Source organism: Caulobacter sp. 17J80-11 (assembly GCF_014349105.1).
GTDB lineage: Bacteria > Pseudomonadota > Alphaproteobacteria > Caulobacterales > Caulobacteraceae > 17J80-11.
The window spans coordinates 1-97,996 of the sequence record NZ_JACSJI010000015.1; the positions used below are offsets into that span (position 1 = coordinate 1).

At 70.5% G+C, this 97,996-nt stretch carries 93 protein-coding genes, 3 pseudogenes and 1 riboswitch; of the genes and pseudogenes, 48 read left to right on the forward strand and 48 right to left on the reverse strand.

The window, feature by feature from the left end; translation table 11 throughout:
* The 6 genes and pseudogenes from H8B08_RS14490 to H8B08_RS14510 form a co-directional block, all read left to right on the forward strand.
* Window positions 1–524: pseudogene (locus H8B08_RS14490) on the forward strand (hypothetical protein); the annotation flags it as partial.
* Window positions 525–598: 74 nt separating this feature from the next.
* A complete protein-coding gene (locus H8B08_RS14495) occupies window positions 599–1,129 on the forward strand; it encodes a surface-adhesin E family protein (RefSeq protein ID WP_187450906.1) in 531 nt (176 codons plus the stop codon).
* 78 nt (window positions 1,130–1,207) lie between these two features.
* Window positions 1,208–1,429, forward strand: a pseudogene (locus tag H8B08_RS18950) (Ada metal-binding domain-containing protein); the annotation flags it as partial.
* A 27-nt stretch (window positions 1,430–1,456) separates the two neighbouring features.
* Complete coding sequence (locus tag H8B08_RS14500) at window positions 1,457–2,158, forward strand: 2OG-Fe(II) oxygenase (protein ID WP_370545489.1); 702 nt, start codon at window positions 1,457–1,459, stop codon at window positions 2,156–2,158.
* Window positions 2,159–2,269: 111 nt separating this feature from the next.
* Window positions 2,270–2,428: a hypothetical protein gene (locus H8B08_RS14505; protein WP_187450907.1), complete on the forward strand. Its 159-nt coding sequence runs from the start codon at window positions 2,270–2,272 to the stop codon at window positions 2,426–2,428.
* 168 nt (window positions 2,429–2,596) lie between these two features.
* A complete protein-coding gene (locus tag H8B08_RS14510) occupies window positions 2,597–3,973 on the forward strand; it encodes a sensor histidine kinase (RefSeq protein WP_187450908.1) in 1,377 nt (458 codons plus the stop codon).
* Window positions 3,974–3,976: 3 nt separating this feature from the next.
* Here the strand turns inward: H8B08_RS14510 and H8B08_RS14515 are convergent, their stop codons facing one another.
* Entirely contained in the window at window positions 3,977–4,168 is a 192-nt protein-coding gene (locus H8B08_RS14515) for a hypothetical protein (protein WP_187450909.1), read from the reverse strand.
* 138 nt (window positions 4,169–4,306) lie between these two features.
* Here H8B08_RS14515 and H8B08_RS19610 point away from each other — a divergent pair, with 138 nt between their 5' ends.
* Genes H8B08_RS19610 through H8B08_RS14530 form a run of 3 tightly spaced genes read left to right on the forward strand, consistent with a single transcriptional unit; the run spans window position 4,307 to window position 7,061 of the window.
* Window positions 4,307–5,419, forward strand: coding sequence for a helix-turn-helix transcriptional regulator (locus H8B08_RS19610; RefSeq protein ID WP_187450910.1), 1,113 nt, complete (start codon window positions 4,307–4,309; stop codon window positions 5,417–5,419).
* Between the two features lie 29 nt (window positions 5,420–5,448).
* The gene (locus H8B08_RS19615; protein ID WP_187450911.1) at window positions 5,449–6,528 is read left to right on the forward strand and encodes a LuxR C-terminal-related transcriptional regulator; all 1,080 of its coding nucleotides are present in this window, start codon (window positions 5,449–5,451) and stop codon (window positions 6,526–6,528) included.
* Between the two features lie 47 nt (window positions 6,529–6,575).
* Window positions 6,576–7,061, forward strand: a complete 486-nt coding sequence (locus tag H8B08_RS14530) for a two pore domain potassium channel family protein (protein WP_187450912.1) — start codon at window positions 6,576–6,578, stop codon at window positions 7,059–7,061.
* Here the strand turns inward: H8B08_RS14530 and H8B08_RS14535 are convergent.
* Window positions 7,033–8,343 (reverse strand): sorbosone dehydrogenase family protein, encoded by a 1,311-nt coding sequence (locus H8B08_RS14535; protein WP_222934499.1) that lies wholly within the window; start codon window positions 8,341–8,343, stop codon window positions 7,033–7,035. The genes H8B08_RS14530 and H8B08_RS14535 overlap by 29 nt on opposite strands.
* Window positions 8,344–8,475: 132 nt before the next feature.
* On the opposite strand from H8B08_RS14535, the gene H8B08_RS18955 reads away from it, so the two are divergent.
* Window positions 8,476–8,697 carry a hypothetical protein gene (locus H8B08_RS18955; protein ID WP_222934500.1) on the forward strand — a complete coding sequence of 74 codons (222 nt, stop codon included), beginning with the start codon at window positions 8,476–8,478 and terminating at the stop codon, window positions 8,695–8,697.
* Window positions 8,694–8,933: a hypothetical protein gene (locus tag H8B08_RS14540; protein ID WP_187450914.1), complete on the forward strand. Its 240-nt coding sequence runs from the start codon at window positions 8,694–8,696 to the stop codon at window positions 8,931–8,933. Before H8B08_RS18955 ends, H8B08_RS14540 begins: the two co-directional genes overlap by 4 nt.
* Before the next feature lie 4 nt (window positions 8,934–8,937).
* On the opposite strand, the gene H8B08_RS14545 is transcribed toward H8B08_RS14540, so the two are convergent.
* Window positions 8,938–9,714, reverse strand: a complete 777-nt coding sequence (locus H8B08_RS14545; protein ID WP_187450989.1) for a TSUP family transporter — start codon at window positions 9,712–9,714, stop codon at window positions 8,938–8,940.
* A 130-nt stretch (window positions 9,715–9,844) separates the two neighbouring features.
* Between H8B08_RS14545 and H8B08_RS14550 the strand changes: the two genes are divergently transcribed.
* Window positions 9,845–10,303 (forward strand): hypothetical protein, encoded by a 459-nt coding sequence (locus H8B08_RS14550; RefSeq protein ID WP_187450915.1) that lies wholly within the window; start codon window positions 9,845–9,847, stop codon window positions 10,301–10,303.
* A gap of 4 nt (window positions 10,304–10,307) precedes the next feature.
* Here the strand turns inward: H8B08_RS14550 and H8B08_RS14555 are convergent, their stop codons facing one another.
* From H8B08_RS14555 to H8B08_RS14570, 4 genes are all read right to left on the reverse strand, one after another.
* On the reverse strand, window positions 10,308–10,685 hold the full coding sequence (locus tag H8B08_RS14555; protein WP_187450916.1) for a hypothetical protein: 378 nt from the start codon (window positions 10,683–10,685) through the stop codon (window positions 10,308–10,310).
* Between the two features lie 131 nt (window positions 10,686–10,816).
* On the reverse strand, window positions 10,817–11,134 hold the full coding sequence (locus H8B08_RS14560) for a hypothetical protein (protein ID WP_187450917.1): 318 nt from the start codon (window positions 11,132–11,134) through the stop codon (window positions 10,817–10,819).
* Between the two features lie 72 nt (window positions 11,135–11,206).
* Complete coding sequence (locus H8B08_RS14565) at window positions 11,207–11,617, reverse strand: DoxX family protein (protein ID WP_187450918.1); 411 nt, start codon at window positions 11,615–11,617, stop codon at window positions 11,207–11,209.
* 114 nt (window positions 11,618–11,731) lie between these two features.
* Window positions 11,732–12,430: a pirin family protein gene (locus tag H8B08_RS14570; RefSeq protein ID WP_187450919.1), complete on the reverse strand. Its 699-nt coding sequence runs from the start codon at window positions 12,428–12,430 to the stop codon at window positions 11,732–11,734.
* Window positions 12,431–12,548: 118 nt separating this feature from the next.
* On the opposite strand from H8B08_RS14570, the gene H8B08_RS14575 reads away from it, so the two are divergent.
* The gene (locus H8B08_RS14575; RefSeq protein WP_187450920.1) at window positions 12,549–13,448 is read left to right on the forward strand and encodes a LysR family transcriptional regulator; all 900 of its coding nucleotides are present in this window, start codon (window positions 12,549–12,551) and stop codon (window positions 13,446–13,448) included.
* A gap of 44 nt (window positions 13,449–13,492) precedes the next feature.
* Here the strand turns inward: H8B08_RS14575 and H8B08_RS14580 are convergent, their stop codons facing one another.
* Together H8B08_RS14580 and H8B08_RS14585 are read right to left on the reverse strand one after the other, a co-directional pair.
* Window positions 13,493–14,011 carry a recombinase family protein gene (locus H8B08_RS14580; protein ID WP_187450921.1) on the reverse strand — a complete coding sequence of 173 codons (519 nt, stop codon included), beginning with the start codon at window positions 14,009–14,011 and terminating at the stop codon, window positions 13,493–13,495.
* Between the two features lie 284 nt (window positions 14,012–14,295).
* Window positions 14,296–14,583, reverse strand: coding sequence for a DUF6481 family protein (locus H8B08_RS14585; RefSeq protein WP_187450922.1), 288 nt, complete (start codon window positions 14,581–14,583; stop codon window positions 14,296–14,298).
* A gap of 254 nt (window positions 14,584–14,837) precedes the next feature.
* On the opposite strand from H8B08_RS14585, the gene H8B08_RS14590 reads away from it, so the two are divergent.
* Window positions 14,838–15,023, forward strand: coding sequence for a hypothetical protein (locus H8B08_RS14590; protein ID WP_187450923.1), 186 nt, complete (start codon window positions 14,838–14,840; stop codon window positions 15,021–15,023).
* Window positions 15,024–15,045: 22 nt separating this feature from the next.
* Here H8B08_RS14590 and H8B08_RS19620 read toward each other — a convergent pair whose 3' ends face one another.
* Window positions 15,046–16,755 (reverse strand): TonB family protein, encoded by a 1,710-nt coding sequence (locus tag H8B08_RS19620; RefSeq protein WP_187450924.1) that lies wholly within the window; start codon window positions 16,753–16,755, stop codon window positions 15,046–15,048.
* Window positions 16,752–18,452 carry a molecular chaperone HscC gene (locus H8B08_RS14600; RefSeq protein ID WP_187450925.1) on the reverse strand — a complete coding sequence of 567 codons (1,701 nt, stop codon included), beginning with the start codon at window positions 18,450–18,452 and terminating at the stop codon, window positions 16,752–16,754. The genes H8B08_RS19620 and H8B08_RS14600 overlap by 4 nt, the downstream gene beginning before the upstream one ends.
* A 243-nt stretch (window positions 18,453–18,695) precedes the next feature.
* On the opposite strand from H8B08_RS14600, the gene H8B08_RS14605 reads away from it, so the two are divergent.
* On the forward strand, window positions 18,696–21,704 hold the full coding sequence (locus H8B08_RS14605) for a VIT domain-containing protein (protein ID WP_187450926.1): 3,009 nt from the start codon (window positions 18,696–18,698) through the stop codon (window positions 21,702–21,704).
* 123 nt (window positions 21,705–21,827) lie between these two features.
* On the opposite strand, the gene H8B08_RS14610 is transcribed toward H8B08_RS14605, so the two are convergent.
* On the reverse strand, window positions 21,828–22,055 hold the full coding sequence (locus tag H8B08_RS14610) for a general stress protein (RefSeq protein WP_187450927.1): 228 nt from the start codon (window positions 22,053–22,055) through the stop codon (window positions 21,828–21,830).
* Between the two features lie 175 nt (window positions 22,056–22,230).
* Here H8B08_RS14610 and H8B08_RS14615 point away from each other — a divergent pair, with 175 nt between their 5' ends.
* Complete coding sequence (locus H8B08_RS14615) at window positions 22,231–23,223, forward strand: SDR family oxidoreductase (protein ID WP_187450928.1); 993 nt, start codon at window positions 22,231–22,233, stop codon at window positions 23,221–23,223.
* 213 nt (window positions 23,224–23,436) lie between these two features.
* A complete protein-coding gene (locus H8B08_RS14620; protein ID WP_187450929.1) occupies window positions 23,437–23,721 on the forward strand; it encodes a hypothetical protein in 285 nt (94 codons plus the stop codon).
* Between the two features lie 184 nt (window positions 23,722–23,905).
* Here H8B08_RS14620 and H8B08_RS14625 read toward each other — a convergent pair whose 3' ends face one another.
* Window positions 23,906–25,090, reverse strand: coding sequence for a hypothetical protein (locus H8B08_RS14625; protein WP_187450930.1), 1,185 nt, complete (start codon window positions 25,088–25,090; stop codon window positions 23,906–23,908).
* Window positions 25,091–25,175: 85 nt separating this feature from the next.
* The gene (gene ligD, locus H8B08_RS14630) at window positions 25,176–27,830 is read right to left on the reverse strand and encodes a DNA ligase D (RefSeq protein ID WP_187450931.1); all 2,655 of its coding nucleotides are present in this window, start codon (window positions 27,828–27,830) and stop codon (window positions 25,176–25,178) included.
* A 195-nt stretch (window positions 27,831–28,025) separates the two neighbouring features.
* On the opposite strand from ligD, the gene H8B08_RS14635 reads away from it, so the two are divergent.
* Window positions 28,026–30,293 carry a glycosyl transferase family protein gene (locus tag H8B08_RS14635; RefSeq protein WP_187450932.1) on the forward strand — a complete coding sequence of 756 codons (2,268 nt, stop codon included), beginning with the start codon at window positions 28,026–28,028 and terminating at the stop codon, window positions 30,291–30,293.
* On the opposite strand, the gene H8B08_RS14640 is transcribed toward H8B08_RS14635, so the two are convergent.
* The 5 genes from H8B08_RS14640 to H8B08_RS19485 form a co-directional block, all read right to left on the reverse strand.
* Window positions 30,294–31,457, reverse strand: a complete 1,164-nt coding sequence (locus H8B08_RS14640) for an aminotransferase class V-fold PLP-dependent enzyme (RefSeq protein WP_187450933.1) — start codon at window positions 31,455–31,457, stop codon at window positions 30,294–30,296. It abuts the gene before it with no gap.
* Window positions 31,458–31,467: 10 nt separating this feature from the next.
* The gene (locus H8B08_RS14645) at window positions 31,468–32,259 is read right to left on the reverse strand and encodes a tryptophan 2,3-dioxygenase (RefSeq protein ID WP_187450934.1); all 792 of its coding nucleotides are present in this window, start codon (window positions 32,257–32,259) and stop codon (window positions 31,468–31,470) included.
* Window positions 32,260–32,323: 64 nt separating this feature from the next.
* Window positions 32,324–32,632, reverse strand: a complete 309-nt coding sequence (locus H8B08_RS14650) for a hypothetical protein (RefSeq protein ID WP_187450935.1) — start codon at window positions 32,630–32,632, stop codon at window positions 32,324–32,326.
* Window positions 32,633–32,791: 159 nt separating this feature from the next.
* Window positions 32,792–33,901, reverse strand: coding sequence for a CapA family protein (locus tag H8B08_RS14655; RefSeq protein ID WP_187450936.1), 1,110 nt, complete (start codon window positions 33,899–33,901; stop codon window positions 32,792–32,794).
* 41 nt (window positions 33,902–33,942) lie between these two features.
* Window positions 33,943–37,452, reverse strand: a complete 3,510-nt coding sequence (locus H8B08_RS19485; RefSeq protein ID WP_187450937.1) for a family 16 glycosylhydrolase — start codon at window positions 37,450–37,452, stop codon at window positions 33,943–33,945.
* 145 nt (window positions 37,453–37,597) lie between these two features.
* Between H8B08_RS19485 and H8B08_RS14665 the strand changes: the two genes are divergently transcribed.
* The 9 genes and pseudogenes from H8B08_RS14665 (at window position 37,598) to der (ending at window position 44,043) form a co-directional block, all read left to right on the forward strand.
* Window positions 37,598–37,843, forward strand: coding sequence for a hypothetical protein (locus H8B08_RS14665; RefSeq protein WP_187450938.1), 246 nt, complete (start codon window positions 37,598–37,600; stop codon window positions 37,841–37,843).
* 107 nt (window positions 37,844–37,950) lie between these two features.
* On the forward strand, window positions 37,951–38,334 hold the full coding sequence (locus H8B08_RS14670) for a DUF6249 domain-containing protein (RefSeq protein WP_222934501.1): 384 nt from the start codon (window positions 37,951–37,953) through the stop codon (window positions 38,332–38,334).
* 27 nt (window positions 38,335–38,361) lie between these two features.
* Complete coding sequence (locus H8B08_RS14675; RefSeq protein ID WP_187450940.1) at window positions 38,362–38,940, forward strand: RNA polymerase sigma factor; 579 nt, start codon at window positions 38,362–38,364, stop codon at window positions 38,938–38,940.
* Complete coding sequence (locus H8B08_RS14680; protein WP_187450941.1) at window positions 38,933–39,313, forward strand: hypothetical protein; 381 nt, start codon at window positions 38,933–38,935, stop codon at window positions 39,311–39,313. Before H8B08_RS14675 ends, H8B08_RS14680 begins: the two co-directional genes overlap by 8 nt.
* 2 nt (window positions 39,314–39,315) lie before the next feature.
* Window positions 39,316–40,146 carry a 3-methyl-2-oxobutanoate hydroxymethyltransferase gene (gene panB / locus H8B08_RS14685; protein WP_187450990.1) on the forward strand — a complete coding sequence of 277 codons (831 nt, stop codon included), beginning with the start codon at window positions 39,316–39,318 and terminating at the stop codon, window positions 40,144–40,146.
* Window positions 40,147–40,280: 134 nt separating this feature from the next.
* Window positions 40,281–41,057 carry a tetratricopeptide repeat protein gene (locus H8B08_RS14690; protein ID WP_187450942.1) on the forward strand — a complete coding sequence of 259 codons (777 nt, stop codon included), beginning with the start codon at window positions 40,281–40,283 and terminating at the stop codon, window positions 41,055–41,057.
* Entirely contained in the window at window positions 41,054–42,430 is a 1,377-nt protein-coding gene (locus H8B08_RS14695) for a PQQ-binding-like beta-propeller repeat protein (RefSeq protein ID WP_187450943.1), read from the forward strand. The genes H8B08_RS14690 and H8B08_RS14695 overlap by 4 nt, the downstream gene beginning before the upstream one ends.
* A gap of 89 nt (window positions 42,431–42,519) precedes the next feature.
* Window positions 42,520–42,585: pseudogene (locus tag H8B08_RS19625) on the forward strand (GTPase); the annotation flags it as partial.
* Complete coding sequence (der, locus tag H8B08_RS14700; protein WP_370545490.1) at window positions 42,571–44,043, forward strand: ribosome biogenesis GTPase Der; 1,473 nt, start codon at window positions 42,571–42,573, stop codon at window positions 44,041–44,043. The pseudogene H8B08_RS19625 and the gene der, both read left to right, overlap by 15 nt.
* A gap of 131 nt (window positions 44,044–44,174) precedes the next feature.
* On the opposite strand, the gene H8B08_RS14705 is transcribed toward der, so the two are convergent.
* The 4 genes from H8B08_RS14705 to radA form a co-directional block, all read right to left on the reverse strand.
* Window positions 44,175–44,933, reverse strand: coding sequence for an SDR family NAD(P)-dependent oxidoreductase (locus tag H8B08_RS14705; protein WP_187450945.1), 759 nt, complete (start codon window positions 44,931–44,933; stop codon window positions 44,175–44,177).
* Window positions 44,934–45,022: 89 nt separating this feature from the next.
* Window positions 45,023–46,516 (reverse strand): amidophosphoribosyltransferase, encoded by a 1,494-nt coding sequence (gene purF, locus H8B08_RS14710; protein ID WP_187450946.1) that lies wholly within the window; start codon window positions 46,514–46,516, stop codon window positions 45,023–45,025.
* Window positions 46,513–47,136 (reverse strand): CvpA family protein, encoded by a 624-nt coding sequence (locus tag H8B08_RS14715; RefSeq protein ID WP_187450947.1) that lies wholly within the window; start codon window positions 47,134–47,136, stop codon window positions 46,513–46,515. Before H8B08_RS14715 ends, purF begins: the two co-directional genes overlap by 4 nt.
* Window positions 47,133–48,515: a DNA repair protein RadA gene (radA, locus tag H8B08_RS14720; protein WP_187450948.1), complete on the reverse strand. Its 1,383-nt coding sequence runs from the start codon at window positions 48,513–48,515 to the stop codon at window positions 47,133–47,135. The genes H8B08_RS14715 and radA overlap by 4 nt, the downstream gene beginning before the upstream one ends.
* A 203-nt stretch (window positions 48,516–48,718) precedes the next feature.
* Here radA and H8B08_RS14725 point away from each other — a divergent pair, with 203 nt between their 5' ends.
* Window positions 48,719–49,312 carry a Yip1 family protein gene (locus tag H8B08_RS14725; RefSeq protein WP_187450949.1) on the forward strand — a complete coding sequence of 198 codons (594 nt, stop codon included), beginning with the start codon at window positions 48,719–48,721 and terminating at the stop codon, window positions 49,310–49,312.
* Here H8B08_RS14725 and alr read toward each other — a convergent pair.
* From alr to rpsF, 7 genes are all read right to left on the reverse strand, one after another.
* The gene (alr, locus tag H8B08_RS14730; protein ID WP_187450950.1) at window positions 49,291–50,394 is read right to left on the reverse strand and encodes an alanine racemase; all 1,104 of its coding nucleotides are present in this window, start codon (window positions 50,392–50,394) and stop codon (window positions 49,291–49,293) included. The genes H8B08_RS14725 and alr overlap by 22 nt on opposite strands.
* 85 nt (window positions 50,395–50,479) lie before the next feature.
* Window positions 50,480–51,985 (reverse strand): replicative DNA helicase, encoded by a 1,506-nt coding sequence (locus tag H8B08_RS14735; RefSeq protein WP_187450951.1) that lies wholly within the window; start codon window positions 51,983–51,985, stop codon window positions 50,480–50,482.
* 155 nt (window positions 51,986–52,140) lie between these two features.
* Complete coding sequence (locus H8B08_RS14740; protein WP_187450952.1) at window positions 52,141–53,415, reverse strand: dicarboxylate/amino acid:cation symporter; 1,275 nt, start codon at window positions 53,413–53,415, stop codon at window positions 52,141–52,143.
* Window positions 53,416–53,422: 7 nt separating this feature from the next.
* Window positions 53,423–55,822 (reverse strand): TonB-dependent siderophore receptor, encoded by a 2,400-nt coding sequence (locus tag H8B08_RS14745; protein ID WP_187450953.1) that lies wholly within the window; start codon window positions 55,820–55,822, stop codon window positions 53,423–53,425.
* Between the two features lie 291 nt (window positions 55,823–56,113).
* Window positions 56,114–56,224, reverse strand: a riboswitch (SAM riboswitch).
* Window positions 56,225–56,339: 115 nt separating this feature from the next.
* Window positions 56,340–56,924, reverse strand: a complete 585-nt coding sequence (gene rplI / locus H8B08_RS14750) for a 50S ribosomal protein L9 (RefSeq protein ID WP_187450954.1) — start codon at window positions 56,922–56,924, stop codon at window positions 56,340–56,342.
* A gap of 10 nt (window positions 56,925–56,934) precedes the next feature.
* Entirely contained in the window at window positions 56,935–57,210 is a 276-nt protein-coding gene (gene rpsR, locus H8B08_RS14755) for a 30S ribosomal protein S18 (RefSeq protein ID WP_187450955.1), read from the reverse strand.
* Between the two features lie 11 nt (window positions 57,211–57,221).
* Window positions 57,222–57,623, reverse strand: a complete 402-nt coding sequence (gene rpsF / locus H8B08_RS14760) for a 30S ribosomal protein S6 (RefSeq protein ID WP_187450956.1) — start codon at window positions 57,621–57,623, stop codon at window positions 57,222–57,224.
* Window positions 57,624–57,854: 231 nt separating this feature from the next.
* On the opposite strand from rpsF, the gene H8B08_RS14765 reads away from it, so the two are divergent.
* From H8B08_RS14765 to H8B08_RS14775, 3 genes are all read left to right on the forward strand, one after another.
* Window positions 57,855–58,397: a DUF1190 domain-containing protein gene (locus H8B08_RS14765; RefSeq protein ID WP_187450957.1), complete on the forward strand. Its 543-nt coding sequence runs from the start codon at window positions 57,855–57,857 to the stop codon at window positions 58,395–58,397.
* 4 nt (window positions 58,398–58,401) lie between these two features.
* Entirely contained in the window at window positions 58,402–59,556 is a 1,155-nt protein-coding gene (locus H8B08_RS14770; RefSeq protein ID WP_187450958.1) for a glutathionylspermidine synthase family protein, read from the forward strand.
* A 114-nt stretch (window positions 59,557–59,670) separates the two neighbouring features.
* Complete coding sequence (locus H8B08_RS14775) at window positions 59,671–61,236, forward strand: S10 family peptidase (RefSeq protein WP_187450959.1); 1,566 nt, start codon at window positions 59,671–59,673, stop codon at window positions 61,234–61,236.
* 199 nt (window positions 61,237–61,435) lie between these two features.
* Here the strand turns inward: H8B08_RS14775 and H8B08_RS14780 are convergent, their stop codons facing one another.
* Both H8B08_RS14780 and H8B08_RS14785 read right to left on the reverse strand, forming a co-directional pair.
* On the reverse strand, window positions 61,436–62,671 hold the full coding sequence (locus H8B08_RS14780; RefSeq protein ID WP_222934502.1) for an MFS transporter: 1,236 nt from the start codon (window positions 62,669–62,671) through the stop codon (window positions 61,436–61,438).
* Complete coding sequence (locus H8B08_RS14785) at window positions 62,658–63,086, reverse strand: MarR family winged helix-turn-helix transcriptional regulator (protein WP_187450960.1); 429 nt, start codon at window positions 63,084–63,086, stop codon at window positions 62,658–62,660. The genes H8B08_RS14780 and H8B08_RS14785 overlap by 14 nt, the downstream gene beginning before the upstream one ends.
* A gap of 289 nt (window positions 63,087–63,375) precedes the next feature.
* On the opposite strand from H8B08_RS14785, the gene fabD reads away from it, so the two are divergent.
* The 7 genes from fabD to gmk all read left to right on the forward strand — a co-directional run bounded on the left by fabD (window position 63,376) and on the right by gmk (window position 69,436).
* Window positions 63,376–64,320, forward strand: coding sequence for an ACP S-malonyltransferase (fabD, locus tag H8B08_RS14790; protein WP_187450961.1), 945 nt, complete (start codon window positions 63,376–63,378; stop codon window positions 64,318–64,320).
* 32 nt (window positions 64,321–64,352) lie between these two features.
* Window positions 64,353–65,093: a 3-oxoacyl-[acyl-carrier-protein] reductase gene (gene fabG, locus H8B08_RS14795; RefSeq protein ID WP_187450962.1), complete on the forward strand. Its 741-nt coding sequence runs from the start codon at window positions 64,353–64,355 to the stop codon at window positions 65,091–65,093.
* A 160-nt stretch (window positions 65,094–65,253) separates the two neighbouring features.
* Complete coding sequence (locus H8B08_RS14800; protein WP_163258954.1) at window positions 65,254–65,493, forward strand: acyl carrier protein; 240 nt, start codon at window positions 65,254–65,256, stop codon at window positions 65,491–65,493.
* 84 nt (window positions 65,494–65,577) lie between these two features.
* The gene (fabF, locus tag H8B08_RS14805) at window positions 65,578–66,861 is read left to right on the forward strand and encodes a beta-ketoacyl-ACP synthase II (protein ID WP_187450963.1); all 1,284 of its coding nucleotides are present in this window, start codon (window positions 65,578–65,580) and stop codon (window positions 66,859–66,861) included.
* Window positions 66,858–67,913, forward strand: a complete 1,056-nt coding sequence (mltG, locus tag H8B08_RS14810) for an endolytic transglycosylase MltG (RefSeq protein ID WP_187450964.1) — start codon at window positions 66,858–66,860, stop codon at window positions 67,911–67,913. The genes fabF and mltG overlap by 4 nt, the downstream gene beginning before the upstream one ends.
* Before the next feature lie 7 nt (window positions 67,914–67,920).
* On the forward strand, window positions 67,921–68,805 hold the full coding sequence (locus tag H8B08_RS14815; protein WP_187450965.1) for a YicC/YloC family endoribonuclease: 885 nt from the start codon (window positions 67,921–67,923) through the stop codon (window positions 68,803–68,805).
* Window positions 68,795–69,436: a guanylate kinase gene (gmk, locus tag H8B08_RS14820; RefSeq protein WP_187450966.1), complete on the forward strand. Its 642-nt coding sequence runs from the start codon at window positions 68,795–68,797 to the stop codon at window positions 69,434–69,436. The genes H8B08_RS14815 and gmk overlap by 11 nt, the downstream gene beginning before the upstream one ends.
* 9 nt (window positions 69,437–69,445) lie before the next feature.
* Here the strand turns inward: gmk and H8B08_RS14825 are convergent, their stop codons facing one another.
* From H8B08_RS14825 to lptF, 7 genes are read right to left on the reverse strand one after another with little or no spacing between them, the layout of a single operon-like run.
* A complete protein-coding gene (locus H8B08_RS14825; protein ID WP_187450967.1) occupies window positions 69,446–70,378 on the reverse strand; it encodes an alpha/beta fold hydrolase in 933 nt (310 codons plus the stop codon).
* Window positions 70,379–70,435: 57 nt separating this feature from the next.
* On the reverse strand, window positions 70,436–71,266 hold the full coding sequence (rsmA, locus tag H8B08_RS14830; RefSeq protein WP_187450968.1) for a 16S rRNA (adenine(1518)-N(6)/adenine(1519)-N(6))-dimethyltransferase RsmA: 831 nt from the start codon (window positions 71,264–71,266) through the stop codon (window positions 70,436–70,438).
* Window positions 71,263–72,258 (reverse strand): 4-hydroxythreonine-4-phosphate dehydrogenase PdxA, encoded by a 996-nt coding sequence (pdxA, locus tag H8B08_RS14835; RefSeq protein WP_187450969.1) that lies wholly within the window; start codon window positions 72,256–72,258, stop codon window positions 71,263–71,265. Before pdxA ends, rsmA begins: the two co-directional genes overlap by 4 nt.
* Window positions 72,255–73,553 carry a peptidylprolyl isomerase gene (locus H8B08_RS14840; protein ID WP_255500858.1) on the reverse strand — a complete coding sequence of 433 codons (1,299 nt, stop codon included), beginning with the start codon at window positions 73,551–73,553 and terminating at the stop codon, window positions 72,255–72,257. The genes pdxA and H8B08_RS14840 overlap by 4 nt, the downstream gene beginning before the upstream one ends.
* Before the next feature lie 40 nt (window positions 73,554–73,593).
* A complete protein-coding gene (locus H8B08_RS14845; protein ID WP_187450970.1) occupies window positions 73,594–76,020 on the reverse strand; it encodes an LPS-assembly protein LptD in 2,427 nt (808 codons plus the stop codon).
* 43 nt (window positions 76,021–76,063) lie between these two features.
* Window positions 76,064–77,206, reverse strand: coding sequence for an LPS export ABC transporter permease LptG (gene lptG / locus H8B08_RS14850; protein WP_187450971.1), 1,143 nt, complete (start codon window positions 77,204–77,206; stop codon window positions 76,064–76,066).
* Window positions 77,203–78,387 carry an LPS export ABC transporter permease LptF gene (gene lptF, locus H8B08_RS14855; RefSeq protein ID WP_370545487.1) on the reverse strand — a complete coding sequence of 395 codons (1,185 nt, stop codon included), beginning with the start codon at window positions 78,385–78,387 and terminating at the stop codon, window positions 77,203–77,205. The genes lptG and lptF overlap by 4 nt, the downstream gene beginning before the upstream one ends.
* A gap of 91 nt (window positions 78,388–78,478) precedes the next feature.
* Between lptF and H8B08_RS14860 the strand changes: the two genes are divergently transcribed.
* The 5 genes from H8B08_RS14860 to H8B08_RS14880 are packed head-to-tail and all read left to right on the forward strand — an operon-like array spanning window position 78,479 to window position 81,362.
* The gene (locus H8B08_RS14860; protein ID WP_187450972.1) at window positions 78,479–79,954 is read left to right on the forward strand and encodes a leucyl aminopeptidase; all 1,476 of its coding nucleotides are present in this window, start codon (window positions 78,479–78,481) and stop codon (window positions 79,952–79,954) included.
* Between the two features lie 5 nt (window positions 79,955–79,959).
* Window positions 79,960–80,421, forward strand: coding sequence for a DNA polymerase III subunit chi (locus tag H8B08_RS14865; protein ID WP_187450973.1), 462 nt, complete (start codon window positions 79,960–79,962; stop codon window positions 80,419–80,421).
* The gene (locus H8B08_RS14870; RefSeq protein WP_187450995.1) at window positions 80,418–80,747 is read left to right on the forward strand and encodes a peptidase inhibitor I78; all 330 of its coding nucleotides are present in this window, start codon (window positions 80,418–80,420) and stop codon (window positions 80,745–80,747) included. The genes H8B08_RS14865 and H8B08_RS14870 overlap by 4 nt, the downstream gene beginning before the upstream one ends.
* Entirely contained in the window at window positions 80,747–81,061 is a 315-nt protein-coding gene (locus H8B08_RS14875) for a hypothetical protein (RefSeq protein ID WP_187450974.1), read from the forward strand. Before H8B08_RS14870 ends, H8B08_RS14875 begins: the two co-directional genes overlap by 1 nt.
* A 16-nt stretch (window positions 81,062–81,077) precedes the next feature.
* Window positions 81,078–81,362 (forward strand): I78 family peptidase inhibitor, encoded by a 285-nt coding sequence (locus H8B08_RS14880; RefSeq protein WP_187450975.1) that lies wholly within the window; start codon window positions 81,078–81,080, stop codon window positions 81,360–81,362.
* Window positions 81,363–81,369: 7 nt separating this feature from the next.
* Here H8B08_RS14880 and H8B08_RS14885 read toward each other — a convergent pair whose 3' ends face one another.
* The gene (locus H8B08_RS14885; protein WP_187450976.1) at window positions 81,370–83,259 is read right to left on the reverse strand and encodes an ABC-F family ATP-binding cassette domain-containing protein; all 1,890 of its coding nucleotides are present in this window, start codon (window positions 83,257–83,259) and stop codon (window positions 81,370–81,372) included.
* Window positions 83,260–83,423: 164 nt separating this feature from the next.
* Here H8B08_RS14885 and ndk point away from each other — a divergent pair, with 164 nt between their 5' ends.
* From ndk to H8B08_RS19345, 3 genes are all read left to right on the forward strand, one after another.
* Window positions 83,424–83,843: a nucleoside-diphosphate kinase gene (gene ndk, locus H8B08_RS14890; RefSeq protein WP_187450977.1), complete on the forward strand. Its 420-nt coding sequence runs from the start codon at window positions 83,424–83,426 to the stop codon at window positions 83,841–83,843.
* A 195-nt stretch (window positions 83,844–84,038) separates the two neighbouring features.
* A complete protein-coding gene (locus H8B08_RS14895; protein WP_187450978.1) occupies window positions 84,039–84,251 on the forward strand; it encodes a hypothetical protein in 213 nt (70 codons plus the stop codon).
* 232 nt (window positions 84,252–84,483) lie between these two features.
* A complete protein-coding gene (locus tag H8B08_RS19345; RefSeq protein ID WP_255500859.1) occupies window positions 84,484–84,618 on the forward strand; it encodes a glycine zipper domain-containing protein in 135 nt (44 codons plus the stop codon).
* Between the two features lie 116 nt (window positions 84,619–84,734).
* Here H8B08_RS19345 and purN read toward each other — a convergent pair whose 3' ends face one another.
* Both purN and purM read right to left on the reverse strand, forming a co-directional pair.
* Complete coding sequence (gene purN / locus H8B08_RS14900; RefSeq protein WP_187450979.1) at window positions 84,735–85,352, reverse strand: phosphoribosylglycinamide formyltransferase; 618 nt, start codon at window positions 85,350–85,352, stop codon at window positions 84,735–84,737.
* The gene (purM, locus tag H8B08_RS14905; protein ID WP_187450980.1) at window positions 85,349–86,374 is read right to left on the reverse strand and encodes a phosphoribosylformylglycinamidine cyclo-ligase; all 1,026 of its coding nucleotides are present in this window, start codon (window positions 86,372–86,374) and stop codon (window positions 85,349–85,351) included. The genes purN and purM overlap by 4 nt, the downstream gene beginning before the upstream one ends.
* 334 nt (window positions 86,375–86,708) lie before the next feature.
* On the opposite strand from purM, the gene rnd reads away from it, so the two are divergent.
* Complete coding sequence (gene rnd, locus H8B08_RS14910) at window positions 86,709–87,860, forward strand: ribonuclease D (protein WP_187450981.1); 1,152 nt, start codon at window positions 86,709–86,711, stop codon at window positions 87,858–87,860.
* A 15-nt stretch (window positions 87,861–87,875) separates the two neighbouring features.
* Here rnd and H8B08_RS14915 read toward each other — a convergent pair whose 3' ends face one another.
* From H8B08_RS14915 to H8B08_RS14925, 3 genes are all read right to left on the reverse strand, one after another.
* Window positions 87,876–89,375 (reverse strand): Ppx/GppA phosphatase family protein, encoded by a 1,500-nt coding sequence (locus H8B08_RS14915; RefSeq protein ID WP_187450982.1) that lies wholly within the window; start codon window positions 89,373–89,375, stop codon window positions 87,876–87,878.
* Window positions 89,362–91,560: an RNA degradosome polyphosphate kinase gene (locus H8B08_RS14920; RefSeq protein ID WP_187450983.1), complete on the reverse strand. Its 2,199-nt coding sequence runs from the start codon at window positions 91,558–91,560 to the stop codon at window positions 89,362–89,364. The genes H8B08_RS14915 and H8B08_RS14920 overlap by 14 nt, the downstream gene beginning before the upstream one ends.
* 74 nt (window positions 91,561–91,634) lie before the next feature.
* Window positions 91,635–92,309 carry a chromosomal replication initiator DnaA gene (locus H8B08_RS14925; protein ID WP_370545488.1) on the reverse strand — a complete coding sequence of 225 codons (675 nt, stop codon included), beginning with the start codon at window positions 92,307–92,309 and terminating at the stop codon, window positions 91,635–91,637.
* Window positions 92,310–92,517: 208 nt separating this feature from the next.
* Between H8B08_RS14925 and aspS the strand changes: the two genes are divergently transcribed.
* On the forward strand, window positions 92,518–94,302 hold the full coding sequence (gene aspS / locus H8B08_RS14930) for an aspartate--tRNA ligase (RefSeq protein WP_187450984.1): 1,785 nt from the start codon (window positions 92,518–92,520) through the stop codon (window positions 94,300–94,302).
* Between the two features lie 69 nt (window positions 94,303–94,371).
* Here aspS and H8B08_RS14935 read toward each other — a convergent pair whose 3' ends face one another.
* The 3 genes from H8B08_RS14935 to H8B08_RS14945 all read right to left on the reverse strand — a co-directional run.
* Entirely contained in the window at window positions 94,372–95,130 is a 759-nt protein-coding gene (locus H8B08_RS14935) for a pentapeptide repeat-containing protein (RefSeq protein ID WP_255500860.1), read from the reverse strand.
* A gap of 179 nt (window positions 95,131–95,309) precedes the next feature.
* Entirely contained in the window at window positions 95,310–95,795 is a 486-nt protein-coding gene (locus H8B08_RS14940; RefSeq protein WP_187450986.1) for a pentapeptide repeat-containing protein, read from the reverse strand.
* A gap of 68 nt (window positions 95,796–95,863) precedes the next feature.
* The coding region (locus tag H8B08_RS14945; RefSeq protein WP_187450987.1) for a ribonucleotide reductase at window positions 95,864–97,996 on the reverse strand (2,133 nt) is incomplete at its 5' end.

Here is a 97,996-nt window from a genome sequence, read left to right on the forward strand (position 1 = left end):
GGGCCGTTGCGAAGGCGACGGCCCCGGTCGCGCCGAAGGTCGCCGAGGCCGCGTCGGCTCTGGCGCAGGCTCCGGCGCGCGTCGCGCCCCGGCGTTCGCGCCGCTGGATGGCGGTCGCCGCGACGGTCGCCGGCGTCGCGGCGGTGGGGACGACCCTGTTCGTGCTGCGCAAGCCGGAGCCGACCTCGGCGCCGGTCTACGCCGCGTCAGCCGTCGCCGAGACGCCGTCGCAGCCCGCGGTACTGCCGAGCGCTCCCGCCGTCGCGCCGTCGATCGATCCGGCGACCTGGTCGGTCGACCGGCCCGCCCCGGCGCGGCGACTTGCGGCCGCTCGCCGCGTGAAGGTCGCCCAGGCCCTGGCCAGCGAAGCGCCGATCGTGGCCGAGCCGCTCACGATCACGCCGCCGGCGATGTTCGAACCGGCCGCGCCGGCGCCGAGCGAAGCGGTTCAATTGACGACCGCCGCGCCGCCGCCGTCCGATCCGGACGCCCCGATCGCGACCGGGACGCCGGAGCTCCACTGACGCGACGCCTTCGCCGGGGGAGCCCTCGGGCCCGCTCGCCGGTTGTGAGCCCCGCGGACGAAGGGAGCTTCAAAATGATGCGCTCGCTGACGACGGGGGCGGCCTTCGCGCTCGCCCTGACGACGATGCCGGCGTCGACCCAGGCCGCCCCGGCCATGGCCGAACCGCCGCCGCCCGCCAGCTTCAACGAGGCGGACGTGCTGGCCTGGGTGGACAGCTATATCGACGCGGTGGGCTGGTCGGTTCTGGCGGCCGACGACGGCGCCGTCGCCCTGGCGGCCCCGACCGCGCCCAAGGTCCTGGACGACGCCACCCTGCAGGCGGAGGTGCGCCAGGAGTACTTCAAGCCGGCCGCGATCGGTCCGATGCAGTCGCGCTCGAACCTCCAGATCTGGAACCTGGACTGCAAGGGCGCCCGCATGCGCATCCTCGCCATCCGGATCTACGAGGGCAACAACCTGCAAGGGGCCCACCAGGAGCGCGAGAACCTGAAAGCGCCGTGGAAGCCGCTCGAGCCCGGCTCGGTCCCCGCCCACGCGGCCGAACGCCTGTGCGGCGGCGGGGACGACGCAGCTGGTGTGCGGACCGGCGCCCCCAGCCGCTGAAATCCGCAAGAGCCGGAATGCGCCGGCCGGCCTGAGGCGCCAGCTTCCGCGCTCAAGTAGCGCAAGAGGGAGCAGGCCATGAACGCCTTGACCGGCCGGATCGACGTCGAGCGGGATCCGCGATGGGCGGCCGTGGTCGCGCGGGATCGCTCCGCCGACGGCGCGTTCGTCTACTCGGTGCGCACGACCGGCGTGTTCTGCCGCCCGTCGTGCCCTGCGCGGCGCGCCGATCCGGGCAACGTGCGGTTTCACGCGACGGCGGACGACGCGCGCGCGGCGGGCTTTCGGCCGTGCAAGCGATGCGAGCCTGATCCGGCGGAGGCGCGCGTGCAGGGCAGGGGAGCGGCGGTGGACTGGGCCCGGGTCGAGGCCGAGCTCGACGACCGCGGGTGGGCCCTGCTGCCGGGCCTGCTGGACGGGCCGGCCTGCGAGGCCGTCGCCGGATTCTATGACGAGGACGCGCGCTTCCGCAGCCGGGTGGTCATGGCGCGCCATGGCTTCGGGCGGGGCGAGTACCGCTACTTCGCCTATCCGCTGCCCGACGTGGTCGCCGAGCTGCGCGAGACGATCTATCCGCGCCTGGCCCCGGTCGCGAACCGCTGGAACGCGCGCATGGGGCTGGAGGCGCGCTATCCGGACAGCCACCCCGAATTCCTGGAGCGCTGCCGGGCGGCCGGCCAGGTCAGGCCCACGCCGCTGCTGCTGCGCTATGGCCCGGGCGACTACAACTGCCTGCACCAGGACCTGTACGGCGAGCACGTGTTTCCGCTGCAGGTCGCCGTGCTGCTGTCACAGCCCGGGGCCGACTTCGACGGCGGCGAATTCGTGCTGACCGAGCAGCGCCCGCGCATGCAGTCGCGCGCCTCGGTCGCGCCCCTGGGGCGCGGCGACGCCGTGGTGTTCGCCGTCCACCACCGGCCGGTGGCGGGCACGCGCGGGACCTACCGGGTCAACCTGCGTCACGGCGTCAGCGAGGTGCGCTCGGGCCGGCGTCATACCCTGGGGGTGATCTTCCACGACGCGACGTGAGCGCGTCCCGGCTCCGGTTTTCTCCCGAGGGGGGATCGATTCGCCGCCTTCGTCGGTTCGCAGGCCCCGAGCGTCCGTCTCTGCTTGCGGGCGGGTTTCGGGAGCAGGCGCATGCGCAGATCGCATTACATCTTCGCCGACGAGACCGGGATTCCACGTCCGCCGGTCTACCTCACCGCCTATCCGCTGCGCCGCCGCGCGCGCGTGTCTTGGACGAGCGTGGTGGGCGTGATCCTGCTGCTGCTCACCCTGTTCGCGATCATCCGATGAAGGCGGGCGAGGTCGGCCGATCTGGCGGGCTTTGACCAAGAAGTTCAATCGGTTGGCGTTCCCGCCCAAGGCGGGCTCCCGGTTAGTACCGACCACGAGACCGGTTGCGCCCGAGGGCGGAACCGTCGTCCCGCGCGGCTGTTGCGCCAGTAAACCGGGTTCACACCGATGGCTGAGCGCAACGCCGCCGTGGCGGACGAGACCCTGCTGGAGGCGATTCTGCGGAGCGCCACCGACCTCGCGATCGTGGCGACCGACCTGGACGGCCGAGTGACCTTCTGGAACCAGGGCGCGGAACGGGTGCTGGGCTGGACCGCGGACGAAATGTCGGGCCGGCCGGTCGAGGCCATGTTCACGCCGCAGGACCGCGACGCCGGCGTCGTCGCGCGCGAGATGGAGCAGGCGCGCCTGAGCGGCTGGGCCGAAGACGTGCGCTGGCACCTGCGCAAGGACGGCCAGATGTTCTGGGCGCAGGGGCGGCTCACCCCGCTGCGCGGCCCCGAAGACGCGCTGATCGGCTACCTGAAGATCTTGCGCGATCGCACCCAGGCCCGGACGGTGGCGGAAGCCCGCGAAGCCTCCGAAGCGGCCCTGCGCCTGAGCGAGGCGCGCCTGCGCCTGGCGCTGGAGGCCGGGCGCATGGCGGTCTGGGAGACTGACGGCGCCATCACCACCATCTTCCCGACCCCGGAGATCGGCCGCCTGCTGGGCTTCCCGCCGGGACATCTGCCGACCACAGCGGAGATCCGCGCCGTCTACCTGCCGGGCGAGTCGGAGCGGGTTCGGGCCGCCGCCTTCGCGGCCATGGACCGCAAGGAGCGGTTCCTGCAGGACGAGATGAAGATCCGTCGCGTGTCGGACGGAGAGGTCCGCGCCCTGCTGCTGCGGGTCGAAGCCATCTATCGGCCCGACGGAACGCCCTCGCGGCTGCTGGGCGTGGCCATCGACATCACCGAGCAGAAGCGCGCCGAGGAACGCCAGCGGCTGCTGCTGCAGGAGATGACCCATCGGGTGAAGAACACCCTGGCCGTGGTTCAGGCCATGGTCGGCCTGGCGCTGCGGCGGGCGGAGACCCTGGCGGAGGCGGAAGCCGCGCTGAACGTGCGCCTGAAGGCCCTGGCGTCCGCTCACGACCTGCTGACCGCGGGCAGCTGGGAGGGGGCGGACCTGGCCGAGGTGGTGTCTCGCGCCACCTGCGCTCACGGCTCGGCCGAGCGGTTCCGCATCGAAGGCCCGCCGGTGCGGCTCTCGTCCGACGGGGCCCTGGCGCTGTCGCTGGCCTTGCAGGAGCTGGCGACCAACGCGGTGAAATACGGCGCGCTGTCGACCGAGGGCGGCCAGGTGCAGATCGGCTGGACCACCGCGGCGGAGCGGCTGAAACTGGTCTGGCGGGAACGGGGCGGGCCCGCCGTCGCGCCGCCCGAGGCCTCCGGCTTCGGGGCGCGCCTGCTGGAGCGGGTGGTCGAACACGACCTGGGCGGTCACATCCTGCGGCGCTGGGAGCCGGGCGGCCTGATCTGCGAGATCGACGCGCCGCTGACGTGAGCCTCAGCTCTTCGGGCGTTCCGCCGCCAGTTGCAGCAGGGTTTCGGTCGGCAGGGTCGAGAGGTCGGCCAGGGCCCGGAGGCGGAAGACGCTTTCCAGCCGGTCGCCCGTCCAGTTGGCCTGATACAGGTCGATCAGTTCCTCAAGGCAGGCCTGATCCATCTTGAGCGGGGTCAGCCGGTCGACGTCGCGCATGAACGACGATTACCTCGGACCTGCGGCGGCCCGCCTCTACAATATTGTAGAGGCGCAGCGGCCTTTCGCTGGCCGCGCATGGACTTCGCGGCGATGCTCGCGCAATCTCGTGAAGGTTGCGCCCAGGGGCGAGCGTCGGTGCGAGTGAAAGAGGAAACCTTTACGGGCGTCGTCGACCGCTTCCAGGCGGCGGCCATCGGGGCGGGCGGCTGGACCGACGCCCTGCGCTCGCTGGCGACCGCGACGGGAGCGCACACCGCCCAGCTGATCGGCCTGAGCGCCGACGCCACCGCCTCGTTCAACTGGATGGTCGACATCCCGCCGGAGATGCCGGCGGATTTCGCCGCCGTCGACGGCCACCGGCCCAACGTCAATTCGCGAAGCCGTATCGCCCGCCGCGCGCCGGAACTGACGGTTCTGGACGAGACCGCCTTCACCACGGCGGAGGATTGCCGCCGCACTCCCGAATACGGCGAAATGATCCGCCGCTACGACCTGGCCTATGTCTGTCTCGGGCCGCTGATGCACCAGGACGGCGGCATGATCGGCATGTCGGTGGCGCGCGGCGCCAGCGTCGGCAACATCTCGGCCGAGGAAAAGCGCCTCTACGCCGCGGTCGCCCCGCACGCCCGCTCGGCGGTGCGCACCCAGCTTGCGCTTGAGAACCAGAGCCTGTCGCTGCTCGCCGACGTCATGGAGGCGGTCTCGACCGCCGCCTTCATCTGCGCCGCGGACGGCCGGGTGCGGGCCCTGTCGCCCTCGGCCGAGCGGCTCGCCAGCGAGGGCCGCTGGCTGCGCCTGCGCGACGGCCGGTTGTCGGCCCGCAACGACGCCGACACCCTGCGGGTGCTCGAAGCCGTGGACGCGGCCGCGGCCGCGCGGGGCGGGGCGGGCGCGCCGCCGCGCGCCTTCGTGGTGCGCGACGAGGCCGGCGTCGAACCCTTGCTGGTCGAGGTCAGCGCCATTCCCGGCGAGCACGCGTTCAAGTTCGACGCTGTGGCCCTGCTGATCGCCCGATCGCCGCGGGACGCCGAGATCCGCAGCGCCGAGACCGCGCGCGCGCTCTACGGCCTGACCGCGACCGAGGCGACCGTCGCCGCCAAGCTGGTCGCCGGTCTCGGCCCGCAGGCGGTGGCCGAGCAGACCGGCGTGTCCGTCGGCACCGTGCGCTCCCACATCCGCCGGATTTTCGAGAAGGCGCGCGTGAAAAGTCAGCTGGAGTTGGTGGCTGCGATCAGCGCCAGGCTGTGACCGTCGTGCTCGGCGATCAATTCTCATGCGTGGTCGAACGCTTTCAGGACGCGGCGCTCGGAAGCGGAAGCTGGACCGACGCCCTGGGCGGTCTTTCCGACCTCACCGGGGCGCACGTGGGCCAACTAATCGGCCTGGGCGCGGCGGCGGTGCCGTTCAACTGGATGACCCGGACGCCGCCTGAAGTGATGACACAGTTCCAGGCGGCCGACGGGCACCTCCCCACGGTCAATTCGAGGATCCGGATCGGCGGGCGGGCGCCGGAGCTGACGGTGATGGACGAGAGCGCCTTCACCACCGCCGAGGACTGTCGGCGCAACCCCGAGTACGGCGAGTGGGTCCGGCGTTACGATCTGGCCAACATCTGTCTCAGTCCACTGCTGCACCAGGACGGGTTGACGATCGGCTTGGCCGTCCTCCGCGGGAAGGCGGCGGGGAACATCACGCTCCCCGAGAAGCGGCTCTACGCCGCCGTCGCGCCGCACGTCCGGGCGGCCGTGCGGACCCAGATGGCGATCGAGCAGCAGGGCTTCGCCCTGTTGGCCGACGTCATGGAGGCGGTCTCGATCGCCGCCTTCGTGTGCGGAAGCGACGGGCGGGTGCACGCTCTTTCCCCCGCCGCCGAACGCTTGGTCGCCGAGGGGCGCTGGCTGGGCCTGCGCAACGGGCGGCTGGCGGCCCGCAGCGACGCCGAGACCGCCCGTGTCCTCAACGGTCTCGCCCAGGCCATCGCCGCCCGTCGGGGCGGGCACGCGCCGCCGTGTCCGATGGTGGTGCTGGGCGACGACGAACATGATCCGCTGCTGCTCGAGGCGAGCCCCATTCCCGGCGAGCACGCCTTCCGGTTCGACGCCGCTGCCTTGTTGATCGCTCGTTCTCCGCGCGATGCCGAGGTCCGTAGCCGCGACACCGCTCGCGCCCTCTACGGCCTGACCGGCGCCGAGGCGGCGGTCGCCGGCAAGCTGGTCGCGGGGCTCGGGCCGCAGGCGGTGGCCGAGCAGACCGGCGTGTCGGTCGGCACCGTGCGCTCGCACATCCGCCGGATCTTCGAAAAGGCGCGGGTGAACAGCCAGTTGGAGCTGGTCGCGGCGATCAGCGCCCGGCTCTGATCTGAAGGCTGGACCCATCGGCCGGCCTCGGCGGTTTCGCAGGCCGGATGACCGACACCCTTCCGCTTCAGCTGGCGCTGGCCGCGCCCATGGTCGGCGGGACCGTCGTCGTCCACCTCCTGGGTCTGGCCGGGATCGCGAAGGCGAGCCGGTGGATGGAACTGCGCTTTCGCCGGCGGGGCCAGATCGAGCGGCTGCGCATACTGCTGCCGGTGGCCTTCGCCCTGGTCGCCCTGCACACCATCGAGATCTGGATGTACGCCGTGATGTTTCACCTGGTCGGGGCGACCAGGAACTTCGAGCACGCTCTGTTCTTCTCGCTGACGACCTATTCGACCGCCGGCTACGACGAGGCGGCGCTACCCGGCCACTGGCGGGTGATGGGCGGCATCGAGGGCATCAACGGCATTCTGCTGCTGGGCTGGTCGACCGCCTTCCTGGTCGCCGCCATCGAGCGCACGCGCCACGTCGACGAGCCGTCGATGGGCGATCCGTCCGCAGCGCTCAAGGCCGAGTGGGAGCCGCCGCGCTGACCCGCCAGACCGTGTTTCCGACGTCGTCGGCCACCAGCAGGGCGCCGGTGCGGTCCAGCGCGACCCCGACGGGGCGGCCCTGGGCCCGGCCCTTAGCGTCGAGGAAGCCAGTCAGCACGTCCTGCGGCCCGCCGGCCGGCCGGCCGCCCCGGAACGGAATGAAGATCACCTTGTAGCCGGCCGGGACCGAGCGGTTCCACGAGCCGTGCTGACCCACGAAAGCGCCGCCGGTGTAGGTCGGGGGCAGGCCCGCGACGTTTGCATCCGCGAAGGCCAGGCCCAGGGAGGCGGTGTGGGCGCCCAGCGCATAGTCCGGCGTCACGGCGGTGGCGACCAGGTCGGGGCGGGGCGGCTTGGCCCGTTTGTCCACGTGGCCGCCCCAGTAGCTGTAGGGCCAGCCGTAGAAACCGCCGGCCTTGACCGCGGTCATGTAGTCGGGCGGCACGCTGTCGCCGATCTCGTCGCGCTCGTTCACCGCCACCCAGAGCGCCCCGGTCTGCGGCTCCCAGGCCATGCCGACGGGATTGCGCAGGCCTGACGCGTAGACTTCGCGCGCGCCGGTGGCGGGATCGATCTTCTGGATCAGGGCGCGGTCGGCTTCGATCTCCATGCCCTTCTCGCCGACATTGCTGTTCGATCCGCCGGCGACGTAGAGCGCGCCGTCCGGCCCGGCGACCAGGTTCTTGGTCCAGTGATAGTTGGGCTGGACGGCCGACAGGTCGGCCACCTTGCGGGCCGGGGCGGTGATACGGGTGTCGCCCGGCCGGTAGGGGAAGGCGAGCAGGGCGTCGGTGTCGGCGACGTAAAGGGTCTGGCCGACAAGCGCCATGCCGTAGGGCGAGTTCAGGCCTTCCAGCAGGACCGAGCGGGTCTCCGCCGTCCCGTCGCCGTCGGCGTCGCGCAGCAGGGTGATGCGGTTGGGACTGGGCACGTTCGCGCCCGCCTTCTTCATGAAGTGCGCCTCGAACCACGCTTTCAGGCCCTTGGGTGCAGGCGAGGGAGGCTGAGCCGTCTCGGCCACCAGCACGTCGCCGCTGGGCAGGAGATAGAGCTGGCGCGGATGGTTCAGGCCGCTGGCGTAAACCTGCACCTTCAGCCCCGGCGCGGGCGTGGGCGCGGCGCCCTGCCGCCAGCCCACCGCCGGCGCGACCTTTACGGTGGGGATCAGCTGGCTGTGCGGCGCAGTCAGCTGCGGGTCGGGACCGAAGTCCGCGCCCGGCGGCGCGGTCTCGCCACCGCCGGCGCACCCGGCCAGGACGAGGGCGAGGAGAAGAACGCGCATCGAAAGATCTCCGGTTCCGCTCGAGCCAACAGTAGGGCGCGGCGGAGGTTCCGCCCGGCCTGCGCCAATTGTCGCGCTCGCTTGCGCCGGAACGGTGAAGCTGTGAGACTGGCGCGGGGGAGTGCTGTTTTCATGACTATCAAGTTCAGGCTGCGGCTCGCCGAAGCCGGCATGCTGTGTGTCGCGGCCATGGGGGTGGCGGCGTTCGCGGCGTTCGGTTCGAGGCTGTCCGTAGTCGCGCCGCTGGTCAGTCTGCTCGCCGCCATGGCGGCGGGGCTGGCCCTTCTTCATCAACGCCTGCGGCAGGGGGCCGAAGCGGCCGCCGGGCTGCGCCGGATCAGTGCCGAGCTATGAGCGTCGCCGTCACCATCGATTGGGCCGAACTGACCGTCCGCCGCGTCGGGCGCCGTCTGGCCGTGGGCGTCTTCGTCGCGCCTCTGCTGTTCGCCTGGGTGCTGCTGCGCCGAGGGTATTCGCCGCGCGCGCGCATGCTGGGCTTCGGCTGGCTGGCGGCGCGGATGCTGATAGAACTGGAGCTGCTGGCTCAGTTCGGCTGGACGCTGGACCGCCTGGCCGGCCTCTTGGGCTGACCGCTCAGCCGCCGAACAGGTGCTCGACCGCCACCCGCAGCGGGTTGGCCGGGTCCGACAGCAGCTTCGCCGCCATGGCGCAGCAGATCACCACCAGCAGCGGCCGGATCAGGCGCGCGCCGTGCTTCATGGCCAGGCGTGAGCCGATCTGCGCGCCCAGGAAGGCGCCGGCCGCCATGGTCAGACCGACGCTCCAGACCACGCCGCCGGACGCGATGAAGAAGCTCAGCGCGCCCAGGTTGCTGGCGCAGTTGGCCAGCTTGGTGTGGGCGGTGGCGCGCACCACGCCCCAGCCCAGCAGGGTGATGAAGCCGATCATGTAGAACGAGCCGGCCCCCGGCCCGAACACCCCGTCGTAGAAGCCGATCACCGGCACGAAGGCGAGCGTGAAGGCGCCGATCCCGAGACGGGCGCGCGCGTCGGCGTCGCCCAGCTTGCGGGCGAAGGCGAAATACAGCGCGATGCCGATCAGCACGATCGGCACGGCGAAACTGAGCGCCTCGCGCGGCACGTGGCTGACCGACGCCGCCCCGGCCAGGCCGGCGACGGCCGCCGCCAGCGCCATCGGCGCGCCGGCCCGCCAGTCGATCAGGCCGCGGCGGGCGAAGGCGCTGGTGGAGGACAGGGCGCCGGCCGCGCCCTGGACCTTGTTGGTGGCCAGCGCCGTGACCGGGTCAAACCCGGCCAGCAGCAGGGCCGGCACGGTCAGCAGGCCGCCGCCGCCGGCGATGGCGTCGATGCAGCCGGCGGCGAGGGCGACGGCGAACAGCATCGCCAGCATTTCGATTTCCACCCCGCCCACGCGCACGCCTCCTGAACTCGAGGAGGCGGCCTATAGGGCGAGTCCGCCCAGGTACGAACCCGGAGCGCGGCGCGGCGGTTGTGGGCCGGGTTTTCTGGGAGGTCCGGCGATGCTGCGAAGCCTCGCGCTCGTCCTTTTGGCCGGCCTGGCCGTGGGCGCCTGCAAGAAGAAGGAGCCCGACTACACGGCGGCCGAACGGCTGGCGATGCAGCAGGAGGCGGGCGGGCTCGATCCGTGGAGCGAGACGGCGTTCAGCTACGCCGACGAGGACCAGCGCGGGAGGATCTCTCTGGACCAGTTCAAGGCCACGGCCATGCGGTTCTTCGCGCGGCGTGACCGCAACGGCGACATGATCCTGGAGCCCGACGAGCGTTATCAGCGGCCGGGCGAGCCGCCGAAGGCGCACCCGGCGATCACGGCGGAGGAATTCAACGCGCGGCTCGAAACGCGCTTTCGCGAGGCCGACGCGGACGGCGACGGCTACCTCACCCGCGCCGAGTGGAAGAACCTGACGTCGATCGACGAGGCGGCCGCCCGACCGGCGAAGTCGGGCAAGGCCGGCGACTGAACGATCAGGCGCCCGGCGCGCGAGCCGGCACGGTCGTTTCCGACGGCCACAGGCATAGACACAGGAACACGCCGGCGTTGGCGATCGTCAGCTCCGTGGCCATGGAGCCGCCGACGCCCGAGGCGGCGACGTGCGCGGCCAGGCCCGTGAGCTCCATCGCGATCACCACGCCCACGCCCCGCAGCGGGTCGATGCCGAGGCTGCGCAGGCGCTTGGCCAGCAGCGCGGCCAGCGGCCAGGCGGCGATCGCCAGAGCGTAGAGGCGAGATCCCGGATGAGCGGCGGAGGCCAGGGCCGCGGTTGCGGCGGCGACGATGGCGCAGCCGGCGAAGAAGGCGCGCCGGCCTAGTTCGCCCCGGAATCCGAACAGCAGCTTCAGCATTTTGTCGTCCTCCCCGAAGGGAAGGCTGCGACCCGGATCTTAACGAAACCTTACCGCGACCGGGCGGCCGACGGCGGCCCGTTCGTCTGGTCGGCCCCCTCCGAAGACGAGTGAGCCAGTGATTCCGGTACTTACGAATAGCCCAAATCGTCGCAGGGTTTTTCGAGACGTGCCGCGGTGATCGCCTCGATCAGGGCTTCGGCCACCTCGTCGATATCGATCCAGACGTCGAGGATGGCGAGCGGCAGGCGCAGGCGGATCTCCTCGCCGGTCCGCTCGGCGCGCACCTGGTCCACCCGGTCGAGCCGGCCGGTGTCGGCGACGCTCAGGCGGGGAAACGCCTCGAAGCCGTCCGGCCGGCAACCGCCGGCCAGGCCTGCGAGCGTGCCGTCGGTGCGCCAGGCGTGCTCGATCATGCGCCAGGCGGCCAGGGCGTAGGTTGCGGACATGCGGGCCTCCAGGAAGCGCGGAACCCTCCCCCGCGCAGGGCGGGGGAGGGCGTTCGCCGGGCCTCGGGAGGGTCAGGCTGCGGCGAGCTTGCGGGCGCGCAGGCCGTCGAGGCTGAAGGCGCCGGGGCCGGTCACGGCCAGGTAGAGGAAGATGAAGGAGAACAGGATGGCCGCGTCGCCGCCGTTCACCGCCGGGAAGAAGCTGCTGGGCGCGTGGAACATGAAGTAGGCGACCGCCATCTCGCCGGAGAGCACGAAGGCCACAGGCCGGGTGAACAGGCCCAGCACCAGCAGCGCGCCGCCGACCAGCTCCAGGATCGCGCCGGCCCCGAACAGGGTCAGCAGCTCGACCTGGCCCGGCTGGGCGCCGGCCGGGAAGCCGAACAGCTTCACCGTGCCGTGGGCGAGGAACAGCAGGCCGGCGATGATGCGCAGCGCGGCCAGCACGCGGGGGGACCAGACGTTGTTGAAGGGGTTGGTCATGGGAGTGGTGCTTTCAGAAAGAGGGTGAGGGACGCCCTCCGCCGGTCGCGCGACCGCGGGGGCTTACGCGTTGACAGGAAGGGGAGCGGCCGGGCCGAAGCCCGGCCGCAGGGATCAGGCGGCGTCGACCAGGACGACTTCGGCGTCGTCGATCGCGGTGACCTTCAGGACCGCCTCGTCGGTGACGGCCGCGCCGTCGCGGGCGTCGATGCGCACGCCGTTGACCTCGACCGAGCCCTTGGCCGGGACCAGATAGCCCCGGCGATCAGCGCCCAGCGGGTACTCGGCGCTCTCACCGGCCTTCAGGGTCGCGCCCACGACCCGCGCGTCGGTGCGGATCGGCAGGGCGTCGGCGTCGTCCTTGAAGCCGCTGGCCAGGACCACGAACTTGCCGGCGCGCTCGCCCTTGGGGAAGGGCTTGGCGCCCCAGCCGGGGGCTTCGCCGCGGCTCTTGGGCTCGATCCAGATCTGGAAGATCCGGGTCGTTTCGCTCTCGAGGTTGTACTCGGAGTGGCGCACGCCCGACCCGGCCGACATCACCTGGACGTCGCCGGCCTCGGTGCGGCCCTTGTTGCCCAGGCTGTCCTGGTGGGTGATGGCCCCGTCGCGGACATAGGTGATGATCTCCATGTCCGCGTGCGGATGCGGCGGGAAGCCGGTGTTGGCGGCGATCTCGTCGTCGTTCCAGACGCGAAGCGAGCCCCAGCTCATCCGCGACGGATCGTAGTAGCTGGCGAACGAGAAGTGGTGCTTGGCCTTCAGCCAGCCGTGGTCGGCACCACCGAGGTTATTGAACGGGCGACGCTCGATCATTTTGTCTCTCCCTGCGCCGGCTCGAACCCGGCGCTTGCTTGGTGAGGAAGATAGGGCTTGTGTCGCAGGCGAAAATAGAAACGATCGAAACTCATCGTTTCTATTTCTGAGCATGGCCATGAGCAAACTTCCTGACGTCGAGGCTCTGGCCTTGTTCGCCAAGGTGGCCGAGGCCGGGTCGTTTTCGGCCGCGGCCGAGGACGCCGGCCTGTCCAAGGCCACCGTCTCCAAGGCGGTCGGGCGGCTGGAGGCGCGGTTGGGGACGGCCCTGTTCCACCGCACGTCGCGGCGACTTTCTTTGACTGAGACCGGGGTGGTTCTGGCCGCCCGCGCCGCGCGCATCCTGGCCGAGGGCGAGGCCGCCGAAGCCGAGGCCGCCGCGGAAGCGGTCGCGCCGCGCGGGCGGGTGAAGCTGGCCGCGCCCATGTCCTTCGGCCTGCGCCACCTGGGGCCGGCCCTGCCGGAATTCCTGCAGCGCTATCCGGACATCTCGGTCGACCTGCAGCTCAGCGACCAGACCGTGGACCTGATCGCCGGCGGTTTCGACGCGGCGCTGCGTATCGGGGCTCTGGTCGATTCCAGCCTGCGCGCGCGGCGGCTGGCCGACGTGCCGCGTCTGACGGTCGGCGCGCCGGCCTACTTCGAGAAGCACGGCCGGCCTGAGCATCCGCGCGACCTGAAGCGCCACGCCTGCCTGGACTACGCCTACATGCCGGGCGGGGCGGGGTGGCGCTACATCAACCGGGTCGACGGCCGCGAGGAGACGGTGAAGGTGTCGGGGCCGCTGGTGTCGAACAACACCGACGTGCAAGTGCCGACCCTGCTGGCCGGCCTGGGCGTGGCCATCGCGCCGGAGTTCCTGGTCGCCGACGAGCTGGCCGACGGTCGCCTGGAGGCGGTGCTGCCGGACTGGACGCCCCCGCCGATCGCGCTGCACTTGGTGACGCCGCCGAGTTCGCCGCGCCCGTCTAAGGTGACGGCGCTGGTGGAGTTCCTGGCCAAGCGGTTCGCGGGATAGGCTTCGTTAGAGCTCCCTCCTCGGAGGGGGAGAGCTGGGTCAGCTCACCCCTTCATCCGCCGCAGCACCGCCGTGCGGCTGACGTCGAGGATCTCGGCCGCCTGGGCCACGCTGATCTCGCCGGCGGCGAGCTGCGGCTCGATCTCGTCCCAGTCGTCGTCGCTGATCTCGGCTGGGCGGGCGATGGAGCCCGGTTCGGCGCGCTTGCGGCGCTCGGCGGCGGCCTCGTCCTGCAGCCGCGCCAGCATCTGCACGAATTCGAAGAAGCGACCGCCGTCGGCGCGGGTGTCGACGCCGTCGTCGCGGCTGATCAGGTGCAGCCCGCGCCGGTGCAGGGCCAGCAGGCGAGGGGCCAGGTCGCGCAGATCGTGGCCCATGGCGCCCAGTCGCAGCACCGCGAGCGCGTCGCCCGCGGTCAACCGCTCTACGGCCGCCTCCAGGCCGGGCAGCATCACGCTGGTGCCCGGGCGCGTGTCGGTGAAGGTCTCTTCGCAGCCGAGCGCGGACAGGGCAGGGACGTCGCCGCCGGTCAGGCCGCGGTCGTAACCAATGATGCGCGCCATGCCTCTCACCCACGCGAGGAAATCGAAGCGCCTGTCCTAGCGGCTCGCCGCGAGCCTGTCGCGGCGGCGGCCAGGATCATCCCCAGCTTCGGGCCGGGCTTGCGGGAACGGTTTTCCTTGCGCCGCGCCGCCTTGGCCGAGGCATCGGGTGCGCCCGACGGGAGACGGCCGGCGCGGGCGCAGGCGTCAGCGCTGGATCGCGAAGTAATCAGGGTGTCCGCGCTCGCCTTCGCCCGGCGGTCCGGGCGAAAGCGGGCGGTGTGTCCCCCCGAAGGGGGACGGGCTCAGCGCGCGCGCTGGCGCATGCTGGCGAAGTTGCGGGCCAGCAGCTCGGCCGAGCTGGCGCGCGCGGCGCGGGCCTGGGCGGCGGCTTCGGCGGCCTTGGCTTCGCGTTCGGCCTTGCGGGCCTCGCGGGCGGCTTCGAGTTCGGCGGCCTCGGCGGCCTTGCGTTCCTCGTAGGTGCCGTCAGCGGTCACGGTCGGCTTGGGCTTGAACTTCTCCAGCATCGCCTTCTTGGCCGCGGCCTGGGAGCTGAGCCGATCATTGAAACCCGTACCTTTGAAACCCGCCATAGTCGTCCTTGCTCTTGGTTGCGGCCGCAGCCGCGGGGATAAGTCGCCGTCCTCGCGGTCGCGCGGCGCGTGCGCCGGGCGGTCAGTCCGCAAAGGTCGGAAGAGGTTTCGCCCCCGGGGAACCGGACAGCGAACCGGCGCGCTCTTGCCACAGAACGGGTCTGGAAGCAACGCGATCGCCGAGTCCCGCGGCGTCGCGTCACGGCGGTTTGCCGCGCTGCGGAACCTTCGCCCTGAAACTGGGTTTTTCTGCAATGATCCAGACAGTTCTGATCCGCTGCCCGGAAACCGGTGCAGCTGTCTCCACCGTCCATCGGATGCGCGAGACCGAGTTCGAGGCCCTCACGGGCGAGCGGGCCTTCCGCTGCCCTCGGTGTCGCCAGGTACACACCTGGACCAAGGACGTCGCCTGGCAGGAGAAAACGCCGGCGGTGGCGTGATCCGTTCCCGCCGATAAGTCCGCTACTGCGCCTCGAAGCGGATCGGAATCTTCACCTGGGCGGCCTCGATCGGCCGCCCCTCGTAGGTCGCCGGCTTGAAGCGGTAGCGGCCCGAGGCCTGCACGGCCGCCTTGCCGAAGCCGGCCGGGCTTTCCTCAAGAACCTCGCAGTTCGTCGCCGCGCCCTCGACGGTGATGCGACAGCTCAGCAGCACGGTCCCGCTCACCCCGGCGCGTAGCGCCGTCTGCGGGAAGGCGTCGGAGATCGCCTCGCTCCCCTCGGCCCAGCGCGGCCCGGAATAGCCGGGCGGCGGCGCCGGGCGCGGCGCGTGCGCGGCGTGCTCTTGGGGCCGCTCCGGCGCGGGCGGGCGAAGGCCGTAGCGGATGAACTCGTCGGCGACAGGCGGCGATACCGCCATGGCCGCCGCCATGTCCTTCGCCCCTGTCGGATCGCCGCCCAGCCAGATCGCCAGCCCCCGGCCGTAGCGGGCGCGCACGCTGTCCGGGTTCGTCTCCAAGGCGCGGTCGAAATCGGCGCGGGCCTCGGCGTGGCGTCCCAGCCGAAGGGCGGCGACGCCGCGGCTCTCGCTGACCCCGAGCGCTGTCTCGTCCCCCTGCAGGGCGTTGTCGCAGTCCTGGAGGGTTTGCTCCAGGTCGGCCCCTGAGCGTTGGGCGCCCCGGCGGCAAAGTTCGGTCCAGGCGTCGCTGCTGAACCCCTCGAGCGCGCCGCGCCGGCGCAGATCGGCGGCGCTGTCGCCGAAGGCGAGGTCGCCGCCGAACTTCAGCAGCGAGATGCACGCGACGATCACCAGCCAGCGCGCCACCAGCACGCCGAAGCGCGACAGCTTTCCGGCGGGGGTGGCGCGCCAGGCGATGTGGCGCTCCCACGTCTGCACGACCTCCGGGTCGAGGTCGTCCTCCAGCGAGGGATAGTCATGGCGGACCCGGCCCAGCACCTGGGCCACCCGGTCGACCTGATTCTGACCGCGGATGACACGCCAGAACGCCGAGTCCCGGGCGCGGCCGGTGAGCAGGCGCCACGCCTTGTAGCGCTCGTCGGACTTCCGCTCGACCCAGCTCCGCCACAACGTCGCCCCGCGACGCTCGATCAGCCAGTGGGCCGCGTACGGGATGTCGGCGCGCAGGTCCGGCCGCTCCCAGCCGTAGTGTTCCAGCACAGCGGGCAGCAGCGGGTCCGAGTTCGGCTGGGTGCGGGCCAGCAGGTCGGCCAGCCAGTGCTCGGTCTCGTGGCTGGCGCTGAGCAGGGCCCGGCGCTCGGCCGCGAACAGCGCGTCCAGCGCCGCCTCCAGGCCGGCCTGGAGCGGGGCTTCGGTATGCAGCAGGACGTCCAGCCGCATCCGCGCGCGGCCGAGGTCGTCGCGTTCGTGCGTCGCCGGCACGGCGGTCGGGGGCGGGGCGGGATGATCGCGCGGCGGCGGGGGCTCGTCGGCCCGAGACGCCGCCGTTTCAGACACCGGCTCCGGCGCGCGCGTCTCGACCCGGGCGTCCTCGAAGGCGGCGGCTTCCTGGAAGGGCGCGCGGGCGTCGCGCGTCTGATCGTACTGAGCGAGGTCGGCCAGGCGCAGGGCCTGTTCGTAGGCTTCGCGCAGGGCCTGGAAGCCGGCCGCGTCATCCTCCGGGTTGGTCTGCTTCAGCCGCTGGGCGTAGGCGCGCCGGATGGCGGTGCGGTCGGCTCCGGGCGCGAGCCCGAGCGTCGTCCAGATCGAGCTCACAGCCAGGTGCGCCCTTCGAGTTCGTCCAGCGCGCCGAGCAGGGCTTCGCGTTCGGCCTCGACGGTCCGGGGATCCTGCCGGTCGAGCACGGTCTCGAAGCGGGCGATCAGCGCGCCGACGTGGTCGCGGGTTTCCGCCAGGCTGTCTTCGTAGCAGCGGTTGGCGCGGGCCAGGGCGGCGCGGTTGGCGTCGGTGTCGCGCGGGTGGACCTTGAGCGCGGCGAGGGCGGCGCGGCGGCGCTCGACCTCCTCGGGGCGGACCTCGTCCTCCTCGATCACCACCAGTTCGCGGCGCTCGCCGGTCCGCGGCACGTGCACCTCGACCTCGAGCAGGCCGTTGATGTCGTAGGTGAAGCGGCAGTCGACCCGAATCTCGCCGGCCTTGGCGGCGGGGACCGGCACCTCCAGTTCGCCCAGCTTCACGTTGTCCTTCACCTGCCGGGACTCGCCCTGGTAGACGCCGACCAGGACCTTTCGCTGGCCGTCCTGCATGGTGAAATAGCTTTGCACCCGGCTGGCCGGGATCACCGTGTTGCGTTCGATGATCGGCGAGAACACGCCGGTGCGGATGCCCCCCGCCGCCCCGTGTTCGGAAGTCTCGACCCCTAGCGTGTAGGGGCAGACGTCGGTGAGGACGACTTCCTTGAGGGCGTGGTCGCGCGCCTTAAGGCCGGCCTGCACGGCCGCGCCCAGGGCCACCGCTTCGTCGGGGTGTACGGCGTTGGCCGGGAAGCGCCCGAACATTCGGGTCACGGCGCGGCGCACGACCGGCATGCGGGTGGCCCCGCCGACCAGCACGACCTCCTTCAGGCTCTCGGCCTGGGCTCCGCTGTCGCGCAGCGAGCGCAGCACCGGTTCGCGCAGGCGGGCGAGCAGGGGCTCGGCCATGCTCTCGAAGTCTTCGGCGGCGACCGGCAGCTCGTAGGCGCGGTCCTTCCACACCACCGAAAGCGTCGCCTCGCCCTGCTCGGAGAGCAGGCGGCGGGCCTTTTCGGCCGCCACGCGCACGCGCTGGCGCAGGCCTTCGTCATAGCCGTGCTTGCGCCATTCATGACCGAACTTGGCGAAGGCCGCTTCGACGAGCAGGTCGTTGAAGTCCTCGCCGCCCAGGCGGTTGTCGCCGGTGGAGGCCCGGACTTCGATCACGCCGTCGAAGATCTCCAGAATGGAGACGTCGAAGGTGCCGCCGCCCAGGTCGAAGACCAGGAACCGGCTCTCGTCGTCGAGCTCGTGAATGCCGTAGGCCAGGGCCGCGGCGGTCGGTTCGTTGAGCAGGCGTTCGACCTTGAGGCCGGCCAGCTGGCCGGCGCGGCGGGTGGCCTTGCGCTGCTTGTCGTTGAAGTAGGCGGGCACCGTGATCACCGCTTCGGTGACCGGCTCGCCGAGGTGGGCCTCGGCGTCGGCCTTGAGCCGCTCGAGCACCAGGGCCGACAGCTCCTCGGGCAGGAAGTCGCGCTTGCCCAGCCGGGTGACCCGGCGCGAGCCCATGTAGCGCTTGAAGGCGGTGGCGGTGTGGTCCGGATGGGTGGACTGCCGTTCGCGGGCGGGCAGGCCGACCAGGACCGCGCCGCTGTCGTCGAGGCTGACCGCCGAGGGCGTCAGCGTGTGGCCGAGGCTGTTCGGAATGAGTTCGGCGCGCCCGTCGCGCCACACGCCGACCGCACAGTTGGTCGTACCCAGGTCGATCCCGATGATCACCGAACGCCCCCACGCTCACGCTACGGTGGAGCTTTAGCCGCAGTCGCGCGCAAGCGGAAGCGTCAGCCGGGCGAGGTTCGTGGAACCTCTTGGCGGTGGACACGCCACCGTCGTTGGCCGCGCCGGCGCCGTTCAGGCCGTCCATCCGCACGATGCGGATGGAGTCTCTCTTCCAAATTGCAGAGGCGGACGGCGGCTAGCGGCGCTAGCCTGCAACTGGGAGTCGCGCGGGGGAGACGGAACATGCGGCCGGGATGGATCGGCGGACTGGGCCTGGCCCTGGGGCTGGCGGCGGCCGGAAGCGTGCTGGCGGGCGAAGGCGCGCCGCCGGCGAACCCGACCCTGGTGGCGCACGACTACGTGGCCCGCGACGGCGGCGAGGCGCATGCTCAGGCCCTGCGCATCGACCGGCTTGACGTCGAGGTCGACCTGCGGGGCGGCCTGGCGCGCACGGTCGTCACCGCCCGCTTCCTCAATCCGACCCGCCGGCCGCTCGAGGGCGACTTCGAGCTGGACCTGCCGGCCGGCTCGGTGGTGACCGGCTACGCCCTCGACGTGAACGGCGCGATGGTCGACGGCGTGCTGGTCGACCGGCGCAAGGGGACGACGGCCTACGAGGAGAAGGTGCGCCAGGGCGTTGATCCGGGCTTCGCCGAGGTGACGCGCACCGGCGCGTTCCGCACCCGGGTGTTCCCCGTCATGCCCGAGCAGGGCCGCACGGTGCGGCTGGAGTTCGTCACGCCCCTGACCCCGGACAAGGGGTACGCCCTGCCGCTGTCGACCGAGCCGGTGGGAACGACCTCGCTGGTGGTGCGCACCGATCGCGCCACGCCGCTCGAGACGCGCGCGCCCGAAGGTTTGGCCCTGAAATGGAGCCGAGGGCAGGGCGGCGTGGAGGGCCGGGCCTCGGCCAAGGGACGCCCGCTGACCGGCGGCCTGTGGCTGGCCTGGACGCCGGCGCCCCAGCCGACGACCGTCGCGCGGCACAAGTCGGGCGAGCTGTTCCTGGAAATCGACGATGCGGTCGGCCCGCTCGCCGCGCGCACTGCCCGGCCTGAACGGGTGCGGGTCTACTGGGACCGGTCGCGCTCGCGGCGCGACGACGACCTCGGCGCCGAGCGGCTGCTGCTGGCCCGCTACCTGGAGGCCGTCGATCCGAAGTCGGTCGATCTCGTGCTGTTCGGCGACGGCCGTCCGAGCGTCACCAGTTACGACGCCTTGGCGAAGGACGCGCCGCAGCCCGCCTACGATCCGCGTCTCAGCGTCCAGGCCGCCGCGGCCCTTCCGCGCGATCCTGAGGACTACAGGGGCGCGACCTCGCTGGCCGGGCTGGACGAGATCGACGCGCCACGCGCCGACGTCTGCCTGTGGTTCACCGACGGAAACGTCACCCTGGAGGAGGCCGACCCCAAGCGCGGGCGGTGCCTGACCTTCACGATTTCCAGCGCCGTCGACGCCGACGCCGGGTTCCTGTCCGTGCTGGCCGGGCGTTCAGGCGGTGGACACGTCGACCTGCGCACGAGCACGCCTGAGGCGGCGTTGTCGCGCATGACCCGCTCGGGGCCGCGGGTGGTCGGGGTGACCGACACCGCTGGGCGCGACCTGGACTACACCGTGCTGCCGACCGGGCCGGATCGCGTGCGCCTGGTGGCGAGGGCGCCGATGAGCGGCGAGGCCGTGGTCGTCGAGGTCGCCGGCGGCGCGGGCCCGCGCGACCGGGTCTACCGGATCGATCGCGCGAGCGCGCGGGCGCACGATGGGGCCGGGGCGCTCTGGGGGGCGGCCCGCGTGGGCGAGCTCGCCGCCCGCAAGGCGCCGCAGGAGAAGGTGCTGGCCACGGCGCGGCGCTGGTCGGTGGCCGGCCCCGACGCGGTGTTCGTGGTGCTGGAGCGGATCGAGGACTACGCCGAGGCGGAGATCGAGCCTCCGGCGTCGCTGGGCAAGGACGCGCTGGCGCAGTGGCGCGAGCTGACCGCCGAACGCGAGGCGCGCAAGGCGGCCGAGCGGGCGGGGCGGGTCGACGCGGTCGCCCAGGCCTGGGACGAGCAGAAGGCCTGGTGGAACGCCGCCCACAAGTCGTTGAAGGAGGTGCAGGCCGAGCTGCGTCGCGATCAGCGGCGGGAGTCGAGGCGGGAGGCGCCGGCCCCTGTCGCCGCCCTGGCCCCTCCGCCTCCGCCTCCGTCTCCGCCGCCCCCGCCCGCGCCGGCGGCCGACGCGGGCTCGGTCGACGAGGTGGTGGTCACCGGCGCCCGCATGGTTCGGCAAGGCTTCTCGGAGATCTCGCCGGTCACGACCGCGGGCGCCGAGTCCATCAAGGTCGAGATCGAACCCTGGAACCCGGATCGGCCTTACCTGAAGGCGCTGGGGGAAGCGGCGCCGGACGCGTTCTGGAGCGTCTATCGCGAGCAGGAAAAGGCCCACGGCGACCTGCCGGCCTTCTACCTGGACGTGGGCGAGTTCCTGTTCCGCAAGGGGAAGACGGATGCGGCCGTGGCGGTGGCGCTGAACGCGCTCGAACTGCCGAGCACCGACACCACGACCCTGACCATCCTGGCCGACCGTCTGATGCGCTACGGCCGGACCGACCGGGCGATCGCGCTCTACGAGCTGATCCTGAAGCGCGAGCCCGACCGGCCCCAGCCCCGGCGCAACCTGGCGCTTGCTCTGATCGAGCGCGCCGACCGGGGCGGCGACGGATCCGCGGCCGACTACGCCCAGGCGCTGGACCTGCTGATCGAGGTGATCGAGACGCCCTGGGACCGCGACTACGACGGGATCGAGCTGATCTCGTTGATGGAGGCCAACCGCGCCGCCGCCCGGGCGAAGGCGCGGGGGACCGCTCGGCATTGGCTGGATCCGCGGCTGGAGGCTTTGCTCGACGTCGACCTGCGGGTGGTCCTGGAGTGGAACACCGACAAGACCGACATGGACCTGTGGGTGGACGAGCCCTCTGGCGAGCGGGCGATCTACAGCCACCCGAAGACCGGGATCGGCGGACGGCTGTCCAACGACATGACCCGGGGCTACGGACCGGAGGAGTACCTGCTGCGTCGGGCGCCGGACGGCGAATACGCCGTGCGCGTGCACGGCTACGCCTTCGACCGGCTCAATCCGAACGGCGCGACCAGCGTGCGCGCGCGGCTCTATCGAAACTGGGGCCGGGCGGACGAGACCATGGAGCAGCTGGAGATCGAGCTGACCCGCGACGAGCGCGACGGCCAGTTGGTCGGCAAGTTCAAGGTCGGCAAGTGAACAAGGCGATCGGCGGGCCCTGGGGAAGGGCCCGCCGATCTGGGCGACGTCGACCGTGCACCCCGCGGGACCCGGTTGGGAATCGGGGCGCGGGCGTCGCCAGGGGGAATTAAAGTCTAAAGTCTATTGACGTCCGCGGGCTTCCGGGGCGCCGTCGCGGCCGGCGTGCGAAGCCTGGCCGCCCTTGCGGCCGGCCTCGGCGGCCAGCTGGCGGTTCTGCGAGAAGCTGCGTTTCTCGTTAGGCACGCTGCGACCGCCTTCGGCGGCGATCTCGCGTTGACGGTCGCGGTCCATCGAAGCGAAGCCGCGTTTTGACTTGCCGCCGCCCTGTTCGGTTTCTCCTCTCGGCATCGGGGTCTCCTTAAGCAAAGCGAACTGCCGCAAAGGCTGAACGAACGCGCGGCGCGAGGGTTCAAGCTTCGCCTTGGAAATCCAAAAGCTTAGGCGTGTTTCCGCCGAAGGCGCCGCAAGTGGGGCAACCTCCGAAACCGAACGGCGTTCTCCGGGGTCAGCAGGGAGACCGCCTATGACCAGCCCCGACCGCGATTTCACCGCCGAAGGCGAGCGGACCGCCGAGAAGGCGCGCGAAATCCAGGCTCGGGTCGACCGTGAGGACAAGTCCTTCGCCGGCGGCGACGGCAAGGCCATGCAGGCCGGCGCCCGCGAATACCCGGCGCCGCCGTTCCCGGCCCAGCATCTGAAGAAGCCCGGCCTGCAGGCCGACCTCGAACTCCAGCCCATGTGGGACGCGCCGCACTACAAGGGCTCCGACAAGCTCAAGGGGCTGGCCGCCCTGATCACCGGCGCCGACTCCGGCATCGGCCGGGCCGTGGCGGTGCTGTTCGCCCGCGAGGGCGCCGACGTGGCGGTGGCCTATCTCGACGAGCACGAGGACGCCGAGGTCACCAAGGCTGCGGTCGAGAAGGAGGGGCGCCGCTGCATCCTGCTGCCCGGCGACGTAGCCGACGCAGCCTACTGCAAGGGCGCCGTCGAGCAGACCGTGAAGGCGTTCGGCCGGCTGGACGTGCTGGTCAACAACGCCGCCTTCCAGGAGCACACGGTCGAGTTCGAAAAGCTCTCGCAAGAGCAGTTCGACCTGACCCTGAAGACCAACCTCTACGGCTATTTCCACATGGCTCAGGCGGCGGTGCCGCACATGAAGCCGAAGAGCGCCATCGTCATGTGCGGCTCCGTCACCGGCCTGCTGGGGAACAAGCACCTGCTGGACTATTCGATGACCAAGGGCGGCATCCACGCCTTCACCCGCTCGCTGGCCACCCACCTGGTCGACAAGGGCATCCGGGTGAACGCGGTGGCGCCCGGGCCGGTGTGGACCCCACTGAACCCGGCCGACTCCCCGGCCGACAAGGTCTCGCAGTTCGGGAGCGACACGCCGATGAAGCGCCCGGCCCAGCCGGAGGAGATCGCCCCTGCCTTCGTGTTTTTGGCGGCGCCCTCTTGCTCCAGCTACATCACCGGCGAGGTGCTGCCGATCATCGGCGGCTATTCCGGCGGCTGAAAAACCTCAGGGTCGACCGTGAGTTGGCGCGGATTGGTTCCGCGCTCACTGAGCCTGTCCGGCGTTCACCTGTGCGCATGCTGAGCGAAGGCCGGCCGGCGTGCGTCCGCGCCGTTCTGGAACCGCAAAGGCAGAAATGAGGTTTTTGCCCCGCTCGGGCTGAACCAATCACGTTCCCGTGCGCTTTGTGTGAGGACCAACGGAGGATCACAGATGCTGCGTATCGGACATGTGATGCTGGCGGGCGTCGCCGCCTTTGCCCTGACCGCGTGCGAAAACAAGGCCGACAAGGTCGCCGAGCATCAGTCGAACGCCGTCGAGGCGCAGTCGGAAGCGACCGCACAGTCGATGGAAGCCAAGGCCGCCGAGGCCAAGGCCACCGGCACCGCGGCGGGCGAGGAATCCGCCAAGGCGCTCGAGCAGAAGGCCGACGCCACCCGCGAGGCGGGCAAGCAGAAGGCCGACGTCATCGAGCAGCAGGCCGGCAAGAAGGATTGACGGTCCGGCCGGTTCCTAGAGCCTTCCCGCTTCGGATGGAAACATCCGAAGCGAACAAGAAGGCTCTAATTCTAAGAGTTTGAGCGCGATTGCCGCCGAAATCGGCGTCCACTTTCGGCTATCGCGCTCAAGGCCGGCCTGAATGTTACGAGAGCCCGCGCAGCGATGCGCGGGCTCTTTCGATTCAGAACGCCCATTCGCTGTGGAAGGCGTGCTGCTGCTCGTGGCCGGGCAGGCGCATGGGGATGCGGTCCAGCCCGGGGATCCAGATCGGGGCCGAGATCACATGATAGCGGGCGACGAACACGTCGCCCTCGGCGTCGACCCGGGCCGACACCACCCGGCCGGTCGCGTCGGTTCCGATGAAGTCGCCGTGGGCGTTGAACACCTCGCCGGCGGCGCCGCGCGCCCCGAATGTACGGCCCAGCGTGCCGCCGTCGGCGTCGCCGTCGTGCCAGCTGACCGCCCAGCCGCCGCTGCGAAGGGCCACGACTTCGGGCTCGGCTTCGCCGGCGAACACCGAGGCGTCGCCGACCGCGATCTCGGAGGGAAGATGGCCGGCCGCCAGGTCGGCGGCGTCGAACACCGCCGCGCGGATGTGCGAGGCCGCGCCGTCGGCCTCGGCCCAGGTGGCGACGATGCGGCCGTCGGCCAGGCGGGCGGTGTCGAGGTCGGCGGCGAAGCCGTCGCTGAGCAGGCTTTCGACCACCGTGCCGTCGGCCTTCACCAGCGCGGCGTGCACGCCCTCGCGGGAGGTCCACAGCAGTTCGACCCCGCCGCCGGCCACGCGCTGGACCTGCAGGTCATTGTAGAACAGTCCGCCGCCGAACGGGTCCTCGCGCGTGGCGATCAGCATGGCCTCCCCGTCGGGCGTGTGCGCGGCGGTGTAGCGCTGCAGCACGATGGCGGCGAACTGGCCGAACAGGTCCGACGCCGCCTCCGCGATGACGAAGCCGCCGCCCGGCATGCCGCCGGCCGCCACCGACGAGGCCTGGCCGCTCAGGCCGTCGCCGCCGCCCCGCAGGGCGCCAGACTTGTCGAACGTCGAGAACTGCGGCGTCACCGAGTGGCTGAAGGCCACCATCCACGTGGCCACGAAGCCGCCGTCGTCGAGCGGCGCGAGGCCGCCTCCGAAGCTGTTCGCGCCGGTCGGGCCGTTCGCTCCCGCCGACACCGGCGCCGACAGCGCCTTGCCGGTCACGCTGAAGCGCTGCACCTGCAGGGTGTCGCCCAGATCGCCGGAGAAGCCCTGGTAGAGCTCCGCGACGCTGCCGTCGCCCAGCACGGCGATCGCGCGGTGCTCGCCGTCGATCGACAGCCGCGCCTCGCGCCCGAGGGGAAGCAGCGTGTCGTACAAGTTGCGGGCCATGAACGTTTCCTCCGGCGGATGCGGGGCAAACGGGGCCGGGGGCGTCGCTGTTCCGGGCTTGGTCGTTCAGACCTGCGGCGGCCGATCAGCTTTTCGCGAGCTTCGCGATGGCGGGCTTGAGCGGCGCGGCCGCCTCCTCGTAGCCGGCCCACGGATCGCCGCGCTTCAGCAGACCGGGGGCGGTGTGCAGGGTGTACTTCTTCGGATCGAGCCCCTTGCGGGCCTGCGCCCAGGTCAGGGGGAAGGACACCGTCGCGCCCGGTCGGGCCCGGGGCGAGAGCAGGGCGACCGCCGTCGCCATCCGGTCGTTGCGCAGATAGTCGAGGAAGATGCGCCCGCCGCGCACCTTCTTGCTCATGTTGGTGGTGTAGGCGTCCGGATCGTCGGCCGCGACGCGCTCGCACAGCGCCTTGGCGAAGGCCTTGGCCTCCGGCCAGGCGACGGGAGACTTCGCCGGTTGCATAAACGGCGTGACGACGTGCAGGCCCTTGCCTCCGGTGGTCTTCAGGAAGGAGGCCAGGCCCAGGGCCTCCAGCCGCCCTTTCAGCTCGCGCGCGGCGGCGATCACCCGCTCAAACGGCAGGTCCTCGTCGGGATCGAGGTCGAACACGAACCGGCCCGGGATCTCGGGCTTGCCAGGCAGGCAGTTCCAGGGGTGCAGTTCGGTCGCGCCGATCTGGGCGGCGGCGATCAGGGCCTCGGCCGTGTCGAACTGGATGTAGGGCTGCCGGTCGCCGCTGACCGTGGTCAGGGTGACCAGCTTGGACTGGCCGGCCCCGGCGTGGCGCTGGAAGAACCGCTCGCCGGTGATCCCGTCGGGGGTGCGGATGATCGAGCAGGGGCGGCCCTTCACATAGGGCAGCAGATGCTCGGCCACGGTCTCGTAGTAGCGGGCCAGGTCCAGTTTGCTCGCCGCCGGGCCGACGTCGCTGTCCGGCCACAGCAGCTTGTCCGGATTGGACAGGGTCACGCCCAGCACCACGGGCGCGCCTTGCTTCCCGGCCGACGAGCGCGCCGGCGGGCGATGGCTCACGGCCTCGCGCGCCTCCGGCGTTTCCGGGACGACTTCCTGGGCGCTCTTGTCCTCGCGCAGTCCCTTGAAGCTGGCCTGGCGCACGTTGCCGTCGCCGGTCCAGCCGGCGTGGGCGATCTCGGCGACCAGCTCGGGCTTCACCCAGTGGACGTCGGCGCCGCCGCGCGGGGCGCCCGCCCCGGAGAACGGGGAGTCCTTGGCCGCGACCGCCTTCAGTTGCGGAAGCAGGACCTTGACCTTGTCGCCGCCGAAGCCGGTGCCGACCCGACCCACATAGGCCAGCTTTCCATCGCGCCACATGCCGGCGAGCAGGGAGCGGAACTTGGAGCCGGTGGTGGTCCAGCCGCCGATCACCACCTCCTGGCCGCCCCGGCACTTGGACTTGGTCCAGGTGTCGCTGCGACCAGACCGATAGGGCGCGTCGCGGCGCTTGGAGACCACGCCCTCCAGCCCCATGCGGCAGGCCGACTTCAGCACCGCTTCGCCGCCCATGTCGAAGTGGTCGACGAAGCGCAGGCGCGAGGACGCGCCGGCGTCCTCGAGCAGCACTTCAAGGCGCGCCTTGCGCGCGTCCAGCGGCCGCTTCCGCAGGTCCTCGCCCTCGGCGAAGGTCGCGTCGAACAGGAAGAACACCAGCTCGCCCGTCTGGCCCGACGACAGCGCCGCCTGCAGGCCCGAGAAGTCCGGCCGGCCCTCCTTGTCGAGGGCGCAGATCTCGCCGTCGAGATAGCAGTCGGGCAGGGCGGCGCAGTCCCTGGCGATCTCGGGGAAGCGGGCGGTCCAGTCGAGCGGCTTGCGGGTCCACAGCGTAGCCTTGCCGCGCTCGACCCGGGCCTGGACGCGATACCCGTCGAACTTGATCTCGTGCACCCAGCCCGGGCCCGACGGCGGCCGGTCGACCAGCTTGCAGAGCTGCGGCTCGACATGCTCGGGCATGCGCGCGGTCTTTGTCCCCTTGGCGGGCTTCGCCTTGATCGGCCGCTCCTGGGGCTTGGCGCGGGGCGCGTGGGCGCGCTGCGCGACCTCCTCGCCCGACTCCTCCGGGCTGGCGCCCTTCGAGTTCCACACCGCCTTGGCCGAGGTCTTGGCGTCCTTGAGCATGAAGGGCGTCGGCGCACGCCCCTTGCCGGCGGCGATCTGCTCCATGGTCCGGCGCGAGGCCACCGAGAAGGCGTTCTCCTCCAGGAAGGCGTCGTGGTCCCCCGGTCGGGCGGTCTCGTCGTCGTGCTTGATCAGCAGCCAGTTGGGACGCTTGCTCTTGCTGCGGTCGTTGGCGATGCGGATCAGCGACCAGCCGCCCTGCATGCGCTTGCCGTCGAACTCCAGCGACAGGTGGCCCTTCTTCAGGCCCTGCTCGAAGGCGCGGCCCTTCTCCTCGCGGAAATAGCCGCGGTCCCACAGCATCACCGTGCCGCCGCCGTACTGGCCCTTGGGGATCGTGCCCTCGAAGTCGCCGTAGTCGAGCGGGTGCGGCTCGACCTCCACGGCCAGGCGCTTGTCGTCGGGGTCGAGCGAGGGGCCGCGCGTGACCGCCCAGGAATAGAAGCTTCCCTCGTGCTCCAGCCGCAGGTCGTAGTGCAGCCGCGTGGCCGCGTGCTTCTGGATCACGAAGCGCGGGCGATCCGAGCGCGCGACGCGGCGTTCACCGCTGGGTTCGGGCGTCTGGGAGAAGTCCCGCTTGGCTCGGTAGGTCTCTAGATCCGCCATGGGCGTGTCCGGCTGCACGCTTTGAAAGCGCTGGCGGGGAAGGGGGTTCCCGGCGGGTGCGACGCCGTGCCCGAGCGGCCTGTTCTGCGAATTCCGGTACGTGAGACGGGTAGCGTCCGTGAGCGTTCCATGACCGTGCGTCCGACTTCGCCCCGCGGGGCCCAAGCCGCCCCGCAGGCCTGAGGACGCTCCCCGGTGGACGGTTTTCAGACGCTGCTGTTCGACCTGCTGCTCGCCTACTGGGGCGGGCTGAAGATCGCCATCGCCGTGGTGGCGGTGATCATCTTCGTGTCGTCGATCGACGACCTGATCATCGACTTCTACTACTGGCACCGGGCCTGGCGGCGCGGCTGGCGCGGCCTGGTCAAGAAGCCGCCGCCGCAGGAAGCCCTGGCCGCGCACCCAGAAAAGCGCATCGCGCTGATGGTCCCGGCCTGGCAGGAGTCGGACGTGATCGCGAACATGATCGCGAACACGACCAATACCTTCGACTATTCCAACTACGAGATCTTCGTCGGCGTCTACGCCAACGACCCGGACACGCGACGCGAGGTCGACCGGGTGCGCCAGCGCTTTCCCAACGTGCACCGCGCCGACGTTCCGCACGACGGCCCGACCAGCAAGGCCGACTGCCTGAACTGGCTGGTGCAGAACATCTTCCTGCACGGCGAGAAGACCGGCCGGCCCTACGACGTCATCCTGATGCATGACGCGGAGGACGTGGTGCACCCGTTCGGCCTGAAGGTGGTCAACTGGTTCATCGAGGGCCGCGGCATGATCCAGCTGCCGGTGCTGTCGATGAACCGGAAGTGGTGGAGCATGATCGCCTGCCACTACATGGACGAGTTCGCCGAGTTCCACGGCAAGGACCTGCCCGTCCGCTCGCTGCTGGCGCGCATGACGCCCTCGGCCGGAGTGGCCACCGCCTTCTCGCGCGAGGCCATGGTCGAGTTGTGCCGGGAGAAGGACAACCAGCCTTTCAACACCGACAGCCTGACCGAGGACTACGACGTCGGCCACCGGCTGCGCTCGGTGGGCATGACCTCGCGCTTCGTGGCGTATCACGCCAGGACCAAGCGCTTCCGCAAGGCCTGGTTCCGCAAGGGCGAGGTCGAGGTCGAGCGCCAGGAGCTGGTCGCCACCAAGGAGTTCTTCCCCGACCAGTGGACCGCCAGCGTGCGCCAGAAGGCGCGCTGGATGCTGGGCATTTCCTATCTGGGCTGGCGCCAGCTGGGCTGGTTCGGCGACGTCAACAACCGCTACTTCCTGTTCCGCGACCGCAAGGCGCTGATCACCGCGCCGACCGGCGTGATCGCCTACCTGCTGGTGCTGCAGGTCACCGGCTGGACCGTGCTGGGCTGGTTCCTGCCGGCCGTGCGCGGCCTGCCGCCGCTGATCGACCGGACCTGGGTGCTGCTGCTGGTGCAGGTCAATTTCCTGTTCCTGATGAACAGGTTGGCGCACAGAGCTCTGTTCACCTTCAAGCATCACGGGCTGAAGTACGTCTGGCTGACGCCGGTGCGGGCGGCCCTGTCGAACTGCGTGGGCTTCGCCGCCTTCTGGCGCTCCATGGGGCTGTTCCTGACCCACCTCGCCACCGGCCGACCGATCGCGTGGGACAAGACCCAGCACTCCTTCCCCTCGCTGGCCGAGCTGCAGAACCGGCGGGGACGCCTGGGCGACGTGCTGCGCTTCTGGAACCACGTCACCGCCGAGGACCTGGAGGCGGCGATCCAGGCCCAGGCCGACCGCTATCGCCCGATCGGCCGGCTGCTGGTGGACCGCGGCGTGATCTCCGACGAGCACCTGGCCGAGGCCTTTGCGGAATGGAGCGAGGCCCTGTCGTCGAGCTTCGACCCGTTCCAGATCGCGCCCGACGTGCTGCGCCTGTTGAGCGCGCGCGACGCGGCGCGGTTCGGAGCTGTGCCGCTGCGCTGGAACGAAACCATGCTCGACGTCGCGCTGGCCGAGCCGCTTGAGAAGGCCGAGCGCGCCGAGCTGGAACGGCGGCTCGGCGCGGTCGGGGTCAAGAGCCTGCGGGTGGTCTACGCTCCATTGAGCGACATCGCCTTCGCCGTCCGCTACGCCTGGACGCCCGGCGCGCTGGCGCGGGAGCGGCGCGAGGTCGAGCGTCTGGTCGAATGCGGCCTGCTGGACGCCGTCGGCGCGGCCCAGCTGTGGCGGTCGATCCGCTCCGGCTACCGCAGCCTGGGCGACGCCCTGATTCTGAACGAGGCGATCGACCACCGCACCCTGCAGGGCGCGCTGTCGGAGTACTGGCGCACCAACGCCGCGGGCCGCCTCGATCAGTATCTCGTGCGCACTGGCGTGGTCAGCCAGGCCCAGGTGGACGCCGCCGTGCGCCGTCAGACCATCGAGCCGCTGGACGTGGTGCGCCGCGCCCTGGATCTGAAGCTGATCAGCGTGCAGGCGCTGCAAACCCTGCAGGCGTCCGCCGCCTGATCAGGCGAGGGTCTCGCGGGCGATCGCGCAGAAGCGCTCGATGTCCTCGGGGTCGTGATAGAGGCCCAGCCCCACCCGAAGCACGTCGTCGCGCACGTCGGTGATCACGTCCCGGGCCATCAGCGCCTTCTTCCAGGCCTGGGCCTCGGGATGGCGGAAGGCGATGAAGCGCGCCTGGGCGTGGTTGCCGGGCGGGTTGAGGATCTCGGCTTCCGACAGCCGGCCGGCTTGGCCCGCGCGGACCGCGGCGACCAGTTGGTCTTGCAGGACTCGCACGTGGGCGGAGACGTCGGCGGTGGTCAGCCCCTCGGCGTCCAGCATGTCGGCGACCGCCCCGAACCGGTACAGCCCGCTGGGGTCGAAGGTGGCGCCCAGGAAGCGGCTGGCGTCGCGGCCGTAGCCGACGCCGCCGGGCGGGGCGATCAGGTCGGCGAACTCGGCGTACCAGCCGGTCACGGTCGGCCGCTCGCCGAAACCCGCCGGCGCGTGCAGGAAGGCCGCGCCTTCGCCGGCCATGGCGTACTTGTAGCCGCCGGCCACGTAGAACAGCCGGTCGGCCACCGACGACAGGTCGGTCGGCACGGCCCGGAAGCCGTGGTAGCCGTCGACCACCACCCAGGGGCCGTCCGGCCTGGCCAGTTCGGCCAGTTCGAACACGCGCTCGAACACCCGGCCGGTCTTGAAGAACACGTGGCTGGTGAAGATCAGGTCGTAGGCGCCGCAGCGCGCCTTCGTCAGGAAGGCTTCCTCGAAGTCCTCGAACGGCTCGGTCGGGACCACGTCGAGGATCAGCTCGCCGGCCTCGATCCAGCGCGCCGACTGCCGGCGGAAGGAGTGGAACTCGCCGTCGGTGGACAGGGCCCGCACCGGCCGCTTGTCGAAGGCCGACAACAGCCGGACCATCAGCTCGTGGGTGTTGGGCGCGAACAGCACCGTCTGCGGCGACGGCAGGTTCAGTTCGCGCGCCACATGCGCCTGGGCGCCCGGATAGACCTCGCCGAACACCTTGTCCCACTTGTTGTCGGCCAGGACGGCGGCGTCTTCCCACGCCTGGATCTGCGCCTCGCGGCTGGCGTCGGGCCACAGGTGGTGGCTGTGGGCGGCGACATGCAGGCGGCCGGGCGCGGCCGACAGCGCGCGGGAGAACAGGCGCTTGTAGCTCATCAGAGCAACCTCACAGGCGGGTGCGCAGGGACCACAGCTCTGGGAAGCAGCGGCGTTCCAGGGTCTTCTGCAGGTAGCCGACGCCCTCGGTGCCGCCGGTGCCGCGCTTGGAGCCGATGATCCGCTCCACGGTGATGACGTGCTTGTGGCGCCAGGTGACGAGCGCGTCGTCGAGATCCACCAGCTTTTCAGCCAGCTGGTACAGCTCCCAGTACTTCTTGGTGTCGCGGTAGACGGTCAGCCAGGCGGCCTCGACCTCCGGGGAGGCCACGTAGGGCTGGCTGACGTCGCGGGTGAGGGCGGCTTGCGGCACGTCCACCCCGTGGGCGGCCAGCTGGGCCAGGGCGTCGTCGTACAGGCTGGGGGCGGCCAGCGCGTCTTCCAGCGCCTTCAGCGCCGCCGGCCGCTCCTCGTGGAAGCGCAGGAATGACGCGTCCTTCAGGCCCAGCATGAACTCCAGCCGGCGGAACTGGTCGGACTGGAAGCCCGAGCTGGTGCCCAGCGCGCCGCGGAAGCTGGTGTAGTCGGACGGGGTCATGGTCGCGAGCACGTCCCACGACATGGTCATCACCGCCTGGATGCGCGAGACGCGCGCCAGGCTCTTGTAGGCGGGCACCAGGTCGCCGGCGCGCACCTGCCGCTGGGCGAAGGCGACCTCGTGGAGGATCTCCTTCAGCCACAGCTCCTTGGCCTGGTGGATGACGATGAACAGCATCTCGTCGTGCTCGTCCGAGCGCGGATGCTGGCAGGCCAGAAGCTCGTCCAGTGCGAGATAGCCGGCGTAGGTGATGGGGGCGGTCATCGCGCCTCGCCCTTTCCTGAATCGAAAACTGCGAAGCGCGTTCTAGCCGTCCGACGCGGGCGCGTCAGCCGATGGCGGCGCGCTTCTCCTCGAACACCGCCTGAGCGTCGGACAGGCGGGACAGCTGGCTCATGTGCACCAGGTCCATCTTCTCGGCCTGCACCAGCCGGTACTGCCAGGGATGGGTGACGGTCACGCAGCGCACCAGCCCGGCCCTCACCAGCGCCCCGATGACGTTCTTCACCGTGCCCAGGCTCATCGAAGGATGAGCGTCGGCCAGCTCGTTCACGCTCCACCAGCGGTCTTCGCGCTTCAGGCAGGCGTGAATGGCGCAGACATTGGCGGTCAGTTTCAGGTCGGAACGGGCAGGCATGGCGGTCCGGCGGCTCTTTGGGTCGGGCGGGTCGGATCCAGACATAGAGAGATTCGCTCGATCGTTAACGGGCGTTAACGGTCGAGCTGGGGCAGAAGTGGGCAAATCCGTGGAAGCGGCCGTCCTTCGGTCCTTTACGACCGTTTCGGTCAGAGTCGGTCAGGTGAGGCGCAAAGCGCCTGAGTCGGTGAGAGTCAGGGCGACCTGGTCCGGCGAATGGGCCGCGATTTCGTGCTGCAGCCAGCGGATGTCGGCCGCCTTCGCCCGGTTCAGGCGCATCCGGCGGATCCGCAGGGGGACGAGCTCAAGGCCGGCGAGGGCGCCCGTCTTCCGGTCGAGGTCGGCGAACCACATGACCGCCAGGTCGCCGCGGTAGGCCTCGTGGCCGGCAATGCCCTCGTAGTCGTTCAGGAAGTCGCCTGCGCCGTAGAGGATCAGCCCTTCGCGGTGGACCTCGATGCCCTTGGCGTGGTGGGAGGAGTGCCCGTGGACGACCGAGACGCCGGCCTCGATCAGGGCGTGGGCGAAGTCGCGCTGCGCCTGCGGGACCTCCCAGCCCCAGTTCGGGCCCCAGTGGACGGAGGCTACGACCAGGTCGCCCGGACGGCGCGCGCGCGCGGTCCGCTCCGCGGCCTCCGCCGCCGCCTGCGGGGTCAGCTCGATCAGGTTCACCCCCGGCTGGACGGGCGTCGCCGCCCAGTCCGAGGGCACGCCGCTGGAGCGTGTGCAGAAGGCGTAGAAGAGCAGCCGACCACCCTCGCCCAGATCGAACACCGCCGGGGCGCGGGCCGCGTCGAGGTCGCGCCCGGCCCCGGCGATCCTGAGGCCCAGCCGGGCCAGGGTGTCGCGGGTCTCAAGCAGGCCGGTCCGGCCCCAGTCCAGCACGTGGTTGTTGGCCAGCGTGCAGCCGTCGATCCCGCCCGCCGTCAGGCACGCCGCATTGGCCGGGCTCATGCGGTAGTTGATGCCCTTGGGCGCGGCCCGGTCGCTCCGGGTGACGGCGGTCTCCAGATTGACCAGCCGCAGGTCCGGCTTGCGCTCGCGCCAGATTTCGAGCGCGTCGCCCCAGACGTAGTCGAACCCGACCGGGCGCGGGATCGGTCCCGACGCCTGCTCGGCCAGCTCCAGGTACCCGAGCGCCGAGCTCATCCAGCGCTCGTGGAGCACCGGATCGCTCGGGTGCGGCAGGATCTGGTCGACGCCGCGGCCCAGCATGACGTCGCCGGCGAGAAACAGTCTGACGACGCCGGCTGGGCGGGCTTGGCTCATACGGCCTGCAACCGGAGCCGGGACGCTCCAGTTGCCGCGGCCTAGCTCCAGACCCAATCCTTGGCGGTCAACTGGGTGGCGTCGACGCCCACCAGGGTCACGGTGTCCCCGGCGGCGAAGGTCAGGACGGTGTCGGCTCCGACCTGGGTGACGGTCGGGCGTTCGCTGCCGAAGCCTGCGAACTGCAGCCGGTCCTCCAGCCCGCCGGCGGTGAAGTCGAGGATCCGGTCGGCCCCGAAGCCGGGGCGGAAGACGAACAGGTCGTCGCCGGCGCCGCCGCTGAGCACGTCGGCGCCGCGGCCGCCCTCCAGCACGTCGTTTCCGGCCATCCCGTCGAGCCGGTTGGCTGCGTCGTTGCCGGTCAGCCGGTTGGCCAGTTCGTTGCCGATCCCGTCGATCGCCGCCGTCCCCTTCAGCACCAGGTACTCGACCTCGGTGGGAAGCGTGTAGCTGACATAGGCGCCGATGGTGTCGGTCCCTTCGCCGGCCCGTTCGATCACCTGGTCGTCGGCGCGGTCCACGATGTACGAGTCGTTGCCGAGCCCGCCGACCAGCACGTCGGCGCCGGCCCGCCCGTCCAGATAGTCGGCGCCCGCCAGGCCCTCGATCCGGTCGTTCCCCGCCGTCCCCGCCAGGCTGTCGTTCCCGGCCGTGCCCTGGATGGTGCCCGGCGGCGGCGGCGGAGGAGGAGGTGGCGGCGGTGGAGGTGGGGGTGGGGGTGGGGTATCGCCGCCGCCCGTATAGACGAAGTCGGCCGAGGTCAGGGTGTCGGCCTGGACGTTCTTCAGCCGGACGGTGTCGCCGTCAGAGAACACCACGACGGTGTTGGCCCCCTGCTGAAGCAGGTGCTTCCAGGCGCCGTAGCCCTGCACCTCGAGCACGTCCTCGCCAGGCTTGAAGTCCTCGACCGTGTCCTGGCCCGTGCCGACGCCGACCACGATCACGTCGCGGCCCGCGCCGCCGGTGATCCGGTCCGCGCCCGCGCCGCCCTCCAGCCGATCGTCCCCGCCATAGCCGAAGAGCTGGTCGTCGCCGGCCAGGCCCTTAAGCGTGTTGGCGCCGTCATGGCCGCGCAGGACGTTGTTCAGGGCGTTGCCGGTCCCGTCGGCCGAAGCCCCGGCCAGGGTGAGGTACTCGACCTGGTCGGGCAGGACGTAGGATATCCATGCCTCGACCGTGTCGAACCCCTGGCCGGCCTGCTCGACCACCACGTCGCCGGCGGCGTCGACGATGTAATAGTCGTCGCCGGTCCCGCCGATCATCCGGTCCGCGCCGGCCCCGCCCTTCAGGTAGTCCGAGCCGCCCAGGCCCTCCAGGGTGTCGTCGCCCGACCCGCCCTGCATGACGTCGCGCGCCTCGGTGCCGATCAGGTGCTGGCCCGTGGGCGGCGGCGGCGGAGGGGGCGGAGGCGGCGGAGGCGGCGGGGGAGGCGGCGGCGGGGGCGGCGGATCGGTCGGATCGGTCCAGCCGGGGATGTTCAACTCCTTGAACTGGAGCTGGGAGGCGTCGACGTTCTTCAGGGTGACGCGGTCGCCGTTGGAGACCTCGATCACCGCGTCGGCCCCGACCTGGGTCAGGGTGAAGGTGAAGCCCAGGCCCTCGTAGGCGAAGAAGTCGAGCGCGTCCTCCGTCCCGCCGGCGACGAAATCCTCGATCACGTCGTGCCCGTCGCCAGGGCGGAAGAAGAAGCGGTCGTCGCCCGCGCCGCCGATCAGCACGTCGTCGCCCGTGCCGCCCCAGAGCACGTCCTTGCCGTCGCCGCCGATCAGCACGTCGGCGCCGGCGCGGCCGTCCAGCCGGTTGTTGCCGGCGTCGCCGGTCAGCCGGTTGTCGAGCGCGTTGCCGTAGGCCTGCGCGCCCGCGCCGCCGGTCAGGGTCAGGTTCTCGACGTTGTCGGGCAGGGTGAAGGTCACCGAGGAGACGATGGTGTCGACCCCCTCGCCCGGCCGCTCGACCACCTGGTCGCCGGTGTCGCCGATCACGTAGGTGTCGTCGCCCGCGCCGCCGATCAGCAGGTCGAAGCCCGCGCCGCCGGCAAGCGTGTCGTTCCCGCCGCCGCCTTCGATGCGGTCCGCCTGGGATGTGCCGGTCAGCTCGTCCGCCGTCGCGCCGCCCGTGATGGTGTTGGTCGTGACGTTCTGGGGCAGGGCCCAGGCCTTGACGTAGTCGATCTTGAAATCGGCCGGGAAGGCGGTCGTCCCGTCCGGCTGGCCGCCCCAGCCGCCCATGGCCAGGTTGGCCAGCATGTACATGGGCTTGTCCATGCCGGCGGGCGTTGCGAGGCGGTAGACCTCGGCCCCGTCCACGTAAAAGACGAGGTCGGTCGGGGTCCACAGCACCCCGTAGGCGTGGAATCCGCCGGCGTCCGGCAGGAAGGAGGCCGTCGTGTAGTGCTGGCCGGCGGGGTGGTTGTGGGCGCTGGCCCAGACCTGGTTGGGCTCGCCGCCCAAGGCTTCCATGACGTCGAGCTCGACGCCGACGCCGTCCACCGGCAGTAGCCAGAAGGCCGGCCAGAAGCTGGAGCCCCTCGGCGTCTCGGCCCGGATCTCGAAGTAGCCGTAGGTCTGGGAGAAGCTGGGCTGGGTGGTGATCAGGCCCGAGCCGTATTTGTAGTCCCACAGCTGCGACTGCTGGGCGGCGGTCAGCGGCTGGGCCCGGATGGTCAGCACCCCGTCGGCGATCGAGAACGGGGTCAGGCCCAGCGGCTGGTTGGTCGTGCCCTTCAGCCAGGGGTTCAGATAAACCTGCAGCTCGCCGTTGGTGGCCAGGGTGTAGCTGCCCAGGCCGCTCTCGCCCTGGTAGCCGAAATGCGGTTTCCAGGTCCCGCCGGGCGCCTCGGTGGCGTGGAAGAGCGACAGGCTGTCGAAATTCTCGTCGAAGGTCTGGGCGCCCAGGGTGGCGCGGTCCAGCGTCAGCTGGAAGTCGTCGGCCGCGAACCGGTCGATGGTCATATTGCGGAAGACGATCACCTCGGCGCCGTTCTGCAGGACGACGTCGGCGCCGTCCTGGCGCATGGCCGCGCGGACCTGCTCGAAGGTGTGGAAGTCCGAGCCCTGCAGGCGCAGGAAGTCGCCGACCCCGGCGCCCGGCTCGAAGTCGTAGATCACGTCGTTGCCTTCGCCGCGCACGATCACGAACAGGTCGCGCCCAGCGCCGCCCAGCAGGACGTCGTCGCCGGCCCCGCCCCAGATGGTCTGGGCCCCGTCCTGGCCCTTGATCAGGTTGGCCAGCGCGTTGCCGCCCGCGTAGCGGCCGTCGCCGCCGCCCACGATCAGGTTCTCGACGTTGTCGGGCAGGATCACCGAATGCCAGGCGGTGATGGTGTCGACGCCCTCGCCGGGCGTTTCGATCACCACGTCCGCCTTGTGCTTGAGAATGTAGCGGTCGTCGCCGGCGCCGCCGACATGGATGTCGCCGCCGCCGTTGCCGCTGAGGGTGTCGGCCCCTGAGGAGCCCGTGATGGTCTCGCCCCCGGCGGAGGTTCCGAGAAACGACCGGGTCGGCGCGGCCCCCTCGGGCATGGCCCGGCCGCGATAGTCGAAATACGCCACCTGGAACTCCCATCCCGCGACCGGCCCGGAAGCGGCGCGGTCAGTACCGTGGGGCTTAACTCGGTGACGCTGCCGGAAGTTCAGAGCTGTGCGGCGTCGCAGCCGACGGTGGAGCGAGCGCGCGTGGCGGCGTATGTCGCGGCCGATGACCTATCTGGATTTCCTGCGGGCCGGCTCGCCCCTGCACCGCGTCACGCCGTGCGAAACCGGTTTCAGCATTGCGCCGGTCGGTGAGGACCCCGCCGCGCGCGAGGCGTTCCAGGCGGTGGCCGAGGTCGCGGTGGAGCGGGAAGGGCAGGGCTACCGTGTCGCCGACGTCAGCATGTCGGAGGTCTCCGGCGGCTACGAAGCGGTGTTCGTGGTCCCGCTGAAGGGGCCTTTACAAACATGACGAACATTTCACCTCGCGATCCGCATCCGTATGGCTCCGTCGTCGCCTCTTGTGATCAGAAGGCTGGAGCGAGACGCTCCCCTGACGTCGAGAAAAGGTGAATCGTTATGGGTCCCGATATTCTGGTTCCGCTTGGTTTTTTCCTGATGATCGCGGCGATCGTGATCGTGCCGGGCTATCTGAAGAGTCAGGAGCGGCAGAAGCTCCAGGAGACGCTGCGCGTCGCGTTTGAGAAGGGCCAGGACGTTCCGCCCGAAGTGCTCGACGCGATGACCCGCGACATCAAGCCGTCCGTGTCGCCCTACCGCGACGTCCGCCGCGGCGTGGTCATGCTGGCGATCGCCGCCGCCCTGGCCACCATCGGCGGCGCCTGGACGTTCTACGAGGGCTTCGATGACGCCTGGGGCTGGTTCACGGGCGCGGCTTTCCCCGGCTTCATCGGCATCGCCTACCTGCTGCTTGGCCTGTTCGCCAAGGACCGTAAGGGCTGATCGGGCATTAGGGGGAGGAGCGCGCTGATGGGCGCCTCACAAACCGATCGGGCCCTGCACGGCCTCCACGACGTCGAGCTCGCCGCCCTCGCGGCGGCGGGTGGACGGCGGGAGTTCGGCGAGCTGGTCAGACGCCACGGGAGCGCGGTGCGGGCGCTGCTGCGCCGTATGGGCGCCGACGCGGCCGCGGCCGACGACCTCGCCCAGGACGCCTTCTTGCAGGCGTTCGAGGCGATCGCCGAGTTCCGGGGCGAGGGCACCTTCGCCGGCTGGGTCAAACGCATCGCCGCGCGGCTTTACCTGAAGCGGCGCCAGAAGGAGGCCCGCTTCGTGCTCGACGGCCAGGACCACGAACCCGACCAGCCGGTCGGCTTCGCCGACGCGGCCGGGCGGATCGACCTGGACGGCGCGCTGAAGCTGCTCAGCCCGGCGGAACGGCTCTGCGTGTCTTTATGCTACGGCGCGGGACTTTCTCACGCCGAGGTGGCCGAGACCTTGAACACGCCGCTGGGAACGGTCAAATCGCATGTCAGACGTGGTCTGGATAAGCTCAGAGAACGCTTGGCGCCGGATGGCGGGCAGGCGGGGAGCAGGGCGCATGGTTGAGCGCGAGTTTGAAGCTGGCCTGGAGCGGATGTTCGCCCAGGCCCCGGTCTACCCCGACGCCGAGATGTTCTCGGACAGGGTGCTGGCCAAGCTCGACCGGAGCTGGCGCTGGCGGCGTCTGGGCATCGGCGCCGCCGGCGCGATCGGCGGCGTCATCGCGATCAGCCAGACGCTGGGCTCGAACCTGACCCTGCACATGCAGCAGTCGCTGGCCAATTCCTTCCGGACGGTCGACGCCGCGGTTGACGGGGCGGTCTCCCAGACGGAATCTCTGGTGGGACTGTCCACCAGCGCGGGCATGTTCTGGGCGGTTTCGGCGATGATGGTGATCGCCGCCGGGGCCGCGGCCCTGCGCCTGTTCGAAGAGGTCTAAAACTGTCTTCCCACCGTGAAGAGAAGGTCCGCCGTCTGGCGGCCCCGGACATCGCCGCCCGCAAGGGCGGCGATCCCATCGTCTGCCTGACCGCCTACACCGCTCCGATGGCGGAGATCCTGGACGACCACTGCGACCTGCTGCTGGTCGGGGACTCGGTCGGCATGGTGATGCACGGCCTGCCCAACACGGTGGGCGTGACCATGGAGATGATGATCCTGCACGGCCAGGCCGTGATGCGGGGGGCTCGCCGCGCGATGGTCGTGATCGACATGCCGTTCGGCTCCTACGAGGCCGGGCCGGAGCAGGCCTACGCCAACGCCGCCCGGATCATGAAGGAGACCGGGGCCCAGGCCGTGAAGGTCGAGAGCGGCCCGACCGTCCCGGAGACCATCAACTACCTGGTCCGCCGCGGCATTCCGGTGATGGGCCACATCGGCCTGCGCCCGCAGGCGGTGCTGACCGACGGCGCCTTCAAGGCAAAGGGCAAGACCGACGACGAGCGGCTGCGCATCCTGGCCGAGGCGGAAGCCACCGCCGACGCCGGCGCGTTCAGCGTCGTGGTCGAGGGCGTGGCCGAGGGCCTGGCCCGCGACATCACCGAGGCCCTGCACGTGCCGACCATCGGCATCGGCGCCTCGGCCGCCTGCGATGGCCAGATCCTGGTGGTCGACGACATGCTGGGCCTGTTCGACTGGACCCCGAAGTTCGTCCGCCGCTACGCCGACCTGCGCGGCGAGATCGGCCGCGCCGTGGCCGCGTACAGGGACGACGTGCGCACCCGCCGCTTCCCGGCGGTGTCGGAAACCTACTTCGCGAAGAAGCCGGCCTGAGTTCGGGGAGCCTCGCGGCTCCCCTTTTTCTTTCAAGGGTGGCGCAGCGCGCGTGAGCCGCGTTGCCGTTCGCGCGGCTAGGCTATAGTTTCGCGACGAATTTACTGTTTTGCGCCGGCGAGGAGCGTCCTGTCGTGGTCGACGTGTTTGAAGAGGTCGAGGATGAGATGCGCGCCCACAAGTGGCGCACGCTCGCCCGCCGCTACCTGCCCTGGGTCGGCGGCGCCGCCGCGGCGCTCGTCCTCGGGGTCGGCGGGACCTACGGCTGGAGCGCCTGGCAGGAAAGCCGCGCCGGCAAGGCGTCGGTCGCCTACGATCGCGGCCTGAAGGCGCTGCAGACCAACGACCGCGCCGGGGCCGACGCGGCCTTCGCCGAGGCCGGCAAGCTGGGCACCCGCGGCTACCGCACCCTGGCGCTGATGCAGCAGGGCCATATCCTGGTCGGCCAGGACAAGTCGGACGAGGCCGTGAAGCTGTTCGACGAGGCGGCCAAGGTCGCCCCGTCCCCGATCCTCGGCGACAACGCCCGCCTGAAGGCGGCCTTCGCCCTGATGGACAAGGCTTCCTACGAAGAGATGGAAAAGCGGCTGACGCCGCTGACCGAGGACGGCCGTCCGTACCGCGCGACCGCGAAGGAAGCGCTGGCGATGGCCAAGCTGCAGGCCGGCAAGGTCAAGGAAGCCCGCGGCGACTTCGTGGTGCTGTCGCTGTTGTCGGACGCGCCGGAAGGCGTGCGCGCCCGCGCCCAGGCCGCCATCCAGATGATCGACTCCGGCACGGCCGCCAAGCTGCCGGGCCTGGCCAAGGCCGCCGCCGAGCTGCCCAAGCCGCAGGCGGCCCCGGCCGGTCAGAACCCGTTCGCCCCCCAGACCGGCGCGCCGGTCCCGCAAGCCGGAGCCGGCAAGCAATGAACCAGAAGCTGAAGGTCGCCGCCGTCGCCCTGGCCTGCTGCGCGGGGCTGTCCGCCTGCGCCACGGTCAGCAAGCTCAACCCCTTCGACAAGAAGGAAGGCTCCAAGACCACCGCGGCCAAGGGCGAGCGCATCCCGGTCATCGGGTTCGAACGCCAGTTGCAGGTGTCCGACACCCTGGCCGGCCAGACGTTCTACATCCCGGAAGCCCAGCCGGTGACGGCCTGGCCGCTGCCGGGCGGCAACGAGGAGCAGGCGGTCGAGAACGTCGCCGCCGCCCCGGCCTTCGAGATCGCCTGGAAGCACGGCGTCGGCGAGGGTTCCTCGCGCAAGGGCCAGGTGACCGCGCCGCCGGTCGCCGTCGACGGCCGCATCTTCACCATGGACGCCCACGCGACCGTCACCGCCTCTGACGCCGCCACGGGCGGTCAGGCCTGGCGCACCGACCTGGAGCGCCGTGAGGGCAAGGACAAGGAAGCCTTCGGCGGCGGCCTGGCCGTATCCAGCGGCAAGGTGTTCGTCAGCTCCGGCTACCGCTTCATGGCCGCGGTCGACGCCGGCACCGGCAAGGTGCTGTGGAAGACCGACGTCGAGTCGCCGATCCACGCCGCGCCGACCGTCTCGGGCAGCCGCGTCTACGTCGTCGACGTCGACAACCAGATCCTGGCCTTCGACATCAACACCGGCGAGATCGCCTGGAGCTACCAGGCCATCGTCGAACCGGCCCGCATCATGAAGGCCTCGAGCCCGGCGGTGCAGGGCGACGCGGTGATCACGCCGTTCTCGTCGGGCGAACTGGTGGCGCTGCGCGCCGCCAACGGCAACGCCCTGTGGAGCGAGGTGCTGTCGCGCACCAGCCGCACCAACGCCCTGTCGGAAATCCGCGACATCGCGGGCCGTCCGGCGATCTACAAGGGCGACGTTTATGCGGCCAGCCACTCGGGCGTGTTCGCCGCGGTGGACGTGCGCACCGGCGCGCGCAAGTGGGACCTGCCGGTGGCCAGCGTCAACGCTCCGGTTCCTGCGGGCGACGTGGTCTACATCGTCGACCAGGCCGGCGAGCTGATCGCCGCCAACCGCGAGAGCGGCCAGGTCTACTGGATCAAGGACCTGAACAAGGGCCGCGTGCGCAACGAGGGCGGCTTCCTGGGCGTGCTGGACGTGCAGACCCGGCCGATCTGGTCGGGCCCGCTGCTGGCCTCGGGCCGCCTGGTGCTGGTCAACAACTGGGGCGAGGCCGTCGCCATCGACGCCCAGACCGGCGAGATCCAGAAGACCCTGAAGATCGGCGCGGCGTCCTACCTGTCGCCGATCGCCTACGGCGACAAAATCTACGTCGTCACCGACAAGGCGGATCTGATCGCGATCCGCTGACGCGGCGCGCAGTTTTCGCTAGAACAGACTAGAGGGGCGCCCTCCGCCGGTCCGGCGGGGGGCGCCGCTGTTTTTGAAAGAGAGGCGTCATGGCGCTGAAAGTCGCCATCGTCGGCCGGCCCAACGTCGGCAAGTCGACCCTGTTCAACCGCCTGGCCGGCAAGAAGCTGGCGATCGTCGACGACCGTCCGGGCGTCACCCGCGATCGCCGCTATGCGAGCGGCCGCATCGGCGATCTGGACCTGGAACTGATCGACACCGCCGGCTTCGAGGACGTGTCCGACGAGAGCCTGGAGGCGCGCATGCGCACCCAGACCGAGAAGGCGGTCGACGAAGCGGATCTGGTGCTGTTCGTGATCGACGCCCGCGAGGGCGTGGTGCCGCTGGACCGCATCTTCGCCGACCTGCTGCGCCGGCGCGACATGCCGGTCGTGATGATCGCCAACAAGGCCGAGGGCAAGGCCGGCGACGCGGGCGTGGGCGAAGCCTACGCACTGGGCTTCGGCGAGCCGGTGCCGCTGTCGGCCGAGCACGGCGAGGGCCTGGCGGACCTCTACGCCGCGATCATGGCGGCCGCGCCGCAGGACTGGGAGGAAGAGGTCGAGGACCTCGAGAAGCCCATCCGCATCGCCATCGTCGGCCGCCCGAACGCGGGCAAGTCGACCCTGGTCAACCGGCTGATCGGCGAGGACCGCATGCTGACCGGCCCGGAGGCCGGCATCACCCGCGACTCCATTTCGGTCGACTGGGAGTGGGACAACCGGCGCATCCGCCTGGTCGACACCGCGGGCCTGCGCCGCAAGGCGCGCGTCCAGGAGAAGCTGGAGAAGCTGTCGACCGCCGACACCATCCGCGCCATCACCTTCGCCGAGGTGGTGATCCTGGTGATGGACGAGGCCAACGCCTTCGAGACCCAGGACCTGCAGATCGCCGACCTGGTCGAGCGGGAAGGGCGGGCCCTGGTCTACGCCGTGTCGAAGTGGGACCTGGCCAAGGAGCCGAACGTTCGCCTGGCCGAGCTTCGCGAAGAAGCCGACCGCGTTCTGCCGCAGCTGCGCGGCGCGCCGCTGATCGCCCTGTCGGGCCTGACCGGGCGCGGGCTGGACCGGCTGATGCCGGCCATCCTGAAGGTGCACAAGGACTGGTCGGCCAAGATCAAGACGCGCGACCTGAACGACTGGCTGGCCATGGCCGTGCAGAGGCACCCGCCGCCGGCGGTCAACGGCAAGCGCATCAAGCCGAAGTACATGGCCCAGACCAAGGCGCGCCCGCCGACGTTCGTGCTGTTCTCCAGCCGCGCCGACGAGATGCCGGAGCACTACCGCCGCTACCTGGTCAATTCGATCCGGGAGAGCTTCGACCTGCCGGGCGTGCCGGTGCGCGTGACCGTCAAGTCGGGCTCGAACCCCTACGCCGAAGGCGGCGAGAAGGGCCCGGCCAGGACCGCGCCGCGCCGCTTCCAGAAGGCGACCGGCTCGGCGCCGCCGGCGCCCGCGCGTCCGAAGCCGAAAGCGGCAAAGGGCAAGAACGTCGGCAAGGGCCCGGTCGCCCGCGCTATCGTACGCCCGCGCTCGGGGCCGGGGGCCAAGCCCACGCGGCCGAAGGGTCGGTGATGTGAGTGTTCTCCCTCCCCTTCATGGGGAGGGAAGGGCCCGCGCAGCGGGCCAGGGTGGGGAAGTCTCTGAGCGTTTCCCCACCCGGCCCCTTCGGGGCCACCCTCCCCATGAAGGGGAGGGAGAAGGGCTCAGACCAGCGCGTCCGCGCTCAGGCCCGCCTTCCAGTCCTTGAAGTTGACCGTCTCCTTGGGCGGGATCCGGCCGGGCGCGACCAGCTCCAGGATCAGCGGGCCGATCTCCGACGGGTCGGGCAGCTTTTCCGGATCTTCGCCGGGATAGGCCTCGGCGCGCATGCGGGTGGCCATCTTGTCCGGATTGACCACGGCCACGCGGATCGAGGTGTTCTCCACCTCGTCGCCCCAGCTGCGCACCAGCGCCTCCATGCCGGCCTTGGAGGCGGCGTAGGGCCCCCAGAAGGCGCGCGGGCGCTCGGCGGCGTTGGAGGTGAAGAACACCGCGCGGGCGGCGTCCGACTGCTTCAGCAGCGGCTCGAACGAGCGGATCATGCGGTAGACGGCGGTCAGGTTCACCGCCATCACCTTGGCCCACTGGCGCACGTCGAAGTGCGACACCGGGGAGAGCCCGCCCAGCATGCCGCCGGCGTGGACGATGATGTCGAGCTTGCCCCAGCGCTCGTAGACGGCGCCGCCCAGCCGATCGAGCGCGCTGGCGTCGGTCAGGTCGAAGGGGACGAGCGTGGCGCCTTCGCCGCCGGCCTTGCGGATGTCGTCGTCCAGCTCCTCCAGGCCGCCTTGCGTCTTGGCGCAGGCGATCACGTGCGCGCCGGCGGCGGCCAGGGCGAGGGCGGAGGCGCGGCCGATGCCGCGGGAGGCGCCGGTGACCAGGGCCACGCGGCCGGCCAGGGGCTTGGAGGAAGAGTCGGTCATGGGCGGGCTTCTACTCTTGTCGTCCCGTCAGAAGAAAGGCCCACGCGGCGTCCGCGCGGGCCTTCCAGGCTTTGTTTCGGCTCAGGCGCCTACGCGCTGACCAGCAGCGACAGCTGACGCTTGACCAGGTCGTCGCGGCCTTCGGCGATCTCGCGGTCCAGCAGGCGGGTCGGATAGTCGCCGGTGAAGTAGTGGTCGGTGAACTGCGGGGTGACCGGGTCGCGCGGACCGGCCTCCATGGCCCAGTACAGGCCCTCGACCGACAGGAAGCCCAGGCTGTCCACCTCGAGCATCTGGCGCATCTCTTCCAGCGACTTGTTGGCGGCCAGCAGCTTGTCGCGGTCGGGCATGTCGATGCCGTAGAAGTCCGGCCACATGATCGGCGGCGAGGCCGAGCGCAGGTGGACTTCCTTGGCCCCGGCCTCGCGGACCATGCGCACGATCTTCACCGAGGTGGTGCCGCGCACGATGGAGTCGTCGATCAGCACGACGCGCTTGCCCGCCAGCACGGCGCGGTTGGGGCTGTGCTTCATGCGCACGCCCAGCTCGCGCACGCCTTGCGTCGGCTGGATGAAGGTGCGGCCCACATAGTGGTTGCGGATGATGCCCATCTCGAAGGGCAGGCCGCTCTCCTGGGCGTAGCCCAGGGCGGCCGGCACGCCGGAGTCCGGCACCGGCACGACCACGTCGGCCTCGACGCCCGATTCCTGCGAGATGCGCCGGCCCATGCGCTTGCGCACTTCGTAGACGTTGCGGCCGTTCACGACACTGTCGGGGCGGGCGAAGTAGACGTATTCGAACACGCACGGACGGGCGCGCTCGGCCGGGAACGGGCGCAGGCTCTCGATGCCGTTCTCGTCGATCACCACGACTTCGCCGTGCTCGATGTCGCGGACGAACTTGGCGCCGATCATGTCCAGCGCGCAGGTCTCCGAGGCCAGCACGTACTTGCCGTTCATCTCGCCCAGCACCAGCGGGCGGATGCCCAGCGGGTCGCGCGCGCCGATCAGCTTCTTGTTGGTCAGGGCCACCAGGGCGTAGCCGCCCTCGATCTTCGACAGGGCCTCGACGAAGCGGTCGACGATCTTGGCCTTACGCGAGCGGGCGATCAGGTGGAGGATCGCTTCCGAGTCCGAGGTCGACTGGAAGATCGCGCCCTCGGCGACCAGCTCTGAACGAATGGTCGTGAAGTTGGTCAGGTTGCCGTTGTGGGCGATGGCGATGCCGCCGGTGTCCAGGTCGGCGAACATCGGCTGGACGTTGCGCAGGAACGAACCGCCGGCGGTGGAGTAGCGGGTGTGGCCGATGGCCGCGCGCCCGGGCAGGCGCTCCACCAGGTCGGCGCCGGTGAAGGCGTCGCCGACGTGGCCCATGTGGCGCTCGGTATGGAAGCGGGCGCCGTCCGAGGAGGCGATGCCGCAGGCTTCCTGGCCGCGGTGCTGCAGGGCGTGCAGGCCGAGCGCGGCGATGGCGCTGGCGTCGGCGACGCCGAACACCCCGAAGACGCCGCACTCCAGGCGCGGACGGTCGTCGTCCGGATCGCGCTCAAAGGTGGTGTGGACGTACTCGCGGTGCTCACTCATCGGGACTTCTCCACCAACGCGTCCATACGGTCGCGCTCACGCCGGTCGTATTCGGCGCGCTCCTTACTTTTCGAATGCGGCTTAGACGAGGCGCCCACCCGCACGGAATGCTCCACCTTCGGGGCGATCTTGTCGGCCAGCCTGGCGCCTCCGGGCAGGATCGCCTGGATGCCTTTCGCGGCGGCCACCGACACCGGATAGACCGCCGCTCCCCGGTACCAGCCGGGAATTCGATCGTGGGGCACGTAGCCGAACATCAGCAGATGAACCATGCCCAGGAACACAAGGGTCCGCGCCACGCCGAAGCCGACGCCGACGCTGCGGTCCAGCCCGCCCAAACGCTCGGTCTGGCGCAGCTTCTGGCCGGCCCAGGCGCCCACCAGGCGCACGATGGCGTAAACCAGGACCGCGACCACCAGGAAGGCGGCGATGGTGCCCAGGAAGTCCGGATCGACCAGCTTGCGGCCCAAGGGCGCGGTCAGCGGCAGGGCCAGGGCGGCCATCAGGCCGGCGAACAGGAAGGCGAACAGGGTGACGATCTCGCGCGCGCCGCCGCGCACGAAGCCGGCCATGGCCGACACGATCAGCACCACCAGGGCGAAGACGTCGAAGGCGGTCATGCGGCGGCTCCCTTAGGCCACTCGCTTTCGGCGATCCGCCGGATCGCCTCGGCCAGGCGGCCGACGGCCGTGACGGGCAGGGGCGAGGTCTCGGCCGCGGCGGTCGGGGCGAGCGCCTGAGAGAAACCAAGCTTGGCTGCTTCTTTCAAGCGCGCCTCCATGCGTCCCACCCCTCGAACCTCGCCTGAAAGGCTGATTTCGCCGAAAACGACGCAGCCCTGTGGCAACGGCGCCTCAAGCGCCGAGGAGGCGAGGGCGGCTGCCGCCGCTAGATCTGCGGCCGGCTCGTTGATCCGCAAGCCGCCTGCGACATTCAGGTAGACGTCGCGATTGCCGAATTGAAGGCCGCAGCGCGACTCGAGGACGGCCAGCACCATGGCCAGGCGTCCGGAATCCCAGCCCACCACCGCGCGACGCGGCGTGCCGTAGGCCGAGGGCGCGACCAGGGCCTGGAACTCGACCAGCACCGGGCGCGAGCCCTCGATGCCGGCGAACACGGCGGCGCCCGCCGCCCGCTCGCCACCTTCACCCAGGAACAGGGCCGAAGGGTTGGCGACCTCGCGCAGGCCGCTGTCGCCCATCTCGAAGACGCCGATCTCGTCGGTGGCGCCGAAGCGGTTCTTGGCCGCGCGCAGCACGCGGAACGGATAGCCGCGCTCGCCTTCGAACGAGAGCACGGCGTCGACCATGTGCTCGACCACGCGGGGGCCGGCGATCTGGCCGTCCTTGGTGACGTGGCCGACGAGAACCACTGCGACGCGCTTCTTCTTGGCCAGCCGCACCAGTTCGCCGGCGCAGGCGCGCACCTGCGTCACCGAGCCCGGGCCGGCCTCGTGGGCGTCGCTCCACAGGGTCTGGATGGAGTCGATGATCACCAGGTCGAACTGGTCGCGCTTCAGGGCGTCGAGGATGTCGCGCACCGAGGTCTCGGCCGCCAGGTTCACCGGCGCCTGCGCCAGGCCCATGCGCTGGGCGCGCGAGCGCACCTGCTCGACCGCCTCTTCGCCGGAGACGTAGGCGACCTTCGCCCCGCGCAGGGCCGCCTGGCCGCAGACCTGCATCAGCAGGGTGGACTTGCCCACGCCCGGGTCGCCGCCCAGCAGGATGGCCGAGCCCGGCACCACGCCGCCGCCGCACACCCGGTCGAACTCGGCCACGCCGGTCTCGATGCGGGGCGGCTCGGGCGTCTCGGCCTGCAGGGTCTCGAAGGCGAGACCGCGGGTGCGAGTGGCCTTGGTGGGGGCCAGCGCGCCAGGCTGGCGCGCGCCGACCTCCTCGACCAGGGTGTTCCACTGGCCGCAGGCGTCGCAGCGCCCGGACCACTTGGCGTGGACCGCGCCGCAGGACTGGCAGACGTATGCCGCGCCGTCTCGCGCCATTGGAGGGTCTCCGGGGACGGAGGAATTTCGCCTGATTCGCGGGCGGATGGTTCCGCATTCGTTCGCCGCGCGAAAGGGGCCTGCGTGGGGCTTTCGAAGGTTGTGGTTCCGCTGCAACCGCCGACCGCAACCCTTTCACTCGAAATTGCGAACGCGCCGAGAGGCTAGGCCGTGTACGCTCAGGCGAGGGGCGGGAGAAGCGCGTGTTCATTCTGGATCGACTGACCGGCCTGCTGCGGACGCCCAGCGTCGAATGGGAGCGCGTCGCCGAAGCGCCCCGGCCGGTGGCGGCCCTGGCGCTGACCGTCGTCATGGCTTCGGTCGCCGCGCTCGGGCTGCATTTCCTGGTCCCGACCGGAGCCCTGGCCTGGTCGGCGCGCGATTACGGCGGCTTCTACCTCGCGGCGGCTGTGCATGTGACGGCGAGCGTCGTCTTGATCATGCTGATCGCGCGCCTGTTGCAGGGACCCGCCAGCGTCACGCAGGCCGTGGCCCTGGTCGGCTGGGCCGGGCCGGCCTTCTGGCTGGGCGTCGCCCTGACCTCGTGGAGCGACCTGCTCGCCGCCATCCTGTTCCTGTACGCCACCTACCAGCTGTTCGTGGGCCTTCCGCGCGTGCTGAAGACGCCCGAGGCGGCGGTCGCGGCCTTGCGAATCCTGGTGTTCTTCGCGCTGATCGCGTCCGCGGCGACGGCGACCAAGGTGCGAGAGGCGATCGCACCCGACCTGACGAAGGACCCGCAGGCGGAAACTCGACCTCTGGCGGGCGTCGCGGCCTATTCCACCGCGCCGAGGTAGCGTCGTTCCACCCGCGGGCCGATGCGGGTCAGCAGTTCGTAGGCGATGGTGCCGGCGCGGGCGGCGGCCGTGTCGACCGGCAGCTGAGCGCCGAACAGCTCCACCCGCTCGCCCGGGCGGGCGTCGTCGCAGCCGGTGACGTCGACCGTCATCAGGTCCATGGACACGCGGCCCAGCAGAGGCCGCTCGGCGCCGGCGAACCAGACCGAGCCATTCGGTGAGTTGGCGCGCAGGACGCCGTCGGCGTAGCCGATGCCCACGGTGGCGGCGCGGGTGGGCCGGGTCGCGGCCCAGCCGCCGCCGTAACCGACCGTCTCGCCCGGCGGCACGGCGCGCACCTGCAGGATCTCGGCCTCCAGGGTGGCGACCGCCTTCACGCGCGGGTCGAAGCGCTCCTCCGGCCCGCCGCCGTAGAGCGTCACGCCCGGGCGGGTCAGGTCGAACAGGTAGTCGTCGCCCAGGAAGCTGCCGCCGGAATTGGCCAGGCTGGCGCGGGCGTTCGGGAACAGGGCGGCGGCCTCGGCGAAGCGGTCGCGCTGGCGCCGGTTCATCGGATTGCCCGGCTCGCCGCCGCAGGCCAGGTGGCTCATCACCATGCGCACGTCCAGGCCCGCCAGCCGGTCGGGCGACAGGGCCATCGCCTCCAGCTCCTCGGGGCGGACGCCCAGCCGGTTCATGCCGGTGTCGACGTGCAGCGCCGCGGGGAGGACGCCGATGCCGCGCGAATAGGCTTGCCAGGCCGCGGCTTGCGCGACGCTGCTGAGAACCGGGATCAGGTCGGCGGCGTGCAGGCGGGCGGCCTGGGCGTCGGGACAGCCGTCCAGCACGTAGATGGTCGCCGGCCGGTCCGGGCCCAGGAATTCGCGCAGGTGCTCGCCGCCGGCGACCCGCGCGGTGAAGAAGGTGCGGGCGCCCTCGGCCCACAGCCGGCGCGCAACCGGGGCCGCGCCCATGCCGTAGCCGTCCGCCTTCACCACCGGGGCGACCTCGGCGCGTCCGGACTGGCCGACCAGCAGGCGGTAGTTGGCGGCGAGCGCGTCGAGGTCGACGGTCAGGCGGGCGGTCGCCGGGGCGTAGGGCATCAAGGGACTCGAAGGCGGGGAGGCGGGCCCTGTCCTATCCGCCTGCGTGGCGGAAGCGAAGGGGCCCGCGTGCGGCGAACCGCCCTTATTCGTAGTTCTGGTAGCTGTCGAAGCGGCCGTCGCGGGCCAGGTTGCCGAAGCGGACCGTGTTGTCGTCGAAGGACAGGCGCACCGTGCCGATGGGACCGTGACGCTGCTTGCCGATGATGACCTCGGCCACGCCCTTCATGCGGTCCATGTTCTCCTGCCAGGTCAGGTGCTCGGGCGTGCCCTCGCGCGGCTCGGAGCGGCCCAGATAGTAGGCCTCGCGGTACACGAACATGACGGCGTCGGCGTCCTGCTCGATCGAGCCGGATTCACGAAGGTCCGACAGCTGCGGCCGCTTGTCCTCGCGCTGCTCGACCTGACGCGAGAGCTGCGACAGGGCGATGACCGGAACCGAAAGTTCCTTGGCCAGGGACTTGAGGCCCATGGTGATTTCGGAAACTTCCTGCACCCGGCCCTGGCCCTGCTTGTGCTCCGAGGCGGTGACCAGCTGCAGGTAGTCGACCACGATCAGATCCAGGCCGACCTGGCGCTTCAGACGGCGCGCGCGGGCGGTCAGCTTGGAGATCGAGATGCCGCCGGTGTCGTCGATGTAGAACGGGCTTTCCTGGATCTCGATGGCCGCGTCGCGCAGGCGGCCGAATTCCGAGGCGTCGATCTCGCCCTTACGCAGCTTGTCCGAGGACACGCCCGAGGCGTCGGCCAGCATACGCATGGCCAGCTGCTCGGCGCTCATTTCCAGCGAGTAGAAGGCCACCACGCCGCCGCGCACGGTCTTGCGGCTGCCGTCCGGCTGCATCTCGTAGGCGTAGTTGCGGGCGATGTTGAAGGCGATGTTGGTGGCCAGCGCCGTCTTACCCATCGAGGGACGGCCGGCGAGGATCAGCAGGTCGGACGGGTGCAGGCCGCCGAGCTTCTGGTCCAGGTCGATCAGGCCGGTGGAGACGCCGGCCAGGCCGCCGTCGCGCTCGAACGCCTCGGCCGCCATCTCCACGGCGCCGCGCACCGCGTCGCCGAAGGTGACGAAGCCGGTCGAGGACGAGCCGCTTTCGGCCAGGACGTAGAGCTGCTGTTCGGCGCTCTCGATCTGGTCGCGGGCGGTCTTCGGCTCAGGCTCGCCGCCTTCGATGGCGACCTTGGAGATCTCGCCGCCGATGCGGATCAGCTCGCGGCGCAGCGCCAGGTCGTAGATCAGCTGCGAGTAGTCGAAGGCGTTGGCCGCGGGCGGGGCGCGGTCGACCAGGTCGGCCAGGTAGCGTAGGCCGCCCAGCTCCTCGAACGCCGGATCGCGCTTGAAGCGCTCCATCAGCACCACCGGCTCGGCCAGCATGCCCTTGCGCACGTGGTCTTCGATGGCGGTGTAGAGCCGCTGGTGGAACGGCTCGTAGAAGTGGCGCGCCGACAGGGTGTCGGGCAGGCGCTCGTAGGCCGAGTTGTCGAACAGCAGGATGCCGAGCAGGGCCTGCTCGACTTCGAGGTTGTGCGGCAGCTGGGCGATCGCGGATCCGTCCGCGGCCACCCCCGGAACGAAGGCGGGGAGCGTCATGGCCGAAAGCCATACCGGACCCTGCGGCGCAGGCGAGAGGCGCGCGCGCCGCAGGCGTTAACAATTGGCCTTGTCCTGTGGATGTTCTCCTTCCGGCGCAAGGCTCGCGCCTGCGCCGGACGGTGAACGGCGTGATGTCGCACGCCGCGCTTCCCTTACTCCGCGGCCAGGACGGCCGGTTCCGCCTCCGGCGCGGGGGCCCGGCCGCGCCCCTCGTACACCGCGAGGTCGAGCACGCCTTCCTCGCGGGCGACCAGCACCGGCACCAGCATCTGGCCGGTGACGTTGGTGGCCGTGCGCATCATGTCGACGATGCGGTCGATGGCGACCAGCAGGCCCAGGCCCTCCAGCGGCAGGCCGGCGGTGGACAGGGTCAGGGTGAGCATCACCGTGGCCGTGCCCGGCACGCCGGCGGTGGCCAGCGAGCCCAGGACGGCGGTGAGCGCGATCAGGCCGTAATGGGCGCCGGTCAGCTCCACGCCGAAGTAGCGGGCCACGAAGATGGAGGCGATGGCCGGATAGATCGCGCCGCAGGCGTCCATCTTCATGTTGGCGCCCAGCGGCACGGCGAAGCCGGCGTAGGCCTGGGGCACGCCCAGCCGGTCGATGGTGGTGCGCAGTGACACCGGGAGGGTGCCGATGCTGGACGCGCTGGCGAAGGCGGTCTGCTGGGCGGGCAGGGCGCCGCGGAAGAACGGCAGGGCCTTCAGCCCGTGCAGCTTCAGGAGCCCGCCATAGACCACCAGGATGTGGACCAGGCAGGCGACGTAGACCGCGACGATGAACTTGGCCAGCGGCGCCAGCGAGGCCAGGCCGTAGTGGCCGACCACGGCGGCGATCAGGCCGAACACGCCGATCGGGGTCAGCTGGATGATCCAGCGGGTGATCTGGAAGATCAGGCTGGAACCCTCGTCCAGCAGGGCGCGCAGGCGGGCGGTCTTGTCGCCGAGCGCCAGCAGGCCCGCGCCGACGAAGCCGGCCACCACCAGCACCTGCAGCACCTTGCCCTCGGCGAGAGCCGCGAACAGGTTGGCGGGCGCGAGGCCAACCAGCACCTCGGTGACCGTCGGAATATCTTTCAGGGCGAACGGCTCGGTCACCAGGTTGGAGACCCCGGCGCCCGGATCGAACAGCAGGCCGAAGCCCAGGCCCACCCCGACCGCAAGGGTCGAGGTGACGACGAACCAGGCCAGGGTGCGCCCGCCCAGGCGGGCGGCGTTGCCGACGCCGGCCAGCTTGGGGAGGCTGGTGGCGACGGTGAAGAACACCAGCGGCACGACCAGCATCTTGATCAGGTTCACATAGAGGTCGCCCAGCGGCCCGAACCAGGGTTCCGCCTGCGGCCCGGCCAGGGCCCCGGCGAGAACGCCGAGGCCGAAGCCGACCGCCACCTTCCGCCAGAGCGGCTGTTTCAGCAGAAATTTCAACATGCTGGGCTCACCAGTTGAACGCCGCTCGCACATAGGCGAAGCGGCCGTTGAAGCCAAACGGCGAATAGCGCGTGAAGCCCAGCGTGCCGGTCGAGTTGAGCGCCGCCGGCGTCTCGTCCGGGTAGACGTCGAACAGGTTGTCCACGCCCAGCGCCAGTTCGAAGTTGTCGGTCACGTCGAACCGACCCTCCAGGTCGACCAGGGTCTTGTCGCCGGACGAGATGTCGCTGGCCGCGGTCGAGCCCGGCTCGATCGCCTCGCCGTAGTGGGTGGCCTTTGCGCTGGCGCCCCAGCGGTCCAGACGCCAGTCCAGCGCGGCGACCAGCTTCTTCTCCGGCGTGCCGGTCTCGATGATGTTCTGCGACACGCGGCCGAACAGGACCGGCGGCGGCGTCAGCGAGGACAGCACGTTGGTGCTGGGCAGGCGGGTGACGTCGGTCGAGTTGAAATTGGCCGCGCCGGTCAGGTCGAACCGGCCGAAGTCGGTGTCCCAGCGATAGCGCGCGACCACGTCCACGCCCTGGGTTTCGGTGTCCACGCCGTTGATGAAGAAGCGCGCCTGGGTGACGCCGAACGGGGTCAGCAGGGCGGCGATGTCGGGGCGCGAGGTCCCGCCGAGGTTGTCGGTCAACACGATGCGGTCGTCGATGTTGATCTGATAGGCGTCGACGGTCAGCTCGAACGGACCGCGGCGATAGACCGCGCCCAGGCTGGCGTTCACCGACGTCTCGGCGTCCAGCGGCTGGGCGCCCAGGGCGCGGGCGACAGCGCCGTCAGCCGGGAAGGTGCCGACCTCGTAGGGCACGCCGGCGGTGAAGTTGGTCGAGGTGGCGGTGTAGTACTGCTGCTGCAGCGACGGCGCCCTGAAGCCGGTCGACACCGAACCGCGGAGCGCGAAGGCCGGGGTGAAGTCGTAGCGTGCGGCCAGCTTGCCGGTCAGGGAGTCGCCGAAGTCGGAATAGTGTTCGGCCCGCGCCGCCGCCGAGGCGGAGAACTTGTCGGTGATCTGCGCCTCGAGGTCGACATAGGCGCCGATGGCCTGGCGGTCCTCGTCGACCTCGTTGGAGGGGCGCAGGCCCGGGAAGCCCTGGGCCCCCGGGGCCGGGCCGACGATCGGGCCCTGGTTCCAGGCCTTCGCGTCGCCGGCGCGGATCTCATAGCTCTCGCTGCGCGCTTCGACGCCCCAGGCCACGTTCAGCGGGCCGGCCAGGCCGACCTCGAAGCCGCGGGTCAGGTCCAGCCCCAGCACCACCTGATCGTAGGTGAAGCCGCCGGCGTCGAACGAGGTCGGCGAGGCGGCGCCGTAGGTCGGGTTGAGCGTGTTCGAGACGCCGTAGTCCAGCTTGTCGCGGCCGTAGCTCACGTTCAAGTCGGCCTTCCAGCCGCCGATCTCGCCGCGCAGGCCCGCCGCCGCGGAGACGTCCTCGACCTCCACCCCGATCAGCGGCAGGAAGCCGTTCGGGTAGATCGCCGGCACGTTGTTCGCGTTGGACGGGATCCGGAAGAAGGCGGCGCTTTCGCTGTCGCGCTTCTGCAGGCCGGCCCAGCCGTAGGCCTCCCAGCCGTTCGCCAGCGGCAGGCCGGCGTTGGCGTAAAGCGTCAGGTCCTGCGCCTCCGGGTCGCCGTAGCGCGAGGTGACCCGCGCGGGCGTGACCCGCGGGTCGAGGTCGCCGCGGCTGGTCGGCTCGCGGTCGCGGTATTCGCCCGACACGGTCAGGAAGCCGTCGGCCCCCAGCGGCAGGCCCTGCCAGCCGGACACCGTGACGGTTTGGCCGTCCTGGACCGAGCGGCTGGTGCGGGCGGTGTCCACGTCGGTGAAGTACCGGCCGACCGTCACGCTCGCGCCGCCGCCGTCGCGGGCCTCGCGCAGGCGCAGATTGATCACGCCGGCGAGCGCGTCGGAGCCGTACTGGGCCGAGGCGCCGTCGCGCAGGACCTCGACGCGCTCCAGGGCGGTCACCGGGATGGCGTTCAGGTCGACGGCGGCCGAGCCGCGGCCGACCGAGCCGTTGACGTTGACCAGGGCCGAAGCGTGGCGGCGCACGCCGTTGACCAGCACCAGGGTCTGGTCGGGGCTGAGGCCGCGCAGGGCGGCCGGGCGCACGCTGTCGGTGCCGTCCACCGCTGCGGCGCGCGGGAAGGTGATCGACGGGGCCGTGGTGGACAGCGCCTCGGCCAGTTCGGTCGTGCCCTGGCGGGTCAGCGCCTCGCTGCGGATCACGTCGACCGGGGCCAGGGTGTCCAGGCGCGAGCGGCCGGCCACGCGGGTGCCGGTGACCACCACCTCGTCGACGGCGGCGGGGTCTTCGGGGGTGCGGTCGGCGGCCTCCTGGGCCAGGGCGGGCGAGGCGAGGGCGACGAGCGAGACGGCGCCCAGCAGCAGGGCGCGAGTCGAGAACAGAGACATTTGCAGTTGCCTTTCGCGGCGCAACATGCGTGCGCCGTCGTTTCGGCGCCGCAGCAAGCGGTCGCCGACATTTCGATGATGCGGTTGTGAGAGGCGGTGCGGCCGGGGCCGCGATCAGTCAGCGGCTACATCGAGCCGGACGGCAGCGGCGAGAACACGGCGCGCGCAGGCCCGCGTAAGGTCGCTCGATCATCGCTGTCATCTGAGACACTGAAGCCCCCTGCGCTACGCTCGTCGAGAAAATCCGACGGTTTGCGGCAGGGAGCGGACGTCGCGCCTGAAGGCGTGTCCGGCTCATCTGTCGCGGGCGAAGCGCCCCCGCAGGAGTTGGCACCTTGCGAATTCGGTTCGCAGGTTGCCCCGGCGTCTTCGGGCCTGTCCCTCAGCCGGTCTCGATGAGTGAGATAATGCTGAGCTTGATCGGCGCCAGCGTCAAGCACAGATTTTTTGCAGCGCAAAAGAAAACGGCGCGGGAGAAGCTCCCGCGCCGTCTCAATTCTCAGCCTTGGAAAAAGGCTTAGTAGGCTTCCGCTTCGCGCTCGGCCTGGCCGGCGCCGCCTTCCAGCATGTCCTGGGCGGCTTCGGCGGCGTAGGCGCGCTCTTCCTCGAATTGCGAGGCGATCACGTTCTCACCGCGGGCCTGACGCTCGGCTTCGTCGGCCGAACGGGCGATGTTCACGGTGACGGTGATCGTCACTTCGGGGTGCAGCTTCACCTTCACCGCGTGGACGCCCAGCGTCTTGATCGGCACGTCCAGGACGACCTGGTTGCGCTCGACCTTGCCGCCGCCGGCCTTGACGGCCTCGGCGACGTCGCGGGCGGCGACCGAACCGTACAGCTGGCCGCTTTCGCCGGCCGAACGGATCATGACGTACTGGGAGCCGTCGAGCTTCTCGCCGGACTTTTCGGCGTCGGCCTTGTTCTGGGCGTTGCGGGCCTCGATCTGGGCGCGCTGGGCTTCGAACAGCTTCAGGTTGGCCGAGGTGGCGCGCAGGGCCTTCTGGCGCGGCAGCAGGAAGTTACGGGCGAAGCCGTCCTTCACCGAAACCGTGTCGCCGATGGCGCCGAGCTTCTCGACGCGTTCAAGCAGGATGACTTTCATCGGTCAGTCCTCACTTCACGACGTAGGGGAGCAGGGCCAGGAAGCGGGCGCGCTTGATGGCCTTGGCCAGCTCACGCTGCTTCTTGGCGGACACCGCGGTGATGCGCGACGGGACGATCTTGCCGCGCTCGGAGACGTAGCGCTGCAGCAGCTTCACGTCCTTGTAGTCGATCTTCGGCGCGTTGGCGCCCGAGAACGGGCACACCTTGCGGCGACGGAAGAACGGGCGACGGGCGGGGCCGGTGCCGGCCGGGGCGCCCGGGGTCGGAGCGGTCGTGTCGGTCATGTCCGGGTTCCTCAGACCAGATCTTCGAAGCCGCCGCGGGGGCCGCGGTCGGGACGGTCGCGGTCACGGTCGCCGCGCTCGCGTTCACGCTCGCGACGGGCCAGCACCGGCGAGAGCTCCAGGTCGAGCTCTTCGACGCGCACGGTCATGTAGCGCAGCACGTCTTCGTTGAGCGAGATCTGGCGCTCCATCTCCTTCACCGCCGCCGACGGAGCGTCGATGGCGAGCAGGGAGTAGTGGCCCTTGCGGTTCTTCTTGATGCGGTAGGTGAGGTTACGCAGACCCCAGTACTCGATCTTGGCGACGGTGCCGCCTTGTTCTTCGAGCAGGGCCTTGAGCGTGTCGTTCAGGGCCTCGGCCTGTTGCGGCGAGATGTCCTGCCGCGCGATGATGACGTGTTCGTAGAGTGCCATTTGGTCCTCTTCCGGGTGGAAGGCGGCGGAGCGGCCGGCGGAAGACCCGGATCCGTCCCGATGGATCTAGACGCGGCGAACGGACGGAACGCCCGTTCCTTGGAGACCGCGAAGAGACCGCCTTCCAGGAAAGCGAGCGCGAATACGCGGAAAACGCCGCAAAGGCAAGGCGCTCCGCTTGGCGGTGTGAAGGGGCTCTGCCATATCCCGCTGGAACAGGGGGAGTCGACCATGACCAGTAAACGCCGCAGCGCTTCCGTCGGCTTCTCCGTGCTCGGCCTGTCGGCCGCCACCGTCCTGGCCGGCTGCGAGCAGCGTGTCGAAGCGCCCGCGGAGGAGACGCCCGTCTACGCCTCGGTCGAGCAGTGCCGTCAGGAGAACATGGCCGAGGACTGCGACACCGCCTTCCAGCAGGCCAAGGCCGACCACGCCAGGACCGCGCCCAAGTTCGCCGACAAGGCGGCCTGCGAGGCCGACTGGGGCGCGGGCTCGTGCGAGGAGCAGCCGCCCGTCCAGGCCGGCGGCCACTCGGTGTTCATGCCGATGATGATGGGCTTTCTGATCGGCCGGGCTTTCGGCGGCGGCGGCTATCCTGTCTACGGCTCGCCCGGCGGCGGGCTCTATTCGGGCGGCAACAAGGTCGGCGACGCGCCGGTGCGCAACGGCAAGGCGATGCTGCCCAGCCGCCTGTCGGTCGCCTCCACGCCCGAAGGGGGCGTCGTCAGCCGGGGCGGCTTCGGGGCCACCGCGCGCGGCGAACACGCCGGCGGCTGAGCCCGTGCGTCGCGTGCGCATCGCCCCGCGTCCCTACTGGCGCACGCGGGTGGAGGATCTGGGCCTTCAGTGGCACACCACCGACCAGGGCGAGCCCTACTGGGACGAGAGCGCCTACTGGGCCTTCTCGACCGAAGAGATCGACTGGATAGAGGCGGCCACCGCCGAGCTCTACGACATGGTGCTGGCCGCGGTCGGCCGGGTGATCGAGCGGCGCGAGCTGGCCGCCTTCGGCTATGAGCAGCCGGCCATCGCCCTGATCGAGCGCAGCTGGGCCGAGCGCAGCTGGGAGCCGACCTTCTACGCCCGCTTCGACCTGGCCTTCGACGGCCAGGACCTGAAGCTGCTGGAGCTGAACGGCGACACGCCGACCTCCTTGCTCGAGGCGGCCGTGGTGCAGTGGTACTGGCTGCAGGAACGCTTCCCTGAGCTCGACCAGTTCAACTCGATCCACGAGAAGCTGATCGAGGCGCTGAAGCTCTACGGCGAGCATGGCGGCAAGGCCGCGCCCCTGCACCTGGCCAGCGTCAGCCCCCATCCCGAGGACGAGGGCACGGTCGGCTATCTGGCCGCCTGCGCGGCGGAGGCCGGCGTTCAGCCCCTGGCCGTGCCGATCCACGAGATCGGCCTGCGCGGCGACGGCTTCGTGGACGGCGAGAACCGGCCGATCCGGGCCCTGTTCAAGCTCTATCCCTGGGAATGGCTGCTGGACGAGCCGTTCGGCCCGAAGCTGGCCGAAGCGGTGCAGGCCGGACGCCTGAAGCTGATCGAGCCGGCCTGGAAGATGGTGGCCTCCAACAAGCGCCTGCTGGTCACGCTGAAGGAGATGTTCCCCGATAGCGAGTACCTGCTGGACGCCACGACCTCGCAGGCGGAGGCGGCGGCCTGGGGCGACTATGTGAAGAAGCCGGTGCGCGGTCGCGAGGGCGCCAATGTCGAGGTGGTCCGGGCCGGCGCGCCGGTGGCCGCCCGCGGCGGGAGCTACGACGACGACCTGTTCGTCTTCCAGCGCCGGGCCGAGCTGGCCCAGGCGGACGGCAATTGGGCGGTGCTGGGCAGCTGGGTCGTGAACCGGCAGGCCTGCGGCCTGGGCGTGCGCGAATCGACCTCGCCGATCACCGACAACACCGCGCGGTTCGTGCCGCATGTGATCGAGTAGAAAAGCGAAGGATCGACACCGGTTTCCGCGACGGAATTGCACAGCTTCCCAGTTTCAACGTAACGGTTGGAAACGCCGCTTTTTGCGGCGACACAAAAAGTCGGGGAAACACCAATGCGTAAGGTCGCCTACGCCGCATTCGCGGCGATGTTGCTCAGCACGTCCGCCACGGCCGCGTTCGCCGCGGACGACAAGGCCGGCGGCGGGAAGGACGCCCAGGTCGAGAAGGTCGAGGCCGCCACGGCGACCGCGCCGGTGGCCGAACAGGCCAAGACCACCAGCCACGTGCTCAGCGTCGGCGGCAAGTCGATCAAGTACAAGGCGACCGCCGGCACGGTCACGATCCGCAACGGCGAGGGCAAGCCGAGCGCCAGCGTTTTCTACATCGCCTACACCGCCGACGCGGCGCCGGGCGCCAAGCGGCCGGTGACCTTCCTGTACAACGGCGGCCCGGGCTCGGCCTCGCTGTGGCTGACCATGGGCTCGGTCGGCCCGGTGCGGGTGAAGACCGGTTCGCCGGGCAACACGGCGCCGGCCCCCTACACGCTGGAGCAGAACCCTTACAGCCTGCTCGACAAGTCCGACCTGGTGTTCATCGACGCCGTCGGCGCGGGCTATTCGCGTCCGTTGGGCGAGGCCAAGGGCAAGGACTTCTACGGGGTCGACCAGGACGTCGACGCCTTCGCCAAGGCGATCGAGCGCTGGCTGGAGATCAACAAGCGCTGGAATTCGCCCAAGTTCCTGTTCGGCGAGTCCTACGGCACCACCCGTTCGGCGGCGCTGGTCAACAAGCTCCAGGAGGACGGCTACGACTTCAACGGCGTGGTGCTGCTGTCGTCGATCCTGAACTACGGCGTGCGCCAGCCGGGCTATGACCGCGTCTACACGACCTACCTGCCGAGCTATGCGGCGACGGCCTGGTATCACGACAAGCTGGCTGACAAGCCGGCCGACCTGCCGACCTTCCTCAACGAAGTGCGCGCCTGGGCCGACGGCCCGTACACGGCCGCCCTGGCCAAGGGCCACAACCTGCCGGACGCCGAGCGTGAGGCGATCGCCCAGCAGCTGTCGGCCTACACCGGCCTGTCGATCGACTATCTGAAGTCGGCCAACCTGCGCGTCGAACTGGGTCGCTTCCGCAAGGAGCTGCTGCGCGACGAGCGCAAGATCGTCGGCCGCTTCGACTCGCGCTTCGAGGGCGTGGACAGCGACGCCGCCGGCGAGGACCCGGAGTCCGATCCGTCGTCGACGGCGATCTCCAGCGCCTTCATCACCACCCACCACGACTACGTGCAGAACGAGCTCGGCTACGAGACCGACCTTGAGTACAAGACCCGGGCTGACGGTGCGAACGCCGCCTGGGACTGGGGTCACCGCTTCCCGAACGGCGGCGGCAACAACCGCCGGATGCTGGCGCCCGACACCGCGCTGGACCTGGCCAACGCCATGCGCACCAACCCGAACCTGCACGTGCTGTCGATGAACGGTTGGTACGACATGGCCACGCCGTTCTTCGGCACCGAATACGACCTCAACCACATGCACCTGGACGGGGATCGGAAGAACAACGTCAGCTTCACCTACTATCCGTCCGGCCACATGGCTTATCTGAGCCCGGACGTGGCGAAGCAGATGCGCGTCGACCTGGAGCGCTTCTACAACGAGGCCCTCGCTCAGTGATCTGACGCCGATCTGGCGCCAGACGCGAAGACGCCCCGCGCGAGCGATCGCGCGGGGCGTTTCTGGTTCCGGCTAGGCCCGGGGACTCAGGTGCACCAGGCCACGGCCTGCGACAGCCAGACCGGCACGCCGAAGCGCCACCAAAGCAGGCCGCCGGCGGCCAGCACGGCCGCGCCGATCAGCCAGGGCAGGGCCCGCTTCATTCGGCCGGCGCCGGCTGGGGCAGGGGCGTCGCCGCCCGCTCGTCGATCGGCCAGTGCACGGCCGCGGCGAACAGGCCCAGCGCGATGGAGGCCAGCCAGATCGACAGGTACGAACCGGTCGCGTCGAAGGCCAGGCCGCCCAGCCAGGCGCCCAGGAAGCTGCCGATCTGGTGGCTGAGGAAGACGATCCCGTAGAGGGTCGACAGGTAGCGCGCGCCCCAGATCTGGGCGACCAGGCCCGAGGTCAGCGGCACAGTACCCAGCCACAGGAATCCGAACACCGCCGCGAAGGTCAGGGCCGAGCCGACCGACAGGGGCGCTGCGATGAAGATCACCACGGCGACCGCGCGGCTGAAGTACAGCGCGCTGAGCAGGCGTTTCTTGGAGCGGCGGCCGCCCCAGGCGCCCCACAGCCACGAGCCCAGGATGTTGAACAAGCCGATCAGGGCCAGGCACCAGGCCCCGACGTTCTGGTCCAGCCCGCCGTCGCGCAGGAAGGCGGGCAGGTGGGTGCCGACGAAGGCGATGTGGAAGCCGCAGACGAAAAAGCCGGCGTTGAGCAGCCAGTAGCTCTTCGAGCCGGCCGCCTGGACCAGCGCCGCTTTCAGCGAGTCGGTCGCGGGTGTCGACGCGGCCGGGGCGTGGGCTTGCGGCTTGCCGGCGACCCCGACGGAAAGGCCCACCATGGTCACGCAGAAGGCCGCCAGCATCAGCATGGCCCCGTGCCAGCCCAGCGCGTCCAGCAGGCCCGAGGCGGCCGGCACGACCAGGAACTGGCCCAGCGAGCCGCCGGCGGTGACCACGCCGAAGGCCAGGCTGCGTCGCTCGGGCGCCACCACCCGGCCGACCGCGCCCAGCACCACCACAAAGGTCGTGCCCGACAGGGCCAGGCCGACCAGGGCGCCCAGCGTAAGGTTCAGGCCCAGCGCGTCGCCGATCAGGGTGGTGAGGCCCAGGCCCACGGCGTAGATCACGGCGCTGAGCGCCACCACGCGCCCGGCCCCGTGCTTGTCGGCGTAAGCCCCCACGAACGGCTGGGCCAGGCCGAACATCAGGTTGTTCAGGGCGATGGCCAGGCCGAAGGCTTGCCGGCCGATCTCGAGGTCGGTGCTGACCGGGCTCAGGAACAGGCCGAAGGCCTGGCGCACGCCCATAGCCACGGTGACGATCAGGGCGGCGCTGGCGATGGTCCACCAGACGCGGGGCGGGATGGCGGGGCTAGGCGAGGACAACTTCCACCTCGGAGAGAAGGGCGATGAGGGCGCGGCGGCGGTCTTCGCCCAGGCCGACGTGCAGCCGGTCCTGGGCCGCCTGCCAGTAGGGCAGGGCGCGTTCGAGGAGGGCCGAGCCCGCCTCGGTGATTTCGATGCGGCCGGCGTCGCGGCCGCGCCCGGCGCCCAGCGTCACCAGGCCCTCGCGGGCCAGCGGCTGCAGGGTGCGCCACATGGCGCTGCGCTCATGGCCGGTGGCCTGGGCCAGGGCGGTGAGGGTGGGGTCGCCCATCCGCTCGACGTTCCGCAGGGCCGAGAACTGCATGACCGTCAGGCCCGCCGGCGCCAGCGCCTCGTCATAGGCCCTGGTCAGGGCGCGCGAGGCCCGACGCACGCGCGCGCACAGGCAGGGAAGGGACGGCGTGGGGTCTTGCATGCGTCGAACTCCGGTTCATTGCATATGCAATGCGGCGGGCCGGGGTCAAGCGCGGGCTGTTCTGCAGGGGGGATCGCCGGGGTCAGGATGGTTGAGGCCTGGACTGCGATCGTCGGGCTAACAGCACGTCCGCATTCAGGATTTTCGGTGGCGCGGCAGTCGCGAGATTGTCCTCCCTCGGGACCCGGGGGGCCGCGTTAAGCCGGGGCGACACGCCTGCGGCGCCTTGCCCCTGCGGCGCCTTTCCCCTAACCCTCGCGGCCGCGATTCAAACGAGAGGGACGGGTCGATGAGCCTCGCTTTCCTTTTCCCGGGCCAGGGCAGCCAGGCGGTCGGGATGGGCGTCGAGCTGGCGGAGGCTTTCGAGCCGGCGCGCCGCGTGTTCGAGGAAGTCGACGAGGCGCTGGGTCAGCACCTCTCGCGCCTGATGAAGGAAGGCCCCGAGGCCGACCTGACCCTGACCGAGAACGCCCAGCCGGCCCTGATGGCCGTCAGCCTGGCGGTCGTGCGCACCCTGAAGATCGACTTCGGCGTCGACGTGACCGCCGCGGCCTTCGCCGCCGGCCACTCGCTGGGCGAATACTCGGCCCTGGCCGCGGCCGAGGCCCTGAGCGTCGCCGACACCGCGCGCCTGCTCAAGCTGCGCGGCCAGGCCATGCAGCGGGCCGTGCCCGTGGGCGAGGGGGCCATGGCCTCCCTGATCGGCCCGAAGACCGACGTGGCCCTGGCCGAACAGGCCGCCGCCGCCGGCGCCGAACTGGGCGTCTGCGTCGTCGCCAACGACAACAACCAGGGCAACGTTGTGATCTCCGGCGCCAAGGCCGCGGTCGACCGCGCCATCGAGAAAGCCAAGGAGCTGGGCGCGCGGGCCATTCCGCTGAACGTGTCCGCGCCCTTCCACTGCCCGCTGATGCAGCCGGCCGCCGACGAGATGGCCGCCGCCCTGGCCGACGCCAAGATCATCGCGCCGCGCGTGCCGATCGTCGCCAACGTCACCGCCCGTCCGGTGCATGATCCCGAAGAGATCCGCCGCCTGCTGGTCGAGCAGGTGACGGGGCGCGTGCGCTGGCGCGAGAGCGTGCAGTGGCTGGCCGAGCAGGGCGGGGTGACCCGCTTCGCCGAGCTGGGCGCGGGCAAGGTCCTGACCGGCATGGCCAAGCGCATCGCGCCGGACGCCGAAGGAGTGGCCCTGAACGGCCCGGCCGACCTGGAAAGCTTCGCGGCTTCCCTCTGATCCAACACGAGAAACACGAAGGAGGGCGACGCATGTTCGACCTTACCGGCAAGACCGCCCTGGTGACCGGGGCGACCGGCGGCATCGGCGGGGCCATCGCCCGCGCCCTGCACGCGCAAGGTGCCACCGTGGTGCTGTCCGGCACCCGCGAAGCGGTGCTGCAGGAGCTGGCCAAGGGCTTCGGCGAGCGCGTCCACGTCGCCGTCTGCAACCTGTCCGACGCCGCCGCCGTCGACGGTCTGGTCGAAAAGGCCGAGGGCCTGGCCGGCGCGGGCCTGGACATCCTGGTGGCCAACGCCGGCATCACCAAGGACGGCCTTCTGCTGCGCATGAAGGACGAGGACTGGGAGCAGGTCATCCGGGTCAACCTGGAGAGCTACTTCCGCCTGTCGCGCGCGGCCCTGAAGGGCATGATGAAGCGCCGCGCCGGCCGGATCATCGGCGTCACCTCCGTCGTCGGCGTCACCGGCAACCCGGGCCAGACCAACTACGCCGCCTCCAAGGCCGGCATGATCGGGTTCTCAAAGTCGCTGGCCCAGGAAGTGGGTTCGCGCGGCGTGACCGTGAACTGCATCGCGCCCGGCTTCATCGCCAGCCCGATGACCGACGCCCTCAACGACCAGCAGCGCGAGGCGATTCTCGGCAAGATCCCGGCCGGTCGGCTGGGCACCGGGGATGAAATCGCCGCCGCCGCTGTCTATCTCGCGTCCGACCAGGCCGCCTACGTGACGGGCCAGACCCTGCACGTGAACGGCGGCATGGCCATGGTCTGACGGGGGAGACCCTGCTTTTCTCGCCCCGCGGGGATGTGCTAGGGCTCGCGCCGAAGCGTGCGCCCCGACCCGAAAGGGTCTTGCGAAACCCGCGGCGGCGTGACACCGAACGGCGCAAGCCGACGTAACGGCAACCTGCTTTTTAAAAAGGGGCAACTCAGTGTCCGACATTCTCGAACGCGTCCGCAAGATCGTCATCGACCACCTGGATGCCGACCCGGACAAGGTCACCGAAAAGGCCAGCTTCATCGACGACCTGGGCGCTGACAGCCTGGACAACGTCGAGCTGGTGATGGCCTTCGAGGAAGAGTTCGACATCGAAATCCCCGACGACGCCGCCGAGCACATCCAGACGGTGGGCGACGCTGTGAAGTTCATCGGCGAAAAGCTCGGCGCCTGAGCTTGACGGATCGAGGGCGGCGCGGCTCCGATAGGGGCTGCGCCGCCTTTTTCCGTTTGGGTGAAAAGTCGGGGGAGTAAACGAATGCGTCGAGTCGTCGTCACGGGTATCGGTCTGGTCACGCCCTTGGGCGCCAACGTGGACACCACGTGGCAGCGCCTGCTCGCGGGCGAATCGGGCGCCGGCCGCATCACCGCCTTCGACCCCACCGACTACGCCTGCAAGGTCGCCTGCGAGATCCCGTCCGTGGACGGTCGCGGCGGCGGCGGCCCGGACGTGCCGGGCTCGTTCGATCCCGACCAGGTGATGTCCGCCAAGGACCGCAAGCGGGTCGACGATTTCATCCTCTACGCCATCGCCGCCGCCGACGAAGCGGTGAAGGACGCGGGCTGGACGCCTGAGGACCTGCACGAGCGCGAGCGCACCGGCGTCATCATCGGCTCCGGCATCGGCGGCCTCGGCCCGATCGCCGACACCGCCATCGAACTCAAGGAGAAGGGCCCCCGCCGGGTCAGCCCGTTCTTCATTCCCTCGGCCTTGATCAACCTGGCCTCGGGCCAGGTGTCGATCCGCCACGGCTTCAAGGGCCCGAACCACTCCGTCGTCACCGCCTGCGCCACCGGCGCCCACGCGATCGGCGACGCGGCCCGCATCATCAAGTACGGCGACGCCGACGTGATGGTCGCCGGCGGGGCTGAATCCGCCATCGTGCCGATCGGCATCGCCGGCTTCATCGCCTGCCGCGCCCTGTCCACCGGCTACAACGACGAGCCGACCAAGGCTTCGCGCCCGTACGACTCGGGCCGCGACGGCTTCGTCATGGGCGAGGGCGCCGGCGTCCTGGTCCTGGAAGAATACGAGCACGCCAAGAACCGCGGCGCGAAGATCTACGCCGAGGTGAAGGGCTACGGCCTGTCGGGCGACGCCTATCACATCACCGCTCCGGCCGAGGACGGCGACGGCGGCTTCCGCGCCATGCAGGCCGCCCTGAAGGACGCCGGCCTGACCCCGGGCGACATCGACTACATCAACGCCCACGGCACCTCGACGCCGCTGGGCGACGAGATCGAGCTGCGCGCGGTCGAGCGGATGCTGGGCAACCACGTCGGCGAGACCACCATGTCCTCGACCAAGGGCGCGACCGGCCACCTGCTGGGGGCCGCCGGCGCCATTGAGGCGGCCTTCTCGATCCTGGCCATCCGGGACCAGATCGCCCCACCGACCATCAACCTCGAGAACCCGTCGGTCGAAACCGCCATGGACCTGGTCCCGAACAAGGCCAAGCCCATGAAGATCGACGTGGTGCTGTCCAACAGCTTCGGCTTCGGCGGCACCAACGCCTCGGTCGTGTTCCAGCGCGTGCCGTGATCCGGCGCTCGAACCTCCTCGTCTCGATCCTCAGCGGCGCGGCCACGATCTTCGTCGGCCTCGTCCTGGCTTCGGTCGCAGTGTGGTTCTTCTACTGGGGCCCGGGTCCCAAGGCGCCTCACGGGACCGAGACCGTCGTGGTCATGCGCGACGGCGCCGGCGTGTCCGAGATCGCCGCCAAGCTCGAACGCGAGGGCGTGATCCGCTCGGCCGAGCTGTTCAAGGCCGCCGCTCAGATCACCAAGGCCGACCGCCGGCTGAAGGCGGGCGAATACGTCTTCCCCTCGCGCGCGCCGCTGACCGAAGTGCTGCGCATGATGCGCGACGGCGAGGTCCGCCGCTGGTTCCTGACCGTGCCCGAGGGCCGCAGCGTCGCTCAGGCCATGGACCTGCTGAACGCCTCGCCGGTGCTGGTCGGGACGGTCGAGGTTCCGGCCGAGGGCTCGATCCTGCCCGAGACCTACGAACTGACCCGCGGCGAGAGCCGGGCGGCGGTGCTGAAGCGCATGCAGGTCGCCCGCGACGTGGCTCTGGCCGAGCTGTGGGCCAAGCGTCAGGCGGGGCTGCCGCTTAAGTCGCCGGAAGAGGCGGTGATCCTGGCCTCCATCGTCGAGAAGGAGACCGGCCTGGCGAGCGAGCGCCCGAAGGTTGCGGCGGTGTTCGTCAACCGGCTGAACAAGGGCATGCGCCTGGAGTCCGACCCGACCCTGATCTATCCGGTCACCAAGGGCCGGCCGCTGGGCCGCGGGATCCGGCTGTCGGAAAAAGAACGCGACACGCCCTACAACACCTACCTGATCGCCGGCCTGCCGCCGACGCCGATCACCAACCCGGGCCGCGAGGCCCTGGCCGCCGTACTGAACCCGCCGAAGACCGACGACCTGTTCTTCGTCGCCGACGGCACCGGCGGGCACGTGTTCGCGTCGAGCTACGACCAGCATCTGAAGAACGTCGCCCAGTGGCGGCGGATCGAAGCGGACCGCGCCAAGGCGGCGGCCGCCAGGCCGCAGACCGCCGTCGCCGGCGCGCCGGCGGCTGACAAGCCGCTCTGAGGACCTGATGAGCCTATCCGGAATGACCGGTTTCGCCCGCGTCGAGGGCGCGAGCGGAGCGTGGACCTGGGCCGTCGAGGCCCGCTCGGTCAACGGCCGCAACCTGGAGACCCGATTCCGCGGCCCGCCCGGCTTCGAGGGGCTGGACCGGGTGGCGCGCGAGGCCTCGCAGGCGCGCTTCCAGCGCGGCCAGGTGACCGTCGGCGTCCAGGCCAAGCGGACCGAAGCGACCGTGGCCGTTCGGGTGAACCAGGACGTGCTGGCCCGCTACGTCGAGCTGGCTTCCGAGCAGGTCGCCAGGGGCGTCGCCCTGGCCCCCACCGCCGACGGCCTGCTGGCGCTGCGCGGCGTGCTGGAGGCGGCCGAGGAGGACGAGGACGTCGAAGCCCGTGCCGCGGTCGAGGCGGCCATGGCCGAGACCCTGCTGGCCGCAATGGACGGCCTGAAGGCCGCCCGCCTGCAGGAGGGCGCGGCCCTGCACCCGGTGCTGACCGGGCAGATCGACCGCATAGCCGAACTGGTCGACCTGGCCGAAGGCGAGGCTGCCGCCCAGACCGCCGCCATCCGCGAGCGTTTCCAGCGCCGCATGGCCGAGCTGGTGGGCGACAGCGCCCAACTGGAGGAACGCATCGTCCAGGAGGCCGCCGTCCTGGCCGTCAAGGCGGACGTGCGCGAGGAGCTGGACCGGCTGAAGAGCCACGTCGCCTCGGCCCGTGACCTGATCGCCGCCCCGGCTGCGGCGGGACGCCGCCTCGACTTCCTGGCGCAGGAATTTATGCGCGAGGCCAACACCCTGTGCTCGAAGTCGGCGACGACGGCCTTGACCGCCGTCGGCCTGGAGCTGAAAGCCGTGATCGAACAGCTGCGCGAGCAGATCCAGAATGTCGAGTGAGCGTACCCCCCGCCGTGGCCTGATGCTGATCGTCTCCAGCCCTTCGGGGGCGGGCAAGACGTCGCTGTGCCGGCGCCTGATGTCGGACCATTCGGACCTGGTCCTGTCCACCTCGGTGACCACCCGCCAGGCGCGCCCGGGCGAGGAGAACGGGCGCGAATACCACTTCATCACCCGCGACCAGTTCGACCTGCTGATCCAGGACGACGACCTGCTGGAATGGGCCGAGGTCCACGGCAACTGCTACGGCTCGCCGCGCCAGCCGGTGGAGCGGGCGCTGGCCGCGGGCCAGGACGTGCTGTTCGACATCGACTGGCAGGGCGCGCGCGACATCGCCGCCAAGGCCCCGGACGAGGCGGTGCGGGTGTTCATCCTGCCGCCGTCCATCGCCGAGCTGCGCCGCCGCCTGGTGGCCCGCGCCCAGGACAAGCCCGAGGTGATCGAGCGCCGTGTCCAGAACGCCAAGGGCGAGATCGAGCGCTGGCGCGAGTACGACTACGTGGTCGTCAACGACGACTTCGACCGCTCCTACGCCGAGCTGGCCCACATCTACCACGCCGAGCGCAGCCACCGCGGCCGCAACGAGTGGCTGGCCCCCTACATCCAGCACCTGCTGGACGAGGACGTCTGAGGCGGCGGTTCAGGCCGGCGCGTTCAGGAAGGCCGTGATCGTCTTGACCGTCGCGGCCGGGTTCTCCTCCATCAGCCAGTGGCCCGAGTTGGGCACGACGACCGCCTGAACGTTGGTCGCGACGTTGCGCATCTGGGCGGCCATCTGCGGGCCGAACGACTTCTCGCCGCCGATCGCCAGCACCGGGACGGTCAGCTTGGTCTGCATGAACGCCTGGTTGTCCTTGGCGTCCTGTTCGAAGGCGGCGAACTGCTCGAACCCGGCGTGAATGGCGCCCGGCTGAGCGTACTGTGCGGCGTAGTGGGCGCGGGTCGCCTCGTCGATCTTGCTCGGATCGGCGGAGAACTCGTCCCAGAACCGGTCGAGCCAGATGCGTTCGCGCCCGGCCACCAGCCGCTCCATGTCTGGGCCGCGGACGTTGAAGTGCCAGAGCAGCTTGTTCTTGCAGATGATCTCGTCCCACGGCGGCACCCCGGGCAGGGGCGCGTCCATCACCACCAGCTTGTCGACCTTGTCGGGATAGGTTGCGACGTAGGCGTAGGCGACCATGTTGCCGATGTCGTGCGCGACCACCGAGCTCCGGTCGGCGCCGACCCCGGTCACGGCGGCGCGGATGTCCTGGGCCTGGGTCTTCTTGTCGTAGCCGCCCGCCGGGCGGGCCGAGCGGCCGAGGCCGCGCAGGTCGGGCACGATCACCGTATGGTTCTTGGCCAGGTCGGCGGCCAACGGGCCCCACATGTCGCCGGTGTCGGCATAGCCGTGGATGAGCACGACGGCCGGCCCGGAGCCGCCGTAGCCCACATGGATCTGCGTGCCGTCGGCGCTGGTGACCGTCTTGGTCTTGAACGAGGGCGGCAGGCCCGGCGTGGCCGCGCCGGCGGGGACTGCGGCCGCGAGGACGGCGATCGCGCCCGTCGTCGCCAGGAAGGTGCGTCTGTGCATGTCCGCCTCCTCAGTTTGCCCGACAACTGAGCAGAGGCGGCGTAGGTCCGGCCGGGCTTAGAGCGCCCGCGCCAGCCGCAGGAAGCCGGCCACGTCGATCTCCTCGGCGCGGGCTGTGGGCTCGATCCCCGCCTTCTCGCAAAGGGCGTCGCCGCCCAGGCCTTTCAGGCTGGAGCGCAGCATCTTGCGGCGCTGGCCGAAGGCGGCGGCGGTGACCCGCTCCAGCGCCTTCAGGTCGGCGTCGGAGGGGCGCACGGGCAGGGGCGTCAGGTGGACGACGGCGCTGGCCACCTTGGGTGGCGGCGTGAAGGCGCGGGCCGGCAGGTCCATGACCACGCGCGCCTCGCAAATCGCCTGGGAGATCACCGCCAGGCGGCCGTAGGCGTCGTCGCTGGCGTGGGCGGCGACCCGGTCGGCCACCTCCTTCTGGAACATCAGGGTGAGCGCGCGCGGCCGCCACGGGCCGGTCAGCCACTTCAGCAGCAGCGGCGTGCCGACGTTGTAGGGCAGGTTGGACACCAGGTGCCCGGCCGCCCCGCCGGCGTGCTCGGACAGCAGGGCCGTCTCGTCGACTTCCAGGGCGTCGGCCTCGACCACGACCAGCTTGCCGTTCGTGGCTTCGGTCAGTTCGGCCAGCAGCGGCAGGAAGCGCGGGTCCTTCTCCACCGCGATCACCTTTGAGGCGTCGCTCTCCAGCAGGGCGCGGGTCAGGCCGCCGGGGCCGGGGCCGACCTCGATCACCGCGCGGCCCTCGAACGGGCCGGCCAGGCGGGCGATCTTGCGAGTGACGTTGAGGTCCAGGAGGAAGTGCTGGCCAAAGCTCTTCTTGGCGAGCAGGCCGTGCTGGGCCAGGCTCTCCCGCAGGGGCGGCAAACTGTCGAGGGTCATACGCTTCGGTGGCTGGCGATCTGGCCGGCCAGGCGGACGGCGGCGATCATGCTGTCGGGCCGGGCGATCCCGCGCCCGGCGATGTCGAATCCGGTGCCGTGATCGGGCGAGGTGCGCACGATCGGCAGGCCCAGGGTGACGTTCACGCCGCTCCAGAAGTCGAGGGTCTTCAGCGGGATGAGCGCCTGGTCGTGGTAGAGGCAGACGGCGGCGTCGTAGGCGCGCCGGGCCTCGTCGTGGAACAGGGTGTCGGCTGGCTTCGGGTCGGTGATGTCGATCCCTTCGGCCCGGAGGGCGGCCACCGCAGGGGCCAGCACCTCGACCTCCTCGCGTCCGATCGTGCCGGACTCGCCCGCGTGCGGATTGAGCCCGGCCAGGGCGAGGCGGGGGCGCTCGACCCCGAAATCCCGGCGCAGGGCCTCGGCGGTCACGCGCGCGGTGTGGATCACCCGCTCGGTCGTCACCGCGTCAGGAACGTCGCGCAGGGGCGTATGGATAGTCACCAACGCCACCCGCAGGTCGCGCGCCGTCAGCATCATCACCGGCCCCCGCGCGCCCTCCATGGACGCGTGCGCGGTCAGGTCGGCGAGAAACTCGGTGTGCCCGGGAAACTTGAAGCCGCCGGCGTAGAGCGAGGCCTTGGAGATCGGCGCCGTGACCACGCCCGAAGCCTCGCCGGCCAGCGCCAGGGCTACGGCGGTCTCGATCCAGCTGGTGATGGCGCGCGCCTTGGTCTCGGCCGCGGTGGCGCAGACGCGCGTCGACGGCGGATCCAGGACGGGCAGGGCCTTCGGAAAGACAACGGCGCCTTCGGCCAGGCTGGCGACGCGCTCGACGATCGCGCCGGGCATGGCCGCGGCCAGGGTGTCGCGATCACCGATGGCCACGAAGGCCGGACCGACGCCTTTCAGCGCCGACCAGGTCTTCGCCACGATCTCGGGACCGACGCCCGCCGGGTCGCCCAGGGTGACGGCGAGCGGCGCGGCCGTCACCGCGTCTCGATGGTGGCCGAGTTGCGCAGGTCGCGCAGATAGCGCCGGGCCAGCATGGAGATCTGCTGGTTGTAGAGGCGGTTCTCGACCTGGTCCTTGGAGGGGAGGCCGGCGACGTCCTGGCGCTTGCCGCACATGGCCAGCAGGTGCAGGCCCACGTCGGTGCGGACCGGCTCGCTGACCTGGCCGACCTGCATGCCCGAGGCGATGTCGCGGAAGGCCGGAGCCAGGTCCTGGACCGGGGTTTCGCCCAGCGGCGCGGCGACCACGCCGTCGACCTTGCCTGCGCGCTCCTCGATGTTGGAGCAGGTCAGGCCGTTGCGCAGGGCGCTCAGCTTGGTTTGGGCGGCGGCGACGTCGGCGTCGGAGGCCCCGGCCGGCAGGCGCACGGCCGCCTGCTTCAGGTCGACCACGGTCTGGCCGCCGCCGCTGCGCTTCTCGCGCAGGTACATGATGTAGACGCCGGTCTCGGTCTGGATCGGGCGCGACAGCTGGCCCGGCTGCATCTGCTCGAGCGCGGCCTGCACCTCGGGGACGATTTCGCCCGAGATCAGCCAGCCGCCGTCGCCGCCGTTGGCGGCCGACGAGGCGTTGGAGAACTGACGCGCGACGGCCTGGAACGGCGCGCCCTGCAGCAGCTGCTGCACGAGCTGGTTGGCTCCGTTCAGCGCCCCGTCCATGCCGCCGGCGGTGGAGGAGGCGTCGAGGAAGATCTCGCCGACCAGGTACTGCGGCTTGGCCGCGGCCGCGGCGATGCGCTGCAGGGTGGCGTCGACCTGGCTGTCGTCCACGCGCGCGCGCTGGCCGTAGCGGCCGCCCACCAGGTGGCGCCAGCCGATCTGGGCGCGGATCTGTTCGCGCAGGGTGTCGGGCGCGACGCCGATCGAGCGCAGGCCGGCCACCAGCTGGGCGCCGGACATCTCGTTGTCCTTGGCCATAGCGTCGATTTCTTCATCGACTTCACGGTCTTCGATCTTCACGTCGAAGCGCTTGAGCTCCTGCATCTGCAGGCGCTCGTCGACCAGCGACCGCAGCGCTTTCTGTTGCAGCGCCGGCAGGTTCTCCTGGGTGGCCTTCACGCCGGACGTAGCGATCAGCAGCATCATCCGCTGACGCAGGTCGTAGGTGGAGATGATCTCGTCGTTGACCACCGCCGCCACGCCTTCGGCCATGCCGTTGCGCTGGACAGGCTGGGCCTGGACCGCCGGTTGATCGGCGGGTTGCTGCTGGGCGGCGGCCGGGTAGGCCAAAAGCGCGGCGAGCCCCAGTCCCGTCGCGTAACGCGTCCAACGCATGGCAGATCTCGTTCCTTTCGCGGCCGCGCGCGGCGTCCCGTCACCGGCCGTCATAGCTTCTGTATCCTGCGTCGCCCAATGTGGCGAGGTTTAGACGGAAAAACACTGCGTCTCTTGGTAGCCCCGAGATGGTTTCATTGCGCTCGTAAACCACCTCAGCGCGCAGGCAGTCGTCCTTGTAGACGATGCCGGCTTGCGACTGCCGGATCGACTCCGCCTTCAGGTCGTAGTTGACGTCGAAGATCGCGCCCCAGCGCTCGGTGACGAACAGTTCGCCGCCGGCGACCAGGTCCTCGGTACGCTGAACGGCCGGCAGCGGCGCGCCCAGGTCCGGATCGTTGAGGATGTAGCGGGCGTAGCCGCGGGTGCGCTTCAGGCTCCAGTTGATCGCCGCTTCGGCGCGGCGGAACTGGCCGGAGTCGGTGATCCGCATCCGCGTCCAGGCGCGGATGCCGTCGATCGGGACGGTCTCGCCGGCCACCACCCAGTCGGAGCCGGTTTCGCGCAGCCCGGTGTTGACCGGGAAGGCCGGTTCCTCCTCGGCCCGGAAGCTGCGCCCGACGAAGGCCCGCGCGTATTTGCCGCCGCTCCAGTCCACCGTGGCGCGCGCGCCGGCGTTCAGGCGCACGCCGCCCTCGTAGAGGTCGAAGCCCGGAAACTTGTTCGGGTCCAGCAAATTGGTCTCGTCGAACTCCAGCGAAGAGCTGTCCTCGATCGGGATGTGCGGATTGAGGTCGGTGTCCGGCGACACGGCCAGCTGGGCCATGGGCTCGATGACGATGGACATGGTCCCCGCGCGCTTGATCAGCGGGTAGCTGGCGTCCAGCCCGAGCGTCCCGGTGCCGCGCGTGACGGTGTCGTCGCCGATCTCGATGAAGGTCGGCGGGTTGGTGTTGAAGTCGGTCGTCTGGGTGACGTCCGACAGCTTGTAGAGGTCGCCGCGCACGTCGACGAACGGCGCCAGGCGCAGGCCGCCCGACGTGGTGAAGTTGCGCCGCCAGTCGCCCTCGGCCGTGACGCGCATGCTGTCGACGCCGGGCCGGTTCGGGTCGGCCTGGCGCGGACGGAAGCCGGATTGGCCGGGCACCAACTCGAGCCCGCCGGCGTCCTCGTCGCGGAACAGGGCCACGCCGCTGCCGGCGAAGCGCAGGCGCCCGCCCAGCACGTCCGGCTTCGGCTCCCAGCGGCCCTGGATCAGCGGCGCGACGGTCGGGAACAGGGCGTCGTTCTGGCCGATGATCAGGCTCTGGAAGCTGAGGGCGGCCACCTGGAAGTACGAACGCTGGTCCTGGCGCACGGCGTAGAGCTGCGAGGTCAGCATCCGGCTGTCGGCGTAGAACAGGCCCCGGTTCTCGTAGATGTCGCCGATGTCGTAGCGGTCGAAGATCGTCTTGTCGGACGCCCGCTCGCCGGCGAAGCCCCACTTCCACTCCGGGCTGATGTCGAACTTGCCCTGGGCCAGGATGTAGCTGCGCGACGACTCGTCCCCGAACTTGACGCTGTCTTCGCCCGGCACGCCGTTCCCGTTCAGGTCGACGCCGTTCGGCTCGTCGCCAAAGTTCTTCTCGTAGGTGTAGCCGCCCCGGACCTGCATCTGCCCCGAATAGAAGCGCTTGCGCCAGTCGAGGTTCAGGAACGGGTTCACCTTCGCCGAGATCTGCGGGCTGATCACCAGGTCCTGGTAGGGCGAGATCACCCACAGGTACGGCAGCTCGACCGAGACGCCGCGCTGGTCGGAGATCCAGGCCTTGGGGACCAGCAGGCCGGACTTGCGCTCGGCGGTCGGGTCCGGGTGCCAGAACACCGGCGAGTAGAAGACCGGGACGCCCTTCAGCTTGATGACGGCGTTCTTGTAGTAGACCACCTGGCGCTGGCGGTCCTGGATGACCTCGTCGGCCTGGATCGACCAGCTGGGCTGCTTGGGCTTGCCCGACGGGGTGCAGATTTCGCAGGGCGTGAAGATGGCCCGGTGCAGCTCGTTGACGTCCTCGCTGCGGCGCACGGCGGCGGCGGCGGCCAGCTTGGAGTTGTCGGGCATGCGGGTGGCGAAGCCGGTGGCCACGCCGGCCTTCAGGTCCTCGTCCAGGTGCACTTCGTCGGCGTACTGGACCGAGCCGTCGGGATTGATGATCTGGGCCTGGCCGCGCGCCGTGATCAGGCCGGTCTCGGTGGCGTAGGTGATTTCCTGGGCGCGCAGGGTGCGGCCGCGATACCGCGCCGTAACGTTACCCTTGGCCACCAAAAGCTTGTTTTCGCGATCGTCGGTGACCGTGTCGCCTTCGATGTAGAGATCGTCGGGACCCAGGCCGTCCGGACCGGGCGCGGTCGGCGCGGGCGGGGCGGGGGGCGTGACGACCTGGGCGAACGCCGGCGACGACAGGGTGAGCACCAGCGCGGCGGCGCCCAGCATCAGGCGCGCCTTCACCGGCTCGGCGGTCGTCAGGCTCGGCGAACCGGCGTCCTGCATTCCTTCCCCTCGTCCCCTGTAACGCTGATCCGTCTTAGCCGGTTCAGCCGTCTTCCGTATAGGTCAGCAACGTGAAGCCGGACAAAAGCGCTAACAGGGGCGGGGTCCAGCCCGCCAGGACCGCCGGCACGATCTCGGCCTTGCCGAGGGCGCCGCACAACTCGTTGAAAAAGAAGAACACAAATCCCAGCGCCACCCCGGATCCGGCCAACAGGGCCAGGCCGCCCAGCCGCATGAGACGCAGCGAAAAGGCCGCGCCCAGGATCGACATGGCGGCGAACAGGATCGGGGTCGCCAGCAACTGGTGGAATTTAAGCTTGTATGACGTGGCCGAGAAGCCCGCGCCTTCGATCCGCTGAATCACCCCCGGGAGCGCCCAGAACGGCACCGACTGGGGCTGGTCGAACTCCTGGTAGGCGGTGGACGGGTCCAGGGTCGAGGGGATCGACAGGGTGTCGTAGTAGACCGCCTGTTGGCCGGCGGCGGCCTCGCGCGCGCCGTACAGCTGCCAGAAGCCCGGGCGCAGCACCGCTTCGCGCGCCTCGATTCGGCGCTGGAAGTTCAGCCGGCCCTGGTTGTTGATGGTGTAGACGAACATCGACACGTCCTGCAGGCGGTCGCCGGGCGACTGGCGGCTGCGGGCGTGGATGACCACCTGGGTGCGCCCGTCGCCCTGGCGCAACCAGGTCTCGCCCGGCTGCTTGGCGGCCGGCAGGTAGTCGGAGGTGAGCGCCGCGCTCAGCCGCTCGAACCGGCCGTCCAGCCAGGACGCCGCCGGGTTCAGGGCCAGGATGGTCAGCACCCCGATCAGGAAGGCGGCGCCGGCGGCCGGGAAGATGAAGCGCCAGGCCGACACGCCGGCCGCGCGCATGGCGATCAGCTCGCTGCGCCGGTTGAAGTTCACGAAGGCGGCCAGCACGCCGAACAGGAAGCTGAACGGCAACAGCAGCAGGATGACGTTCGGCGACTTCATCAGCGTCAGGCCGAACACGTCCAGCGCCGAGGTCTGCGAGCGCACGCCGACCGTGCGCGAGATTTCGACGAAGTCGATCAGCATGATCACCGCGGCGAGAATCGCCAGGGCGCCGCCGACCGCGAACAGGGTGCGGCGCAGGACGTAGCGCTCGATGCGCGTCAGCCGCCGCTGGTAGTTCCGGAATACCCCGGGGAGCGAGTCGGACTTCATGAGGCGCTCGGCATCAGGGCGCCCTGATCGGACGCCACGGGAACGTAGCGGTTGACGCGCTGGCGGAACAGGGCGCGGAAGGCGAACCAAGCGGTCACCGCCGGCACCAGGTACTGGAGGATGTTCAGCCAGGCGCTGTCCTCGCAGGCGGCCAGGATGCCGAAGCCGACGATGCGGGTGACCGCGGCGATGCCGGCGGCCCCGGCGATGCGCCGGCCGTAGCCCACCCGGCTGAAGCCGCCGCCGACCACGGCGGCCAGGGCCAGCGCCATGAAGGTGATGTTGTAGAGCGGCGCCGACAGGCGCGCGTGGCCCTCGGCCAGCAGTTTCAGCTGGTCGCGCTGCTCCCACTGGTCCTGCAGGTTGGGGAAGAACAGTTCGTGGAGCCAGCGGTCGGAGGTTTTGTACCGCAGGTAGATGTCGTTCTTCATGTACGGCGACAGGTCGAAGGCGTATTCGTCGAACGACAGGAAGTTCAGCACGCCGTTCTTGGCGAACTCCTGGCTCGACCCGTAGCGCATCAAGAGGACCGGCTTGCCCTCGTTCTTGGTGATGCGGCCCTCCTGGGCGGTGTAGACCGTCTGGCCGTCCGGGCCCGCCACGCTGATGAACAGGTTCTTCAGCAGGCCGTTCTGGTCGATGCTCTGGGTGTAGACCGTCAGTCCCTTGGACGCCTGGACGAACTCGCCCTCCTTCACCAGGGTGGCGGCCAGGTCGGTGCGCGCGGCGTAGAGCTGCTCGCGCATGGTGCGCGAGGCGAGCGGCTGGACCCAGATGTTGACCGCCAGAGCGATCAGGGCGGCGAACACGGCGATCCGGACAGCGGGCGAGATCACCCGCCAGCGGCTCATGCCGCCGGCGAAGCAGACCACGATCTCCTGTTCCGTGTGCAGACGGTTGAGCGAGAGCAGGGCGCCGACGAACACGCCGATCGGCAGAATCATCGTCATCAGCTGCGGCAGGGCCAGCGCCGTGACCTTGATCAGGATCCATGCGCTCTGGCCGCGCTCGACGATCAGGTCCAGGCCGCGCAGGCCCTGGCTGAGCAGCGCTACGGCCGCCAGAGCCGCCACCGCGGCCAGGATCGGGCCGAGGATCTGGCGGAACAGGTATCGCTCGATCAGGGTCATATGGCGGGTGAAGGCGTTGCTGGCGCCCGAACGGGCAGGGATGTAATACACGCCCCCAGTCGCGGGGGACAACCGCGACGGCCAAGCTGTCCAGTTCGTGCGGCGCCCCTCTCCGCGCGGTCCCGTTGGAGTCCATAAGAAAATGAAGATCGAGTTCGTCGGCGCGCCGTCGCCCTCCGCGGTCGTCGCGGTGCTGGTCAATGAAGGGCGGGAGCTCTCCGCGCCGGCGCAGGCCTACGACCAACGGAGCGGCGGGGCGCTGACCCGCGCGGTGGCCGGCGGCCGGTTCACCGGCGGCAAGGCCTCCTCGCTGGCCCTGGTCGCGCCGCACGGCCTCGAGGCCCCGCAGCTGGTCGCCGTCGGCGCCGGCGCGAAGGACAAGTTCGACGATCTGGCGCTGGAAGGCGCGGCCGGCCACGCCTACCACTCGGTCAAGCTGTCGGGTCACGACACCTTGGCGCTCGATCTGTCCGACCGCAGCGCGGCCGACGCCGCCCGCGCGGCCTTCGCGATTCGCCTGGCCGCCTATCGCTTCGACAAGTACCGCACGACCGAGAAGCCCGAGCGCAAGCCGTCGATCGCGACCGTTCAGATCGTGACCGCCGATCCGGCCGCCGCCCAGGCCGCCTTCGCGCCGCTTGCGGCGATCGCCGAGGGCGTGCTGTTCGCCCGCGACCTGGTTTCCGAAGTTCCCAACGTGCTTTACCCGGCCGAGTTCGCGCGCCGCTGCAAGGCGCTGGAGCCGCTCGGCCTGCAGGTCGAGGTGCTGGGCGAAGCCGAAATGACCAAGCTCGGCATGAACACCCTGCTGGCCGTCGGCCAGGGCAGCGCCAAGGAAAGCCAGCTGGTGGTCATGCGCTGGAACGGCGCGGCCGATAAGGACGCCCAGCCGATCGCCTTCGTCGGCAAGGGCGTGACCTTCGACACCGGCGGCATCTCCATCAAGCCCGCCGAGGGCATGGAGGAGATGAAGTTCGACATGGGCGGCGCCGCCGCCGTCGCAGGGCTGATGCACGCCCTGGCCGGCCGCAAGGCCAAGGTCAACGCGGTCGGCGTCCTGGGCCTGGTCGAGAACATGCCCGACGGCGACGCCCAGCGTCCGGGCGACGTCGTCAAGTCGATGTCGGGCCAGACCGTCGAGATCATCAACACCGACGCCGAGGGCCGCCTCGTTCTGGCCGACGCCCTCTGGTACACCCAGGAGCGCTTCAAGCCGAAGTTCATGGTCGACCTGGCCACCCTGACCGGGGCCATGATCATTTCGCTGGGCCTCGATTACGCAGGTATTTTCGCCAATGACGACGACCTCGCCGCGGCGCTGGCCGCCGGCTCGGCCGAGGTCGGTGAGAACACCTGGCGGCTGCCGCTGCCGGCCCAGTACGAGAAGCAGATCGAGAGCGCCTGCGCCGACATGAAGAACACCGGCGGGCGTCCGGCCGGCTCGATCACCGCCGCCCTGTTCCTGCAGAAGTTCACCAACGGCGTGCCGTGGGCGCACATCGACATCGCCCCGACCGCCTGGAAGAAGGACTCCAAGGTCGCGACCGTGCCGGACGGCGCTTCGGGCTTCGGCGTGCGCCTGCTCGACCGTATGGTGGCCGCCAAGTACGAGGGCTGATCTGGATGACGGGCGGGGCCTGCGAGGTCTGGTTCTATCACCTTGAGCGCACGGCGCTCGACCAGGCCCTGCCCGAACTCCTGGAGAAGACGCTGGCGCGCGGGTGGCGCGCCCTGGTGCGCACGGTCGGCGCCGAGCGGGTCGAGCATCTCGATTCGCACCTGTGGACCTGGCGCGAGGACGCCTTCCTGCCGCACGGCGTGGCCGGCGAGGACGAAGCCCCGCGCCAGCCCGTGCTGCTGACCACCGCCATGGACAATCCGAACGGCGCCCACGCCCTGTTTCTCGTCGACGGAGCCGAGGCGGGACCATTGGAGGGCTTCGCGCGTTGCGTCGTCATGTTCGACGGCCGCGACGAGCAGGCTTTGGCCGACGCCCGGCAGCGTTGGAAGGTGTTCAAGTCCGAAGGGCTGCCGGTGTCCTACTGGCGCCAGAGCGAGCAGGGGAGGTGGGAGAAGCAGGCATGACGCGCGCGACCCTCGCCGCCCTCGTCCTGGCCCTCGGGGCCGCTTCCTGTTCGCCTCCCGCCAAGCCCGAACCGCTGCCCGCGGTCGCGCCGCCGCCGCATCCGCCGACGTTCGTTTCCGCGCCTCGCGGCCCCGATCAATGCGGCGCTCAGGCGTTGCAGTACCTCGTCGGGAAACCCAAGACCGAGATTCCGGTTCCGGTGGATGTCGACAACCGCCGGGTGGCCTGCACCACCTGTCCGATCACCGAGGAATACGTGCCCAAGCGGCTGAACATCTTCTTCGACCAGAGCTCCGGATTGGTCACCGAAGTGCGCTGCGGCTGATGCGGGAGCGCGCCCTGACCCGTCTGGTCGTCGTCCTGGCGCTCGCGGCTGCGGCTTCGGCCTGCTCGCGCGGCGGGGAGGGCGGGCCCCAGCAGTCGCCGAGCGCCCCCGCCGGCGCCGACGACCTGTGCGGGGCCGACGATCTCCAGTGGCTGGTCGGCCGTCTGCGGACCATGGCTCCGGTCACCGCCGACATGTCGCGACGCCGGATCACCTGCACGACCTGCCCGGCCCCGGCCGAGTACGATCCCGCGCGGGTCAACGTGCTGTATGATCTGAAGAGCGGCGTGGTGAAGGAAGTCCGCTGCGGCTGACCAGGAGGCTCCGTCGATGAAGCTTGTCGCCCTCGCGTTTTCCGCCGCCGTTCTGGGGGCCTGCGCCGCCCCGCCCGCCGAAGGCCCGGCCACGCCCGCCCCGGGCGAGAACCAGTGCCATGCGTCCGACTACCAGAACCTGATCGGGCGTCAGAAGTCGCAGATTCCGGCCAAGCCGGCCGGCGCGACCTGGCGGGTGGTCTGCAGCACCTGCGCCATGACCATGGACTACAACCCCGAGCGGCTGAACATCGTCTACGACGAGACCACCGGCGTGGTGACCAAGGTCAGCTGCGGGTGAGCGGGCGTCAGACGCCCGCTTCGGCCTTGGCGGCCTCGTAGGCTTCGGCCGCCTCCATCCATTCGGCTTCGGCGGCGGCCAGCCCGTCCTCGGCGCGGGCGCGCTCGCGGCCCAGCTCGGCGGCCTTGGCGGCGTTCTTAGCGAACAGGGCCGGGTCGGACAGCTGTTCGTTCAGGCGGTTGATCTGGGCGGTGAAGGTTTCCATCCGCTTTTCAATCGCTTCGACCTTCTTCTTGAGCGGCGCGATGCGCGCGCGCGCCTCCGCCGCGGCGCGCCGCTGGTCGACCTTCGACACCACCGCGGCCTTGGGCTCGGCGGCTTCTGAGGCGGCCTGCTTCGCGCGCTCCAGCACAAAGCGGGCGTAGTCGTCCATGTCGCCGTCGAACGGCTTCACCGCGCCGTCGGCGGTCAGCCACAGCCGGTCGGCGACCAGCTCCATCAGCGAGCGGTCGTGGGTGATGATCACCACCGCGCCCTCGTAGTCGTTCAGCGCGTCCAGCAGGGCGCGGCGGCTGTCGATGTCGAGGTGGTTGGTCGGTTCGTCGAGGATCAGCAGGTGGGGGGCGTCCATCGCCACCATGTTGAGCAGCAGGCGCGCCCGCTCGCCCCCCGACAGGTTGGCGGCCGTGGTCTCGGCCCGGCCGGCGTCGAAGCCCCATTGCCCCAGCTTGGAGCGCCGCTGGGTCTCGGTCGCCTCCGGCAGGGCGCGGCGGACGATGTCGAGCGGCGTCTCTTTCGGATCCAGCGCCTCGATCTGGTGCTGGTGGAACCAGCCCACCTTCAGCCGCCGGTCCTTCCACACCTCGCCGCCGATCGGCTCCAGGGCCCCGGCCAGCAGCTTGGCGAAGGTCGACTTGCCCGCGCCGTTTACCCCCAGCAGGCCGATGCGGTCGTCGAGATTCAGGCGCAGGGTCAGGTTCCGCAGGATCGGCTTGCCGTCGTAGCCGACCGAGGCGGCTTCCATGCGCACCACCGGCGGGGCCAGCGGCTTTTCCGGCGAGGGCAGGACGAAGGGGGCGACCCGATCCTCGACCACGGCGGCGATCGGCTGCAGCTTCTCAAGGCGCTTCAGGCGCGATTGGGCCTGGCTGGCCTTGGACGCCTTGGCGCGGAAGCGGTCGACGAAGGACTGCAGGTGGGCCCGCTCGGCCTCCTGCTTCACGCGCGCGGCTTCCTGGAGGCGCAGCTTCTCGGCCCGCTGGCGTTCGAACTGGTCGTAGCCGCCCTGGTAGAAGTCCAGCTTGCCATCGCGCAGGTGGATGATGGCCTGCACCGAATTGTTCAGCAGCTCGCGGTCGTGGCTGATGACCAGCGCCGCGTTCGGATAACGCTTCAGCCGCGCCTCCAGCCACAGCGCCCCTTCCAGGTCGAGATAGTTGGTCGGTTCGTCCAGCAGCAGCAGGTCGGGCTCGGCCAGCAGCGCGCCGGCCAGGGTCGCGCGCATGCGCCAACCGCCGGAGAAGTCGGACATCGGCCGCGACAGGTCCGCGTTGGTGAAGCCCAGGCCGTTGAGGATTTCCGCCGCCCGGGCCGGGGCCCGGTCCGCGCCGATGGCGTAGAGGTCGGCGTGCAGTTCGGCCTGGCGCTCGGGCGGGGCGGTCTCGACCTCGGCCAGCAGGCGCGCGCGGCGGGTGTCCAGCGCCAGCACCGCGTCCAGCAGCAGGGTGGGCGAGGAGGCCACCTCCTGGTCGACGGTGGCGATCCGCCAGCCGCGCGGGGTGAGGATGTCGCCGCCGCCGGCCGAGTGCTCGCCCAGGATCAGCTTGAACAGGGTCGACTTGCCCACGCCGTTGCGGCCGACAAGGCCGGCCTTCAGGCCCGGCGGAATAGTCACGCTGGCGCTGTCGAGGAAGCGGCGTCCCCAGGCGTCGAAGGTCAGGTCTTTGATCTGCAGCATGGGGACGGACGCACGAGGTTGGGCGGGCGGGTTGCATAGCGCCCGAGCGAGGCGCCGCGAAGGCCGCGAGAAGGTTTTGCGACGCCGCGTCGCCCGGTGTTGGCGAGACGCAGGCGCGCCGCTATAAGCCCGCGACCTTTCAAACACCAACTTTCGTGTGTGACATGACCGAACGCACCTTCAGCATCATCAAGCCGGACGCCACCGAGCGGAACCTGACCGGCAAGATCAACGCCGTCATCGAAGACGCCGGCCTGCGCATCGTCGCCCAGCGCCGCGTCCGCCTGAGCCAGGCTCAGGCCGAAAAGTTCTACGAGATCCACAAGGAGCGTCCGTTCTTCGGCGAGCTGGTCAGCACCATGACCTCGGCGCCGGTCGTCGTGCAGGTGCTGGAAGGCGACAACGCCGTGGCCCGCTATCGCGAAGTCATGGGCGCCACCAACCCGGACAACGCCGCCGAAGGCACCATCCGCAAGCTGTTCGCCAAGAACGTCGGCGAGAACTCGGTGCACGGCTCGGACAGCCTGGACAACGCCAAGATCGAGATCGCCCAGTTCTTCACCGACGCCGACATCGTCGGCTGAGGTTGAGCTGAGCCGCCCGGCCACGCCGGGCCTCGGACAGGAAGACGGCGCCGGTGCGAACCGGCGCCGTTTTTGTTTGTCCGCAGCTTTGCGGGTGCGGCCGATAGCGGCGCCGTTCGCCTTTTCCGTTCAGCGACCGTTCAAGCTTGGCTATCGATTTTCCCCTGTGACGCGAGTTTCGTAGGGGAGTTCTCCATGAAGAAGACGACGGTGATGGTGGCTGCGGTGCTGGGCGCCTCGGCCATGCTGAGCGGCTGCGGACACACGCTGGAGCAGCGGGCGGCGACGGGCGCGCTCGGCGGCGCGGTCGTGGGCGCGGTGCTGGGCGGCGGCATCCTGCCGGGCGCCGTGGTCGGCGGCATCGGCGGCGTGCTGGTGCACCAGTGCAAGAAGTCCGGCGACTGCTGAGGCCTTCGCTTCACTGTTCTTGACGTCTGCGGCGTCGGCCTTCGGCCGGCGCCGTTTTCGTTTCCCAATCGGGTGAAACCATCGTTTCAGCGGTACGTTTTTTCATTTCCAGTGAAGCCGTTACAGCGGCAAATGAACAGGGATGGTGAGCGTGAAACGAGTTGCTACGGCTGTTTCGATTGCGGGGGCGGTGGCGTTTCTGGCGGCCTGCGGAACCACGACGGAGCAGCGCGTGGCCACCGGCGCTCTGGGTGGCGCGGGCGTCGGCGCGTTGGCCGGCGGCGGCAAGGGCGCGCTGATCGGCGGGGCCGCGGGCGCGGTCGGCGGCGCGATCGTCAGCGACTGCAAGAAGAAGGGCAAGTGCTGACGTGCTAGGGCGCGCGCCCGGCGCCTCGGCGCGGGCGTTCCTCCCGGGGCAGGCGAGCTCGGTCGCCGAGCTCTCGGATTTTCTTTGGAAATCGCGCCGCGGGCCGCCGCCCGCCTTCAGTAGCTGAACAGCGCCGCCGGCGTGGCTTCGGAACCGGAAGCTCGACCGGTCAGCGCCGCCAGGCAAGCGGGGTAGAGCCGGTGTTCGGCCTCGAGCACGCGCGCGGCCAGGCTCTCGGCGTCATCGCCCGCAAGAACGGGCACGGCGGCCTGGCCCAGGATCGGGCCTTCGTCCACGCCTTCGCTGACCAGGTGCACGGTGCAGCCGTGAATCTTCACACCTGCTTCCAGCGCCCGGCGATGGGTGTCCAGGCCTGGAAAGGCGGGCAGCAGCGACGGGTGGACGTTCAGCATCCGCCCGGCCCAGGCCCCCACGAACCAGGGGGTCAGCACCCGCATGTAGCCGGCCAGGGCCACGAACTCGACCCCGCGCTCGGCCAGGGCCGCGTGCATGGCGCGCTCGTGCGCCTCGCGGTCCGGCCCGAACGGGCGATGGTCCACGACCAGCGGCTCGACGCCGTACTCGGCCGCGACGGCCAGGCCGCCGGCGTCCGCACGGTTGGAGACGACCACGGCGATCTCGGCCGGGTAGGTGGGATCGCGCGCGGCCTCCAGCAGCGCCTTGAGATTGGAGCCGCGTCCGGAAATCAGGACGCCGACCTTGGTGCGGCTCATGCGGCCTGGAGCTCGCCGCAGACGAAGGCGGTCTCGCCGGCGTTCAGCAGGGCGGCCAGCACCGGCTCGACGTTCTCCGCCGCCACGATCAGCACGAAGCCGACGCCGCAGTTGAAGGTGCGGCGCATCTCGTGCTCGCTGACGTTCCCGGTTTCTTGCAGCCACTGGAACAGCGGCGGCAGCTCCCAGGCCGACCAGTCGAACTTCGGCTCGAGGCCCTCGGCGATGGCGCGGGGCGGGTTTTCGATCAGGCCGCCGCCGGTGATGTGGGCGCCGCCCTTGACCAGGCCGCCCTTCATCAGGGGCAGCAGGCTCTTCACGTAGATGCGGGTCGGCTCCATCAGCGCCTGGGCCAGGGTGCGGTCCTTGGCGAAGGGGGCGTCGGCGCCCCAGCCCAGGCCCGAGCGCTCGACGATCTTGCGGATCAGCGAATAGCCGTTGGAGTGCGGACCGGACGAACCCAGCGCGATCAGCACGTCGCCAGGCTTCTGCTGGTCGAGCACCGGCAGCACCGCGCCGCGATTAACCGCGCCGACCGAGAAGCCGGCCAGGTCGTAGTCGCCGTCGCCGTACATGCCCGGCATTTCGGCGGTCTCGCCGCCGACGAGCGCGCAGCCGGCCTGGCGGCAGCCTTCGGCGATGCCCGCGACCACCCGCTTGGCCACGTCGACCGTCAGCTTGCCGGTGGCGTAGTAGTCCAGGAACATCAGCGGCTCGGCGCCCTGGGCCAGCAGGTCGTTGACGCACATGGCCACCAGGTCGACGCCGACGGTGTCGTGACGGCCGGTCTCGATGGCGATCTTCAGCTTGGTGCCGACGCCGTCCGTGGTGGTGACCAGCAGCGGATCGTCGTAGCCGGCCGCCTTCAGGTCGAACAGCGCGCCGAAACCGCCCAGCGAGGGCTCGGCGCCCGGACGGCGCGTCGACTTGGCCAGCGGCTTGATGGCGTCCACGAGCCGCTCGCCCGCATCGATGTCGACGCCGGCGTCCGCGTAGGTGAGGCCGTTGGGGCGGTCGGTCATGACGAAAACCTCGAATTCAGGCGCGCACTTGCGCAAGCGCGCGCGACGCGCGGCTATAACGACTTCATGCACCTGCTGACAACCAACGAGGCGGCTGTCGGGCGGCTTTTGGCGTCGCAGTTCGGCGGCGGTCCAGGCCCGGAAGGCGACGCCGGGACGCGGCGGCTTGCGGAGACCTGTTGTGATTGGAGGGCGATAGCGGCATTACCGGGGGTAACGTCCGATGCGCTCCGCTTTACGTCCTGATCTTCGCTCAGCCGACAGCTCGGGACTTAACGGCGGGCGGACGGACCTTCGATATTCCAAGGCTTTGCCGAGGCCATAAGCACCTCCTATGACGCCCATCACGAGTAACGAGGCGCTGGTCGAATTTTGCGCCCGCCTGTCTCAGTCGCCGTTCGTCGCCGTGGACACCGAGTTCATGCGCGAAACCACCTTCTGGCCCAAGCTGTGCCTGATCCAGGCGGCCACGCCGGACGAGGCGGGGGTGATCGATCCCCTGGCCGAAGGCCTGGACCTGAAGCCGTTCCTGGATCTTCTGGCGAATCCGAAGATCGAGAAGGTGTTCCACGCCGCCCGCCAGGACGTGGAGATCTTCTCGAACCTGGGCGTGATTCCCCAGCCGATGTTCGACACCCAGGTGGCCGGCATGGCCGCCGGGTTCGGCGATCAGGTCGCCTATGATTCGCTGGTGCGGCAGATGCTGCGGGTCGAGATCGACAAGGCCAGCCGCTTCACCGACTGGAGCCGCCGGCCGCTGTCGCAGGCCCAGCACGACTACGCCCTGGCCGACGTGACCCACCTGGCCAAGCTCTATCCGAAGCTGCGCGCGCGGCTGGAAAGCGAGGGCCGCCTGGCCTGGGTGGCCGAGGAGATGAAGGCGCTGATCGATCCGGCGCTTTACGAAACCGATCCCGAAATCGCCTGGAAGCGTCTGAAACCCAAGCGCTTTTCGGCCAAGTACCTGGCCGCGTTCAAGGCCGCGGCGGTGTGGCGCGAACGGACCGCCCAGGAGCGCGACCAGCCGCGCGGGCGCATTCTGAAGGACGAGGCGATCGACGAGATCGCCACCCAGCTGCCGCTGGATCCGGACGCCTTCAACCGCCTGCGCGCCGTGCCCAAGGGCTTCGGCAGCTCGCGGCTGGGGACCGACCTGATCATCACCCTCAAGCAGGCCCTGCAGGACCCGGAGGCCAACGCGCCGGAAGTCGAGCGCGAGCCGCGCCGCGACCCGGCCCCCGGCGCCGTGGTCGAGCTGCTGAAGGTGCTGCTGAAGGCCAAGTCCGAGGACGCCGGCGTGGCGCCGAAGCTGATCGCCACCGTCGCCGACCTGGAGCGCATCGCGGTGGACGACAAGGCCGACGTGGACGCCCTGAACGGCTGGCGCCGCAAGGTGTTCGGCGAAGACGCCCTGAAGCTGAAGCGCGGCGAGCTGGCCTTGGTGCTGAACGGCGCCAAGGTCGAGGTGGTCGAACTGGAGAGCTGAGCTCTCCAGTCCTGATCAGGCCGGGCGCATCACCAGCTCGACGCCCAGCGCCGTGGCCAGGGCCTGGGCGCGCTTGGCGGTCTGTTCGCCCAGCAGCATGTCGGCCGAATCGGCCCGCGCGGTCAGGCACAGCCGGCCGTCGCTCTGCAGCGATACCGCGGAGCGGGTCAGCAGGGCGGGACTGCGGGCCGACAGGTCGCAGCCGAGGCGCAGGGCCAGGCCCAGGGCGCGAGCCCGGTCGACGCGTTCGTCGTAGAGCAGCCGGTTGATCGCATCCTGCTCGGGCGTCGCGCCGGAGCCGCCGTAGCGGGCGAACACGGCCGCCGCCAGGAAGGCGCGTTCCGGGTGGCTCTGGCCGCCCACCGGCGCGCGCAGCACCTGGGTGAAGGCCAGGTCGGCGCGATGATCGGGGTGCAGGCGTGCGCCGATGTCGGCCAGCCGGGCGGCCGATTCGACCACGATGCGGTCGCGCCCGTCGCCGAACACCGGCTCCAGGTCGTCGAACAGCGGATGCAGCCAGGCCGCGAGCGCCTGGCCGAGGCCTTCCGAGGCCCCCTGACGGGCGCCGATGGCGAAACAGCCCTCGACCAGCGGATCCAGCCGGCGCACTTCCGGCGGCATGGCCTCGAACAGCATGCCCTCGCGCACGCCGTAGGCGGAGAACACCACCCGCTCGAAGCCCAGCCGGTCGACCAGGGCGTCCAGCACGACGGCGGAGTAGGGCAGGGTGTCGACCCGCTTTTTCGCAACGCCGGGAATGCGTTCCAGAGAGTTCTTCGATTGCTTTGCGATCAGCCGGGCGAGCGCCGAGGCGTCGCGGGCGGGGATCTCGTACTGGTGGACGATCTGCAGCGGATAGTCGGTCATCCGCATGTGGATCAGGGCCAGGTTACGCCAGGCCCCGCCCACGGCGTGGAAGGTGCGGCCCTTGAAGTCGGCGTTGGCGCCCTTCAGGCGCTCGACCGCGGCGCGGCGGACGACGTCGGCGTCGAAGCCCTTCGGCGCGCCCAGCGCGAACGGCCCGAGCGGCAGGGTGATGCCGGCCGACAGATCGCCGTGGTCGACCCGCGTCAGCTCCAGGCTGGAGCCGCCCAGGTCGCCGACCACGCCCTCGGCCTCGGCCGAGCCGGCGATCACGCCCAGCGCCGCGTAGCGGGCCTCCTCGGGGCCGCTGAGCACGCGGATGTCCAGGCCGATCTCGCGGCGCACCCGCTCGATGAACTCGGGACCGTCCTCCGCGTCGCGCACGGCGGCGGTGGCGGCGGTGTGAATTTCCTCCGGGCGCGAGGCGTCGATCACCGCCTTGAAGCGGCGGAGCGCGGCCATGGCGTCGCGCACCCCGTCCGGCGACAGCCGGCCGGTGGCCTCCACGCCGCGCCCGAGTCCGGCCAGGACCTTCTCGTTGAAGACGGTCCAGATCGCCCGGCCCTCAAGCCGGTAGATCACCAGGCGGACGGAGTTGGACCCGACGTCGACGACGGCGGCGTCGCGCCCGGGCCGATCAGCGTGCGGCATACTCGATCGCGCCGGGCAGGTCTTTGACGCTACGGCCGCGGCCGGACAGGCTCGGATTGGTCATGAAGTACTCGTGGGCCGAAAACGGCTTGTCGATACCGCCGACATCGAAGCGGCGATAGTGCCCGCCGGGTTCCAGATACCAGCTTTGCGCTTCGTCCTTCAGGTTGGCGACCATGATCTGGTCCAGCACCTGCCTGTGAACCGTGGGGTTTTCGACCGGAACCAGGGCCTCGACGCGGCGGTCGAGGTTGCGCGGCATCCAGTCGGCCGACGAGATGAACACCCGCGCGTCGTCGCTGGGCAGCGGCTTGCCGTTGGCGAAGCAGACGATTCGGCTGTGCTCCAGGAAGCGGCCGACGATCGACTTCACCCGGATGTTCTCCGACAGGCCGGGGACGCCCGGGCGCAGGCAGCAGATGCCGCGCACCACCAGCTCGATGCGCACCCCCGCCTGGCTGGCGCGGTAGAGCGCGTCGATCACCTCCGGGTGGACCAGGGCGTTCAGCTTGGCCCAGATGGCCGCCGGCTTGCCGGCCCGGGCGTTCTTCACCTCCTGCTCGATCAGCTCGATCAGGCGGTCTTTCAGGCCCAGCGGCGAGACGACCAGTTTCTCCATCGTCTCGGGCCGGGCGTAGCCGGTGATGTAGTTGAACACCCGCACCGAATCCCGGGCCAGGGCCGGGTCGGTCGTGAACAGCGACAGGTCGGTGTAAATCTTGGCGGTCACCGGGTGGTAGTTGCCGGTGCCGAAGTGGCAGTAGGTGCGCAGAGCCTCGCCCTCGCGGCGCACCACCACCGACAGCTTGGCGTGGGTCTTGTACTCCACGAAGCCGAACACGACGTGCACGCCGGCCCGCTCCATCGCGCGCGCCCAGCGCAGGTTGGCCTCCTCGTCGAAGCGCGCCTTGATCTCCACCAGGGCCGTGACGTTCTTGCCGTTCTCGGCCGCCTCGATCAGGGCCGCCACGATCGGGCTGTCCTTCGAGGTCCGGTAGAGCGTCTGCTTGATGGCGATGACGTTCGGGTCGCGGGCGGCCTGGCGCAGGAACTGGACCACCACGTCGAAGCTCTCGAACGGGTGGTGGACCAGGATGTCCTTCTCGCGCACCGCCGCGAAGCAGTCGCCGCCGTGGTCGCGGATGCGCTCGGGGAAGCGCGGGTCGAACTGCGGGAATTTCAGGTCCGGCCGGTCGGCGGGGATCAGCTGGTTGACGTGGGCCAGGCCGATCACGCCGTCGATCAGGAGGATGTCCTGCGGCTCCGCGTGCAGGTGCTCGACGATGAAGGCGCGCAGGTCGGCGGGCATGGCCGCCTCGATCTCCACCCGCACCACGGAGCCCAGGCGGCGCTGCTTCAGCAGGGCCTCGAACTCGCGCACCAGGTCTTCGGCTTCTTCCTCCAGCTCGATGTCGCTGTCGCGGATGACCCGGAACACCCCCTTGGCCTCCACCGTGCAGCCGGGGAAGAGGTGGTCGATGAACAGCACCAGCAGGTTCTCGAGCGAGACGTAGCGCCGGTGCGCCTTGCCGACCTTCCGGGCGCCGTTGGGCAGCTCCCAGAACCGGTGCACCTGCTGGGGCACGGGCACCAGGGCGTAGAGCGGCTTGCCGTCCTTGCGGCGCAGCTTCAGCGCCAGCGAGAAGCCCAGGTTCGGGATGAACGGGAAGGGATGGGCCGGGTCGATCGCCAACGGCGTCAGCACCGGGAACAGCTGGTTGAGGAATTCCGGCTCCAGCTTGGCCAGCTCGGCCTTGGTCACCTTGTCCGGGTGGACGACCTCCAGCCCCTCCTTGCCCAGCAGGTCGCGCAGCAGCCGCCACTGGCGCTGCTGGCGGGCCATCAGGGCGCCGGCCGCGTCATTGACCTTGTCGAGGATCTCGCCGGGGGTCAGGCCGTCCTGACTGACCACCCGCACCCGCTCGCGCACCTGGCCCTTCAGGCCGGCGACGCGGACCATGTAGAACTCGTCGAGGTTGTTGGCCGAGATCGACAGGAAGCGCAGCCGCTCCAGCAGGGGGTGGCGCTCGTTCTCGGCCTCTTCGATCACCCGCTGATTGAAGGCCAGCCACGACAGTTCGCGGTTGAAGAAGCGCTCCGGCGACGCCAGCAGCGCCTCGTCCAGCCGCGACTTGGGCGCGTGGGAGGAGGGAACCTCGGCGTCGGCGATCGCAACGTCGGTCATCGGCAGGCCTTGGAAAACGAAGCGCGCGAGTGTGCGCGCCGCATTTGTATCAGGGCAAGTCGGTCAAGCGTGTGTCAGTCGAAAAGATCCGGCTCGGCGTCGAGGATTTCGCGCGCCAGGGCGCGGGTGACCGGGCGCAGCTCCGGTCCGGCCGCCTCCTCCAGCTGGGCGACCACCTCGCGGGCCTTCGGCACGGCCCGCTCGATGCGGCGAACCAGATAGGCCAGCAGATCCTCCGAGGGGCGGATGCTGCTCTGCTCGAAGAAGCGCAGCAGCACGCCGCGCAGCACCGCGTCGTCCGGCCCGCCCAGCTCCACGACGCGGAGCGCATTCAGCCGCGAGCGCAGGTCGGGCAGGGCGCAGTCCCAGGCGGCCGGGGCGCGGCGCGCGGTCAGCAGCAGGCCGCCGCCCGGCAGGGCCGCCAGGTTGATCAGGTGGAACAGGGTCTCGTCGTCGAGGCCCTCGGCGTCGTCGACCAGCACCGGCCGGCCTTCCAGCCCCGCCAGGTCGACCTGGCCGGCGTCCTGGGGGCGCAGCACGGCCGCGCCGGTCCGTTCGGCCCAGTCGCGCGCCAGGTGGGTCTTGCCCGCGCCCTCAGGCCCGACCAGCGCCAGCGCGCCGCCCAGCCAGTCCGGCCAGGCGTCGAGCGCGCGGACGGCCGCCTCGTTGGTCGGCGAGACCACGAAGTCTTCGCGCCGGAAGGAGGCCGGGCGCTTAAGTTTCAGGCTGAGTTGGACGCCTTCGTTCACGACCCGTCTTTACCAAGTCGCGGCGCAGGCCGCGACGCGGCGCGGGGCGTCCGGGGCGCAAAGCGCGTGGATATCTGGCGCTCAGCTGTGGAGAGCCGGAACAGCGAGCTTCGCCTTGAAGTTGCCCGTCCTCTCCCGCGAACCTTGACAAGGTAGGCCCTGCATGCGCCCTTCCGCGCTTCCTTTTTTGTTCGCTCCCCCGACGATCATGCACGCCTATCGCTCGCACACCTGTGGCGCGCTGCGCCTTGAACACGCCGGCCAGACCGTCCGTCTGTCGGGTTGGATCCACCGCAAGCGCGACCACGGCGGTCTGCTGTTCGTGGACCTGCGCGACCACTACGGCCTGACCCAGCTGGTGCTGCACCCGGGCACGCCGGGCTTCGACGTGGTCGACAAGCTGCGCGCCGAGAGCGTTATCCGCATCGACGGCGAAGTGGTCGCCCGCACGCCGGAGACCGTGAACCCCAACCTGCCGACCGGCCAGATCGAGGTTCGCGTCAAGACGGCCGAGATCCTGGGCGAGGCGCAGGAGCTGCCGCTGCCGGTCTTCGGCGAGCCGGACTATCCGGAAGACCTGCGTCTGAAGTACCGCTTCCTGGACCTGCGCCGGGAGACCCTGCACCGGAACATCATCCTGCGCTCGGCCGTGATCTCCTCGATCCGCCGGCGGATGACCGACCAGGGCTTCATGGAATTCCAGACGCCGATCCTGACGGCCTCGTCGCCGGAAGGCGCGCGCGACTTCCTGGTGCCCTCGCGCCTGCATCCGGGCAAGTTCTACGCCCTTCCGCAGGCCCCCCAGCAGTTCAAGCAGCTGCTCATGGTCTCGGGCTTCGACCGCTACTTCCAGATCGCGCCGTGCTTCCGTGACGAGGACGCGCGCGCCGACCGTTCGCCGGGCGAGTTCTACCAGCTCGACGTGGAGATGAGCTTCGTCACCCAGGAAGACGTTTTCGCGGCCATCGAGCCCGTCATGTACGGCGTGTTCGAGGAATTCGCGGCCGGCCGTCCGGTGACGAACTATCCGTTCCCGCGCATCGCCTACCGCGACGCCATCCAGCAGTTCGGCTCCGACAAGCCGGACCTGCGCAACCCGATCCGCATGCAGGACGTGTCCGAACACTTCCGCGGCGGCGGCTTCGGCGTCTTCGCCTCGATCCTGGACGCCTCGCCCAAGCACAAGGTGTGGGCGATTCCCGCCCCGACCGGCGGCAACCGCGCCTTCTGCGACCGCATGAACAGCTGGGCGCAGGGCGAGGGCCAGAAGGGGCTCGGCTACATCTTCTGGCGCGAGGGCGAGGAAGGCGGCGCCGGTCCGATCGCCAAGAACATCGGCCCGGAACGCACCACCGCGATTCGCGAGCAGCTGGGCCTGAACGTCGGCGACGCCGTGTTCTTCGCCGCCGGCGACCCGGACCAGTTCCACAAGTTCGCCGGTTCGGCCCGCACCAAGATCGGCGTCGACCTGGGGCTGACCAAGGAAGGCAGCTTCGAGTTCTGCTGGGTGGTCGACTACCCGATGTTCGAGTGGAACGAGGACGAGAAGCGCGTCGACTTCTCGCACAACCCGTTCTCCATGCCCCAGGGCGAGCTCGAGGCGCTGGAGACCAAGGACCCGCTGGACGTGCTGGCCTACCAGTACGACATCGTCTGCAACGGCGTCGAACTGTGCTCGGGCGCGATCCGGAACCACCGTCCGGAGATCATGCTCAAGGCCTTCGGCATCGCCGGCTACGGTCCGGAAGTGGTCGAGGAGAAGTTCGGCGGCATGCTGAACGCCTTCCGCTACGGCGCGCCGCCGCACGGCGGTCTGGCCCCGGGCATCGACCGCATCGTCATGCTGCTGGCCGGCGCCGAGAACATCCGTGAAGTCATCGCCTTCCCGCTGAACCAGCAGGGCATGGACCTGATGATGAACGCGCCCTCGGAGGTGACGGAGAAGCAGCTGAAGGAGCTGCACATCCGAATCGTCCCGCCGGTGAAGGTGTAAGCCGGCGCGAGCGCTGGATAAGCAAAAGCCCCGCTCTTTCGAGCGGGGCTTTTTTGATTGTGCGTCTGATCAGTCGCGCGGCGGAGCCGGCGGGATCGGCGGCGCCGGCGCCTTCGGCGCCCTGGGCGCCTCGCGGCGGATCAGCATCACCTTGCTGCATTCGTGCGCCACCAGGCCCTTGGGCAGGATGGTGGTGCGGTCGGAGCAGGCGTCGTCGATCTGGTCCTGGGTCAGGCCGCGGGCATCCGACAGGTCGGTCCAGCGCAGGTCTGCGCCATCCAGGCTGGCGCCGCGGAAGTCGGCGCCGCCGAACGCCGCCTTGCGGAACCGCGCGCCTTCCAGCGAGGCGCCGCGGAAGGAGGCGCGCTCGAACACGCCGGCGGTCAGGTCGGCGTTGTTCATCTCCGCGCCCGAGAAGTCGGCGCGGCTGGCGTCGGCCTTGGTGAACTGGGCGTGGATCAGTTCGCTGCTGGAGAAGTTGGCGTGGTTCAGGTTGGCGCGCACGAAGTTGGCGGCGACCAGCTCGGCCCCGGTCAGGCGCGCGCCCGACAGGTCGGCGTTGTTGAACACCACGGCCGGAGCCTCGACGCCGTCCAGCTTGGCGCCGGTCAGGTTGGCGCCGGTGAACACCGTGCCGACCATTTCCGAGCCGGTCAGATTGGCCCGCGAGAAGTCGGCGTCGGAGAAGTTGACGCCCATCAGGGTCGCGCCGCGCAGGTCGGCGCCGACCAGGGTGGCGCCTTCGAAGTCGGCGCCGGTGAAGGTCGCGCCGGCCAGCTTGCGCCCCGACAGTTCGCACTTCGCGCAGGAGCCGCCGAAAGAGACCATCCGGGCGACGTCGCGATCACCGGAGTCGGCGTGAGCCTGGGCCGCTCCCGCGAGCGAAAACGCGAGCGCGGCGGAGGCGAGGCGGGCAGTGATTTTGAAGCCGGGACCAAGCAGAACCATGGGAGCAGAAATGGTCTCTCGGTTCCCGGCACGCCACTTAATTCGTGGTAATGCGCCTTTCAGCGGCACGCGGAAATCCGAAGGCCCGCCGGGAGGCGCGTGCTCTCGTCGCCGCAGGCTGCGACCAACTGCGCGGTCGTCAGTCCCCGCGCGCCGCTGAGGTCGGCGCCGGAGAAGTTGGTTCCCGTCAGCTTCGCGCCAGTGAAGGTCGAACGGCTCAGATAGGCCCCGACGAAGGAGGCGTTGGTCAAATCGGCATTCGAGAAGTCGGCGCCGGTCAGCAACGCCCCATAGCCCTCGACGTCGCGCAGGTCCGCGCCGGCCAGCCGCGCGCCGGCCATCACGCCCAGGCTGAAGTCGGCCTGACGCAGGCGCGCGCCGGCGAAGTTCGGGGCCCGCAGCTCGAGCCCGCCGAGGTCCGCCTGGAACAGATTGCATTTCGGGCAGGCGGCGCCGGTGCGCGCGCGCTCGATCTGGGCCGCGTTCTGGGCCAGGGCCGGGCCGGCGGCCAGCATCAGGGCGGCGGCGAGCAGCAGCGGTTTCATGGGCGGTGTCGCTCCGGGACGGTGGCCTCGCGCCTAGCAGGAACGAGGCCAGCGGGGCGTGGCGGGCCTCAGCCCGCCAGGTCCTCGCGCGCGGCCGGGGTCGCGCCGCAGCTGTCGCACACCAGGTCCGGCCCCTTGCGCACCACCGCCAGGTCGCCGCACGACGAGCAGACGTCGGCCTGGGCTGCGTCCTCGGGGGCGCGGGCGCGCGACTTGGCGCCGAACGGCACCACGACCAGGTTGTCGGGCGCGGCCCCGCGCGCGAAGCCCTTGGAGATGAACTTCGAGGCGGGCAGGGGCGCGTCCTCTTCCTCCTCGGCGTCCACGCGATGGCCGAAGCCGTCCGCGCCGGTCTCGGGCTCGGCGTTGGCCAGGTCCGAGCGGTCCAGGTAGGACACCGCCAGCTCGCGGAAGATGTAGTCGAGGATCGAGGTCGCCGAGCGGATCGAGTCGTTGCCGGTCACGCGGCCGGCCGGCTCGAACCGGGTGAAGACGAAGGCGTCGACGAATTCGTCCAGCGGCACGCCGTACTGCAGGCCGATCGACACCGCGATGGCGAAGTTGTTCATCAGCGAGCGGAAGGCGGCGCCTTCCTTGTGCATGTCGATGAAGATCTCGCCGACCTCGCCGTCGTCGTACTCGCCGGTGTGCAGGTAGACCTTGTGGCCGCCGACCGAGGCCTTCTGGATGTAGCCCTTGCGGCGGTCGGGCAGCTTGCGGCGTTCGCGGGCGCGCTCGACCACCCGTTCGACCACGCGTTCGACCGTGCGGGTCGGTTGCGGGGCGGGGGCGGGCGCTGCGGCGGCCGGACGGGCCGTCTCCGGCGGGGTCAGGTCGAACAGCTGGCGGCTGGGCGGGGTGGAGCGCTTCAGGCGCACGGCGCGCAGGCCGGCCGTGGCGGCGGCCGACTGCAGGCGCGCGGCGGCCGCGTCGTCCTCGTTCCACTGCACGGGCAGGGGCGACAGCGACGGCGCGCCGGAGAACAACTCCAGCGCCGCGGTCATGCTCATCAGGGCGTCTCGGCTCGGCGCGGCGAACACGCCGGCCAGGCCCTCGGGCAGGTCGGCCCAGTCGCGCAGGGTGCCGGCGCCCAGCGTCCAGCGCTCGGCCGCGTCGATCTCCTCGTCGGTGAAGCCGAGGCGGGCCAGCAGGTCGAAATGCGGGTCTTCGCAGTCCTCGGCGCTCAGGCCGAGCGCCTCGCGCAGGAAGCCTTCGCCCAGCACGGCGGTGCAGAAGGCGCCCTGTAGGGTCGGCGAGATCTGCAGCGCGGTCTCGACGGCCTCCAGCTCGAAATCGGTGAAGCCGCGGGCGCGCAGCGCCTCAGGGCCGATGGCGGGCGAGCCGACCAGGGTGCGCCGGCCCAGCACGTGGGCCTGGGCCTCCCACACCGGAACGCCCGCGCCGGTCAGGGCGGCGGCGGTTTCCTCGCTCAGCATGGGGAAGACTTCGCCGTCTTCGGTCTCGGCCTCGGTGACCGGGCCCTTCCAGGGCTGGGCGCCGAGGCGGCGGCCGATCCGCAGGGACAGCTCCGGATCGTAGAACAGGGCCGTGACCTCGGCGTTGCGCAGGCCGGTCTTGCGGGCCGCGCCGCCGGCCAGGCCGTAGAGCTGGGCGGCGCGGGCGGCGAGGGCGTCGCCGCCGTCGGCCAGGGCCAGGGCAGTCTCGCGGGCGGCCTTCAGCAGGTCGCGGCGGGCGCCGCGGTCCTGGGCGTGCTCGGGATAGGCGCCGACGCGGGCGGCGATCTCAGCCGACGCGGACAGCGCCGCGGCGTCGATCAGGGCCAGCACGGAGGCGGCGGCGGCGCGGCCGGTCTCTTCGCCGTAGGCCAGGCCGCGGCGGACCAGCCAGTCCGACAGGCCGGCCGGGGTCAGGCCGAGCGCGCGCCAGTCGCGGCGCAGGCGCGCGTCGGCCGACTTCTCGACGAAGCCCGAGGCGCATTCCAGTTCGAGCGCGACGGTCATCAGCCGCGTGGCTGCTTCCAGGCTGACCTGGTCCAGTTCGCCGTCCTCGGCCACGAAGGCCAGCAGGTCCAGAGCGGCGCGCGGCGCGGTGCGGGCGCGCACGAAGGCGTCGGCGTCGCGCGGTTCGAAGGTGAGGGCCAGCGCCGCGGTCTCGGCCGCGACCGAGGCGGCCAGGGCGGCTTCCGGCGCGCCGGCGGCGACCAGGTCGCGCGCGGCCAGCGCCACGGTCAGGTCCGGGCG

Bases quoted from the DNA above. Each gene is read 5' to 3' on its own strand.
- H8B08_RS14495 (WP_187450906.1), top strand. From the start codon at position 599: ATGATGCGCTCGCTGACGACGGGGGCGGCCTTCGCGCTCGCCCTGACG.
- H8B08_RS14505 (WP_187450907.1), top strand. From the start codon at position 2,270: ATGCGCAGATCGCATTACATCTTCGCCGACGAGACCGGGATTCCACGT.
- H8B08_RS14510 (WP_187450908.1), top strand. From the start codon at position 2,597: ATGGCTGAGCGCAACGCCGCCGTGGCGGACGAGACCCTGCTGGAGGCG.
- H8B08_RS14515 (WP_187450909.1), bottom strand. From the start codon at position 4,168: ATGCGCGACGTCGACCGGCTGACCCCGCTCAAGATGGATCAGGCCTGC.
- H8B08_RS14530 (WP_187450912.1), top strand. From the start codon at position 6,576: ATGACCGACACCCTTCCGCTTCAGCTGGCGCTGGCCGCGCCCATGGTC.
- H8B08_RS14535 (WP_222934499.1), bottom strand. From the start codon at position 8,343: ATGCGCGTTCTTCTCCTCGCCCTCGTCCTGGCCGGGTGCGCCGGCGGT.
- H8B08_RS18955 (WP_222934500.1), top strand. From the start codon at position 8,476: ATGACTATCAAGTTCAGGCTGCGGCTCGCCGAAGCCGGCATGCTGTGT.
- H8B08_RS14540 (WP_187450914.1), top strand. From the start codon at position 8,694: ATGAGCGTCGCCGTCACCATCGATTGGGCCGAACTGACCGTCCGCCGC.
- H8B08_RS14545 (WP_187450989.1), bottom strand. From the start codon at position 9,714: ATGCTGGCGATGCTGTTCGCCGTCGCCCTCGCCGCCGGCTGCATCGAC.
- H8B08_RS14550 (WP_187450915.1), top strand. From the start codon at position 9,845: ATGCTGCGAAGCCTCGCGCTCGTCCTTTTGGCCGGCCTGGCCGTGGGC.
- H8B08_RS14555 (WP_187450916.1), bottom strand. From the start codon at position 10,685: ATGCTGAAGCTGCTGTTCGGATTCCGGGGCGAACTAGGCCGGCGCGCC.
- H8B08_RS14560 (WP_187450917.1), bottom strand. From the start codon at position 11,134: ATGTCCGCAACCTACGCCCTGGCCGCCTGGCGCATGATCGAGCACGCC.
- H8B08_RS14565 (WP_187450918.1), bottom strand. From the start codon at position 11,617: ATGACCAACCCCTTCAACAACGTCTGGTCCCCCCGCGTGCTGGCCGCG.
- H8B08_RS14570 (WP_187450919.1), bottom strand. From the start codon at position 12,430: ATGATCGAGCGTCGCCCGTTCAATAACCTCGGTGGTGCCGACCACGGC.
- H8B08_RS14575 (WP_187450920.1), top strand. From the start codon at position 12,549: ATGAGCAAACTTCCTGACGTCGAGGCTCTGGCCTTGTTCGCCAAGGTG.
- H8B08_RS14580 (WP_187450921.1), bottom strand. From the start codon at position 14,011: ATGGCGCGCATCATTGGTTACGACCGCGGCCTGACCGGCGGCGACGTC.
- H8B08_RS14585 (WP_187450922.1), bottom strand. From the start codon at position 14,583: ATGGCGGGTTTCAAAGGTACGGGTTTCAATGATCGGCTCAGCTCCCAG.
- H8B08_RS14590 (WP_187450923.1), top strand. From the start codon at position 14,838: ATGATCCAGACAGTTCTGATCCGCTGCCCGGAAACCGGTGCAGCTGTC.
- H8B08_RS14605 (WP_187450926.1), top strand. From the start codon at position 18,696: ATGCGGCCGGGATGGATCGGCGGACTGGGCCTGGCCCTGGGGCTGGCG.
- H8B08_RS14610 (WP_187450927.1), bottom strand. From the start codon at position 22,055: ATGCCGAGAGGAGAAACCGAACAGGGCGGCGGCAAGTCAAAACGCGGC.
- H8B08_RS14615 (WP_187450928.1), top strand. From the start codon at position 22,231: ATGACCAGCCCCGACCGCGATTTCACCGCCGAAGGCGAGCGGACCGCC.
- H8B08_RS14620 (WP_187450929.1), top strand. From the start codon at position 23,437: ATGCTGCGTATCGGACATGTGATGCTGGCGGGCGTCGCCGCCTTTGCC.
- H8B08_RS14625 (WP_187450930.1), bottom strand. From the start codon at position 25,090: ATGGCCCGCAACTTGTACGACACGCTGCTTCCCCTCGGGCGCGAGGCG.
- ligD (WP_187450931.1), bottom strand. From the start codon at position 27,830: ATGGCGGATCTAGAGACCTACCGAGCCAAGCGGGACTTCTCCCAGACG.
- H8B08_RS14640 (WP_187450933.1), bottom strand. From the start codon at position 31,457: ATGAGCTACAAGCGCCTGTTCTCCCGCGCGCTGTCGGCCGCGCCCGGC.
- H8B08_RS14645 (WP_187450934.1), bottom strand. From the start codon at position 32,259: ATGACCGCCCCCATCACCTACGCCGGCTATCTCGCACTGGACGAGCTT.
- H8B08_RS14650 (WP_187450935.1), bottom strand. From the start codon at position 32,632: ATGCCTGCCCGTTCCGACCTGAAACTGACCGCCAATGTCTGCGCCATT.
- H8B08_RS14655 (WP_187450936.1), bottom strand. From the start codon at position 33,901: ATGAGCCAAGCCCGCCCAGCCGGCGTCGTCAGACTGTTTCTCGCCGGC.
- H8B08_RS14665 (WP_187450938.1), top strand. From the start codon at position 37,598: ATGACCTATCTGGATTTCCTGCGGGCCGGCTCGCCCCTGCACCGCGTC.
- H8B08_RS14670 (WP_222934501.1), top strand. From the start codon at position 37,951: ATGGGTCCCGATATTCTGGTTCCGCTTGGTTTTTTCCTGATGATCGCG.
- H8B08_RS14675 (WP_187450940.1), top strand. From the start codon at position 38,362: ATGGGCGCCTCACAAACCGATCGGGCCCTGCACGGCCTCCACGACGTC.
- H8B08_RS14680 (WP_187450941.1), top strand. From the start codon at position 38,933: ATGGTTGAGCGCGAGTTTGAAGCTGGCCTGGAGCGGATGTTCGCCCAG.
- H8B08_RS14695 (WP_187450943.1), top strand. From the start codon at position 41,054: ATGAACCAGAAGCTGAAGGTCGCCGCCGTCGCCCTGGCCTGCTGCGCG.
- H8B08_RS14705 (WP_187450945.1), bottom strand. From the start codon at position 44,933: ATGACCGACTCTTCCTCCAAGCCCCTGGCCGGCCGCGTGGCCCTGGTC.
- purF (WP_187450946.1), bottom strand. From the start codon at position 46,516: ATGAGTGAGCACCGCGAGTACGTCCACACCACCTTTGAGCGCGATCCG.
- H8B08_RS14715 (WP_187450947.1), bottom strand. From the start codon at position 47,136: ATGACCGCCTTCGACGTCTTCGCCCTGGTGGTGCTGATCGTGTCGGCC.
- radA (WP_187450948.1), bottom strand. From the start codon at position 48,515: ATGGCGCGAGACGGCGCGGCATACGTCTGCCAGTCCTGCGGCGCGGTC.
- alr (WP_187450950.1), bottom strand. From the start codon at position 50,394: ATGCCCTACGCCCCGGCGACCGCCCGCCTGACCGTCGACCTCGACGCG.
- H8B08_RS14735 (WP_187450951.1), bottom strand. From the start codon at position 51,985: ATGACGCTCCCCGCCTTCGTTCCGGGGGTGGCCGCGGACGGATCCGCG.
- H8B08_RS14740 (WP_187450952.1), bottom strand. From the start codon at position 53,415: ATGTTGAAATTTCTGCTGAAACAGCCGCTCTGGCGGAAGGTGGCGGTC.
- H8B08_RS14745 (WP_187450953.1), bottom strand. From the start codon at position 55,822: ATGTCTCTGTTCTCGACTCGCGCCCTGCTGCTGGGCGCCGTCTCGCTC.
- rplI (WP_187450954.1), bottom strand. From the start codon at position 56,924: ATGAAAGTCATCCTGCTTGAACGCGTCGAGAAGCTCGGCGCCATCGGC.
- rpsR (WP_187450955.1), bottom strand. From the start codon at position 57,210: ATGACCGACACGACCGCTCCGACCCCGGGCGCCCCGGCCGGCACCGGC.
- rpsF (WP_187450956.1), bottom strand. From the start codon at position 57,623: ATGGCACTCTACGAACACGTCATCATCGCGCGGCAGGACATCTCGCCG.
- H8B08_RS14765 (WP_187450957.1), top strand. From the start codon at position 57,855: ATGACCAGTAAACGCCGCAGCGCTTCCGTCGGCTTCTCCGTGCTCGGC.
- H8B08_RS14775 (WP_187450959.1), top strand. From the start codon at position 59,671: ATGCGTAAGGTCGCCTACGCCGCATTCGCGGCGATGTTGCTCAGCACG.
- H8B08_RS14785 (WP_187450960.1), bottom strand. From the start codon at position 63,086: ATGCAAGACCCCACGCCGTCCCTTCCCTGCCTGTGCGCGCGCGTGCGT.
- fabD (WP_187450961.1), top strand. From the start codon at position 63,376: ATGAGCCTCGCTTTCCTTTTCCCGGGCCAGGGCAGCCAGGCGGTCGGG.
- fabG (WP_187450962.1), top strand. From the start codon at position 64,353: ATGTTCGACCTTACCGGCAAGACCGCCCTGGTGACCGGGGCGACCGGC.
- fabF (WP_187450963.1), top strand. From the start codon at position 65,578: ATGCGTCGAGTCGTCGTCACGGGTATCGGTCTGGTCACGCCCTTGGGC.
- H8B08_RS14815 (WP_187450965.1), top strand. From the start codon at position 67,921: ATGAGCCTATCCGGAATGACCGGTTTCGCCCGCGTCGAGGGCGCGAGC.
- gmk (WP_187450966.1), top strand. From the start codon at position 68,795: ATGTCGAGTGAGCGTACCCCCCGCCGTGGCCTGATGCTGATCGTCTCC.
- H8B08_RS14825 (WP_187450967.1), bottom strand. From the start codon at position 70,378: ATGCACAGACGCACCTTCCTGGCGACGACGGGCGCGATCGCCGTCCTC.
- rsmA (WP_187450968.1), bottom strand. From the start codon at position 71,266: ATGACCCTCGACAGTTTGCCGCCCCTGCGGGAGAGCCTGGCCCAGCAC.
- H8B08_RS14840 (WP_255500858.1), bottom strand. From the start codon at position 73,553: ATGCGTTGGACGCGTTACGCGACGGGACTGGGGCTCGCCGCGCTTTTG.
- H8B08_RS14845 (WP_187450970.1), bottom strand. From the start codon at position 76,020: ATGCAGGACGCCGGTTCGCCGAGCCTGACGACCGCCGAGCCGGTGAAG.
- lptG (WP_187450971.1), bottom strand. From the start codon at position 77,206: ATGAAGTCCGACTCGCTCCCCGGGGTATTCCGGAACTACCAGCGGCGG.
- H8B08_RS14860 (WP_187450972.1), top strand. From the start codon at position 78,479: ATGAAGATCGAGTTCGTCGGCGCGCCGTCGCCCTCCGCGGTCGTCGCG.
- H8B08_RS14865 (WP_187450973.1), top strand. From the start codon at position 79,960: ATGACGGGCGGGGCCTGCGAGGTCTGGTTCTATCACCTTGAGCGCACG.
- H8B08_RS14870 (WP_187450995.1), top strand. From the start codon at position 80,418: ATGACGCGCGCGACCCTCGCCGCCCTCGTCCTGGCCCTCGGGGCCGCT.
- H8B08_RS14875 (WP_187450974.1), top strand. From the start codon at position 80,747: ATGCGGGAGCGCGCCCTGACCCGTCTGGTCGTCGTCCTGGCGCTCGCG.
- H8B08_RS14880 (WP_187450975.1), top strand. From the start codon at position 81,078: ATGAAGCTTGTCGCCCTCGCGTTTTCCGCCGCCGTTCTGGGGGCCTGC.
- H8B08_RS14885 (WP_187450976.1), bottom strand. From the start codon at position 83,259: ATGCTGCAGATCAAAGACCTGACCTTCGACGCCTGGGGACGCCGCTTC.
- ndk (WP_187450977.1), top strand. From the start codon at position 83,424: ATGACCGAACGCACCTTCAGCATCATCAAGCCGGACGCCACCGAGCGG.
- H8B08_RS14895 (WP_187450978.1), top strand. From the start codon at position 84,039: ATGAAGAAGACGACGGTGATGGTGGCTGCGGTGCTGGGCGCCTCGGCC.
- purN (WP_187450979.1), bottom strand. From the start codon at position 85,352: ATGAGCCGCACCAAGGTCGGCGTCCTGATTTCCGGACGCGGCTCCAAT.
- purM (WP_187450980.1), bottom strand. From the start codon at position 86,374: ATGACCGACCGCCCCAACGGCCTCACCTACGCGGACGCCGGCGTCGAC.
- rnd (WP_187450981.1), top strand. From the start codon at position 86,709: ATGACGCCCATCACGAGTAACGAGGCGCTGGTCGAATTTTGCGCCCGC.
- H8B08_RS14915 (WP_187450982.1), bottom strand. From the start codon at position 89,375: ATGCCGCACGCTGATCGGCCCGGGCGCGACGCCGCCGTCGTCGACGTC.
- H8B08_RS14920 (WP_187450983.1), bottom strand. From the start codon at position 91,560: ATGACCGACGTTGCGATCGCCGACGCCGAGGTTCCCTCCTCCCACGCG.
- aspS (WP_187450984.1), top strand. From the start codon at position 92,518: ATGCACGCCTATCGCTCGCACACCTGTGGCGCGCTGCGCCTTGAACAC.
- H8B08_RS14935 (WP_255500860.1), bottom strand. From the start codon at position 95,130: ATGGTCTCTTTCGGCGGCTCCTGCGCGAAGTGCGAACTGTCGGGGCGC.
- H8B08_RS14940 (WP_187450986.1), bottom strand. From the start codon at position 95,795: ATGAAACCGCTGCTGCTCGCCGCCGCCCTGATGCTGGCCGCCGGCCCG.